An 82,826-nucleotide genomic window follows, 5' to 3' on the forward strand; every position below is an offset into this window, starting at 1 on the left:
ACCAACATCGCCAGCCACCGGGTCAGCGTGACCGTCGACGAAGGCGGTCCCGATGGCGAGGCATTGAAAATCGCCGTGGAGGGCGCCGGCTACGACGTGGCGGCGGTCCATGACGAAGGCGAAGAAGAGAGCGCCGACGAGGCCGGGATCGAGGAAGCCTACCTCTCCCAGGCGCGCAAGCGGCTGATCATCGCCGCGGTACCCACCGCCCTGGTCATGATCCTGATGATGCCGCACATGTTCTGGCAGCCGATCCCCGGCTACCTGGCCATCGTGGCACTACTCGCGTTCCCGGTGGTGTTCCTCTACGGCGGCGCCGCCACCCACCGCTCGTCCTGGCGCTCACTGAAGAACGGCACCTTCAACATGGACGTGCTGATCTCCATGGGTAGCCTGCCGCCCTACCTGATCGGTCTGATCGGCTTCGTCTACCCGATGACCTCGTTCATCGAGATGGCCGCCACCATCATGACCTTCCACCTGCTGGGGCGTTACCTGGAGGCGCTGGCCAAGGGGCGCGCCTCCCAGGCGATCCGCCGCCTGCTGACCCTGGGCGCCAAGACGGCCCGGGTGGAGCGTGATGGCGAGGAGGTCGAGGTCCCGGTGAAGGAACTCGCCCCCGGCGACATCATGGTGGTGCGCCCCGGCGACAAGATCCCCACCGACGGCGAGGTGGTCGAGGGCGAGAGCCATCTCGACGAGTCCATCGCCACCGGCGAATCGATACCGGTCTACAAGAGTGTCGGCGACGGCGTGATCGGCGCCACCATCAACAAGGAGGGGCGCCTGCGGGTCAAGGCCACCCGGGTCGGCGGCGATACCTTCCTCGCCCAGGTGGTGCGCCTGATCGACCAGGCCCAGGGCTCGCGGGTGCCGATCCAGGAGTTCGCCGACCGCATGACCGGGCGCTTCGTGCCGGCGGTGCTGCTCATTGCCCTGGCCAGCCTGATCGTCTGGGCGCTGTTGCCGGATGCCCTGCGCCCGATCCTCGACTGGGGCGCGACCTTCCTGCCCTGGGTGAACCCCGAGGCCACCACGCCGGTGCTGGCGATACTGGCCGCCATCGCCGTGCTGGTCATCGCCTGCCCCTGCGCCCTCGGCCTGGCCACGCCCACGGCCCTGATGGTCGGCTCCGGCATCGGCGCCGAGCGCGGCATCCTGATCCGATCCGGCGAGGCGATCCAGACCTTCAAGGACGTCAAGGTGATGGTGCTCGACAAGACCGGCACCATCACCCGCGGCGAACCGAAGCTGACCGACGCCATCCCCGTCGAAGGGAGCGACGAGACCCGGCTGCTGACCCTGGCGGTGAGCGTCGAGAACGCCTCGGAGCACCCCATCGCCCGGGCCATCGTCGATGGCGCCCGGGAACGGGGCGTGCAACCGCAGGAGGTGACGGAGTTCCGTTCCACCGGCGCGCGCGGCGTGTCCGGCAAGGTCGGCAGCGAGACCGTGCTGATCGGCAACCGACGCCTGCTGGAAGAGGAAGGCGTGACCGGCCTCGATGCCCTGGACGACGACATGCAGGCACTCGAGGGCAAGGGGCGCACCGTGGTGATCGTCGCCGCCGATGGCCAGGCATGCGGCATCGTCGCCGTGGCCGATACCCTCAAGGCGGAATCGGTGGAGGCCATTCGCGGCATGCACACGCTGGGCATGCATGTGGTGATGATCACCGGCGACAACGAGCGCGCCGCCCGGGCAGTGGCCGACGAGGTGGGGATCGACGAGGTCCAGGCCGGGGTGCTGCCCGAGGGCAAGGTCGATGCCATCCGCAAGCTGCAGGAGAAGCACGGCAACCATGTGGCCATGGTCGGCGACGGCATCAACGACGCCGCGGCACTCAAGCAGGCCAATGTGGGCATCGCCATCGGCGCTGGCGCCGACGTGGCCATCGAGGCCGCCGACGTGACCCTGGTGCGCGGCGAGCTGACCGGGGTGGTCGACGCCATGCACCTCTCCCGCGCCACCTTCGGCAAGATCGTCCAGAACCTGCTCTGGGCCAGCGGCTACAACGTGGCGGCCATCCCCATCGCCGCCGCCGGCCTGCTGCACCCGATGATCGGCGTCATCGCCATGACCGCGAGCTCCTTGTCGGTGATCGGCAATTCGTTGTTGCTCAAGCGGCGCTTCGTCCGCGAGCAACCCAAGGGAGACGGCTCATGACTCGACATCCTTCACCGCATCACCCTTCGCACGAGAACCGCCAGCCCGAATCTGGCTCGCCGGAGCACCCGGCGCCCGCGACCCCGCCATCGCCGGGCGTACCCTCAGGGTCCCTACACTCCTGGATGATGACCGCCTGCCTGGTACTGATGGGGGGCGCCATGCTACTGCTGATGTGGCGCGGCCAGTCGCTCGCCAGTGGGGCCTGGCTGCTGCTGCCGCTGGCGCTGTGCCTCGGCATGCACCTGCTGATGCACCGCCACCATGGGCGCCGCGGCGATGAATGAGCCGGGGTCCTCTTCTTGAGGACTGCTCGCGCCTAACGTCCTGGCAACGAGGACATTCATTCCCCCGAGACGGGTAAAATTTCAATAAGAAGCAAATTTACAAGCGCCTCAGGTCGACGGCTTCACCAGACCTTCAGGACTTGGCCGGTGACCAGGGATTCCACGCTGCGGCTGTAGGCCAGCGCCACATCGGCGGCCTCCACGGGCTTGAAGCCGCGGAAGAAGGGGCCATACTTGCCCAGCGACTGACGCAAGACACTGGGGCTCACGCTGTTGATGCGGATGCCGCGCGGCATCTCCATGGCGGCCGCCTTGACGAAGGCATCGAGGGCGCCGTTGACCATGCTCGGCGACACGCTGCCGGGCACCGGATGCTCGTTGAGGATGCCGGTGGTCAGGGTGATGGAGCCGCCATCGGTGAGGTGGTCCCGTGCCACCTGGGCGACGTTGACCTGGCCCATCAGCTTGTTCTCGATGCCCAGCAGGTGCTTGGACTCGCCAAGCTTGGCCGGCTCGAGCTCGCTGAAGGGTGCGAAGGTCGCCTTGCCCAGGGTCATGACCACCGCATCCAGCGGGCTCAGTTCCTCGAAGGCTCGCTTGATGGATGCCGGATCGGTGATGTCCAGCTTGATATCACCACTCTGGGTACCGGCCGTAATAATTTCGTGGCGTTCGGAAAGGTGTTCCTTCACGGCGGCACCGATGGTGCCGCTGGCACCGATAATGAGCACCTTCAATCGCTTGTCGCTCATGCTTCCAACTCCTCTCTTTTGCCAATCCAGTCCAGTTTCAGTTCAGTGACGTGACTCTTGTTCAGGTAATCGATGAAGCGCTTCCGAAACAGTTCCGTGTGTTCATGGGCAGCCTCTTCGGCTTTGCTCATGTCCCTGTCGGCAATAGCCGTTATGATGTCTTCGTGATCGTTGCCAATCGTCCGGGAAAGGTCGCTGATGATGAAGTTCAGTTGCAGGTGAATCAGCCGTTGTCCCTCATCGAGGAGATTCTCGTAGTATTGCGTCAGATAGGGGTTTCCCCCCGCCCGGGAAACGCACAGGTGGAACTCCTTGTTCTTCTCCGACATCATGCCGAAATCCGAGGCTTCCACCGCCGCCATGTACTCCTGGTTCTTGCGGCGGATCTCGTCGAGCTCGGCGTCACTCCGGAGGCCTGCCGCAAGGCGCGTGACGGCACGCTGAACGAGGTCGAGGGCATCCAGGTAGCGAGGCAAGCCTTCGAAGTCGATGGGCTTGACGATGACGTTTCTATTGCTGAGCACCGTCACCAGCCCTTCGCTATGCAGGCGCGCCAGGGCATCACGGATGGGCGACCTGGACAGGTTGAAACTTTCGGCCAATGACACTTCATCAAGCGGGCTCCCCGGCTTGAGATCAAGCGTCAGGATCTTGCGCCGAAGCGTTTCGTAGACGTAGCGGCCACCATGCCTTTTTGTTGTGCTAGCCATAGGTTTTTCCCTATCAGGATGGAAGGATTGCAACGATCATCATAGCAGGCCCATCAACCCTGTCCCCAGGTATCGGACAGCGTAAAGCCATCGGCCAGGGGATCGTCCGGATCGACTCCCAACTGGTGGAAACCATAGACCCAGGCACGCCCCGTCACGCTGGGCAATACCGCCTGCTTGTCGGCAATGGTCGCTATATCCCGTGCCTCGACCTGGAACTCTCCCCCGATGATGGAGCGCGACACGAGCCGATCGCCCTTCTTGACGAGCCCTCTCTCGATGAGCGTCGCGAGATTGGCCGAGCTTCCCGTCCCGCAAGGAGAGCGGTCCACCCGTCCAGGGGGAAGGGTGGTACAGGTCTGGTAGAGCCCATCCTCCAGTCGATTGCGGAACATGACATAGGCCACGCCGCTTAACGAGCTTAGCACCGGGTGCTGCACGTCGATCTGGTGATTCACGATCTTCTTGATGGACGCTCCCAGTTCGGCAAGCCGGCGCGCATTCTCCGGCTTGATCTCGAGTCCGACCTGGTCGACATCGACGAGCGCATAGAAGACACCGCCGAAGGCGATATCGAGCTTGATGCTGCCCAGGCCCGGTACCTCGACGGTTCGATCCAGGGCATCGACGAAGGCCGGTACCATATCCAGCTTGACACTCGTGCAACGGCCCGCCGAGCAATGGGCCTGGGCCTTGATGAGCCCTGCCGGGGTGTCGATGGTTACCGTGGTCACCGGCTCCTGCATCTTCACCATCCCCAGTTCGAGCAGGGCCGTCACCACACAGATGCAGTTGCTGCCGGACATGGGGTGTGCCTTGTCGGCCTGGAGGACGATCATTCCCGCGTCCGCCTCCGGCAATCGGCTTGGCAGCAGGAGATTGACCGACATCTGCAGGCAACCACGGGGTTCCTGGGTGACGAGGCGCCGCAAGGAGTCATCGACGTCGTTGATGTAATGCATCTTGTCGAGCATCGTCGAGCCAGGCAGGTCCAGGACGCCGCCCGTAATGACCTTCCCGACCTCACCTTCACAGTGAACGTCGACCAGCTGTAGTGTCTTTTGCCAACGCATATGGTGTCCTCAGCTCAGCGATACTCGTGATCGACAGCTTACTTGATGAACCAGCCCCAGGGCTTGTCGCTGACGTAGCTGGTGATCTGCTTGGTCTCGAAGTAGTTCTCGTAGCCCCACTCGCCGAGCTCGCGGCCGATGCCGCTCTTCTTGTAGCCGCCCCAGGGTGCCTCGACGAAGGTGGGCTGCGAGCAGTTGATCCAGATGATGCCGGCCTGCAGGTCGCGGGCGACTCGCTCGCAGCGCTCGAGGTCCTTGGACATGACGGCGCCGGCCAGGCCGTACTCCGAGTCGTTGGCCACGCGCACGGCCTCTTCCTCGGTCGCGAAGCGGCGGATCGCCACCACCGGGCCGAAGACCTCTTCCTTCCACAGGTCGCAGTCCTCGGGCACGTCGACGAAGATGGCGGGCTCCAGGTAGTAGCCCTTCTCAAGGCCGGCCGGACGCTCGCCGCCGTACACCAGGGTAGCGCCGTCACGCTTGCCTGCCTCGATGGCCCCGGTCACCTTCTCGTACTGGGCGGCGTTGACCAGTGGCCCGAGCAGGACGCCATCCTGCATGCCGTTGCCGATCTTGAGCTTGCGGGCTTCCTCGACCAGGCGCTCCATCAGCTTCGGATAGAGGTTCTCCTGCACCAGAACCCGGGAGGTCGCGGAGCACACCTCGCCCTTGTTCCAGAAGATGCCGAACATCAGCCATTCGACGGCGTCCTCGAGGTCGCAATCGTCGAAGATGATCAGCGGCGACTTGCCGCCCAGCTCCAGGCTGACGTTCTTGATGTCCTGGGCGGCCACCTTCATGAGCTTGCTGCCGGTCGGCACGCTGCCGGTGAAGGCGATCTTGTCCACCAGCGGATGCTCGGTGAGCGGCGCCCCCGCCTCGATCCCGATGCCGGGCAGGATGTTGACCACGCCGGGCGGGATCTCCGCCTCCTCGCAGATGGCCGCCATCTCCAGCGCGGTCAGCGAAGTGACCTCGGAGGGCTTGAGCACCACGGTGCAGCCCGCGGCGATCGCCGGCGCCACCTTCCAGGAGGCCATCAGCATCGGGAAGTTCCATGGCGTGATCGCCGCCACGACACCCACCGGCTGCTTGATGGCCTTGGAGACGAAGCCGTCTTCCGCCAGCTCCACGGTCTTCTCCGGCTGCTCGTCGCCGCGCTCGGCCAGGTCGGCATAGAAATCGAAGCACCCGGCGGTGTCCTCGATGTCCCAGACGGCCTCGGGCATCGGCTTGCCGTTGTCGCGCACCTCGATGGTGGCCAGCTCGTCGACCCGCGCGCGGATCCCTTCGGCGACACGACGCAGATAGCCGGCACGCTCCTTGCCGCTCATCTTCGGCCAGGGCCCGTTGTCGAAGGCGTCGCGGGCGGCCTTCACGGCGGCATCGACGTCCTCGGCCGTCGCGGAGGCCACATGGGCGAAGACGCTCTCATCGCTGGGGTCGATAGCAGGGAATGTCTGGCCCTTGGCAGGCTTGACCCACTGACCATTGATATACAGCTTGTCGTAGGAATCCATTGTCCTCTCCATGTCTGGTTGATTCAGAATCTTGATGCCCGAAAAGGGGTGATGTCCTCGGCACTCTTTCGCCCCTGGAGGAGATCGCTCACCAGCCGCCCCGTAGTGGCCCCCAGTGTCAACCCAAGTTGGCCATGGCCGAAGGTCATGACGACATTGTCGAGCCTAGGTGACTTGTCGATCACTGGTTTGGTATCCGGCAGGAATGGGCGCCAACCTATGCCGAACTCGACGTCCGAAGTGTCGAGCGAGGGCATGATGCGTTTTGCCTTTTTCAGGATGATCTTGGCGCGATCATAGTTGGGGGAGGCATTGTCACCAGCAAACTCGATGGTGCCGCCGATCTGTAGTCCCCTGGTCATGGGTATGAACCCGAATCCACCATCGGCATAAACCGTGGAATGGTTGAGATTGATGCCGGCATTTCGTACCACGACCTGATAGCCGCCGATACCCATCAGGGGGACCTTGACGCCCAGGGTGTCGAAGAATCTCTTGCTGCCGTTACCGGCAGCCACTACCAGTTGCTCGACGGGAATCGATCGTCCACTATCCAGTGTGATCCCAGTCGCCTTTCCTTGACTCGTCTGGATGCTCTGGACGGTATCCTTTATCCTCACTCCACCTTGACTGACGAAGCTCTTGGTCAACTCCGCTATGAAGCCTTCCGTGTCCCGAACGCTTCTCCAGTCGCTGAGCAAGAGCCCATGAGAGAATTTTCCTGCCAAGGCCGGCTCGAGATCACCAATCTCTTTTGCCCCGAGGGTCTCGACCTTGAAGCCAAGCTCACGGCGAAGTTCGATATAGACCTGCTCATCCTCCAGGCCTGAACGTGTATCGAACACTTCCAGTGTCGGCTGGCTTCCGATCAGGTCATCATTCTCGCACTTGTCGAAAAGAGGTTGATAATCCTGATAGACCTTGCTCGTCAGCGAAGCAAGTTCCTGGGCTATGGCATCGATCCGGGACCGACGCGCATTGGCCATGAATCGAACCATCCACGGCAAGAGTCCCGGCACAGCCCTTGGGCGTAATGCCAGAGGCCCCTTCTGATCCAGCATCCAGCCCGGTACTTTCTTCAGGATTCCCGGCTTGGAGAGCGGAATGATTTCACTTACGGCCATCTGGCCACAGCTCCACTTGGCAGTGCTGTCGCCGGGTTCCGCAGGGTCTACCAACGTAACGTTCTTGCCTTCCCGTTGGAGGTAGAGTGCACAGCAGACCCCAACAATGCCACCGCCTATGACCACAGTAGATGGAGCGACGCTCATCAGCTGACCTCTCGCGTTAGAGACAGGCACGACCGATCCCTCGGCCGTGCCAGACGATCCCCAGTGTTAGACCTGCTCGTAGGCCTGGCGGAACTCGGCCTTCTCGGCATCGCTGAGGGGCTGCAGCGGCATGCGGGCGTTGCCGACCGAGAAGCCGTTGAGCTCGCAGCCGTACTTGATCTTCTGGATGAACTTGCTGGTTTCCAGGCTGTTCATGACCGGGAAGATCTTCTGGGAGATGCTCTTGGCGCTGTCGATGTCTCCCGCCATGTAGTCGTTGTAAAACTTGTTGATGTTCTCCGGCATGATGTTGGCCGGTGCACTGATCCAGCTGGTGGCACCCCACAGGAAGTAGTCCAGGGCGATATCGTCGGAGCCACAGCACAGGTCGATCTTGCCCCTGTACTTGGTGCCGATATCGATGGCACGCATCAGCTCGCCGCTGCTTTCCTTGATGGCGATCACGCGTGGATCGTCCTGCAGACCGTCCATCACGCTGTAGCCGAGCTCGATGGCCACGCGCATCGGGTAGTTGTAGAGCACCAGCTCGACATCGGGTACCGCATCGAGGATGGCGCGGTAGTGGCCCAGCAGCTCCTCGTCGGACGGCACGGAGTAGAACGGCGGCGCGACCAGCACGGCGTTGTAGCCGGCGTCGCGGTTCTGCTTGACCTGCTCGATGACCTCGCGGGTGGAGGGAGCGTTGGCCCCGGCGATCAGCATGCCGCGGTCGCCCACCACTTCCTTGACGGTCTTCAGGACTTCACGACGCTCTTCGTTGGTCATCGCGTAGGATTCGCCGGTGGACCCCAGCGGCGCGAAGCCGGTGGCACCCATCTTCAGCTGGTGTTCGAGCAGGTCGGCCAGGACCTGGTGATTGATCTTGTCGTTGGCGTCAAACGGCGTAACGAGCGCGGGGATAATGCCTTCGAGCTTCATTCGAATCTCCGGTTTACCTAAGGGTTGCTTTGATAATGCTGCTACACGAAGCGGCGTAGCAGATTCGCTTCTACCAAGTCGACCAAGCGAGTTATCGGAAATGCCACTGCAAAATAGATTACTGCTGCAGCTGTCAGAAACTCGACTGGACGGGCAGTGCTGGAAGATATGTTTGAGCTCACGAACATCAAGTCTGCGATCCCGACAGAGGAAATCAGTGCACTTTCCTTGAAGAGTGCCACGATATTCGACATCAACGGCGGAATCGAACGTAGCAGGGCCTGGGGGAAAATGACACTGACGGCTTTCACCCTAAAGTTAAGCCCCAAGGCGACGCAGGCGTCATGCTGCTCCCCCGAGATGGACTTCAGTGAGCCACGAAATGTTTCGCTGGTGATTGCCGCCATGAACAGCACCATGGAGATCAAGACAGATACATAGGGTGGAATATCTTGTCCGATCACCAGTGGCAGGCAGAAGAAGATCCAGAAGAGCTGGATCAGCATCGGTGTCCCGCGGAAGAACTCGACATACAGGCGAGAAGGCCACTTGAGGATACGGAATGGGCTCACCCTCATGAGGCTTATAATAAAGCCCAGCAGGGTGCCGACCACGGCGGACGTTATCGTAAAGAACAGCGTGATGCCCAGGCCTTGAAGAAGGACATCCCAGTAGCTGAAGACTCTCAATAAATCAAAATTCATGGCGACCTCCTCAACGCTCTACCGAAACGTCCTGACGACGCTCCAGGTATGTTACGACCTGAGAAATAGGTAGCGACATCAGGAAGTAGATCACCGCGACGGTGGTATATACTTCCAGGGGTCTATATGTATCGGTCGCCAGTATCTTGCCTGCGTACATCAGGTCCGCCACCGCCACGATGGCAACGAGTGCGCTCTGTTGCAGGATGGTGATGCCATTCGTCATCAGCACGGGGATCGCATTCCTCAGAGCCTGGGGAAAGATCACATGAACCGTTTTAATCCAGGGGCCCAGTCCCAGTGCGACACAGGCATCGTGATGTTCCTTGGGCACAGACTGTATGCCTGCCCGATATGCCTCGGCATTGAAGGCAATCAGGTTAAGGCCCAGTGCCAGCACCCCCATTGTAATGGGATCCAGAAACACGTTGAAGAGTATGGGAACACAATAAAAGAACCATACCACCTGTATCAAGACAGGGGTGCATCGAAAGAATTCGATAAACAGCTTGGCGGGTAAGCGTATCACCCAGAGTGGGGCCATGGCCATCAAGCAGACCACAAAGCCTACTGTAAGGCCAAGTACATTGGCACCCAGCGCCAGCAACAAGGTTGTCTTCAGCCCCTCAAGCAAAGGCCAAATGCCTTCGGCTAGAAAACTAAAATCAAATATATAGTTCATGACGATTTACCTCACTTGAGATGCAGCACCTTGTTGAGGAAATCCTTGGTCCTTTCCTCCTTGGGATCATTGAACATGATTTCTGGATCCCCTTTCTCTACTACCTTTCCGCCAGCTACAAAAACCGACTCGGTAGCAATCTTCTTGGCAAAGTGCATGTCGTGGGTAACGATCATCATGGCCATTTTCTGTTGTGCAAGATCAAGCATCACCTTCTCTATCTCCGCAACCATCTCTGGATCCAGGGCCGATGTTACCTCATCAAACAACATCAACTTTGGCTCCAGCATGAGGGCACGGGCAATGGCTACCCGCTGTTTCTGGCCACCGGAGAGCTTGCCTGGGTAGCTGCGTATCTTGTCTTCCATGCCGAGGCGTGCGAGGTATTCACTGGCGCGGTCTTCCGCTTCCGACCTGGCCATGCCATGGATCTTGATGGGGGAAAGCGTTAAGTTGCTGAGCACCGAGAGGTGTGGAAACAGCGTGTAGTGCTGGAACACCATTCCAATCTTGTTGCGGGCCGCTATATCACGCTTGGTACGTCCCTTATGGTCTACAGAGATGTAAGGCTCGGAGTCAAAGTATATTTCACCCTTGTCGATTGACTCCAGGCCCATCAATACCCTGAGCAGCGTGCTTTTCCCGCTACCACTCGGACCGATGATCACCAACCTGTCACCTGCTTTCATTTGCAGGTCCATTTCATCCATGACGACACAATCTTCTCCGAATTTCTTGGAGACTCCCTTGAATTCAATCAAAGGCTTGGTCTTTGCCGATCCTGGGTGATCAACGATATTGGCACCTATGTCTTTGTTGATGTTTTTAGCCATATTCATTAGCTTCTCCAAAGCCGTTTGATTGGTTTGATACTAATGGAGGGTGAGGAGCGCTCCGCCATGCTGTGAGGCAGGCAATCTCCTTCCTTGTGTGCGCGAGCAGGTTTGAAACGTGCTGGAGAAAACATATCGACCTCTAATTCTTCTATTTGTGATGAAAGCCCGATTCTCTGTGTGTGCAGATCTGCATACAACTGTAGATAGGGTCGTTCGAGCCTGTCAAGGGATATCCGGTGAGGAGGGGGGATGCAGCCAAGCGTGCTGAATCCTTCCCTGGCTTGTGATTAACATGTTGATAAAAAAGGGATAATTACTTGAGCAATAGGCCTCCCCCCTCCATTGCCAAACTATAATTAGTTTCAATATGCTCGATTGCGACTAATGTCTTACGGTCGATCCTTCCGAGCGGAGGTGGCCATGCCTCATGAAATAACAAATAGATATATGCAAATCACCCTTCCTTGCAGACAGGCGTCCACAGAGGGCACACCCGGGAAGACCCGGGATGACGGAAGGCTCATTCGGTGGGCATCGAGGCGTGCACGATAGCTAGGTGTCGAGGCGGTGGTGTCCTGTTGGGCTGACCCATAAATTACGTTAGGCAACAGTTGGTTGGATCAAGTCCTCGGGTCATGTGAACCACGGGCCCGTACCGCCCATTCCGGGGGTGGAGTCGCCCACAGAGGCTCGGAGTGATGATCCTATTGCTATCTCTTGTTGACTTGCTGTTAGCCTGATTCTACGTTGTATGCAGGTCTGCATACTTGAGAGGCGGGCCGACATGTCGCTGGGTACGCGGAACCATGGCCTACTCAGCGGCATGGACCGAATGCTGAGGCACACTTCATATAACTTTCAAAAACAAGGGCTTATTAAATGACACTACTCATCTCTCGTCGTTCCTTGGCCACTGCTTGCTGCATGGCCACACTGGGCTTGGCAACCAGTTCATCGGTTTTTGCAGCCGATGACACCTGGGAGGGTGTGAAGGAGGCAGGCGAGCTGCGCTGCGGTGCCGCCATTGCCACGCCCTACGTCATGAAGGACCCCAGGACCAACGAGTACGCTGGGTTCTTCGTCGAGATGTGTCGCGGGTTCGCCGACCATCTGGGGGTAGAGGCGACCTTCGTTGACACCAACTGGGACAATCTCGTCGCTGGCGTTCAGAGTAATCGCTGGGACCTTGCGATGGCGCTCAATCAGACCCCGGAGCGCGAAAAGGCGGTCGCATTCTCCGAGCCCGTATCCAACTATGAGGTTTCCTTTCTCTACAATAAGGACAACCCCAAGTTCTCCGACGGGGTCAACAACCTCGAGGATATCGATCACGAGAATATCACTATCGCCGTCATGTCCGGCACCGTGCAGGACAAGACCGTGAGCGAAAGCATCGAGGATGCCGGCGTCATGCGCCTTCCGGGCATGGATGAGACACGCTTGGCTGTCATGTCCCGTCGAGCGGATATCCTGGCTGATGCCAATGACACCAATCTACTGTTCCAGCACGCGAACCCTGAATGGGCGGAGATCATGACTCCCACTCCTCCCTTGGCCCGCCAAGGCGTTGCATTTGGTCTGAACAAATCAACACCAGAGGCTGATATTCAGGAGCTCAATGAGTTTATCTTGAGCAAAAAAGAAGCTGGCGAAGTTGAAGAAATGATAGACGAGGCTGCAAAAATCGCTGTTGAACAGATGGAATAACTCACATCTATAGCGATATCAGGATTTGCTGTACGGCAGTGATTCTTGCTGGACAGCAAATCCGAGAAGCTCATCATGTTAGTTTCAGCTTTCTGTAGAATTTTAAATGTTTCTGAAACTTTCACTGTCAGCTATTTTTACTCATGGCGATAATGCGATCTTGACCTGCAAGATACTAGAGCTGTTGGTGGGGTTTTGTTTCGCCTGCTCATTTTTTTATGACTCGCCTTGAGGTTTTCAACTATGACGATAGGTGAAGTGCTATGGATTCAGTTCTTGTAGGAGTGGATAAAAGTCGTCGGTCCTGGCGTGCTGTAAAGTTTGCGCTGGAAAGGGCAGCGATGCACGACTGGGATGTCACAATAGTTCATGTCATCAACTGGTCTCCTTATAAGTTCTCCACGAAAGAAGATAATGAGAGGCGGCCTATCAAGAGGCAGCAGGAGATTTCGCGTGCTGAATCCGATGTTATTAAACCCTTGATGGAATGGATTTCTGAAGAGAATCTATATCCCGATACTTCCAGGGTGACAACGCTGATAAGGCATGGGCGCCCTTCTGATACGATGATCAAGCTGGCCAAGAGTGGTGGCTACGACCTGGTTGTTGTTGGTCGTGCCGGTGAGTCAAGGATGCGGTCGGCTTTATTCGGCAGCACCGCCAGCCGTGTTGCTGAGAATTCTTCTGTTCCCGTAGTGGTGGTGCCCTGAACATGATGACTCTGGAATCGATCTTTACAGTAGAGATCTTCGCTCTCTTCAATAGCGGTATTATTGATACAACCTTGGATCGTTACTTTCAGCCATTTGCTACATGGTTGGCATCGATCGTCTTTTATCCGCTCCCCTTATTTGGCACAGAGGCTCCGGTAATTGTTCTTTGGCTTATCGTTGCCGGAACTTTTTTTACCGTGTGGTTGCGGTTCCTCAATATTCGTGGGATGAAGCACGCCTTTAACCTCGTGAGAGGAAAGTATACGCCCGAAGATGCTGTCGGCGAAGTCAGTCACTTTCAGGCACTATCTACTGCTGTTTCCAGCACCGTTGGGCTTGGCAATATTGCAGGTGTTGCCATTGCCATCACCTTGGGTGGGCCGGGGGCTGCCTTCTGGATGGTTGTTGCCGGTTTTTTCGGCATGTCCACCAAAATGGTCGAGTGCATGCTGGCCGTTAAGTACCGGCATGTTCACCCGGATGGCACTACCTCGGGTGGGCCAATGTATTACCTACGTGATGGCTTGGCGGAGCTGGGCTTTGTCAAGATTGGTAAGGTCCTTGCGGTGTGCTGGGCATTGTTCATGATGATCGCGGCTCTTGGTACCAATGCATTTCAGGCGAATCAGGCCACCCAGCAGCTCGTCGATGTGGCCAATGTTGATTGGCTGATCAATAACAAGTGGGCTATTGGTATGCTGCTTGCTGCTTTGACAGCTGCAGTCATCATAGGTGGGATAAAATCCATCGCCCGGGTCACAAGCATCCTGGTGCCCTTCATGACCCTGCTTTATGTTACTGCCTGCCTTGTTGTTATTTCCGTTAATATCACTGGTATTCCTGCTGCTATCGGCGAGATTGTTACAGGCGCTTTTTCACCGCAAGGTGTAGCGGGTGGTGTTGTGGGCTCACTAGTTGTTGGCCTCCAACGCGCTACTTTTTCAAACTCCGCAGGTGTTGGTGATGCGGCGGTAGCTCACTCGGCTGTCAAGACTAATCGCCCCGCCACTGAAGGATTTGTGGCCTCTCTGGAACCTTTTATTGATACGATCATTGTATGTTCGATGACAGCGCTGTGCATCGTGCTCACCGGGACTTGGCAAGGTTCTGATGTGCATGAGGTTAGCGGTGTTACGCTGACATCCCGTGCCTTTGAGACAGTTGCACCGTCCTTTTCTTATGTACTGGCATTCGCCGTATTTCTATTTGCCTACTCAACGATCCTCAGTAACTCTTATTACGGCATGAAAGGGTTTGGCTTTCTTCTTGGTGACAACCCCAAGGCTGAAGTCGCTTATAAGGTCATTTTTCTTTGCTTTACGGTGATTGGAGCCGCCACCGCTCTTGCACCTGTCATTCTGTTTGCTGACTCGGTGTTTTTCCTGTTGGCTCTCTGCAATATTATCGGACTTTACTTCCTGGCTAACGTGGTCCGCAGGGAGTTCAATAGCTACTGGAAAAAACTGAAGTCCGGTGAGTATATGGTCCTCGAAAACAGTAACTCGTCTCTCAGCAGTAGCAATTGACGTCCATGAGACTTTCATGCCTGACTGACAGCTATAATCTTCACATGCTCTTGTTCCCGGCCTTATTGGCCGGGTTTTTATTTCGCCGTCAGCTTCTCCAGCGCTTCAAGATAGCTTTCCAGCACCAGGTTGGGCGGGGCTCCCTTGCGGGTGATGGCGCTGTAGCGGGTGAGATAGTGCCACCTGTCGGGATTCAGGGCGCGCATCCGGCCGTCACGCACCCACCTATCGGCGTAGTGGGTGGGCAGGTAACCGATGTAGCGACCGGACAGGATCAGAAAGGCGATGCCTTCCCGATCGGTGGCCGAGGCGGCCGCCCTTAGGGGCTCATGGAGCGCCTTGATCTCCGGTGTCTGGGCATAGGCGGGTATCACGGCGTCACAGTTCGCCAATTGCTCTTCCGTGATCTCCTCGGCGTCGAACAGCGGATGCCCGGAAGCGCAGTAGAGCTGCGAGGTTTCCCCGTACAGCGAGAGGTAATGCAGGCCGGGCAAGGTCTTGAGCGCCGGAATCACGCCGGTATGCAGGCGACCATCGAGCACGGCCAGCTCGATATCGCTGGGCGGTATCATGCGGATGTTGATGCGCACATCCGGACCGCGCTCCTTGAGTGCGCTGAGGGCATTGGTGATATGCATCTCGGGCATGGTCACCAGGTTGTCGGTGATGCCGATATTGAGCTCGCCCTTGAGCCAGGCATGCAGGCCGTTGACCCGGGTGCGGAAGCCCTCCACGGCCGCCAGCAGCTGCAGTATGGCCTCGTAGACCTCGGCCCCCTCCTCGGTCAGCGAAAAGCCACTGCGGCCTCGCTGGCACAGGCGCAGGCCGAGCCGCGTCTCCAGGTCGTTCATCGCCATGCTGATGGCGGCCCGACTGATGTTCAGCTCCACCTCGGCGGCGGAAAAACCACCGCACTCCACCACCTTGCGGTAGATCCTCAGCAGGCGCAGATCGGCATCGCTCAGTTGGCCCGTCAAGGCCTCCTTGCGGCGCGACATCGGCATGCCCTCCTCTCGACGACGTTCGGCTTCGAGGGTATCGCTGCCAAGACAGAAAGTTAAGCAATGACTTGCATGAAATTAAATACATCTGGATTTAACTTATTGACAGCCGGAGCTAGCCTACTGCTACAGAACCATCGACAACGGCGATATCAACAGAGGGTGCTGCCATGTCCGAGCGTGACTTCTCCCAGACCGCGGGGCTGAGCCCAGAGCAGCTGGATGCCTACTGGATGCCCTATACCGGTAACCGCCAGTTCAAGCGCGACCCGCGAATCATCGTCGGTGCCGAGGGCAGCTACCTGACCGATGCCCAGGGCCGGCAAGTCTTCGACGGCCTCTCCGGCCTGTGGACCTGCGGTGCGGGTCACGGCCGCCCCGAGATCACCGAGGCCGTGGCTCGGCAGCTCGCCACGCTGGACTATGCCCCGGCCTTCCAGTACGGCCACCCCAAGGCCTTCGAGCTGGCCCACCGAATCCGTGAGTTGACGCCTGCGGGCCTCGACTACGTGTTCTTCACCGGCTCCGGCTCCGAGAGCGCCGACACCTCGCTGAAGATCGCTCGTGCCTACTGGCGCAAGAAGGGCAAGCCGACCAAGACCAAGTTGATCGGCCGCTCCAAGGGCTATCACGGCGTCAACTTCGGTGGCTTCAGCCTGGGCGGCATCGGCGCCAACCGTACCCTCTTCGGACAGGGCGTCGATGCCGACCACCTGCCCCATACCCTGCTGCCGGAAAATGCCTTCACCAGGGGCATGCCCGAGCGTGGCGCCGAGCGGGCCGAGGAGCTGCTGGAGCTGATCGCCCTGCACGATGCCTCCAACATCGCCGCGGTGATCGTCGAGCCCCTGGCCGGCTCGGCCGGGGTGATCCCGCCGCCCGTGGGCTACCTGCAGCGGCTGCGCGAGATCTGCGACCAGCACGAGATCCTGCTGATCTTCGACGAGGTCATCACCGGCTTCGGCCGCATGGGGTCCATGACCGGCGCCGAGGAGTTCGGCGTGGTGCCGGACATCATCAACGTCGCCAAGCAGCTGACCAACGGTGCGGTACCCATGGGCGCGGTGATCGTCCAGGGCGAGATCTACCACACCTTCATGGAACAGGGCGGGCCCGACTACATGCTCGAGCTGCCCCACGGCTACACCTACTCGGGCCATCCGGTGGCCTGTGCCGCGGCGCTGGCGGCCCTGGACGTGCTCGAGAACGATCGCCTGATCGAGCGCGTGCGGGAGATGGGGCCGATCTTCGAGGAATCGCTGCACGGCCTCAAGGGCAGCCGCTATATCAGCGACATTCGCAACTATGGGCTGGCCGGCGCCCTGCAGATCGAGCCCTACCCCGGCGAGCCGGCACGGCGCCCCTTTGAAATCGCCATGAAGTGCTGGGAGAAGGGCTTCTACGTGCGCTACGGCGGCGACACCATCCAGCTCGGCCTGCCCTTCATCGTCGAGCGCGAGGAGATCGACCGCCTCGTCAATGTGCTGGGGGATGCCATCGGCGAACTGGACTGAACTCAACTTGTACTCGTTTCTTCTAGAGGTATTGCAATGACCACTCTTGGCCACCTGATCAACGGCACCCGCGTCGACGACAACACGCGTGCCCAGGACATCTTCAACCCCTCCATCGGCGAGGTCGCCGGCCAGGTGAGCCTGGCCAGCAAGGCCACCGTCGAGGCGGCCATCGCCGCCGCCCAGGCCGCCTACCCGGCCTGGCGCGACACCCCGCCCGCCAAGCGCGCCCGCGTCATGTTCCGCTTCAAGCAGTTGCTGGAAGAGCATGCCGACGAGATCTGCCGGCTGATCGGCCAGGAACACGGCAAGATCGTGCACGATGCCAAGGGCGAGCTACAGCGCGGCATCGAGAACGTGGAGTATGTCTGCGGCGTGCCGGAGCTGCTCAAGGGCGAGCACAGCAAGAACGTCGGCCCTGGCATCGATTCCTGGAGCGAGTTCCAGCCGCTGGGCGTGGTCGCCGGCATCACGCCGTTCAACTTCCCGGCCATGGTGCCGCTGTGGATGTACCCGATGGCCATCGCCTGCGGCAACACCTTCGTGCTCAAGCCCTCCGAGCGCGACCCGACCTCGACGCTCTACATCGCCGAGCTGGCCCTGGAGGCGGGACTGCCCGCCGGCGTGCTGAACGTCGTCAACGGTGACAAGGAAGCCGTCGACACCCTGCTCGACGATTCCCGCGTGCAGGCCGTCAGCTTCGTCGGCTCCACGCCGATCGCCGAGTATATCTACAACCGTGCCAGCGCCAACGGCAAGCGCTGTCAGGCCCTGGGCGGCGCCAAGAACCATGCCATCGTCATGCCCGATGCCGACATGGACAACGTGGTCAACTCCCTGACCGGCGCCGCCTTCGGCTCCTCCGGCGAGCGCTGCATGGCGCTGTCCGTGGCCGTGGCCGTGGGCGACGCGGCCGCCGACGCCCTGATCGCCAAGATGCAGGAGCAGATGCAGACCCTCAAGGTCGGCCCCTTCGCCGATGCCGAGAACGACTTCGGCCCGGTGATCACCAAGGCCCACCAGGAGAAGGTCTGCGGCTACATCGACAGCGCCGAGGCGCAGGGCGCCGAGATCGTCGTCGACGGCCGCGGCGTCCAGGTGCCGGACTTTGAAAACGGCTTCTACGTCGGTGGCACCCTGATCGACCGCGTGACCCCCGAGATGACCTGCTACCTCGAGGAGATCTTCGGTCCGGTGCTGCTGGTGGTGCGTGCCGGCTCCATGCAGGAAGCCATGAAGCTGATCGACGATCACGAATATGGCAACGGCACCTGCATCTACACCCGCGACGGCGAGGCGGCCCGCTACTTCAGCGACCACATCCAGGTCGGCATGGTCGGCATCAACGTACCACTGCCGGTGCCGGTGTCCTACCACAGCTTCGGTGGCTGGAAGCGCTCTCTGTTCGGCGACCTGGCCGCCTACGGACCGGACGCCGTGCGCTTCTACACCAAGCGCAAGACCATCACCCAGCGCTGGCCGTCGGCCGGGGTACGCGAAGGCGCGCAGTTCTCCTTCCCCTCATGACGCCCCCGGCATGAGGGGGTGAGACAGCGTATTGGCGCATGCTCGCAGCCGGATCGTCTCCCGATCCGGCTGCTTTCGTTCGGCCGGCGGATGCTTTGCTCCATCCAGCCGCGGCCCTGGGTGCCGTCTGAAGCGTCGATGGGACCGCTTGCACCCTTGCGCTGGGTCAAGGCAGGATCAGGGCTGACACGGTTGAATACGAAGACACATCGCCTCGCTGATCAAGTACCCGGGAGATTGCTCATGAACCGTCATACCACGCCCCTGCTGCTCGCCGGCGCCCTGCTGCTGGGGTCCACCGCGGCCCAGGCCGCCCTGCCCGACGAGGCCACCCTCTACAAGAACCCGCAGTGCGGCTGCTGCGACGGCTACGCCCGCCACCTGGAGGAGATGGGCGTCTCGGTCACCATCGTCGACGACGTCGAGGTGGGCGACATCAAGCTGCAGGCCGGGCTGCCCTACGGGCTCGGCGCTTGCCACACCACCCTGATGGGCGGCTACGCCATCGAGGGCCACGTGCCCCTGGCCGCCATCGAGAAGCTGTTCGACGAGCGCCCCGCCATCGGCGGCATCGGCCTGGCCGGCATGCCCATCGGCACCCCGGGCATGCCGGGGCCCAAGCAGGGCGACTGGGACATCTATCAGTTCACCGACCAGGAGCCCTCGCCCTTCATGACGCTGTGACCTCGCCGGGTCAGCAACGCGAAGCGCCGCCCTGAGGGGCGGCGATCTCCAGCCTCATGAACCGCCCCGGGTCCGAGTGTCGGAGCCCTCCCCCGGGTTCGCCGGCGAGGGGGGCACCGGGGGGTGGTCCATCTCGGGCCAGGGGGGGTGGCGGGTATGGGCACTGCACGCCACCCGACGGTGCAGTGCCGCACGGGCCATCACATGGGCGCTCACCGGTGCCGTGACGAAGAGGAAGACCGTGATCAACACCTCCTGCACGCTGATGCCCTTGCCGGCGGCACTGAAGTACAGCAGCGAGCCCAGCATCGTGCAGCCCACCCCCAGGGTGCACGCCTTGGTCGGCCCGTGCAGACGCATGTAGAAATCCGGCATGCGGGCCAGCCCCACCGAGCCCAGGGTGGCCACAATGGCGCCGATCAACAGCAGCGCCGCGATCAACGCGTCCAGCCAGAGCGGGATGTTCATGAGCCCCTCCTCGCGGTCATTCGATGACGTCGCCACGCACCAGGTACTTGGTCATGGCCACGGTGCCCACGAAGCCCATGAGGGCGATGAGCATGGCCGCCTCGAAGATGATGGTGGTGTCCATGTAGATGCCCGCCAGCACGATCACGGCGATGGCATTGATGCTGAGCGTATCCAGTCCCAGGATGCGGTCGGTCAGGTCCGGTCCGCGCAGCAGTCGATAGAGATTCAGCAACAGGCTGACGCTGAACAGCAGCAGGGCCAACGGCAGGACGGCGGCGATCATTCCAGGATCTCCTTCAGGGGTTGCTCGTAACGGGTGTGGATATGGCGGATCAGGGCCTCTTCATCCACCACGTGCAGGGCATGGATCAGCAGGGTTTTCTGGTCCGGGCTGAGTCCGGCCGACACCGTGCCCGGCGTCAGCGAAATGGTGCTGGCCAGCATGGCGAGGGCGAACTCATCGGTCAGGATGACGGGGTAACGAATGAAGGCGGGCCGGAGTCGCCCCGGCGGCAGCAGAATCAGCCAGGCCACCGTGACGTTCGACTTGAGGATGTCCCACAGCAGGTGGGCGAAGTACGGCACCAGCCGCCACGCCTGGTGCAGGCGAGGATTCTCCGGCCAGAACGGCTGGGTCAGGTAGGGGATCAACCAGCCCAGGAAGGCGCCGATCAGTAGCTGGGCCAGGCTCAGGGTGTTCATCAGCAATAGCCACAGCACCAGCAGAAACAGGGAAAACTGGGGCCGGGGCCACCAGTGACGCAACTGTCGATGGGCGGCCATATCAGCGTTCCTCCCCTGTCTGTCGAGCCGCCGCCTCGACCGCCTCCACATAGGCACCGGGCGACAGGACGGCGTCGGCGGTATCCAGCATGAGCGACATGACGGGCGTGGCGGCCACCGACAGCACCACACTGCCCAGCAGCATCGTGATCACGACGCCAAGCCTTGCCGGGTCCACCCGCAATCGCAGCGGGGGCTCACCGGACTGCCGCCAGAAGAACTTGCTGCCGGCCCGGCTCAGGGCGATCAGGATCATGAAGGCGGCGATCAGCAGCAACGGCCATAACCAGGCCTGACGGTCCGTGCCGCCGGCCACCTGCAGGATCCACACCTTGCTGACAAAGCCGCTGAAAGGCGGCAGGCCGGCAAGCGCGATGGCGCCGACGAAATACACGGCCCCCAGGGTACGCTTATGCGCCATGGCCGTCGCAATCACCATATGGTCGGCGGCTGCCCCGCGTTGCCGGGCGATCAGGTCGGCCAGCAGGAAGAAGGCCGCCGTCATCAGGGTGGAATGAATCAGGTAGAAGAGCCCGGCAGCGAGGGCGTCCCGGCTGCCCAGCGCCAGGGTCGCCAGCAGGGTCCCGACCGAGACGATGACCATGTAGGCGGTCAGGTTGCGCAGGTTGATCGCCCCGAGTACCCCGATGCCACCGAGCGCCAGGGTGGCAAGCGCCAGCGGCCATAGCCACTGCCAGGCGATGGTGCCGACCAGGCCCGTTTCCAGGCCGAAGATCAGGCTGAAGACACGCAGCATGGCGTAGACGCCGACCTTGGTCATGATGGCGAACAGCGCCGCGACGGGGGCGCTGGCGGCGGTGTAGGCCCGGGGCAGCCAGAACAGCAGGGGCAAGAGCGCCGCCTTGATGCCGAACACCACCAGCAACAGCAGCGAGGCCGCGGTCAGCAACGGCAGGTCTGCGGCGGGGGCATTGGCCACGCGTACCGCCAGGTCCGCCATGTTCAGGGTACCGGTCACCCCATAGAGGATGCCGACCCCGATGATGAACATCGCCGAGCCGACCAGGTTCAGAATCACGTAGTGCAGGCTGGCCCGGCAGCGCGCGATGCCGCCGCCGTGCAACAGCAGGGCGTAGGACGCGATCAGCAGGATCTCGAAGCAGACGAACAGGTTGAACAGGTCACCGGTGAGGAAGGCGCCGTTGATGCCCGCCAGCTGGAACTGCAGCAGTGCGTGGAAGTGGGCACCCCGGGTGTCGTCCCCGCGGCCCGCGTACAGGGCGCAGAACGCCGCCAGCACGGCGGTGATCAGCAGCATCAGCACACTGAGGCGATCCGCCACCAGCAGAATCCCGAACGGCGGCGACCAGTTCCCCAGCGTATACAGCACATGATTCCCCGCCATGACCTGCTCGAACAGCAGCCACGCGATCAGCACGAGCAGCGCCGTGCTGAGCAGGCTGATCAGGCGCTGCAGCGCCAGCGGGACGGCGAACGCGATCACCAGGAAGGCGCCGGCCAACAGCGGGATCAGCACCGGCAGGATCAGCAGATGGTTCATGGGCGCCAGTCCTCGTCCGGGTCCACCCCATCCACATGGTCGCTGCGCAGTTCCACCGCGGCACGCAGTGCCAGCACGACCACGAAGGCGGTCATGGCAAAGCCGATCACGATGGCGGTCAGCACCAGGGCCTGGGGGAGCGGGTCGGCATGATGGCTGCTCGCGCCGATGATGGGGGGCGCCTCCAGGGTCAGGCGGCCCATGCCGAAGAGAAACAGGTTCACGGCGTGGGACAGCAGGGTCAGGCCCAACACCACCGGAAAGGTGCGGGCGCGCAGGATCAGGTAGACACCGCAGAACGTCAGCACGCCCAGGGCGGCGGCAAACAGCACTTCCATCAGCCGATCTCCTTCCCTGGCCCTTGCAGGGTCATGAGCTTGCCCATGTTGGCCAGGATCAGCATGGTCGCCCCCACCACCGTGATGAACACGCCGAGGTCGAACAGCAGCGCGGTGACAAGCTCGAAGTCGCCCAGCACCGGCAGTCGATAGTGCCCGAACCAGCTGGTCAGGAAAGGCGCGCCGGCTGCCAGGCTGCCCAGGCCGGTGAGTGCGGCCAGCAGGATGCCGCCCCCGACCAGGGGGCGGAAGGGAGTCAGCATGCACGAATGGGCCCAGGCCAGGCTGCCCGCCATGTATTGCAGCGACAGGGCAACGGCCGTGATCAGTCCCGCGATGAAGCCGCCTCCGGGCATGTTGTGCCCCCGCAGGAAGATGTAGGCCGACACCATGATCGTGACCGGCAGGATGGGCCGGGCGATCATCCTGAGAATCATGGGATGGGGCTCGGACGCCCAGTACTGCCCCCGCTCCTGCGGCACCCGGTCCTTGAGTTGCAGGTTGCGGGTGAGGGCGAAGACGGCCACGGCGGCAATTCCCAGCACCGTGATTTCACCGAGGGTATCGAAGCCCCGGAAGTCCACCAGGATCACATTGACCACATTGCTGCCGCCGCCCTCCGGGACGCTACGGGCCAGGAAGAACCCGGAGATGCTCTGCGTCGGGCGGGTCATGACCGCGTAGGCCACGACGGCCATGCCCAGGCCACTCAGGCCGGCGAGCGCGAGGTCGCGCACGCGACGCGGCACGGAGGACTCCGCTGGCGTCATCTGCGGCAGGAAGGACAGGGCCAGCATCATGATGATCACCGCCATCACCTCCACGGACAGCTGCGTCAAGGCCAGGTCCGGCGCCGAGAAACGGGCAAAGGTGAGGGTGACGAAGAGTCCGGCGGCCCCGGTCAGCAACAGGGCGAGGAAACGGTGGCGATGACCGACGGCCACCCCCAGGGCGCAGGCCATCAGCAGCACGGTACCGAATACGGTCATGGGATCGAGGGGAGTCAGCACCTCGGCACCGCGCCACTCGGTCATGCCGGCGAGGGCGGTGCCCATCGTGATCAGGGCGCTGAGCAGCACGAGCGCGATATAGCGCTGGACCGAGCCGTTTTCCAGGCGGTGCACCAGCCGTTCGGCGAAGGTCCCCGCCTGCAGCATCAGCCACTCGAAATTTTCCTTGGCATCGACCTCGGGCAGCCGGTCATAGATGGCGAAAAGCTGCCGTCTTGCCACGTACATGGCGAGGCCGCCCGTCAGCGCCAGGGCACTCATCAGGAACGGCAGGTTGAAGCGGTGCAACAGGCCAAGATTGTACTGCGGCAATTCCCCACCCAGCGCCGCCTCGGCGGCAAGCTTCAGCAGCGTATGCACCACGTATTGCGGCACGATGCCGACCACGATGCAGGCGGCGGAGAGCAGCGTCACGGGGATCAGGATGCCCACTCCCGGCGACTTCGGGGGCCAGATGGGCAGGTCCCGCGGTGCTCCGTTGAAGAAGACGTTATGGAAGATGCGTGCCGAGTAGGCGACCGACAGCAGGCCGGCCACGGCCGCCAGGGAGGGTGTGAGCCAGGCCAGCACGCCGGTGAACGGCGATACCATGGTCTCGGCAAAGAACATCTTCTTGCTCAGGAAGCCGTTGAGCAGCGGCAGTCCGGCCATGGAGGCGGCGGCCACGCCGGTGAGCACGCCGAGATAGGGCATGAAGTGCCACATGCCGTTGATGCGGCGCATGTCCCGCGTGCCGGTCGACTGCTCGACGATGCCCGCCATCATGAACAGCGGCGCCTTGAACAGGGCGTGATTGAGCAGGTGAAACAGGCCCACGATCAACCCCATCCTGGTGCCCATGCCCAGCAGCAGGGTGATCAACCCCAGATGGCTGACGGTGGAGTAGGCCAGCAGCCCCTTGGTGTCGTGCTTGAACATCGCCACGAAGGCACCGGTGAGCAGGGTCGCCATGCCCACGCTGGAGACGCTGTACAGCCAGAGCGGCGTTTCCGCCAGCACCGGATGCAGCCGGGCCAGCAGAAAGATCCCCGCCTTGACCATGGTCGCCGAGTGCAGATAGACGGACACCGGCGTGGGCGCGGTCATGGCATGCGGCAGCCACAGGTGGAAAGGGAACTGGGCGGACTTGGTCATGGCCCCCAGCAACACCAGGGACAGGATCAACGGATACTGGCGGTGCTCGCGCAGGGTATCGCCGGCCGCCAGCACGTCGCTCAGCTGATAGCTGCCCACCGCCTGGCCGATCAGGATGACACCGGCCATCAGCGCCAGCCCTCCGCCGCCGGTGATCACCAGGGTCAGGCGGGCACCACGCCGCGCCGGGCGCTGATCCGAGTGAAAGCCGATCAGCAGGAACGAAACCAGGCTCGTCATTTCCCAGAACACCAGCATGAACAGCAGGTTGCCCGAGGTGACGATGCCGAGCATGGACGCCATGAACACCAGCGTCAGGGCATAGAAATGGGCTCCCCCGTGCTTGCCGGCAAAGTAGTAGCGCGCATACAGCATCACCAGCAGGCCCATGCCGACGATCAGCAGGGCGAACAGCATCGCCAGCCCATCCATGCGGAAGGCGATCGTGAGGCCGATGGTGTCGATCCAGCGCCACTCGGCAGCGATGACCTCACCCGCCAGGATCGCGGGCAACAGGGACAGCACCAGGGCCAGCACCGCCACCGGGGCCAGCGCCGCGACGACGGCCGAGAACCGCAGGTCCGCGGCGCGGGTCGTCGCCCAGGTCAGCAGGGCACCGAGCAGGGGCAGCGTGACGATCAGCAGCAGCGTCATGAAACCGCGAGCTCCCTCCCCCTCATCATCCGCAGGCCCCGTCGCTGCATGCCATCACTGTCAGCTCATCGGGGATGACCACCTTGTCATGACAAGCCATGTGAACTCCTGAGTCCGGAAGTGAGGAGGTACCGCGGCCCTGTCAGTATGGTTCACGAGCCCCGCGGTTTCCCGAGGCATGTCAGGCGCATGTGTCAACGCTCGGGATGCCGGACTGGCTCACTGCCAGGCGGCGATATCCAGGCAGAGCCGTGCCCGGAAGCCCTTGCGGCTGCGCAGGGGCACATAGGAGGCGCCGTCGTCGTCCACCCTGGCCGCGCGTCCACGCCCCTCGCCCCAGTCCTCGTCGCCCATGATGTAGCGCAGCCGCCAGCCATCGCCGGCGGCGGTGGCCAGGATCACCACCTTGTCGCGGAACAGGTTCTCGTCGGGCACCCGACGGTTGACGAACCAGCGGCCGGCCACCTTGAACTCGGTGCTGCGCACGGCGATGTCGGCCACCAGCAGCATGGTCCGGCCCTGGCTCACCGTGATCTTCGAGCTGTCGAGGTAGACCGAGAACAGCACCGGGTGCCGGGCGTGCTCGTGGCCGGCGCGATCCGGGTGACACATCTCGTCGTAGCGGCGGAAGATCGCCGAACCGTGCTCGTCGCGGCGATCCGACAGCGCCACCGGCGGAAACAGCCGTGGCGTCACCGTGCACTCGAACAGGTAGCTGCCCTCGATCGCGTCACCGTCCTCCTTCGCCTGCTCCACGGAGGGCGGCAGCGGCAGGTGCTCCACCACCATCCGCGCCGTCATCAGCGCATTGCCGAACAGGAAGCGGGTCAGGTTCTGATAACCCGTCTCGGAGTTGACCATGCCGCAGTGGCCGCTATGGCTGAGGTAGGCGTGCACGCGGGGGGCCCCCTCGATCCAGGCATTCTCGATCTTCACCAGGCCGTCGCTCGACGCTCCGACCGCGAAGCGAACGGCCTCGTAGTCCCGGTGGTTGGTGCCCACCAGGCAGAAGAAGCGCGCGGGCGGAAAATCCCCATCCAGGTGGTTGACGCGCCCGTTGCGAGGCCTGAGCCGCAGGAAGTCGGCGATGCTCTCGCGGTTGAAGTTGTTGACGTCCCACATGCCCAGGAAGCGCGGCACGTTGATTCCGGCGATCTCGATACCGTTGTGCGGCGTGCCGTAGGTGAACACCTTGTCGACGCAGGCCTTGGCCGCGGGGTCGCCCACCGCGTCGTTCTGCAGCAGGCAGCGGCAGATCAGCCCGCCCATGGAGTGGGCCACCAGATAGACCCTGAAGGCCGCCCGCGCCTCGGTATCGTCGCCGCAGACCCGCTCGCGCAGCCACAGGATCCGCGCCGACAGCTCACCGGCCGCCTCGATGATCGACGGGCGCCGCCCGCCGCCCTCGGCGTCCTCGTAATAGCGGTGGATCAGCAGGCTCGTGTGGGGCAGCCGGCCCTCGTGGACCGCACCGTCCTGGTAGACGTCCCGGTAGCCGTAGTCCTTCATCAGGCGGATCACCGGCGACTCGAAGATGAAGGTGTGGAGCTCGCCCCCCGGCCCCTGCCGCACCCGGGTGGCGCCGCGGTTGAAGCCCATGTAGGGCGTGTTGATGGTGTCTTCTATCTCGGCATCGAGCCTGGCGAAGCCACGCACATAGATGATCGGATGGAGGGACGACTTGCTCATGGAGGGGCCCCGGTTATCGTTGTTCGGTGCCTCCTCAGTACGGCACGGGATCGTGCCCGGCGCCACTTTTCGCTCACCGCTCCCGGCGGCTCCCGATGGCGGGGAATGGGGTCATGCCTCGCCCGGGGGCGGCTTATGAACTAGCTTCAAGTCGAGCAAGGGGGTTTTCGGCCAGGCATGCCGGGGCTTCAGGGAGGAGCGGCAGGATGCGACGGCAAGGCGCGATCCGGGGGGGACTGCTTTTCACCACGCTGCTGTTCGCGGCCGGCTGCGATGGGCCGCCACCGCCCCTCGACACGAGCGGCCCGACGGCCGACTGGCCCCACTACGGTCAAGGCCTCGATGGCCTGCGCTACTCGCCCCTCGACCAGATCCGCCCCGACAACGTCGCCCGCCTCGAGGAGGTATGGCGCTACGAGAGCGGCGACGTCGCCCTCGGCGACGAGACCCAGACCCGCACCTCGCTGCAGGTCACGCCCATCGTGGTGGGCGAGCGGCTGATCTTCTGCACACCCTACAACCGCGTCATCGCCCTGGCCCCGGAGACCGGCGAGGAGCTCTGGACCTTCGACCCCGAGCTGCGGCTGCGCCGGCTGCACGGCGCCTACCCGATGATCTGCCGTGGCGTCGCCCACTGGCAGGACGCCGAGGCCGATGACGGGAACGATGGCGAGTGCCGGGAGCGGATCTTCACCGGTACCCAGGACGCCGAGCTGATCGCCCTGGACGCCGCCACCGGCCGCCCCTGCGCCGGGTTCGGCGAGGCCGGCCGCCTGGCGCTGCGTGACGACCTCGGCGACGACGTGCCGCCCTGGGAGTACTACGTCACCTCGGCGCCGCTGGTGGTCGACGACCTGGTCATCGTCGGCGCCCTGGTCGCCGACAACGTGCGCACCGACGCCCCGCCCGGGGTGGTGCGCGCCTTCGACGCCCGCACCGGCGAACTCGCCTGGGCCTGGGACCCGATCCCCCCGGACCAGCCCGCCACCTCTACGGAAGGCCCCTACCGCCGTGCCACCGCCAACGTCTGGGCACCGATGGCCGCCGACGCCGAGCGCGGCCTGCTGTTCGTGCCCACCGGCAATGCCCCGCCGGACTACTTCGGAGGCCAGCGCAACGGGCTCGATCACTACGCCTCGTCGGTGATCGCCCTGCACACCCGCGGCGAGCGCGCCGGCGAGGTCGCCTGGCACTTCCAGACCGTCCACCACGATCTCTGGGACTACGACGTCGGCGCCCAGCCCTCGCTGGTCGAGCTGAACACGCCCGAGGGCCCGGTGCCGGCGGTGGTCGTCTCGACCAAGACCGGCCACGTCTTCGTGCTCGACCGCGAGAGCGGCGAGCCGCTGCACCCCATCGAGGAGCGCCCGGTGCCCCAGGACCCGGCGCCGGGCGACTGGCTCTCCCCCACCCAGCCCTTCCCGGTCACCCCGCCGACGCTCTTCCCGCCGCAACTGACCCCCGACGACGCCTGGGGCCTGACCTTCTGGGACCGCGGCCGTTGCCGCCGCGAGATCGAGTCGCGGCGCGCCGAAGGCCTCTACACTCCGCCGAGCCTCGAGGGCACGGTGGTCTTCCCCGCCGCCACCGGCGGCATCAACTGGGGCAGCGGCGCCGTCGACCCGAGCCGCAACCTGATGGTGGTCAACCAGTCGCGGGTGCCCACCGGGGTGCGGCTGATCCCCCGCGACGAGTACGACGCCCTGCCCGAGGAGGAGACCCGCACCGACGCCGGCGGGCTGGCCGGCGCCAACCGGCTCTACGGCGAGATGGGGGGCACGCCCTATGCGGTCAGCGTGGAGCTCTTGAGCTCGCCACTGGGCATGCCGTGCAGCGCCCCGCCCTGGGGCACGCTGACCGCCGTCGACCTGGACGCCGGCGAGATCCGCTGGGAGGTGCCGCTGGGCTCCACCCGCGGCCTGGCCCCCTGGCCGTTCTGGCTCGAATGGGGCGTGCCCAATGTCGGCGGGCCCATCGTCACAGCCGGCGGCCTGGCCTTCATCGCCGCCACCCCGGACCGCTATATCCGCGCCTTCGACCTGGCCAGCGGCGAGACCCTGTGGCGCGCCGACCTCCCCTACGCCGCCCACGCCACGCCCCTGACCTACCGGCTCGGCCCCGAGCGCCGCCAGTTCCTGGTGGTGGCGGCAGGCGGGCACGTGTTCTCCGATCCCGGCGACGCCATCGTCGCCTTCGCCCTGCCGGAGCCGGAGTGAGCGGGCTCGCCGAGACCTGGGTCGAGCGCCCCGGCTACCGGCTGCGCGTGCGCCATGGCGGCAACCCCGAGCGCCCCCTGGTGCTCTTCCTGCACGGCTATCCGGACAGCCAGCGCATGTGGCGGGAGATCATGACGGCGCTGGCCGACGACCACCGGGTCGCCAGCCTGGACTGGCCCGGCATCCCGGCCGTGGAACCGCGTCAGCCGGCGCGACGCTATCGCATCGACCGGCTGCTCGCGGACATCGAGGCGGTGATCGGAGTGCTGGGCGCGAACCGGCTGCACCTGGTGGGCCACGACTGGGGCGCCACGATCGGCTGGTCCTATGTCACCCACCCCGACTACGGCCAGCGAGTACTCAGCTGGAGTTTCATCTCCGGGCCGCACCTGGCGATCTGGCGCCAATGGGGGCTGGAGGGCCTGAGAAGCCTGAGCCCGCGTCGCATGTGGCCGGTGGTCGCGCAGCTGCTGCGCGCCAGCTACACCCTGCCGCTGCTGGCCTGGCCGCTGGGCGAGGGGTTATGGCGCCTCGGCGGCGTGCCCGCCTGGCGCCTGGTGCTGCGCCTCGCCGGGGTGCCGGCCGACGATCCCCTGCTCGAGGAGTCCCGCGACCAGGTGATGGCCATGGCGCTCGGCCCCATGGCGCTCTACCGCCAGAACGTGCTGCACCCACCGCCGTTGCCTCCCAAGGCCAGCGTGACCTGCCCGGTGCAGCTGATCGTCGCCGAGCGCGACCCCTTCGTCTCGGAGGCCGGCTACGCCAACCTTGGCGACTACGCCACTGATCTGCGCACCGCCCGCCTGCCCGGCTCCCACTGGGTGACCCGCAGCCACCCCGACGAGGTCATCGCCCTGCTACGGGCGTTTCTGACGAGGAAGGCCGGTCAAGCGAGGTGAGGCCGCGGAGGAGAGTCGTCAGGCGCGGATCGCCACGGTCAGGAGATAGGTGTTTTCGATGACCGCGGTGCCATCGGTCGCGCGATTGTACCTATCGAACACCGCCTCCAGGTCGCCACGCAGCCCCCTTCCCGAGTCGGCCTGGGAGGCACGGATGGCAGGGCCGAAGTACCTCAGGAACACATCCCCGGCATGCTCGATGGAGCGGTAATACTGCAGCGCCGTTCGCTTCTCGCTACTGATCGAGCGGGTGCCGGCACCGAGGAGCTCCTCCAAGCCGACCTCCGTCCCCCAGCGCAGTGGCGGCTTGATCCCGGCCGGCGGGGGTACGTACTTGGCGTTGGTCGCGAAGAAGTCGCCACTCCAGCCCTCCGGGATCGGGCTGGCGAGCGCGATCCTTCCGCCCGGCCGGCAGACCCGCAGCATCTCGTTGGCCGCCTGCTCCTGGTCAGGCGCGAACTGCACGCCATATACCGAAAGCACCGCGTCGAAGCTCGCATCGGGAAACGGCAGGTCCTGTGCATCTCCCACATGGAATTCGGCGTCCAGGTCGTCGGCAACCGCCCGGTGTCTGGCACGCTCGATCAACGCGGCCACATAGTCGATCCCGACGACGTCACAATACCTTCGCGACGCGACCAATGCCGCAGTGCCGCTGCCGCACGCCACGTCCAGCACGCGCTCCCCGGCATGAAGATCGACGGCATCGCAGAGTGCCTCGGCCATGCACACGTTCTGCCGAGCAATCTGGTTGAAGTCCCCTGCGGCCCAGGTCTCCTTCTGTCGTGCCGTAATGGCCGCGTAATCAGCGGACTGGCCCACGTTCTTCATTGGGTTGGCCTCCCTTGCATACGGGAAATGCCGATGCACGGAGTGCCGATGGCCCGAGCCCCCTTTGCAACGCACCTTCCCGATACGGTGCCCATGCAGCCAGGGTGATGACTGCCCCTCCCTATGACCCTAGGCCCCAGGGCACGGTATCGCCACAATCCCCGGCGGTTCAGCCCATCTGCGACAGCTTGGCACGCTGACGCTCTTCCGCTCGCGCAGCTCCGGAGTGAACTCCTCGCCGAGGCTCGGAGAGGCAAAGAGAGTCACGGGTGCTGGTGGCTAGGCGTGATGTTCTGATTGAAGCGAAAGACATTCGCTGGATCGTACTCGTTCTTCAGCGCGACCAGCCGCGCGTGGTTGGCCCCATAGGCCGCCCTGACCCTCGCCTCGCCCTCATCGCCCAGGTAGTTGACGTACGCGCCCTCCTCCAGGAAGGGGGCCACGGCGCGGAAGCAGCGGCGTCCCCAGGCGATGTTCGCCGCGGAGTCCGCGGGATCCTGCCACATCCGCAGCACCAGGACGCTATGTTGCGCCTGCCGGTAGGCGAAGGCGGTGTCCTGGGCGCCCACGCGACCGACGGCGCCCCCCAGGTGTTCGATGGCGATCGCGGCGAAGGGTGCGGGCGTGTCGGCGACGAAGAATTCCAGCAGCGCCTCGATGGCGTCGTCGCCGAACGCGCGCATGAAGCCGGCCTTCCAGTAGTGCAGCCGGCCGGGCTGGAACACCTCGGTGAGCAGGTTCTGCACCCTGGCGTAGGGGACCGGCGCAACGCTGTCGAGCAGCGGAGCGCCGAACGCGCGCATGGGCCGCAACACGGCCTCGCCCTCCTCGAGGGGCCCGCAATAGCACATCTTGATGTCCAGTACGGGGCCTTCGGGCCCGGACAGCAGGGTGGCATCCGCCCTCACTTCATCGGGGGCGGTAGTGGACCAGTCACGATAGAAGCGCAGGACATCCCCGGCACGCTCGAGGGGATAGACGAGTTCACCGCCCAGCACCGGCCCCACCGGGTGCAGCCGATACGCGAAGGACGTCACTACGCCGAAGTTGCCACCGCCGCCGCGCAGGCCCCAGAACAGCTCCGGATGCTCGTCGGCACTGGCCGTCACCAGGCGTCCCTCCGCGGTGACCACATCGGCAGACAACAGGTTGTCGCAGGCCAGGCCATGCTTGCGGTTGAGATAGCCGATCCCGCCTCCCAGGGTGAGCCCGGCGATGCCGGTGGAGGGCACGATGCCGCCGGTGGTCGCCAGGCCGAAGGCCTGGGTCTCATGATCGAAGTCCCCCCAGGTGGCGCCGCCCTCGGCGCGCGCCACGCGTTGCCGAGGATCGACCCAAACGCTCGCCATCGGCGACAGGTCGATCACCAGGCCATCTTCACAGACGGCGCTGCCCAGCACGCTGTGGCCACCGCCACGCACGGCGATCGGCAGCGCCGCCTCCCGCGCGAAATCGACGGCGGCGATCACGTCGGCCACCCCGGCACACCGCACGATCATGGCCGGGCGTCGGTCGATCAGGCCGTTGAACACCCGGCGCGCCTCGTCGTAGGCCTCGTGCTCCGGCAGGACGAGCCGTCCCCGCAAGCGGTCCCGGAAGTGCTGGATGGTGCTGTCGTTGATGGTCATGATCGCCCCCTCCCCTCGTTGAGGTCATCTCCACAGTTCAAGACTGCGCCAGGAAACCGGGCAGCGCCTCGGCGAAGCTACCCACTCGGCCTCACTTGGCGACTGGGTAGCTTCCGCCAGGCAGGAGGGTCAAATAAGCTGGTGCTGGCAGGCATAGGCCGTGGCCGCGGTCCGTGACGGCACGTTGAGCTTGGCGAGGATGTTGCCCACGTGGCGGTCGATCGTCCGCTCGCTGACGCAAAGCTCGAGCGCGATGGCCTTGTTGGTCTTGCCGGAGGCAATCAGGCGCAGCACCTGGAGTTCACGCGGAGTCAGGCCGTGGCGATGGGGGGCCGTGCCTCCGCAGGCATGGGCCGGCAGGCGAGACAGCTCGGGTGAGGCGCCCAGTTCCCGGAGATACCACCGGGCCGTGTCGAACTCCATCCTGGCGCTATCGACATCGCCGAGCCGCTCGCAGGCACGCCCGATGAGTCCCCGGGTGCGGGCCAGCTCATAGGGGACTTCCAGGTCCTCCCAGAGCCGGCAGGCCTGACGCAGGGACCCCAGCGCCGCCCGGGGGTCGCCCGCGGCCAGCCGGATCGCGCCCCGGGCGCCGGCCGCCAGGGCCCGCAGGAAGGGGGCGTCGAGCCTCTCGGCCATCTCGGCAAGCTCATCGGCACCGGCCTGGGCCGCCGGCATATCCTCCACGGCGAGCATGATCTCGATATAGGCGGGCAGGATGGCGGCGCGGCTCGACTCCCCGCTAGCCTCGTCCAGGATCCGTCGAATCGCCGCCTCGGCGGCGTCGACCTTGCCCTGGGCCAACCGCAGGAGCGCCAGGCCGGGCTGCTGCGCATGCCCCCAGCGACTGGCCTGCGCGTAGGCCCGCTCGGCCTTGCGCCACTCGCCACGCAGACGATGGAGCTCGCCGCACAGGTAGAAGGCATAGCCGGTGGCGGCCTCCCCGGGCCGATCGCAGAGCCGATGGCACGCCTTTTCCGCCTCCTGCTGGGCGTCCGGCCAGCTGCCATGCAACAGCATGAGCTCGGCCCGGTGCACCAGGCAGCGTCCGCGATAGGGAACCAGATCCGGCTGGGATTCGCACCACCGGGTCAGCGCCGCCGTCCACTCCTGGGCCCGGCGCAGATCGAAGATCTGCTGGCACGTCTCGATCACGCCGCAGTAGACGATCCCTGCGACCAGGGGCGAGAGCTCGCCGGCGTCCATCGCCACCATGGCTTCGTCCAGCAGGGTGGTCCCCGCCTGGATCTTCCCCGAGCCGATCAACGCCTGACCCTGGCCGAGGCAGGACATGGCCACCAGGTTCGGCTCCCCGAAGCGGCGACCGAGCTCACCCGCCTGCCGAAAGAGGGCGTGGGCTCCCGCGTGATCGCCCGCTCCCAGGCTGCCGAGCGCAGCCGGGATCCGCACGTAGCCGGCTTCCACACAGTCGAGCCCTTCCTCGTCGATGAGGCGGCTGGCCCGCGCGACCCAGGCGCCGCCTCGCGCCTTCTCGCCGCTCATGAGCAGCCCGAAGCCCAGCCAGAACGCACAGCGGGCCGCACGCGCCAGATCGCCCGCGGCCAGCGCATCCTGATGCGTCCGGGCCCACAGGTCGTTGCTCTCGGCATCCTTGCCCACCAGGTAGGCGGCAATGGCGAGTCGCTCGAGATCGTCCAACGCCAGCGTGGTCCCCCGGGCGGCGCCGGACAGCTCGGCGTAGGCATCCGCCCATGCCCGCCGCTGAAAGGCCACCCGCCCCGGATGAAGAGCATCGGTCGTCATCATCAACCCTCGTGCGTGCTCCCTCCGCCTTCTTGTTCGCGTCTCCGATGTCGACGGTGGGTGCGTACACGACAAGTGTCGCCCACCGGCCTCAATATTGCCTGCCCCCCTCCCTGTCGAAATCGCGACGCCCCGTTCGACTGGCAGGAGACAGCACCAACGACTATCCCTATGGCACCAACCAATGGAGACTCACCATGTCGCGCATGATCTTCGTGAACCTGCCCGTTGCCGACCTCGCCGCCTCGATGGCGTTCTACGAGGCCCTCGGCTTCGAGAACAACCCGCACTTCACCGACGAGACGGCGGCCTGCATGGTCTGCAGCGAGGCGATCAACGTCATGCTGCTCACCCACGCCAAGTGGCGCACCTTCACCAACCGCCCGATCCCACCGACCACCTCCAGCGAGGTGATGCTCGCGCTGTCGTGCGATAGCCGCGACGCGGTCGACGCCCTCAACGAGGCGGCCGCCACCAAGGGCGGCACCGCCGATATCAATCCCCCTCAGGATCTCGGCTTCATGTACAACCGCAACCTGGCGGATCCCGACGGTCACGTCTGGGAGGCGATGTGGATGGACCCGGCGGCTATCCCCCCGAACGGTTAATGGGCCAAGCGGAATCAAGGCGGCGGGGTGACGCAACCGGCTCAGGCAGCGCCTGGCTCCTCGATCACCCTGCGGAGCATCGCCATCATCACCTGCGTCGCCTTGCCCGATGCACCGAAGCGGGCCACGCTTAGCTCACCCCTCCATGGACAAGGAACGCGCCGATGAACACCCTAGACCTCCAGAAGGTATGGGCACCACGTGTGCTCAGCGTGCTGCGGATCGTCTCTGCCTTCATCTTCCTCTTGCACGGCACCCAGAAGCATCTCGGCTTCCCGCCAACGGACCGCGTGGTCGAGACCTTCTCGCTGCCGGGGATCTCCGGCTTCATCGAGATCATCTGCGGGGTACTGATCCTGATCGGTTTCCAGACCCGGGCCGCGGCCTTCCTGGCCTCCGGCGCCATGGCCTTCGCCTACTGGATCGCCCACGCCCCGCAGGATCTCTTCCCGGTCAACAACGGCGGCGACGCGGCCATCCTCTACTGCTTCGTGTTCCTCTACCTGGTGTTCGCGGGCCCCGGCCCCTGGAGCGTCGACGCCATGCGGGGCAAGGGATCCGTTTCCGCGACATGAGGTGATCACGAGGGCCCGGGCCGTGACGGGGATCACAGGTTGTCCCGCGGCACGCGCTCGTTCCAGGTGCTGGCGAAGACCCGGTCGCCACCTTCGTAGGCATCCACGGTGGCGTGTACGCAGAAGTGTGTCGGCGTGGCGGTGAGCTCCGTGCGGGTGGTAACGACCACGGACCAGTCGCCGCGTTCGAAGGAACGATGGTTGACCACTTCGCCACTGAGCGTGGCGTAATCGTCGTTGCAGTAGCGGTAGCATTCACTGACGTCATAGCCGAGGTCCAGCTCGAGGTCATCGAGACGCCAGGCGCCGTCGTTGTCGATGACCCTCAGGCTGGCCTCGTTGGTGGCCAGGTTGAACAGCACCGTCCATTCGCGATGGGCCGGCTCCAGCAGCGTGGTGGGCGGTGCCGGTGCGGCGCGGGGCTCGCCCAGGTCACGCAGTTCGGCATCCGTCGCCCGCGCCGGGCGTACCGGCAGCAGCAGTCGGCAGCCTTCGCAGTGGAGCGTCAGGGTCGCCGGGACCGGGGACGGCCAGGCCAGCGGCCAGTAGGACGAGGAGACGGCCAGGCGGATGCGATTGCCGGCCGGGAAGCGTTGGGCGACGTGGTTGAGGCGGACCGTGACCCGGTAGCGTTGGCCGGGCACTACCGGTTCGGGCCGGTCGTGCCCGCCGCGATGGCTGAGGTTGAGCAAACCGAAGGTGATCAGCGTCACCGTGCCTTCGGGGCTGATGTCCGAGAGCCGCACGGCGACCATCGCCTGGGGCCGGTCCGCCGCCAGTTCGAGCTCGACCACCGGCTGGCCGAGGATCTCGACGGCCTCGTCGAGCGGTGCCGTATCGAAGCACAGCGAGCCGCCGTCTTCGAGGCGCTGATCGGTGGGCAGGTCGGTGCTCTCCGAGTAGCTGCACCATTTGCCGGCGAACATCCCCACGCTGAGGGGGCTGCGAATCACCAGCGGCGGCGATGCAGCGCCGGCAGCCCCGCCGGCCGGTTCGAGACGGCCCGGTGACAGGGCATGGGGTTGCGTCCGGATGCGCTTGCTCGGCCAGTCGTCCTCGGCCACCCAGTGCCCGGGACGATCGTCGCTGATCGGCGAGACGCTGTCCTGCATCCAGGCGCGCAGCATCGGCTCGGCGTCGACGCCATTGTCGACGCCCTTCAGCCAGCGGTCCCACCAGCGCAGGCATTCGCCGAGGAAGTCGATGGACGGGCCGGGCCCGCCCATGTGCGGGTACTTATGACCCCAGGGCCCCACCAGCCCCTGGCGTGGCACCTCGAGATGGCGGATCAAGCGGAACACCGTGTTGCAGTAGCCGTCGGCCCAGCCGCTGACCGCCAGCACCGGGCAGCGGATCGCCGCGAAGTCCTCGCACACCGAGGCGTGGCGCCAGAAGGCGTCGCGCCGCTGGTGCTCCAGCCAGTGCTTGAGCCACAGGCCACTGCCCCGAAGACGCTGAAACCACAACTCGCGCCAGCGCTCGCCGACGACGGCCGGGTCCGGCGGGCAGGCGTTGTAGGAGAGCATCACCGATGCCCAGGACAGGTTGTCGGTCAGCAGGCAGCCACCCATGTAATGCACGTCGTCGGTGTAGCGGTCGTCGGAGGAGCAGACGCTGATCACCGCGGCCAGCTCGGGGGGTTGCAAGGCGGCGATCTGCAGTCCGTTGAAGCCGCCCCAGGAGATGCCCAGCATGCCCACGCGACCATCGCACCATGGCTGGGCAGCGATCCAGCGGATCACCTCGACGCCGTCGTCGAGCTCCTGGGGCAGGTACTCGTCGAGCAGCACGCCCTCGGAGTCGCCGCTACCGCGCAGGTCCACGCGCACCCCGGCATAACCGTGGCGAGCGAAGAAACCATGGATCCCGCTGTCGCGCACCGCCCGGAAGTCGCGTTTGCGATAGGGAATGTATTCGAGCACCGCGGGCACCGGATGATCCGCCGCGTCCACCGGCAGCCACAGCTTGGCGGCCAGGCGACAGCCATCGGGCATGGGGATCCAGGTGTTCTCGATGATCTCGACTGCGGCCGCCTGCCCATCATGCATTCTGCGTCCCTCCGGCGTTCGCCCCGGCAGCACCGCGGCGCCAGCTCCTTTATCGTATATGATTAACACGAGCCCCGCCGCTGCCGGCGCCTTTCCGCTGGTGCTGCCATGAAGATCGTGCATGCCTTTCCCCGCGAGGTGCGGGTCATCGAAAACGTCTGGATTCCCATGGCCGACGGCATCCGGCTGGCGGCCCGCGTGTGGCTACCCACCGACGCCGAGCGCCATCCCGTGCCGGCCATCCTGGAGTACATGCCCTACCGCAAGCGCGACTTCACGCGGCTGCGCGACGAGCCGCTGCATCGCTACTTCGCCGGTCACGGCTACGCCAGCATCCGGCTCGACCTGCGTGGCAGCGGCGACTCCGACGGGCTGCTGCTCGACGAGTACCTGCCCCAGGAGCTCGACGATGCCGTCGAGGCCATCGACTGGCTGGCCGCCCAACCCTGGTGCGATGGTCGCGTGGGCATGATGGGCATCTCCTGGGGCGGCTTCAACGCGCTCCAGGTCGCCGCCCTGCGGCCGGCGCCGCTCAAGGCCATCATCACCATGTGCTCCACCGATGACCGCTACGGCGACGACGTGCACTACCAGGGCGGTTGCCTGCTCAACGAGAACCTGGGCTGGGGCTCGGTGCTGCTGTCCTGTGCCACCACCCCGCCCGACCCGGATATCGTGGGCGGCGAGTGGCGCGCCAAGTGGCGCCAGCGGATCGAGAATGCGCCCTTCTACCCGCTGGTGTGGATGCGCCATCCCCATCGCGACGCCTACTGGCAACACGGCTCGGTGTGCGAGGACTTCGCCGCGGTCACTTGCCCCGTGTATGCGGTGGGCGGCTGGGCCGACGGCTACGTCAACGCCATCCCGCGGCTGATGGCCGGCCTGACGGTACCGCGCAAGGCCTTGATCGGACCCTGGTCCCATGCCTTCCCCCATGACGCCCTGCCCGGCCCGGCGATCGGTTTCTTCCAGGAGGCACTGCGCTGGTGGGACCACTGGCTGAAAGGGCTCGACAGCGGACTCATGGACGAGCCCATGCTGCGGGTCTGGATGGAGGAGTACGTGCCCCCCGCGCCGATGCACGCCGAGCGCCCCGGGCGCTGGGTGGCGGAGCAAACCTGGCCATCGGGACGCCTGCAACCGCGCACCCTCTACCTCAACGTGCTGTCGCTGGGCGAACACCCCGACAGCGAAGACCGCATGCGCATCGCTTCCCCGCAAACCACCGGGCTGGCCGCCGGCGATTGGTACGGTTTCGGCGCCGAAGGCGAGTCGCCCATCGACCAGCGCGAGGACGACGGCAAGTCCCTGGTGTTCGACTCCGATCCACTGCCGGCGCGCCTGGAGATCCTCGGTGCGCCCCTCGCCATCCTGGAAGTCGCAGTGGACCAGCCGGTCGCCCATGTCATCGTGCGCCTCAACGACATCGCCCCCGACGGCGCCTCGGCGCGGGTCAGCTACGGCATCCTCAACCTCACACAGCGCGACAGCCGCGAGCATCCCGAGCCGCTCACCCCCGGTCAGCGCTATCGGATCACGATGCAGCTCAACGACATCGCCTATGCCTTCGCCCCCGGCCATACCCTCCGGCTGGCGATCGCGACCAGCTACTGGCCGGTGATCTGGCCGGCGCCGGAGCGCGTCAACCTGACCCTCTACACCGGCACCAGCCGGCTGGAGCTGCCGGTACGGCCGCCGCGTGCCGAGGATGCCGAGTTGCGGCCCTTCGAGCCGCCGGAGCGCGCGTCGATGCCCGAGATAACCACGCTGACCGTGGCCCCCTTCCGTCGCCAGGTGGAGCGCGACCTGACCAGCGGCATGTCGGTCTACCGCATCGCCACCACCGGCGGCGACTTCGGTGATGCGGCCGTCGCCCGGCTCGAGGACATCGACCTGATCGTCGGCTACACCATCGCCAAGACCTACCGCATCCATGACTTCGACCCGCGAACGGCCGAGGCGACGGTCGAGCAGACCACCACCCTTCGCCGCGGCGACTGGTCCACGCGCCTGGAGTGTCGTACCCAGCTCACCGCGACGGCCGCGCGCTTCCGCATCCGCGGCGTGCTCAAGGCCTATGAGGGCGAGGTGCTGTTCGCCCGCCGGGACTGGGACGAGGAAGTGACCCGCGAGCCGTGGTGATGCACGCTGCCCCGTCAGGGCGGGCCATCGAGGCCGTAACGCCCGATCGCCGCTTCCAGGATCAGGCGTAGCAGCTCGTGATAGGGGTAGCCGGCCCATTCGGCCATCAGCGCCAGCTTGCCGTCCCAGGACCAGGTGGGGTTGGTGTTGACGTCGAGCAGCCGTGGCTGGCCATCCTCGCCCTCGCGGAAATCGATACGCGCGTAATCGCGCAGGCCCAGCCGGCGGAACAGCTTCACCGACTGATCGACCAGCTGGCTCCACTTGACGTCATCGATCTCGGCGCGACGGAAGCGCAGCTTCTCCCAGTAGGGCGAGTCGGGATCGGCCTTGGAGCCGTAGGTGAGAATCGGCGGCAGGTCGGGGTCGAGGGCGCCGTAGTCGATCTGAAGCGGCGGCAGCACCGTGAGACCCACCGACGGATTGCCGACCAGCCCGACCGTGTACTCGGCCCCGGTGAGGAAGTCCTGGATCAGCGCATCGGCCACCGCAGACTGTCCGGCCAGCCAGCGCAGGTAGGCCTCCGCCTCCTGGACGTCGTGCACCACGCAGTCGCGGGTGATGCCGAAGCTGCCGCCACTGCTGTTGGGCTTGATCAGGCAGGGATAGATGCTCGGCAATACCAGCGGGTCGGCGGCGAGCTCGACGTAGGTCTCGTTGGGCACGGCGATGCCCAGCCCCGCTGCCAGCGCCCGAACCAGCGCCTTGTCGGTGGTCAGGCTGATACTCATGGGGTCGGCGCCGGTATAGGGGATACCCAGGATTTCCAGCAGAGCCGGGATATCGCGCTCCAGCTCCCAGTCGTTACGGAAGCCGGTGTCGCAGAAGTTCAACGCCAGGTCCGGCGGCCGGTCGCGCAGGTCATCGATCAGCGCGGCATGGTCGTCGAGGTAGCTGAAGCGATACCCGGGGAGACGCTCCAGGGCGGTGCGCAGCCGCTTCACCGCCTCGAGCTCCTCGCTGCCGAACACCCCGTCGACGGCATAGGCATACGGCAGCCGGGGATCACCGAGCAGCACGGCCACGTTCAGGTGTCGCATGGCCTCCTTCCCCTTGGTGTCGGCGCTTGGCCATTACCCTCAGTATAAGAGCTCCTTCCGCGTGGTCGGCTCCGCAGGTTGCTAGACTGAAGGCGAAACCGCAACGGGAGCGCGTCATGACACGGCTCAACGTGACCCGCAAGCTGATCGAGTCCCACCTGCTGTCAGGCAGGATGGAGCCGGGCGAGGAGATCGGGCTTGCCATCGACCAGACCCTGACCCAGGACGCCACCGGCACCCTGGTGATGCTGGAATTCGAGGCCATGCAGGTCGGCCGCGTGCACACCGAGCTCTCGGCCCAGTACGTCGACCACAACCTCCTGCAGGAGGACTTCAAGAACCCCGACGACCACCTGTTCCTGCAGAGCGCCTGCCGCAAGTTCGGCGTCTGGTTCAGCCCGGCCGGCAACGGCGTCAGCCACCCGGTCCACCAGGAACGCTTCGGCATGCCCGGCAAGACCCTGGTCGGCTCGGACAGCCACACCCCGGCCGCCGGGGCACTGGGCATGTTCGCCATCGGTGCCGGCGGCCTGGAGGTGGCCCTGGCGATGGCCGGCAAACCGCTCTACCTCAACATGCCCAGGGTGGTAGGGGTGGAGGTGACCGGCGAGTTGCCCGACTGGGTCAGCGCCAAGGACGTGGTGCTGGAGATGCTGCGCCGCTTCGGCGTCAAGGGCGGCGTCGGCAAGGTCTTCGAGTACTACGGCCCCGGCCTCGCTGCCCTCTCCGCCATGGACCGCCACGTGATCGCCAACATGGGCACCGAGATGGGCGCGACGACCTCGGTGTTTCCCTCCGACGGCGAGGTTAAGCGCTTCCTGGCGCGCCAGGAGCGCGGCGACGCCTGGCAGGAGCTCACCGCCGATGACGGCGCCGACTACGACGAACACGTCGCCCTGGACCTGTCGACGCTGGAGCCGCTGATCGCCCTGCCGAGCAGCCCCGGCAACGTCAAGCCGGTGCGCGAGGTAGCCGGCGAGGAGATCTACCAGGCCTACGTGGGCTCCTCGGCCAATCCCGGCTTTCGCGACTTCGCCGTGCCGGCGATGATGGTCGAGGGCCGCCAGATAGCGCCGGGCGTCTCCTTCGACATCAACCCCACGTCGCGCCAGATCCTCGAGAACCTTGCCAGTCACGGCTACCTGTCGCGGCTGATCCGCGCCGGAGCCCGCCTGCACCAGGCCGGCTGCAACGGCTGCATCGGCATGGGCCAGGCGCCGGCCACCAGTCGCAACAGCCTGCGCACCGTACCGCGCAACTTCCCGGGCCGCTCCGGCACCCCCGAGGACCGGGTCTTCCTGTGCAGCCCGGAGACCGCCACCGCCTCCGCCCTGACCGGCAGGATCACCGATCCGCGCGATCTGGACATGGCGTACCCCCGGTTCGAGGAACCCGAGCCGCTGGCCATCAACCGCGAGATGCTCGTCGCCCCCGCCGAGGACAGCGGCCTGGTGGAACTGATCAAGGGGCCCAACATCAAGTCGCTGCCCGAGTTCGAGCCCATTCCCGCCCGCTTCTCCGGCCCGGTGTTGCTGAAGCTGGGTGACGACGTCTCCACCGACGAGATCATGCCCGCCGGGGCCGAGGTGCTGCCCCTGCGCAGCAATATCCCGGCCATCGCCGAGTACGTGTTCCGGGCCGTCGACCCCGACTTCAGCCGGCGCGCCAGGGCGCTCGACGGCGACGGCTTCTTCCTCGTCGCCGGCCGGAACTACGGCCAGGGTTCGAGCCGCGAACACGCCGCCATCGCCCCCCGCTACCTGGGGCTGCGCGCGGTCTGCGCCCTCTCCTACGGCCGTATCCACTGGCAGAACCTCGCCAACTTCGGTGTCGTGCCGCTGACCTTCGCCAACCCCGACGACCTGGAGCGCATCGACCAGGGGGACGAACTGGCCCTGGACGACCCGCTCGGCGCCCTCGACAGCGGCGACGAGGTCACGCTGCACAACCGGACCAAGGCGGAGCACTACACCCTGCACCACGGCCTGTCCCAGCGCCAGATCGCCATGATCCGCAGCGGCAGCCTGATCGATCTGGTGCGCGAGGAGGCATAGCCGGCGGACTCGCTCCACCACATCGCTACCGAACCCACCGGGGCGCCTACACTGAGGTTGGGAAGGCGCCACTTCCGGAGGCAGCGATGCAACCTTTCGCGAATGCCATGGCCCTGATCGGCAACACGCCGATGGTGCGGGTCGCCACCCTGGACACCGGCCCCTGCGAGCTCTACCTGAAGCTGGAACACCTGAACCCGACCGGCTCGATCAAGGACCGCATCGGGCTGTCGATGATCGAGGCCGCCGAGGCCTCGGGCGAGCTCCAGCCGGGCGGCACCCTGGTCGAAGGCACCGCCGGCAATACCGGCCTGGCCCTGGCGCTGGTGGCCCAGCAGAAGGGCTACCGCGTGATCCTGGTGATCCCCGACAAGATGAGCCGCGAGAAGATCTTCAACCTCAAGGCCATGGGCGCCGAGGTGGTGCTGACGCGCTCGGACGTGGCCAAGGGCCACCCGGAGTACTACCAGGACAAGGCGGCGACCATCGCCCGGGAGACGCCCGGCGCGGTGTTCGTCAACCAGTTCGGCAACCCCGCCAACCCCCTGGCCCACGAACGGGGCACCGGCCCGGAGATCCTCAGCCAGATGGACAATCGCCTCGACGCCGTGGTGTGCGGCGTCGGCTCGAGCGGCACCATCACCGGCCTGTCGCGCTGCTTCGCCCGGGCCGCCCCCGAGGTGGAACTGATCCTCGCCGACCCCGAGGGCTCGGTGCTGGCCGAGTTCGTGCGCACCGGCCGGCTCAGCACCGAGAGCGGCAGCTGGCTGATCGAGGGGATCGGCGAGGACTTCGTGCCCCCCATCGCCGACCTCTCCCGGGTGCGCCAGGCGATCACCGTGAGCGACAGGGAGAGCCTGCTGTGCGGCCGCGAGCTGCTGCGGCGCGAGGGCATCCTGGGCGGCACTTCCACCGGCACCTGCCTGGCCGCGGCGCTGCGCTACTGCCGTGCCCAGACCCACCCCAAGCGGGTGGTGACCTTCGTCTGCGACACCGGCAACAAGTACCTGTCCAAGATGTTCAACGAGCATTGGATGGAGGACCAGGGCTTCATCGAGCGCCACCACTACGGCGACCTGCGCGACCTGATCCGCCACCCCTATGCCGAGCACGACACCATCGTAGTGGCGCCCGACGAGCCGCTGACCACCGCCTACACGCGCATGAAGCTCTACGATGTCTCCCAGCTCCCGGTGATGGAGGGCGACCGGGTGGTCGGCATCATCGACGAATCGGACGTGCTGATGGCGGTGTATGGCCACGTGGATCATTTCACGGCGCCGGTACGCGAGGCGATGATCACCCAGCTCCAGGAGCTCACCCCCGGCGCCAGCCTGGACGACCTGGTGGCGGTGTTCCAGGAGGACCACGTGGCCATCGTCACCGAGGGCGACTGCTTCCATGGCCTGATCACGCGGATCGACCTGCTCAACTACCTGCGGCGGCGGATCGACTGAACGGAACTGAATGGGAGAGATGGGGATGAGCGACGCAAACCAGGACGGGCTGCATCGGCTGGCGACCCGGGCCATCCATGCCGGCCAGGAACCGGACCCGAGCACCGGGGCCATCATGACGCCGATCTATGCCACCTCCACCTACGTGCAGGCGAGCCCCGGCCACCACCAGGGCTTCGAATACTCGCGCAGCGGCAACCCCACCCGCCTGGCGCTCGAGCGCTGCATGGCGGACCTGGAGGGCGGCACGGCGGGCTTCGCCTTCGCCTCGGGCATGGCGGCCACGGCCTGCGTGCTGGAGCTGCTCGACCACGGCAGCCATGTGATCGCCATGGATGACCTCTACGGCGGCTCCTACCGGCTGTTCCAGAACGTCCGCCGGCGCTCCGCCGGGCTCGACTTCGGCTTCGTCGACCTGAGCCTCGAGAACGCGCTGGACATCGCCCTGCACGACAACAGCCGCATGCTCTGGGTGGAATCGCCCAGCAACCCGCTGCTCAAGCTCGTCGACCTGCAGCGGGTCGCCGCCTTCGCCCGCGACCACGGCCTGATCAGCGTGATGGACAACACCTTCGCCAGCCCGGTACTGCAGCGCCCCCTGGAGCTCGGTTTCGACATCGTGGTGCACTCCACCACCAAGTACCTGGGCGGCCACTCCGATATCGTCGGCGGCGTCGCCGTGGTGGCCGATGAGGAACTCGCCGAGCGCCTGGCCTTCCTCCACAACGCGGTGGGCGGCATCGCCGGGCCCTTCGACAGCTTCCTCGCCCTGCGCGGGCTGAAGACCCTGGTGTTGCGCATGCGCCAGCACTGCGAGAACGCCCGGGCGCTGGCCGCCTGGCTCGAGGCCCACCCCGCCGTGGAGCGGGTCATCTACCCGGGCCTTGCCAGCCACCCCCAGCACGCCCTGGCCAAGCGCCAGATGAGCGACTTCGGCGGCATGCTCTCGATGGTGGTACGTGGCGGCGAACCGGCGGCCCGGCGCATGCTGGAGCGCTGCCGGCTGTTCTCCCTGGCCGAGAGCCTGGGCGGAGTGGAGAGCCTGATCGAGCATCCCGGCATCATGACCCACGCCTCCGTGCCCGCCGAGACCCGCGAGCGGCTCGGCATCGAGGGTGGGCTGATCCGACTCTCGGTGGGCATCGAGGCCATCGAGGACCTGATCGCCGACCTCGATCAGGCCCTCAACGCCCTGTGACTGTGCTCCAGCCGACGCTGGGCCTCGGCCAGCGTGTGGGTCTTGCCGCTCCAAGGCAGACGCTCGCCTGCGTGGTAGATGTGGTACTCGACCAGGCAGCGGCCCTCATCGTCCAGGATCTCGTAGCGGTGGATCTCGTCGCCGAATTCGTTGCGCCACCAATCGGCGGGGATCTTGGTCCAGTGCATGGCGATCACCTCCACAGGCGCGTCGGCGCCAGGATGCTCCAGTTCACGACGGCGCGCTTGCGCTCGGCGAGCTTCACGCGGCCCACAGCGCCTTGCTCCGGAGCGCCCCATCGACCGGTGGCGAAGGAGGAAGAAGCTGAGACTGAAGAATAACCACCCAGCCGTCACCCCAAAGACAAGAACAGCCGGCAATTCCGCGGCCATTTCCCGGATTGGTCCGAAGCCCGTCGTCGCGCACCAGGCCTGGCGTGGCGCGGCGTATCGGCACTGCTCCTCGCTGCCAGCGCGGCGGCGAGCCCAGGGTGAAGCGGGTGCGCGGATGGCGTGCATTTTTCATTTGAGCTCGCCGCCCTGCCTCAGGCAGGATGGAGAACAGGAAAGCAGGCTAGTAGGGATGAGCAACGGCATACCGCTGGAGGAGCCATATGCAACCGCTGAGCTATTACTACTACAACGTGCTGGAAGGCCTTGAAAAACCGTGCGATGTGCCGACGCTCCACCTGCAGGAGGGCTACGACATCCTGTATCGACATGGCGGACGCATCGAAATGGACCTGATGCGCAAGGCCGAGGACGGCAACGCACAGGGCGAGCCCTACCACTGGTACGAAGCCCTCGATGACGAGCAGCGGGCGAAATTGCACAAGGCCCTGGATAACCGCGATCCCGCGAAGATCCTCAAGATCATGCAGCGCAACGGCTATGCCGGTGTGCTGTATCACCATGCGTGGGAGCACTTCCGGGAGTCGGGAGCCGCCTAGCCCCCTCCCCCACCTAAAGCAAAAGGGCCCACGATCTCTCGCGGGCCCTTTTGTTGGGTGGTGCGGTCATTGGCCTTGTTCGGTGACTATTCTGCCCGGTGACAGGCTGCCTCCAGGCAATTTCCTTCAGGGTCGAGCAAAAAAGCACCGAAGTAGTGCTCATGGTAATGAGGACGAAGTCCTGGGGCACCGTTATCCATTCCGCCGAACTGAAGGCCGATCCGATGAAACATAAGTACGGTCTCACGGTTCATTGCCTTGAAACACCAATGACGCTTCGAATCTCCGCTCGCATGGGGCGATGATATCACCGTAAGATATGTGTGAGTATCATCGGCAGCGCTACAGCGACTTCCGAAGCCAATGGCATTTTCCGTAGCATAGATTTTCTCGGCGCCTAGAACCTTCATGATCTCTTCGTAAAATTTTTCACAGAGATCAAGATCCTTCACTGTGATAGACACATGGTCGAGCAGCAGCATTATCCCTCCAATTCTACTTGCACCAAACGCCAGCGTATCCGCCCGGACTTGGAGCCTCAGCGGAAAATCCGGCCCGAGTTGCAGCTGGTTTAAGCGTTGTCTGAAAAGTCCTCGATCGATGGTCAGACAAGGCCTAAACATCCTTACGCATGACTGGCCGATCCTTCTTCCGGCGGGCCACTTCCCGAAAGCTGGCGTCTTCAAAAGCTTTCGCAAATCCGACAAGCGAGGTGCTGGAATCGAGGCGCCTGCCTCCCGGTTCGACAGGATACCCCTCAATTACCTTGTAACCCTGCTTCTTAGCGAAACGAGACACTTCATCGAGAAGCGCGAGCTGAATATTATTTCTCCGGGCCGAGCGATCTACGAAGAAACAATTCACCGATAGCACCTGCTGATCGTCTACCGGCTTAGTAACCGGTGACTTGTTGAGGCGAAGATACCATTCACGCGGTCCACACCCACACCAAGCGACAGGACGCCCCTCCTCATAAGCGAGGATGCCCGGTACATCTCCGGAATCCACGTAAGCTTGCATTGCGCGGCGATTGCCCTCGCCTTGCTGCTGCTTCCAGTCGGCAAATGACAGGCGCCAGTGCATGCACCAGCACCCCTTGCAACCGTCGTAGGCCCCCAATAGCGCATCGAAATCGCGCCAAGTTGCCTTGGTCAGCGGTTTGAACGACAGGGCCATTGGTACCTCCTTATTCTATGCTCATAACGCAAAGCTCAGCCGCCGTGCCGCTTCGGCGCAGTCGGCTGAAGCGCATGGTTATGCACCCGACGCTCGTAGATTTCGACAGGTTCATTCTTTTGGCGGTAGCCACAGGCAGTGACAGCGCGGCCGCAGTGATTAAAGCCCGCCTTCAAGAGCACCCGACCAGAGGCAGGGTTGCGCGTAAGATGCCTTGCCTGAAGGCGCGCCAGAGTTTCGAACTCGGCAGAGAAAGAGGCGAGCGCACGAACTGCCTCGGTGCAGTAGCCATGGCCCCAGTACGGAACGCCGACCCAGTAGCCCAGCTCTCCCGTACTGTTGCTGATATCCGTGATGCTCACGACCCCGATGAGGGGGCCGTCGGTGAGCATCATGGCGTAGATCATGCCAGTACCGCGCTCCCAGCTATTGCGGTGAGTAGCGATCCATCGCTCTGCTGCACCATCGGGATAGGGATGAGGGATATGCGCCGTAACGTCGGCAATACGCTCATCTCCCGCGAGTTCTCTGACGCGCGCAGCATCACACAGCTCGAAAGGCCTCAGACGAAGCCTTGCCGATTCTAGTACCGGTTGATCCAACACTTTGCCTCCTCGTGCATAACAGTGATTAGACTGCGCGTTCTATGTGTGCGCATCGAAGCAAGCGATGACCCGGTCGCCGGCTCAGCCGGGGGCGATGTTGCGATTGACGCGGAAGCGGTTGTCCGGATCCCAGCGGCGCTTGACCTCGGCGAGCCGCCCCAAGGCCGTGCCGAGAGCCGCTTCGATGCGCTCCGGGCCCTCGTCCTCGGTCAGGAAGTTGATGTAGGTGCCGCCGGTGGAGAAGGCCTTCAGGTCGTGCCAGGCCTCGCGGGCCCAGGCGATGTTCGCGGCATCGTCCTCCGGTGGCTCCCAGGCGCCGCCCACGTTGAACACGTAGCGCGCATCTCGGTTGCCCACGGCCGAGTGGTCGTCGTCGAACCGGTTCAGGGCGCCGCCGAGCTGGAACAGGATCACCGCCGAGTGCGGCGAGCGGATGCGCCCGGCATGCTCGATGACCTTGTCGCACAGCGCGGGCTCGATGCCCGGCAGGTACTCGCTCTTCCAGTAGTAGCGCCGCCCCTTGGGCTGGGTGGCATCGAGCAGCTTCTGCACCTGCACATAGGGTCGCCGTACCAGCACGTCGCCGATGGGCTGGCCGAACGCCTTGATCGGCGCGACCACCGCCTCGCCCTCCTCCGGCTGGCCGCTGTAGCAGGCGAGCAGCGCCACGATCGGCTTGCCATGGTACTCCTTGGGCAACCAGGGCGCCGGCGGTGCCGGACGCAGCAAGGCGACCAGGGTCAGCTCGGGCGGCGCCTGCTCGGCCAGGCGGCGATAGAGCTCGAGCACCGCCGGCGCCTCGCTGGCGGGCCAGGCCACCAGGCCCCCCACCACCTCCGGGCCGACGGGGTACAGCTGGTAGTCGAAGCCGGTCACCACGCCGAAGTTGCCGCCGCCGCCACGCAACCCCCAGAACAGGTCGGCATGCTCGTCGGCACTGGCATGCACCAGCTGGCCGTCGGGGGTGACCACCTCCATGCCCAGCACATTGTCCGTGGTATAGCCCCAGCGCCGGCTCAGGTAGCCGAAGCCGCCCCCCAGGGTGAGCCCGGCGATGCCGGTGGTCGAGATAAAGCCGAGCACGGTGGCCAGGCCATGCACCTGGGTCTCGCGATCCACGTCACCGAGCACACACCCCGCCTGGGCATGGGCCACCCGGCGTTCGCGGTCGACCCAGACCCCGCGCATCAGCGAGAGGTCGAGCATCAGCGCACCGTCGGCCACCGCCAGCCCGGCGATGTTGTGGCCGCCCCCCTTGATGCAGAGCAGCAGGTCGTGCTCACGGGCGAAGCGCACGCCCGCCATCACGTCGGCGACACCCAGGCAGCGCACCACCACCGCTGGCCGCCGGTCGATCATGGCGTTCCACAGGTGGCGCGAGGCCTCGTAGTCCGCGTCGTCCGGGGTCAACAGCGGCCCCTGGAGCTGCATCTTCAAACCGGTCAGCATGTCCGGCGTCAAATCGATCTCGGCACCCTCGAGTGTTGCCGCTCTCATGGTCAGCGCTCCTATACAACGCCAAAGTTCAAGGTATACGCCGCCTGCGGTCCGCGTCCCCATCGAGATGGCCGTGTCCGGGTCTCAGCGAGGCGTTCCTATCGTGACGCCTCCTGGTCACCGGAATGCAATGACCGGGCTATTCCTCTGCGGCCGACAGCATCTCGCCTTCCAGCACGAAGACACGATCGGTCTGTGACGGAAATTCGATATGCAACCTCCCCGCGCCATTGAGCCCCTCGAACTGGCCGGTACCGCCAATGACCTCCCACAAGCCACTGTTGAGCAACGATGGCTTGCCCTCGGGGCCAGGAACGAATACGGCACGTAATAGCCACTTGACGTAGGCGATGTCGCCTTCTCCCGCGGTGAATACCAGATAGCCGTTGGCGTCGCCTCCCACGCCGGGCACGATGTCATGCATGCCGTATTCCGCCACGGTGGTGCCATCGAGTGGTCCACTGCCGGTCGCTTCGCCCTCACGATTGAGTAGCTGGACAAATCTCTTGCTTCCATCGGCAAAGTCGAGACGTACCTCCTCCTTGGGCATCACCGTGGCTTCGATCTGGACCGGTTCCGCACTCGCCAGGGAAAGCGTGGCCCCGATCCCCGCCACCAGCACGATGGCCTTCGTCAAATCCCGTGTCACATGAGGGTGTCGCATGGTCTTGTCCCCCTTGTCTTGTCCCCTTATTGAAAACGCACCGGCGAAAGACTCGCCTAAAACAAGGTTAGGCGACATTGGGACAAACACCCCGACATTTAAGCAGGCAATTCATTCATACATGTATGCCCTCAGATACTACCTGATATTACTCATGAAATAACACTGAGAAATCACCGAGCCCATGACCAGGATATGGCACTAACGCTAACCTCATTTTGAGATTACGTCGGTCATGCGGCTTGGGCTAGCCTCACCATGACATCGGCTTTTTTCTGGTCCATCGCACTTTGCCGGGACACGCGGCGCTGACCGGCACCTACGCCGTGGCGTCGAACACCTGCCTGACCAACTCGGCGAGCGTCGGGTGGACGTGGATGCTGTTGCGCACTCGCTCCGCCTTGGCCCCCGGGGTGTTCATGGCGACCACCACCTCGTGAATCAGGTCGGCTGCCTGGGGCCCGATCAGATGGAAGCCCAGGATCCGGTCACTGCCCTTCTCGACCAGTAGTTTCGCAAAGCCCGGGGGTGAACCGACGATCTTGCCCTTGGCGAAATCGGCGTAATCCTTCCGGGCGACCACGTAATCGAGGCCCTGGTCGCGGCAGGCGCGCTCGGTCAGCCCGACCGAGCCGATCTGCGGACTGCTGAACACGGCGTGCGGGTTGGCGGTGTAGTCGACAGCAAGGGAGGCACCGTGGGCGTTGCGGTAGGCAAGCTCACCTTCGTAGCTCGAGGTGTGCTTGAACATCCCCTGCCCGATGACGTCGCCATAGGCATAGATGTCGGGGTGCGTGGTCCGAAGCCCGTCGTCGACCACCACGAAGCCTCGGTCGTCGAGCTCGACCCCCGTCTGCTCCAGCGCGAGGCGATCGGTGTTGGGACGCCGACCGGTGGCCACCAGGAGCCGATCGCCGAGCACGGTCCGTTCGCCGTCGTCGGTGGCGACGACCAGGCCGCACTGCCCGTCGCGCACCAGCGCCTGGCGTGCCTCGGCTTGCAGCACCAGCTCCACCCGCTTGGCGAGTTCCTGCGTGAACAGCGCCCGCACGTCGTCGTCTTCGGCCAGCAGGCATTCGGAGTGGTCGATCACCGTGACGCGGGTGCCCAGGGCGGAGAAGAAGTGAGCGAACTCGCAGCCGATGTAGCCGCCGCCGAGGATGATCAGGTGCTCGGGCTGCTCGGTGAGGTCGAAGATGACGGACTCGTTGGTGAGGAACCCGCTCTCCGCCAGCCCGGGGATCGGCGGGATCGCGGGTCGTGCGCCCGCCGCGATGAAGATCCGCTCGCCGGTCAGCCGGCGCCCGTCCTCCATCTCGATCAGCTTGTCACCCACGAAATGTGCCTGGCCATAGTAGGGGGTGAAAGCGCTCTCCACCCAGCGGCGCACGGCAGCGGCGTCGTTCTCGCGCCGCCGGCGGACCGTGCCGAGCACGGCCTGGAAATCGACACGAACCGACGACTGATCCAGGTGGATACCGAAGTCCCCGGCGTGCCGGATCGTCTGCATCACCTCGGCGGCTTGAATCAAGCCCTTCGTCGGGATGCAACCGCGGTTCACGCAGGTGCCGCCGAGCTGATCGGGACGGTCATCGACCAGCGCGACCGACTTGCCGTCCTGCTGAGCGTAATAGGCGGCCGTCAGACCGGAGCCGCCGCCGATGCAGACCACCTCGTAGCGCTCAATCTCCGCCATGGTTCCTCCCCGCTTTACCGCGCCGTGCTCGATATCCTCCGTCCGGCCCTGTCGAGGTCGGCGACCAGGTGCTTCTCTGCGAGTGTAGTCCACACTCTGCCCGCCATAGGGAGTTCGAACTACGGCGCCAGGAGCAGCCGGTCGCGACAAGGTGACATCACAGCTACTCCCGAGGCGTCCGCGAACGCCAAAAGCGCGCAATAGTGGGCTTGACGCTGACCCCGTGAACCAGAATCGACAAGGCGACCACCACCAGGATCAGGTGGATCAATTCCAGCGCGACGTCCTCTGGCAGCCCGTGCTGGATGGCGTACATCAGATAGTACAGCGAGCCAATACCACGAACGCCAAACCAGCCCACCAGATGGCGCATACGCATGGGTGCCCTGCTCCCCAGCACGCCGAGATGCACGCTGATGGGGCGGGCGACCAGAAACACAAACGCCGCGAAGCCCACGGCCCGCCAACTCCAGGAATCCCAGTACAGCGAGCCACCGATCAGTAGAACCAGCACGATTTCTGCCAGCCGTTCCAGATGCTCGTTGAACTCCAGAGAGCTTTCGCTCACGTGCTCGTGCGCGGTGGCTTGCGGCTCACCCTCCAGAGGTGTCTCAACAGGTACCGAGTAACCCTGTTTGAGGCCGGCCAGTTTCAATTCGGTATGGCGCAGCGCCACCGCTGCACTGAAAACGGCCAAGAAGCCCCAGGCATCCACCAACAGGCTGATGCCGTAGGCGAACGCGATCAGCCCCAGGCCGAGGAAGCTTTCCAGAAAGGCCGTGTCCACAAAGCGGGTGCGTATCTTGTTCACCAGCCAACCGACACCAACGCCCGCCAAGATACCGATGCCGACACCTGCACCGCTTGCCCACAACACATCCACCGCCAGCCACCGCCAGCCGGCGTCGCCAAGATCGTGCAGCCCCAGCAACCCCAGGCCGAGCATCACGAACGGGAAGGCGCTGCCGTCGTTCATTCCGGCCTCGCAGGTCAATGCAAAACGTAGTTCGTCGGTATCATCGGCATGGCGAACCTGGACCTCGGTCGCCAGTACAGGGTCGGTCGGTGCGACCACGGCACCCAGCAACACGGCAGCCCCAAGGGGCAAAGCGAGCCAGTAGTAGCCGAACAGCGTCACTAATCCCACGGTAAGCGCCATCGAAACCACCGCCAGCTGCAGGGGAATTCGCCATCGCTTCAGGGTCACCGGCGCCGGCATTTTTACGCCGGCGCAATACAATGAAATAAGCACGGCGATTTCGGTCAAAAGCTCCAACAAGGCCGACTCTTCCAGCGGATTGAAATGAAACAAGTCGAAGCCCATGGGCCCCACAACGAATCCGATAAGAAGATAGACGATGGCCGAGGTGGCGGGCACGCTTTTGAGGTAGGAGAAGGTAAAGCCCACTACCAGCAGCAGTGAACCGATCAAGATAAACCAGGTAGCGGTTGTCATAGGTGACTCGTCAAGTGAGTACTCATTCGCTCAGCCGCACGCGACCCGAGTCAAGCCTTCAACGTTTCCATTTGAGCTGGAACTCTATTTCCTCCTCATCATCCGAGCGTTCGTGTTCGATGGTGAATTCGGCTCGGACGGGCACATAGATGCGCTCGCCCGCAATCTGGATCTCGAAACGTTCCCCCTTCTCGATGGCATCTGCCAGGCGCCGTAGCTTGGCCACGAAGTCGGCCTTCGGGTAACCCTTCTCCACGTCCCGCTCTGCCTTGGACCCCATATCTGCTCTCCTCGCTGACCTGGGCCCGATGCGCCACCAGGCTCGAATTCAGTCTAGCAGGTAAGTCTCCCCTTCCCCCGCTGGCCCGCGTGATCACCGGGCCAGCCGGTCAACGCCGTGGCGTCGACAGGGGCTCGGCGCCGCCGGGCCCGCGGAGGGGACCAACATCGCCTGTAAGGCGGAGGACCGTTTCTCGACAGAACCCTCGTGAGCGACGGGTCGCGAGGTAGTGCACCATGAAGCGTACGGGTTGGTGGATGGCAGCTGTCCTGATGATCGGCCTGGCTTGGTCCATGGGGGCGCTCGCCGAGGGGCGCATCTTTACCCGCGATGGCCTGGCCATCGGCGGCACGGATCCGGTGGCCTACTTCACCCAGGGTCAGCCGGTACAGGGCTCGCCCGACTATCAGCTGGAGTGGCACAATGCCACCTGGCAGTTCGCGTCGGCCGAGCATCGCGACCGGTTCCAGGCGGACCCCGAGGCCTATGCGCCCCAGTACGGCGGCTGGTGCGCCTGGGCGGCGGCACGCGGTGAGGCCGCCGCGACCATTCCCGAGGCGTGGAAGATCGTCGACGGCAAGCTCTATCTGAACTTCAACAGGTGGTTCCAGTGGCGCTGGGAAAGGAACATTCCCGACAACATCGCCGCGGCCGATGAGCACTGGCCGAATATCTTCCAGCAGTGATCCCCCAGTGTCAGGATAAGCAACGGCATGCCGGTGTGCTGTATCACCATGCGTGGGAGCACTTTCGGGAGGAGTCGGGAGCCGCCTGGCCCCCTCCCCCGCCTAAAGCAAAAGGGCCCACGATCTCTCGCGGGCCCTTCTGTTGGGTGGTGCGCAGCATCAGCGTGAAGCCGTCACGGCGCCTTCGCCCCGCTCGTGCCACCTACTCCTCAGAGCGACCCGTGGCGTCACGATCGTGCTCGTATCGTCTCGTGAGCGGAAACGGCGGCAACCAGGACTCGCGACGGACGATCCAGCTCTCGTAGGTCGGCCTCAGTTGGTCGGGGGCATCCAGGGATCCCAGGTGCACTTCGATTTCGTCTGCGGTGCGTGTGAAAACGGACGAGCCGCAGCGGGGACAGAAAAATCGCCCGGCGTAGTCGCGTGTTTCGCCATCGATCGTCACCGCATCCTGGGGGAACACCGCGGAAGCGTAAAACAGGGCCCCATGATGCTTGCGGCAGTCGAGACAGTGGCAAAGGCCGACCCGGTATGGGAGGCCCGACGCCACAATTCGGACGTTGCCGCAAAGGCAACCGCCCGTGAACCGGTCCATGCTGAGTCTCCTCTAGAATCAAGCCGTATTATCGGCCCCGCCTGCTGCAACGACTGGTTCGGCAGCCTGCGCGTAATCGTCCCCGGACGGGCATTCAATCACCGTTATAAACGGCCCAACAGGAAAAGAACAAGGAGGACGATCAGGATGAGCCCGACTATGCCGCCGCCCCCGGCGAGGATGTTGTTGCCGCTGCGATAACCGTAGCCGCCACCCAGCAGAGCGACAGCCAAGATCACGATAATGACCAGTACGATAGGATCCATTGTGTCATCCTCGCTAAGATACCTTGGCCGGATGCCCTGCCGAGGTAACGGGCTGGTGAGCAGACCGCTGACGCCTGCCATTCGACCCCGGGACATCTGGCCGGCGGTCGCCCTGCCCCAAAACCACTCTCCCTTCGCATCGCCTAGCGCGAAGCTCAGCCGCGGCGAAGCCGTCGGCTATAAGTTGATGTTAGCTGGATTCCATTCGCTTCACCGCATCAAGCACCAGGCATCGAAATCATTACGTTTACCACCCGAGCACGATGAGGACCGCAACCTTGGCCATCCAAAGCACTGCCAGGCCCACGGTCGCGATAGCCACTCCACCCCAAGCCCACCGAGGCCCTTTGGCGAACATCCTCCACCGGAAGCCTAGCGCCCCGAGATAAAGCACGCCCCAAGCAGCGAGCGGGAACACAAAGAGCACGCCCTTCTCGCCGGCAGCAGCGATAGACGCCGAGCCCGCGAGCAGCGCAAGAAAAACAGGAATCGACGAGTGCGCTATCGACCACAACGCGTTTCGCATGAAGTTACAGCCTCAGCAGGGCGCCGCTAACGCGAAGCTGAGCGGCGGGCTTGGAGCGGAGCTAAAAGCCTGTCCTGGGCCAGGGCCGAAGCGCACTCGAGCGATCTGTTATACGCTCGTTCGACGAATACGGATCACCAATTAACGTCGCCTTATCGAGTAGATGGGTGTCCCTTATTAGCTGCTGATTGCCGGCATTGTCCGGCGAGTCAGGCGGCCTGTTGCAGAGATTCCAGGATGAGGATGAACGCGATATCGACTCACCGGACAGTTGGCCGGCTATTCGCTCATGTCCCGGCGCTTTGAGCGCTCCTCCCGACGCCGCTTGCGAATGGTGCTGGACTTTATGAATGGCAGGAGTTTCAGCAGAGCCGTAACAAGGCGTGAACGATAGTACTCGACGCGAACGATGAAGCGGACAGCCCAGTGTTCCTTCCCCAGCTTGTCCTTGGCCGCTGTTATCGCTGCATTGCTGCCGGCGTTGCGGACGCTGGACAGGCGGAACAGTTCAATCTGTCGGAGCAGGGCCGACTGTCGCAGCAGCGGCAGTGGGCGGAGAAGTCTTATCAGCCGAGTGAACTTGAGTATCTCGTGAAGTAGTGGAAAGGACAACAGGATAATCAATACCGACAGCCAGTTGTCTTTTGTGGTTTTCCAGCGGTCTTGCGAGATGGCCATGTAGAAAGCATACTCGACCACGAACACTGCCCAGATCAGCCAATCGGCGACAGTGATCAGGGAGTGTTCCACTTCTAACCAGTAAGCGATCGTCAGCGGTACGGTCAGTATGGCGGCAATGATGACCGCAAAGGTCAGGTAATTGCTGAGCGACTCTTCAAGCGCCGATCCAAGCTTCAGTCGCATCTGCTCCCTCCCGCTACCCTGAATGGCCGCCTGCTGGTGCGCGCATGGCGATGGATAGCGTGACGTTTTGAATTTTTGTTTCTTTGCATGGTGCGTTCGTTATCACGACAGACTGTTTTCCACAATAGGCCGATGTCAGCCTGGCGTCAGTACGGTGTCAAACATAATGGTTGAGGCCCTTGATTCGGGGAGCAGGTCAGATCGAAAACAGGCTTGACAAAGACTCCTGCAGCGACTGGCACCTCGCACGCGCCAAAATGCAGTGCTGTGAAATACGAATCACCGCGAAGGTGCAGTTCAATTGCGCGGTCGAATAGCTCGCACGCGACTTCGAGTTTAGGAACCGCGACAGATAGCATTTTTGAGGCCTAACGCCCGCAGCACGGGAAAAATTGGAGCGCAGCGGAAATTTTGTCCCGGTGCCTGCGTTTGTTATGCATTGCCACCATGCTCCTCCGCATCTATTTCTTGAGCCACTGGCTTGTAGCCACTCGGGTGCAGAGAAACCTTAACAATTGCATCTATACGATCATTTTTTCGTGGTACATTTCTCTCAAATGTCATGAACTTGCCATCATGCAACACAACATTTGTTATTCTGGTTGTTCCGTTGAATCTGTAGCTCACTTTAGCGAGGCAGTATTCGCACCCTGGATAAGGTAGTAATGGTACGCATGACCTTTTCGGGTAGTAGGCAGCCACTAACCTTCCTGGATTATGCCTTTGCACAATAGAAACCGACTTTACTTGTTTTCCTAATATATCAGACTCCGCCTTGGGCAAAGCATCAATCACTGAATCCAATAGAAGCAACTCAGGCTTATTGAAGCCAATCGTTCCGCCCCTCAAAAATGCTAATACTCGTTCAATCACGGCAAACCTGCTCCATGGATGCATAACAGGTATTAGACCGCACGCTCTGATATTGAATGAACACGCATTCACGTTCAATAATGTTATACTGCACGCCACCCTCCTCCCAACTCATTGAAATTCGGAAGTATTAAGTATAGCTCGTCCACATAACACCAATCATCGTGCATGCCGCATAACACGGATGAACGCTAATACTGCCTTTGCCGGCCAGGCCGCTTGGGGTCGATTGATCTTGCCCAGCGGCAAGTGCAGCGTAGTACCGGTCGGCCTCACCTATTTATCAAGGCTCTCAGTCCTCGACCAACACGAAGTCTTGAGCACCTGGCAACCTCTCAAATGCCGAACCAACTTCTGCATCCAAGAAAGGTATGATCGAAGGATCGTAGTTGGCGATTGTATTGACGTCATAAACACCGTGATTGTCAGCGTTCTCCATGTATTCATCACTTTCGCAACCACTCATGAACCGCCAGCCACTATCGACATCATTGTCCGGATACTCACGGTACATAAAGCGTACTGGTCGGCCTTCGACTGTTATCATATCGGTGGCAAAACAAGCCCCACGCCCCTTCGCAAGTGGCTTGATCTCGTCAGCATTAATTTTGAAATTTTTACCCATAATCTATGCTCCTTAACGTTAACAGCACGCGCGGCTACGGTGCGAGTCAGCGCGTCCTTGCTTGAGCGCCTTGTTGGGTATCAATGTACCACACTTCCACCACCAGCATGATACTGACAACAATAGGACAAAAGGCGATGTATAACCACATTGCAAGGACTCCAGACGAGCTTGCAGAGCTTAAAGCAGCATATAGAAATATCACTGCTACGGGATAACCGAAGGTCATACCAACAGTAAGCAGAATCTTGTTGGAAAGCTTGTAAACGGGTAAAGCCAAAATCGTGATGCCGCCAGAAACCAATCCAACCAAGCTTGCTGCAAAAAGGCCCATTACGAGCCAGTCGCCAATTTCCATTCTGTCGGCACTGGTTTGGGCTATGGACAGGATCGCAATCGATGCGAGGAAGCCTGCATATAGACTGCCACTTCCGAGCAAGATGTATAGAATTTTCCTGGGCTTCAGTGACATGATGTGACACCTAACGCCAACGTAACGGGTCGGTTTGGAGTGCCAACGGAACACCGGTCCCGTTGACATACTGGTTAAAAGCTACCGCTTCCAGAATTCCCACCACTTCTTTTGGTTTTGCAAATTCATTTCTTTTGCGAGGTCGTAGCAGGCGCCACACAACAAACTTACACCAGCGAATGACTCCGACTCGTCATTCCACTCACCTACCCGATTGACGACCTCTTCGCAGGCCGAGCACCACGAATCTGGCCGGGGATTATCCGGGCTCTCCCCTGACGACCAAAACCCTTTCGGCTGCCCATCTCTGAGACTTTGCACTATGTGCTGGCAAACATAAGTTGCTTGCTGTTTCCCATGCTTACAGCACTCAACATAGTGTTCTTCATCACTCATCTGCACTGCCTTTTAACGCGGAGCTTGAGCCGCGGCCTGTCCTGAAGCGCAGCAGAAGGGTAGGCCGTCGGACTCGAAGCGTTTGTTAGCCATGGCCATCGAAACGCCTCCCGACCTGAGGGTCGTAGAGCGGGCAGCCAAACTCCTCTCCCAGGTCGATAAAGCGGTTCATGTCTTCTCCTTCCATGCCGTAGCAGTCGATGCGAAATAGTTGGCTGTTGGCAAAGATCTGGAAGGCGCCGCGCGTCTGCGACTCCCAGTCGTACTTACTTTGCCGATGCCACCCATCGGCAAATAGCTGCTCCAGACGCGCGAGCATCTTCTCTATCGGAAGCTCTTCAAGCCCGTCAACAAACAGCCCCTCGCACAAGCTTTCGTAAACCAACTGATGGTCAAGGTAAACATCTTTCTTATACTTCCAAAAGTTCAGATCGTAGCTCATGCGCTTTCCTCGACGGCTAACAGTGATTAGACTGCACACTCTGATATTGGATGAACACGCATTCACGTTCAATAATGTTATACCGCACGTCACCCTCCTCCTAACTCATTGAAATTCGGTAGTATTAAGTATAGCTCGTCCACATAACACCAATCATCGTGCATGCCGCATAATACGGATGAACATTCCCTAGCCGTATCAGGGCTCGTTGTGGATCTCGACGCTGAATTGGATGCCACCGGGCGCAACCACCCAGTTGGCAATATTGACGCTGGGGGCAAAATTCGGGCGAACGACACCTTGGATATCCGCCAATCTCGGATCGGCCGGTCCTGCAAGAGACACGTGAGTGCTCACATTCGGCGGGGGAGGCACATTATGGGGTGGTGGACCTCCCGCTGGGAACTTCGGTAGCTTGACGAAACGATAATTCAGGGAAATGTGTGAGTAAGCGTAGCTGTGCATGTCGGCGGGAACGGGAGCGTTGGCGTACTGGAGCGGCGACACCGCGACCGAATAGAGGACGCCGTACCAAGCGTTATAGTCCGGATATGCCCGATCAATCTGGTAGCAGAGCAGGAGCATCCGATTGATGTGGCCCTCGAACACCCGGTGGGCATTATTCGCGGCGGTCGTCAGCGGGGTAAGGTTGGCATTGCTTGAACCGCTGCCACCGAGTTCGGCGTTGAGGAGGTGGCCTGCCTTCCATCCCTTGGGACTATGGGCGTTCAGCAACCCCATCACGGGTTGCAGGCTGTGGGCGTTGGTCGGGGTCCCGCGCCGCTGACCGTCTCCCAAGTCAGGGCCGAGCAGCGCGGTCATGCTCGAACCTCCGGTGCAGAGGTTCTGTCCTGCCGGGACGGTCAGCGGGCACGGGCCAAATGTGCGAGCAGGGCCGTGATTCTGAGTGATAACCTCGCGACGAACGCTGGTCTTCCGGACCCTTCCACCCAAACCTGGTGCCGCCGGGATCTTTCGGCTAGCCATGACGTCTCCTCCATTGCAACACGGTTGATCGGACATCTCTTGGAGCGTGACCGACAGGCCCCGGCCGTGGCCTGTCGCGAAGCTTTACGGCAGTTTTGGAGCCGCGAAGCGGTGGAAAAAATTGTCCGGCAAGAGCCCCTGCTTAGCTGGCCATTCACTCACGTACTCGGATGTACTCAACAGAAATCTCATGTGGCGCCTCATCCACGCTACTTGCATCAACGTAATAAGGATAAATAACCACCAGCTTACCCGGCCCGTCCCACCCTAGCTCTGGAATCCGATCTTTATCGCGAATTACTAATACGCTCCCGGATTCATTTGGTAACTCCTTCCCCGCACGTATAACTGAAACCTGAGCACTATAAGATGTGGTGGCACCACAATTTCGGCGAAAGCTGATTGCTTCATATTTTCCGTCAGGCGATACGGATGCAATAAGGCGCTCGTTTTCACATAAATCAGGAAGTGTCATATAGACAACAAGAACGGCCACTGCTAATCCAGCCACGATTGTTAGACCAATGCCAGCAATCCATTGAGTGACACGGTTCAATGGCATGAAAATCCTTGTACAGCTAACAGCGATTAGACTGCGCGTTCTATGGTTGGCTTATCGTTCCGGCACGTTCGAGTCAATAAACGCGCCTACCCAGACACAACCATAACCCACTTATTTATATTGACATCAAGAACACCGCAGCAGCCTAACACCAATAAACGGCGTGCTGCATTTTGCGGAACAGCGGCGCCGATCGCCCGGCGGAGCCTGGCTCCTGCAAAAAACCAGTGCTTCAACCAGGACTGGGGCGTCTTGGGGCAATCAATCGCACAGCAGCGCTGCGCTCCAACGAAAACCGTTGCCCTGCCAAGCGCGAGGTGAAATTTCCGAACAGGCACGCTACCGCCGGAAGGTACCGCTCACTAGGGCTCCTCCCAGGCGTCGCGGCCGATGTCGACATGGCTGCCTGGTGCCGGCGGATGGCTGATACGAGTGTAGGTGGTTTCTGTCTTGCGGATGGGTTGCCCCGGCCACGAGCCGGGGCTTTTCTTGTTCGTCACACGTCGACGTGTGCACCGATGACGGACAACCAGGCTTCGTCGATCTTCAGGCTCGCCCAGTCCAGGGCGCAGCCCCAGGCCGCGTCCTCGTCGAGCGTAGCGGCCAGTGGCGGCATCGGGTGCACCTTCGGCTCTGGCGACTCGTCCAGATGCCAGTTCATGGTGGCGAGCCACTCCCTCGTGACAGGGTCACGCGTGAGTAACAGCTCGACCTCGGTTGAGCGAAATGTAAATACGCAGCGTTTCACGCTCATGGCACACCCTCTATGGTCAACCCTGGCAGGGTAGCGGCTTCGGTGCGGTCTGGGGGTGCGCCATCACATCATTCCGTGTCAGCCATTGCCGACAGCATCCCGTCGTCAAAATCTGACAACGGGCCGATCGCGCGGGACCTGCTGCCGCTGCCGTCGTCGATCGTGGCCTATCCTTTGAATCCGGGGGCCGAAAAGGGGAGCCGGCGATGGTCCAGGCATCGTCGCAAGCCGGCTGGATTCGCGCCGCGCTGCTGGCGGCCCTGGTGGCCTGTGCCCCGACTGCCGCGCAGGAGGTCACGGTGCTCCTGCTGGCTTCCCCTCCGGAGCAGGCCCCTCCCCGTCCGGATTTCGACGACGATGAGTTCGTCGAGCTCAGGGCGACGATGGTACGCGACCAGATCGAGGATCGCGGGGTGGCGGACGAGGCCGTGCTCGCGGCCATGCGACGCGTGCCCCGGCACCGCTTCGCGCCGAGGGTGTCGGCACGCAGCGCCTATGAGGATGAGCCCCAGCCGATCGGCCACGGCCAGACGATCTCCCAGCCCTACACCGTCGCCTACATGACCGAAGTACTGGAACTGGGCGCCGATGATCGCGTGCTGGAGGTAGGCACGGGCTCCGGCTACCAGGCGGCGATCCTTGCCGAGATCGTCGGTGAGGTGGTCACGATCGAGATCATCCGCGAGTTGGCCGATAGCGCCGCCGAACGTCTCCAGGGGATGGGCTATCGCAATATCACCGTGCTGCATGGCGACGGTTACCACGGCCACGCGGCAGGCGCGCCCTTCGATGCCGTCGTGGTCACGGCCGCGGCCTCCCACACCCCTCCGCCGCTGGTGGCCCAGCTGCGTCCCGGCGGGCGCATGGTGATCCCGGTGGGCCGTGCCGGCTGGGTCCAGAACCTGCTGCTGGTGGAGAAGAACGCCGACGGTGAGGTGAGCACCCGCAACCTGGCGTCGGTGCGTTTCGTACCGCTGACCGGTGGCCACTGATGGTGGAACGGGCGACACCGGGGCGGCTCGACCTGGTGGCCGTGGCCGGCGTCTCCGCGGCGCTGCTGGCCCTGGAAGTCCTGCTGCTGCGGCTGTTCGAGTTCAGCCACTGGTACCACTTCGCCGGGCTGGCCATTGCCCTGGCGTTGCTGGGCCTGGGGGCGGCGGGCACCACCCTGGCCCTGGCCGGGCGCTACCCCTTCAGCCGCGGCGATGGCTGGTTTCTCACCGGGCTGGGGGTGACCGCCGCCGGTTTCCTGCTGCTGCTGGTGGTGCAGTCTCGGGTCACCTTGCGCCCGGTGTTCACCGGTTGGGACCTGGGCGAGCTGGTGCGTCTGCTGCTGGTGGACCTCGCGGCCTTCGTGCCCTTCTATGGGGCCGGCCTGGCGATCGGCCAGGTGTTCCTGCGCTGGCCCGAGCGTACCCGGGCCCTGTATGCGGCCAATCTGCTCGGCAGCGGCGTTGGCAGCCTGGGGGCCGCGCTACTGCTGGCGACCGTGCCGGTGGCCATGGCGCTGGCGGTGGTCGCCGTGCTGCTGTTCGCCCTGGGGAGCGTGATCGGGTGGGTTCGCGGGCAGCGGGTGGCGGGGGCGGCCTGTGCCCTGGGCCTGGCGCTGGCCCTGATGGCCGCCGCTCGTCCGCCGGAACCCGCCGTGTCGGATTTCAAGGCCTTGTCGCGGATAGGCGAGCTGCCCGGGGTGGAAACCCTGGCGGTCCACTCCGGCCTGCCGGGCCGGTTGACCCTGTTGCGGGCCGATAGCCTGCGCTACGCGCCGGGCCTGAGCCTGGGCTGGACCGAGAGCGTGGCGTCGGTGGACGTGGCGGTGGTCGGCAGCGATCGGGTGGTGCCCCTGGTGCGCCGATGGCCGGTCGACGCGGCACACAGGCACGCCTCGCTGGCCGGGCTGCCCCGGCAATTGCGCCCCCACGGGCGGCTACTGGTGCTGGGCAGCGGCGCCTGGCAGACCCCGGTCGCCGCCGGCGGGCGGGCGGTCACCTGGGTGGAAGCCGACGGTCGTCTGCTCGAGATCGCCCGGGCGCGTGGCGCGAGCGAGGCCGGTATCACGCTGGTCGAGGATGGCGCCTGGCGGCATCTGGTCACCGCCCCCGACGGCCCCTATTCGGTCATCGCCTTCGATGCGGCCTGGGAGGAAGGCGACGCCGCCGCCGAGGACTATGTCCTCACGGTGGCCGGCCTGGCGCTCGCCCTGGCGCGGCTGGAGGCCGACGGCCTGCTCGCCATTCCGCTGCCGCTCGACGACCCGCCCCGCTATTACCCCCGCGTGATGGCCACCCTGGAGCGCGCCCTGCATCGCCAGGGGGCGGCGGCGCCGGGCGAACACGTGGCCGTGCTGCGTGGCCTGCAGGCGTTGCTGATCCTGGCCTCGCCGCGGCCACTGGCCGAGGCGGACATCGCCGCCCTGCGGGACTTCGCCGAGCGCTGGCGCTTCGACGTCGCCTGGTTGCCTGGCCTGGCCCGCGAGCAGGCCAATCGGTATCACCGCTTGGACTCCCCCGTGTTCCACGACATCGCCCGCGCGTTGTTCGAGCGACGACCGTTGCCGCCGGCCACGCGCCTGTTCCATGCCGCGCCGGCCGAGCTCGACCGCCCTTACCCATGGCGCTCCCTGGCCTGGGGCGAGACGCCGCGGCTGGTCCGCGAACTGGGCGGACGCGGCTGGAGCTATCTCGACTGGACCCTGATCCTGTCGGTGGTGACCACCGTGGTCGTCGCCGTGCTGGCGTTCCTGCTGGTCCTGGTGCCGCTGGGGCGGTTACCGGCGATCCAGCGCCCCTTCGATCGGCTCTCGGTCGCCGGTTATTTCACCGCGCTCGGCCTGGGCTATATCGTCGTGGAGCTGGTGGTCTTCCAGCGCTTGATCCTGTACCTGGGGGAGCCGGTGCTTGCCGCGGCGCTGGTCTTCGCTACCTTCCTGATCGGCTCCGGCATCGGCAGCGCCATGACGCCGGCCGACGCCAGCCGCGCCAGTCTGGGGCGGATCTATTTCGCCGTGGCCGTGGGTCTGGCGCTGGCCCTGGTGCCGTTTCTGGCCGTGCATGCCCTGAGTGCCCCGCCCTTGGCGTGGCGCGTTACGCTGCTGGTCGCCTTGTTGCTGCCCCTGGCCTGGGCCATGGGCCGCCCCTTCCCCTGGGCGTTGCGCCAACTCGCCGGACAGGCACGCTGGATTCCCTGGGCATGGGGCATCAACGGCTTCACCTCGGTGCTGGGGGCGTCGCTGGCGCCGCTGCTGTCCATCCATATCGGCCAGAGTGCGGCCCTGGCGGCAGGGGCCGCCTGTTACGTGGCGGCCTTCGCCATCGCCAGGCGCTGGCTGGCGCGGTCGAAGCGAGCCTAGCAGCCGGGTGGTTGACGCTGTATCTCGAGAGACATTTTGTCTATGGTAGTATCTATAGACACAAGGAGGGCGCCGTCATGAGCGTGATGGAAGACACCGCCCACAGCAAGTCCACCGCCGCCACCGGGCTGAAGGCCGTTGTCGCGATTCTGGAGAAGTGGGGGGCGACCGGTGAGCAGGGCGCGGCGATCCTGCGTGTCTCCCGGAGCACCTATGCGCGGGCGAAGCGGCGCGACCCGGAGTGGGAGGTCAGCCTCGATGCCGATCAGCTGACCCGCATCAGCCTGGTGCTGAACATCCACTCGGCGCTGCGCGTGATCTTCGACAACCCCGAGAACCTCTACGGCTTCATGGCCATGGCCAACCACAACACCTTCTTCCATGGCCGCACGCCGCTGGAGGTGATGTCGCAAGGAGATTTCGTGTCCCTCTACGAGACCTTCAAGCGGATCGAGGCCCTGCGGGGCGCTCAATGGTGAACCTGGGGGCCCTGCCCCGGATGCCGGGCGGGGAACGGTGCGCCTATCGCCTGGTGAACTCCAAGTTCCCGACGATCAGCGTCTTCGACGACGTGGCCAATGCCGATGAATTCGAGGCGCTCTACGCGTTGCAGGCGCTGACCAACCCGCGGCTGCAAAATGAAGCCGGCAACCTCAACTTGATCCCGACCGAGGAGATCCCCTTCGGCATCCGCGGGTGCTCCTACGCGGTGGCGCCGTTCACCCATGTGAACCTCGATGGCTCGCGCTTCAGTGACGGTAGCTTCGGCGTCCTGTACCTGGGGGACACCATCGACACGGCCCTGGCCGAGGTCCGGCATCACCAGGAGACGTACTGGCGCAATGTCCCCGACCTGAGCTTCGAGCGCTTCGTGTTCCGCGGCCTGGCGTGTGATGTCGAGGAGGCCGGGATGGTGGATGGCCTGGCGATCCCCAGGGAGCATCCGATCTACTCGCCGGTGGACTACAGCGCTTCGCGCCGGCTGGGGCTGGCGCTCAAGGAAGATGGGGCGCCGGGACTGCGCTACCCCTCCGTACGCGCTCCCGGGGCGACCTGCTGGGGCCTCATGACCCCGAGGCCGGTCATGGCCATCGTGCAAACCGCCCACTACGAGATGATCTGGAGCGGCAGCATCGTCTCGGTCAACCGGGTGTCACCGACCTGACGAATCAGCATGTTGAGGGTGTTTTGGCGGTGGACTGCCAGCGCCGGGAGGCCCTAGGGGTCAGCCCCTGAGGGATCCCCAAGTATCTTACTGAAAAATCAGCATGTTGAGAGCATCTTGGCGGTGGGCTTCCAGCGCTGGGAGGCCCTAGGGGGTCAGACCCCGGCGGCGTCGAATCCGCTCGCCACGTGCACGATTACACGCCTGGCGATGAGTCTGGGGTCTGACCCCATAGGGGCGGGCCTCGGCGTCTTTCTTCGGCGAACATGCCGCCATCATCGAGAAACTCGTGGGAGCACAGAGCCAGCTCTGTTATCCATGTGGCAACACTGCCCGGGGGTGAGCTTTTGCCCCCCCTCCATGGGCAAGAGCTGTGCTTTTAGGCTGGTTTATAGCGCTGCGGAAAACCAGCGATCCTCCCCCGATAAAATCGGGAAAGTAAAGCGAGCGATGTGAGCGCATAGTTAGAAATTAGTACAACGATTCAATGTATGAATTTAGAGGTTCCTGCAGCAGGTCTTGCGGGTGATCCCCACCAAAAGTAGCCCACTTGCTTTTTCCGGAAAATATTGTTGATGCTAAAGTTTCAAAAGTTTCGCCATCGTAAATTGCTACTTTTATTTCGACTCTATCAGGCAGACCAGACCACTCCGTGGCTCTATCTTCCCAATGAAGAATTTCTGGAACCACATAGTAATCAAAGGACTGCTGATTTTTTAGGCAGTCGATGTCGCTGCAAGATGACGACACGATAATTCTGTTTGAGTACCGAGAAAACGCTGCGCGTGTCGCGCTAGCTGTCATTTCACCTGATACTTGGTAATTTTCATTGCCGTAGCGCCCATTCATTGGCGTTGCGATAATTACAGATTTTCCGCTTGATAACTTAGAATCAGGCACGGATAGATCATTCTGCATGTATTTTGCAGAACAGCCAGAAACTAGCACTAACGCAAACAAAGCTGAAATTGTACGCATGAATACCTCTATGTTATAACGCCGCCAACACGCGCAGCTTTTGAGTGGAGGCGAAGCCGCAACGGAAAGCTCCAACCGCTGAAAATTGTTAAAACCACTGCCGCTCATAGCCCCTAAACCAAAACTTTGAGTATTGTTCTAGCTCATCTCGACTGCCGCAGTGTACGGTCCATGACGAGAGGTAATCTGGGTCTACCACTACCTCTCCTGTAGACCGGAGCCGATACTCACCCGGCTCAGCAGGTGACAGATTCTCAAAGTCTGGGGGGATCACGAACTCAGCCTGCGTGCCATTGCGCTTGATGACAATGCCATCCGCATCGACGCTTTGGATAGGTCCGAACACCTGAATTTGAGCTATCGGCTGATTGCTCTGATCCAGCACCGTGATTCCTATGAGAAGGATCTTGTCGATCAAGCTTTGGATGTCTTTCATAGTCTTGTGTTCTAACGCCAACGCTTTGCGGCAATTTTGGAGCCGCGGAGCGGTGGAAAAATTGTCCGGCAACAGTGACTTGTTAAGCGCCGTACAGCTAACGCAACTCACCGGGCTCTTCGTCTGACTGCGCCCCACAAATCCTTGCAAAGGTTTCATATTCAATCAGAAGATTTCTACCAAGGGTAATATTTTTCTCTGGGGATGCATTTTTCTCGAACTGACAGCATAAATACAATCGCTCATTTGTCTCTGGAACGAGTGTGATCGGGCACGGCCCCATGCCCGATCACTTGGCATTATACTGTATTCCAGTAGGAGAGAGGCTCTTACCCTACAGCCAGTGCATCAATCACCGCATCAAGCTTTACGGACCCCGTAAGACGCTCAATGTTCAATCTATCATGGAAGGCTATATGGCCAGAGTTAATCCCTTGGGTCATTTCAATAAATCCGGAAATGGCCGCTGATGAAAAACCTTGGCAAGCTATCGATAGCGCCCAGTCTGATTCCGGTATTGAGGCAGGCTGTATCGCTTCTCCGAGTTTCAGGGATAAGTGCTCCGCGATATCATTCGGGGAATACCTGGCGGGACCTTCCAGGTCAATAATTCGCACACCGTCCCAATTTTTACAGAGAGATTCGGCCGCTATGCGGCCGATATCTTCTGTTGCGATCATCGGAAACTTTTGATTCAACGGCGAAAGAAAACTGCGTAATTGACGCTGTTCTACAGCGATTTTAACGAGCGCCCCCCAGTTTTCCATAAAGTAGGCTGCACGCAGTAATGTTACCGGTATTCCTGTACCGCTTAAAGACTCCTCAAGCATACGATTCATGGCGATCCAGCCTGTGCCGCCTGGTTGCTCTGCACCGATTGAAGAAAGGGCAACCAGCTTGGGCAACTTCGCGTCTGAGGCCGCGTCCGCAATGGAACGGGCCATGGCTTCGGCCTGTGAAAAAAGCTTGTCTGACGAATATTGCGGGGGACTGACTATATACGCACCGTCCGCATCAGAAAAGGCTTTGCATAAGCTAATGTGGTCTGTGAAATCGGCCACAGCGACTTCGGCCCCGAGGGCCGCCCACGTATCCCCCTGTGACTCATCTCTCACGACAACGCGCACACGTTTGCCGGCATTGAGTAACGTGTTCGCTGCAGCAGACCCTGTGCGGCCTGTAGCGCCTGTCACAACATACAATTCGGTAGTGCTCATTATTCCTCTCCTGGTTAAGAAACTTGATGGATTCGTCGCGAGTAATGATATATAGTCTACTTGCATATTAAAAATGCATGAGGGGAATTTCGGGCATGCAAAAAGTGGATTTAAGTGGGGTTGATCTGAATCTTCTCAAGCTGTTTGATGCATTGCTGAAGGAGGGCGGCGTCACTCGTGCTGGCGAACGATTAGGGCTTAGCCAGCCTGCAGCGAGTCGGGGCTTAGGTCGCTTGCGCCGATTATTAAACGACAAGCTTCTGGTGCGAACAGCTAATGGATGGGAGTTAACGCCACGAGCGATAGCATTGTCAGGATCGGTGACCAAACTGCTTGATGATGCACGAGCAATCGTCGCACCTTCCGAATTTCATCCAAGCACCGCATCAGGACGATTCACAATTGCAACAGCGGACCATTTGGCCCTGTTGTTGATGCCTGCGCTGGTTTCTAAACTTGCGTCGTTGGCGCCCGGGATTGATCTGGTCATGCCGTCACCAGCGGGCGATAACGTAGATTTAATTGCTCAGGGAGGCGCCGATCTGGCGATTGGCTCTTTTCAGGGGCTACCTGCAAGGTTTTACTGTCGGCCACTCTATGATGAGGATTTTGTATGTGTCGTTCGCAAAAGTCATCCGGCAGTCGCCGAACAACTAACTCTCGAAAATTTCGTATCGCTGTCGCACCTGTCCGTGATTATTACCGGGCAAGGAAGGAGTGCCGTGGATGACGCGTTATCGCAACATGGACTCACGAGGAGAATTGCGGTACGAACCCCTCACTTCTTGGTTGCTCCCATGATTGTGGCCGAAAGTGATTTGATCCTATCCATTCCACGTAGATTGGCCCATCGAATTGCCAGGTCAGTCCCTATTGAAATACTCGAACTACCTATAAAAATACAGCCTTTCACGCCATCTATTATCTGGCATGAAAGGCAGCATTATGATCCTGCTAATGTATGGCTTCGCAACCAGATTGTAGAAATTGCCCGTGAATTGTAAACAGTATTTGATTCTCATCCATTGTTCGTGGGTCACTCGGCTCGGGTGCTTAACGCCCGCCATCACCGGTGACAAACTGGTGCGAAGCAGATTTGGCATCCGGTGCATGGCATGGTTATGCGCTTTCTCCGATGGCACGGATATCCTCGATATCTACCGGCCGCGAGAGCGCAGATTTATACCGGACCAGATCTTGCTTCAACATAAGGGGCAAATCTAGGCCCAGCAAGTGTATTGTTTTATAACGAGAGAAATCTATGTTGAGCGGGATCCAGGTCTGGCTGCCTAAATCAAAGATTCGTGGACCGTTAGCGTTGCCCACTTCCACTTTGATACCCTCATACTTGAACTGGACGTAGGTTAGATCCCAGCCTTCCTCCTGGCGGTGAGCGGCGGCCTTGGATACAAATTCTTGGCCGGCCTGAACCACTGACGAAAAATGTTCGCCGGGAACGAAAAGATCAATGTCATTCAGGTCACGCTCAGACCCATATCCCTTTGCAGCGAGTCCACCACAGATCAGAAAGGGGATATTCCTATCTCCCAGTAACCCCACAATCCACTGGGCTGCTAATTGATGCACAGCTCCTCCTTTTTCGCATAACGTTGCGCTCTGTGGCAAATTTTGAGCGCAGCGGAAAATTTGTCCGACAGCAGCGCCTTGTTATGCGGTGTCGCTCCCAGCCTCGACTTGAATGTCAAAGTGTAAGACATCTTCACGGGTTCCAAGCTTGGTGTACAGCGCGATGGCGGGCTCGTCTTCAACTCCCGTATCAGCTTGCACAAAAATCACGCATGCACCGCGCTCCATCGATACCTTTTTCAGTTCCTCGATCAACTCCGTCGCGATTCCTTCCCGCCTGTGTGCCGTAGAAACTGCTAGGTCGTAGATGTAGATTTCGCTGCGTTCTTGTTCAAACTTTCGAAGTTCGTAGGCGGCGATGCCACCAACGACACTTCCATCCTTCAAGGCTACGATCGCAATAAAAGAGTCGCCCCCGAGCAACCGACGAAGGTAGCCCGCACTTGGACGATTCCCAGCATAGGTCTCGACATCGTTGAAGGCTTCGCCGAACATCGTCGACAGGGCCTCCATTAGCTCAATGTCATGAGTAGTGAGCCGGTGAATTACTAACGACATAGAACGTCCTGATATGCATAACAATGATTAGGCTGCACGCTCTGATTTTGGATGAACACGCCGGCACGTTCAACAATGTTATCGAGCGCGCTTCTTCTCCCCTAACCTATTGATTTCGCCAATACCTAAGTATAGCTCGGCTGCCTATGCAGGATTCGCGCGCTTGCGCGTTATGCCGGCGTGCGCAGCCCTCTGGGATAAGGGAATATCGAGGAATTCGGGCACGCTACCGCTGGGAGGTACCGCTCATTGGCCCCCTCCCCTATTGGCGGTCGTGGGCCGCCGGCATGCCTCCATCGGGATACCATGGGAATCCGACTGGAAACATTCATTTACAACAAGCTTACTAAAGGATGCCTCGGCATGCGTAGTCGCACCCTGAGAAAAAAGTCGTAGGAAGCTGGCACCTTTGGCTGAGCGCCGCTCAGGGCGTGAAGTGCTGCTCGCCGTTGATGCGCTGGCGCACCCGCGAGGTCTCGTGGTAGATCAGCCTTTCAAGCCGTGAGGTATGAAAGCTCAAGATTCTAGTGGGCAAACTGATGCAATTTTACTAGACTATATGTTACTGAATGTTTCCATACGGTCTCTGCATGTATCCGAATGGCGACGTCGGCAGTGCGCAAGGGATATCAGCATGATCGACGAGCTCGAGACGGCGCGTGAAGCCCGCCAAGCACACGAGATCAAAGCCGAGTGCAAGCGCGCTGTTGTGAACTGGAGCATCCTGGCGCTGAGGCGCCAGTGGAGGTGATGTCATGTACTGGACCAAGTTCCCTGCCGACTGGTGGTGCAACGAGTTCGGCGACGAGATCCACCGCTACGAGATCCTGGACGACGAGGACCGATGCCAGGACGAGTACCACATCTACCACGTAGGCGAGCGTCTGCCTTGGAGCGGCAAGACCCACACGCTGGCCGAGGCCCAGCGTCAGCTGGAGCACAGCCACAGGGCGTTGATGGCATGAGCCAGGACACGAACCACGCAGCGATGTGCATGAGCGATCCACGAATCCCAGCTGTTCGGGGCTGATTCAGATCGGTAGGGTCGCCTTCCACTGCCACGGCAGCAGCGCGTCGAGGCTGTCATTGACTCCGTACCGGGTAAGCAGCGATGCAGGAGTATCAGGACCAGTGTCGGGCGAGGGTGTCGTCTTCGCGTGGCCGCGGCATACCGCCGGCCACCGCCGGCGCTGTCATCGCGCTGGTGCTGGCGTTACTGTCGCCGGTGGCCGAGTCCGGGGAAAGCACCGACATCGTCTGGCACGCTGCCCTGGAGGTGGCCACCGGAGAGGCCCACAGGGGCCCCTGGCGCATGAACGCGTCGGATTTCCGCTACGTGGATGACGCTTCGGTAGCGTTGCACGAGGACGGCATGGCAGCGGTCGTCTGGGCCGACCAGGCGCAGCAGGAGGTGTTCCTGCAGCGCTACGACCGCGACGGCGAACCGCAACTCGATGCTCATACCAACATATCGCGCAGCGCCGATACGTTCTCCTGGCTCCCGCGCGTGGTCATGGCCGCCAACACACCGGACAGCGTTTACGTGCTCTGGCAGGAGATCATCTTCTCGGGTGGCACGCACGGCGGCGAGATCCTGTTCGCCCGTTCGCAAGACGGCGGCGCGACGTTCAGCGCGCCGATCAATCTCTCCAACACGCAGAACGGAGCAGGCAAGGGACGGCTGACCACCCGGCGCTGGGACAACGGCAGCCTGGATCTGACGGAAGGGCCCGACGGGGAGGTCTGGGTGGCCTGGACGGAGTATGAAGGCAGGCTGCGGATCAGCCGTTCCAGCGATGGCGGCCGCACCTTCTCGGCGCCGAAGCATATCGCCGGTGGTGGCGACCTCCCCGCCCGCGCGCCGAGTATCGCCGTGGACGGCGACGGACGGGTACATCTGGCATGGACCGTCGGCGAGGACCCGGCAGCCGATATTCGCTACACGGTTTCCGACAGCCGGGGCGAGTCGTTCGAGGCGCCCCGTACCGTGGACGCGACCGGTGGACATGCGGACGCGCCGAAACTCGCAGTGGACGGCGACGATATCGTGCACCTGGTGTACGCAGAAAGTCCGGACGGCCCCTGGCAACGGGCGCATATTCGCTACACCCGGGCACGCGCCGGCGAGCGCTTCCGCGCGCCGGAGGACATTTCCAGCGCGCATGCCGAACGGTTCGCCAGCGTCGGCTTTCCGTCGCTGGCGATTTCAGGCGCTAACCTGTATGTGCTCTGGGAGTTGTTCCCCCGTCCGGGCCATCGGTCCCGAGGGCTCGGCATGACGCGTTCAACGGATGGCGGTGAACACTTCGCTGCGCCGGAGATCGTGCCGCACAGCGGGGCGTCGGATCCGGGATTCAACGGCAGCCTGCAGGGGATGCTGATGCGCAAGCTTGCCGTGAGCGATGCCGGGGACATTGCCGTGGTGAACAGCACCTTCCGGCCAGGCGAGAGGAGTCTTGTGCGGTTGATTCGCGGACACCTCGAACGCTGACAGGATTCGACTGGCTCGAGCGCCGGAGTGTCTACCGGACTGGGAAAGCCCAGCGACTATCGATAGCGGGCGGCTGTGATGAACTGTGCAAACGACTCGCACCATACGATGACGGTGTTGTAACGCGCCGGATCCACCGATTCGGGCACGGCGACGAGGAAATTCTCGAAGGTCCTGACGTCGCCAACCCGCACCATGTGCTCCCTGAGACGCTCGAACTCTGCCCCCGTGTCGACGAACTCGGGCGAGAGGTACAGCTTGTAGTCTGGCCCCGGAGCGAGCTTGCCAACGAAGACGATGCTCTGGCGTCCAACCGACACGCGACCTTCTCCCCAGTGCAGCAGATCGCTGCCCTCGAGGTCACGCTGGAACTCCCCTGTGTATACGGCCTGCTGGCTGGCCGTCTCCAGCTCCTCCACCGATGGTGGCGGCGGCGCGATCAGGATGGGTAGCGTGTAGATACCAATGGCGAACCCCACCGCCCCAACCAGCACATGCGAAACCACGAGGAATAGAATTTTTTTCATCAGCAAAGCCCTCAAACACCGTCAGCAATACAGTGCATCGCCTCGGTGTAGGCCAGGTAGGCGGTGTGCATCTGGCCCATCTCTTCCTTGCGCGGGGTCAGCATGACGGTCTCGTTCTGGTCGATCAGTAGCAGATACTTCACCTTTCCTCGATATTTCTGAGCACAGGCTTGATGTCGATGATCGGTGTCCCGTCGATTGCCTCCATGGGCGCAACCCTCAGCCTCTGCCCGGCGACCTCCAGGACCGCAACCCGATGCAGCCCCACGGGGTTGGGGCGATCCGGCGAGCGTGTCGCGAAGACGCCAATCAACGACGCCTCGCGCCTCCGGCGTGGATGCACCTTGAGCACATCGCGGCGCGCGCGGTGAAGCCAGGTCAGAACGATAAGCTCGTCGCCGGCCGTAATGCCGTCAAGCCCTTCCGCCACCGGAGCGATAAGCTCCAGCCACGCCTCCGGAGCCCCTTCATCTCCCTGGCGGGGCGCCTCCTTGCGACTGGTCAGCGGGGAACGTATCACCCCAATGGGTTCAAACGTGTAGCGGTTGTCGTTCATGTCCCGTCGCTGTTCAAGCGCCTCACTACTTTCGTTGCCACGGTGGCTGAGATCGCACGGTGCCTCACCGCGCTCCTCCTCCCACATTAGCGGGCGTACGGATCAGGTACCACAACAATGCTGGATCGGCTGCCTCACCGCCCCACCACCCTGAACATCGAGGGAGAGAATTGCCGGCTTCGCTGATCTTGACACCAGCGCTGAACACCGGCCTTGTAGTTCCTTTAGGGCGGTCCGACGCTTCGGCGCTTGATCGCCTGAGGAAGGCAACCTGGTGGCTCATGAACCGGACATCATAGGAAAAATTAAACTAATGCAGACAATTAGAACAGTCGAAAATCGGCCAGAATTGTCTGCAACATGGGGTTGTGGGAGCGCAAATATTCTGCGCGATTGAAGGGGGCAGAATGGCCCAAATTCGTCGCATTATCCTGGCCGAAACCACCTTGCAGGAGCCGCTGTAGCTGCGTTCAATAGATGGGGCCGGCTATTGGGGTGAAAGATTCTTTCAGGAACCGGCAACAGGGAAACACAAGCTAATAAAAAAATTACTAACAGGCAGAAACCGGCCAAAACCGGACTTTTAGTGGGTCCTCATATAACGCTATTGGTAACCGGCGCCGGAGCGCAGCGGAGGGATCCAAAAGCGGCACGCTTTTGGCGTCCGGTTGACCGACTGGTTAAAACTTGTCCCCGCAACCCAGCTACTCATAGGATACTCGTGTTCCTGTTTGCTCTTGGATCCTTCGCATTGATCTGTTGATTACTATTGGGCTACCCAGCCCGCTGTTTCCTCTCGGATCCGGCATATTTTGCATTAAGTGGTAAGAAATCTGATTGAGTTCTTTTGCGGCCTCTATCAATGCCGTTTCTTTTGGTAGACCCAGCAGCCAAGAGAACACGGTATAGCAGGGAATGGCTTCCTTTTTAGCGAGAAGCTGGGCAGATAATCTCTTTACCCCCTGCTGAAGCTCGTCACTACCATGAGCATTGGTTATTTTCGCCTGATGAAGGAGGAAGAAATGGCTCATTTCACCAAGTACTTCCTTCAGCGCAACTGCCGGATCCAGAACAAACTTCATGAAAAACTGACTGACTACAAAAACTGCAACACCAGCAAATATTGTTAACACTAACGAATCTTGCACAAAAGCACCCTAGTTTTAACTCCCGGCTTTGGGGCGGGCTTGTAGCGGCGAAGCCGCGGAAAGGCCGTCCCAGCCCCGAAGGGGCGACAACAGCCGCTTGTTATAGCCTTACCCAGTACATGGTGTATTTGGGAACCAAAGTATTTGAGGGAAAAGATCCCCAAACGTCCAGATAATAGTACCAATAACCGCAGAGGTGTTTGCAAAGTGCAGATAAAATTGCTTGCGGCTCAACTCCCAACGCCATGGCGCACAAAATTTCTTCTCATTAACCTCTACATAACCTTGTACAACCACAGCGACACCTACCAAACTTCCCCCAATTCTTGGTAACCAACAAATTTCAGGCCATAGAATGGAAAATACAATAGACACTGAATAGGTAATCGCCAAAACTGACGCCACCATTATTGCTGGATAGGTTCGATAATTGATCATGAGCTATAACGCCGCCAACACGCGCAGCTTTGCAGTGGAGGCGAAGCCGCAACGGAAAAGCTGTCGCCGTGATTGGCTTGGTTAGTGGCTGGAACTTTGAAGTAAGTTCCGCATCTTCAAATATCATCAAAATCCGGTTTAATTGAGTCAATATCCTTGGTAGTGTAAAACCTCATCAATTTTTCACTGCTTTCTTTGAGGCGTGAATTCTCAGGATGTTTCTTCATATACTGACCTATCTCTCTGTGATATTTTGACGCCAAACCCAGAGCTGTATCCACACCCTCATGCAAGAAGGCACCCCGAACGTGGCACTCAGCAAGCGTGACAATCGGGTAGGCCTTTACAATTTTTTCCATCGACTCTAATTGCCGGAATTCACCCACGGCCTCGCTCATCATCTCCAACGGATTTGGCACCTTTTTAAGCAACACCATAATCATTTTTTGCTGAGCCAATGCGTGCATAATCTGAGCGGAACTACCCCATACTTCTTTGGCAATTTTTAGTTTTTTGAATGCCCCCTCATGATCTTTATGCATTCTCAGGGCCCGTGCATATTGAAGCCAAAATAATCCATCTTGCTCATAAAGCTTCTCGCAATACTTATAAACACTCAAAACTCTATGCTTAGTAACCAGAAGCGAAGAAAGATATTTTGCATTTATTAATGCTTTAAAAACCAGCTGCTCGCTTCGACTAAGACCAGAAACGACTGGCGGAGTAAAATGCGAGAAAGCTTTTAAATAAGCAAGTATAACGTTCGTCAGTTTGTTTTTATCGACTATGTTTTTCAGAATGGTTTCCGCGTATACAGAATGTCGCAGCTCGAAATAGTTTTTATTCTTAACAACAATGCCTTTAAGGGACAAATAATAATTTCCAAGGTTTTTATCAAATCCAAGATCTTGCATAGCAATAGAAATAGTTTCACCCGCTGAACGAGAGCTATTTGCTGTTGCTAGAGCTATCAGAGCAACCAAGTGCCTTTCTGAATCTTCACTAAGATTATGATAGTCTTTCCGTATCAGATTTTGGTAACCCTCTCCAGTAGTTGCCTCAAGTAGTCCAATAAGAAGCTGGCCACTAGTTTTTTGATATATCTCATTAATTCTTTTTTTCTCAGGCATTTTTCTCAATCTAGAAAAATCACCAAACTGCTCTAGTTTGGTCAGTATCCGAGCCGCATCTTCCCGTTCAATCCGTGAAACATCAAAAAGCACGTAGCTGTCTTCCTCTAGGTGCTCAACTATGCGTGACTCCCATACACCACTGCGCTCTGCGGATACAATTATCACTCTCGAAAGAGTTTTGCTATTCTGAAGATCTCTGATCTCATTAATAAAGGGTGAAATTCTCTCGATAAATATATAATAATTTCCGGGCTCTATTTCATTTATTAGCCGAACCGCCTTCTTAAGATCGCTTGAATATTTTAGATAATAAGCCCTGTAGGTCTTAGATATGCTAATTGCAGTCTGCATGAGTGTGGTGGTTTTTCCAGAGCCAGCATTTCCTTTCAATACAATCAGTTTCCCAGGCTTTGCGCTATTCGCGTATTCCATTATAGGCTTAAGGAAGTTGAGTTGCGCAGGAACTTGGTCTATGATATCTTCCCATGTAGGCTTAAATCCCTCGTAAAACTCACGAAACTGATGGTCTGGAACATTATGACCTTTCAAGGTCTCAGGTGATATAATCGATATTTCCGATAATATCTCTATATCCCTCGTAGATAAGCCTTTTTTTGTTAACCATGGATATTTCTTATCTATAACTGAAGAAGCACTTAGCCCATCTGGGATTCTTTTCAATAGCTCATTAATAAATTCCGTTAAGTTATTTTTAATTATATAAATATTCTCCGATTCAAATCGTCTCTTTTTTGCATCTGATATATTTGGAACAACTAAGTAAGACCTGCTGTAGGGTCCAGATATTTTGTTTTTATATCTCTGAACCATATGTTGAAAGGTAGGCTCATCAAGCTGTGTTCCAATAAAAATGAAGGTGTTTCTTGCAAAATCTCTTCCCACCTCATCGTACCAATTAGATGCATTGGCGGACTCTTCTCCATAATCTTCCGGTGTAAATATATAACCATTATCGGGAAAATTAATATCGCCATTTAATTTTACATAGCAAACAGATTCTAGGCTTTCCTTTGAAGGAAGGTAATCATTCCTTTGCGTTACTCTTAGCCCTTGTGAATAGCCAGGTGATTTATCACCTGTATTCTCGAAGGAGTCGTCAATATTAAGTGTATATATTCGCTTCCACGGATAAGTTCTTATTATTTTATACTCTTCTGATGGTGTACAGCCTTTAAACTGCTGCTCGAATATCCTGGAAAGCTCTTCAGGTCGTTGAGCTGCAACAGCTACTATATCTGCCAGCGAATCATCTTTATCTATATTTAACGACATACACTTTGCAATTAAATGCTTAAGCTGATTACCGGTGGGCAGAGAATTTCCATCGCTTCGGCTTGATGTGAGTGAAGCTCCGGCACCAAGAAAAAGAATTGCCTCTGCGTTTGATATTTTATTAGCTATATCTTTGTATGCGTCGCAGTTATCGATCATTTCGCCCCCTAAACATGCTGGTTTTCTAGATAATATACAAATAGCCTACAATACATACTAGCATGCCAGGAGTATTTAGCCTGGCAACTTGTTCGTTGCTATAATACCTCTTCATACACCAGTCTGATTGCACGAAAATAACCACGAGCTTCCTCCCCTCTGAAATGGAGAAAACAGTATTTAAGTGAATTCCAGGTGTCTCAGATGTTTAGTTTGTTCTTATCCTGAATTGCGATAATCTCAGTCGCCACGCCGGGCGCCGACTCTGGATGTTTCGTCCAGCACGAGAGCTGCCGTTGTTTGGTTCCAATTTTCCCCAAGTCCTTGACTCATAGCCACCCAAAAGAGACGAGACCACGCCACTAACGCCGCATTCACCGGCGGAGCATACTGGTGCGATTTCTGCGTATTTTTTGCAAAAATTCGCGCCAGTATGCGGAGTCCGGTGCAATGCTTTGTTAGGCAAATTGATTGTACGATGACATTTCAAAAAGCCCACCGGTCAAAATACATTTTGAGTATTTAATACTACACGGCGCGCAACATACGCAGAACCATCCACTATCATCGCACCCATGATTATCAATGCACTCATCATATACTTTTACGCAGTTCTTCGAGCCGGATGCACCAGGCCTATCTGAATTGTCCATATAACTAACCTGGACATCACAAACATGTTTGACCCAAGCCATCTCATTGATAAATGCTTCTAATTCTTCATCTTCCCACTTTGAAGCTAATGAAGCTGAAACATACAAGTCAGATAGTCGCCCAATTAGCTGGCGACCGATTTTGCTTGTTTTTTCCAATTCTTTTTCACCAGGTAAACTTGCTAAAGCTTCTCGTGCCTCTCGCTCGATCTGACTAAGAATACTCTTCCTCCCTGACTTACGGTATTCCTCATCAAGTTTTGTATTTCTTGCATCCTTAGAGCATCCACAACCTTTATTAGTATTTTGCATCGTAATCACTCCTTAAGTATAACCACCAATTAAATTTTTGAGCGTGATGGTGGCTAAATCACGCATAACGCCCGCATTTGAGGCTGGTTTGGAGCGCAGCGGTAAACCAGTCCGACAACATGCGCTTGTTAGCTGAATGCTTCTTACTCACAATGTTCTCCGACTCACAGTCCTGATGCTTTGTTTTACACCCTCAATTAGATGAAGCTCCGCAGACTGATCACCATGATCGTCACTTTCAACCGAGGCTAGCCAAAACCAAGGCATCTTACACTGACATTGAGCACCGATATCTTCCTCGTCGTCATATGAAGGAGTAAGTATAGAGCCACATGTAATACACTTAATGTGAAAATTACGACACCTATCACATATACCTACATAATGGACATAGGAAGTCATCTTTGTCGAATGGGATCCCGCTTCCAGAGGAACCAAAAGCATATCTACTGACGGGTAACCATTCCAAAATACTTTTCCTTTACAGCGAGACGTTGAACTACAAGATGGCCATGTAGATGGATCAAAATCCTCCAGCCTATCCAATGGTAATAATCGAAGTGAAACAGCTTCTTGCGCCCTGCGCTCTGCTGACGCCGTATAACCGTTTGGGCAAACTAAGTACCCATGCGTAGCCCCAACATCTTCCATCAATCCAAGAAAAGCTTCCACATCGTTGACATCAATGCGCCGCTCCTTAACTTTAGCGTCAATGACAATTCGATTGCGATTGTCTGTATCGTGCCTGTAGTCAATTAACACATCGACCTGCCTTTTACGTGAACTAATTTTTCCCTTTATGGATGCATTAGGTGTCACGCAGTATTCTGTTGAAATCTGATGCGTAACCAATTGAGCAACAAGCCTTTCATATTTTTCCCATTGAGGGAATTCTCTGCTCATATAAATTCCTGGCTAGATATGACGGGCAGCTAACAGTGATATTAGATAGCGTGCGCGATAACAAGGATGAACGCGCCTGCGCGTTCAATAATGTTATGCTGCACGAAGAACCATCTCTAACCTACTGAAAAACCAACAAATTAAGTATATCTTGGCTACATAACACCAATCATCACGCTCGCTACATAACACCGATGAACAATCGTGCTGCCTTTGCCTGCATGGCCGCTTAGGGTCCTGGCCGTGTGAAAACAGAAAAAATCTGGTCTGACGCCAGAACCTTCCCCCTCAGCTTCCTGTTGAGTCCACACAAGCCATTGCTTGGATGATTGCCGACTGATGCTGGAGTGAGATCTGGAAATCATGAAACCATCAGAAAGCACCTATCCCACCCTTATGGCCCTTGAAAACATGGGAAAAGGGCTGTTACGCCCTCGCAGCCCTCATCAATCCATTGACTCCCAAGATCTTTATGACACGCTTCAGGTTGTACGCCAACACATGAAGACTCATTTCCGTGCTCACATTTCTGCGCCGCTTTGTCGCGAAGTGTGTCGCCCCCATCCAAGCCTTCAGCGTGCCAAAGGGATGCTCCACCGTTTGTCGCCTTAGGCGCATCATCTCTGGATTCCAATCGAGGCGTGACTGTGCGGCTTCAAGCACATCTTCATGCTCCCAGCGCTTGATCCGTCGTTGCTTGCCAGTCGTGCATTTTTCTTTCATGGCACAGGTTGCACATGCCGAACTCCAGTAAGCATGCAGCTTCATCCCTTTATCTAACGTTTCATACCGCCATGTCAGCCGCTGTCCAGCGGGGCAGGAATATTCATTGCTCTCAGGGAGATACCGAAATGCGTCTCTTGGGAAAAAGCCCTTTGCCTGGCTTGGCGATGTCAGCGGCTTGGGGAGATAGGTAGTGATCCCTTCCTTGTGACAGGCCAGAATCTCCTCGCCCTTGAAGTAGCCTCTGTCAGCCACGACCTTCAGCTCCTTGATGCCAGTGGCCTCCCGCGCTTGCTTGGCCATATTAGAGAGCTGCCCCCGGTCATGCCCGACGTTGGTCACCTCATGGGCCACAATCAAATGGTGCTGGCTATCCACCGCAGTCTGTACGTTGTAACCCACATTTCCGGTACCTCTGCCACTGGTGGCCATCGCTCTGGCATCTGGATCCGTCAAAGATACTTGCTGATCGGGAGACTTCAACCTCTCCTCCTCAACTGCTTGTAATCGTGCAGTCTCTTCCCGGAGCTTCGTGATTTTTTCCTTCAGGTGCGCTGTTTTGGCCTCGGCCAGAGCAGGCTCATCTCGGTCGGCTGCATCAAGCTGACCAAGGTACCGGTTGAAACTTTCTTCGATCTGCTCAAGGCGACGTTTCATCTTGGTCGCAGTGAAATTTCGGTTGCGGTTGTTGACGGCTTTGAACTTGCTGCCATCGATGGCCACGATGGCTTGTGAGAACAGGTCCAGCCGCCGGCAAAGCACGATGAACTCTCGACAGACACGGCGGATGGCCTCGCCGTTATCCTTTCGGAAGTCTGCGATCGTCTTGAAATCCGGTGTCAGGCGCTCCGTCAGCCACATCAGCTCGACATTACGCTGCGTCTCGCGCTCCAGGCGACGACTCGACTGGATACGATTGAGGTAGCCGTAGATATAGAGCTTCAGGAGTACAGCGGGATGATAGGCGGGCCTTCCTGTCGCATGCGGATCGACGCCCTTGAAACCAAGCCCTCTGAGATCGAGGCCCTCCACGAACGCCTCAATAGCACGGACCGGGTTATCGTCTGCGATGAAGTCGTCCAAAAGCGCGGGGAACAACGTGCTTTGATCTCGGGCTTCTCCTACCACGAATCGCTTCATCGCCATTTCCTCAGCG

80 protein-coding genes are annotated in these 82,826 nt (G+C 61.3%); 25 read left to right on the top strand and 55 right to left on the bottom strand.

The features are described from left to right. Window positions 1-2,166, top strand: a 2,166-nt coding sequence (locus QLQ85_RS03020; protein ID WP_282737638.1) for a heavy metal translocating P-type ATPase, incomplete at its 5' end; no start/stop codon positions are given. A 125-nt stretch (window positions 2,167-2,291) separates the two neighbouring features. Further along, on the top strand, window positions 2,292-2,453 hold the full coding sequence (locus tag QLQ85_RS03025) for a DUF2933 domain-containing protein (RefSeq protein ID WP_282737639.1): 162 nt from the start codon (window positions 2,292-2,294) through the stop codon (window positions 2,451-2,453). A gap of 122 nt (window positions 2,454-2,575) precedes the next feature. Here the strand turns inward: QLQ85_RS03025 and QLQ85_RS03030 are convergent, their stop codons facing one another. From QLQ85_RS03030 to QLQ85_RS03070, 9 genes are all read right to left on the bottom strand, one after another. Then, a complete protein-coding gene (locus QLQ85_RS03030; protein ID WP_282737640.1) occupies window positions 2,576-3,205 on the bottom strand; it encodes a short chain dehydrogenase in 630 nt (209 codons plus the stop codon). After that, window positions 3,202-3,915: a GntR family transcriptional regulator gene (locus QLQ85_RS03035; RefSeq protein ID WP_282737641.1), complete on the bottom strand. Its 714-nt coding sequence runs from the start codon at window positions 3,913-3,915 to the stop codon at window positions 3,202-3,204. Before QLQ85_RS03035 ends, QLQ85_RS03030 begins: the two co-directional genes overlap by 4 nt. A gap of 53 nt (window positions 3,916-3,968) precedes the next feature. Then, window positions 3,969-4,988 (bottom strand): proline racemase family protein, encoded by a 1,020-nt coding sequence (locus QLQ85_RS03040; RefSeq protein WP_102629811.1) that lies wholly within the window; start codon window positions 4,986-4,988, stop codon window positions 3,969-3,971. A gap of 38 nt (window positions 4,989-5,026) precedes the next feature. Beyond that, a complete protein-coding gene (locus QLQ85_RS03045; RefSeq protein ID WP_282737642.1) occupies window positions 5,027-6,508 on the bottom strand; it encodes an aldehyde dehydrogenase family protein in 1,482 nt (493 codons plus the stop codon). Window positions 6,509-6,531: 23 nt separating this feature from the next. Next, window positions 6,532-7,779, bottom strand: a complete 1,248-nt coding sequence (locus QLQ85_RS03050; protein WP_282737643.1) for an NAD(P)/FAD-dependent oxidoreductase — start codon at window positions 7,777-7,779, stop codon at window positions 6,532-6,534. 66 nt (window positions 7,780-7,845) lie between these two features. Continuing rightward, a complete protein-coding gene (gene dapA / locus QLQ85_RS03055; protein ID WP_282737644.1) occupies window positions 7,846-8,718 on the bottom strand; it encodes a 4-hydroxy-tetrahydrodipicolinate synthase in 873 nt (290 codons plus the stop codon). Window positions 8,719-8,759: 41 nt separating this feature from the next. Beyond that, on the bottom strand, window positions 8,760-9,422 hold the full coding sequence (locus QLQ85_RS03060) for an amino acid ABC transporter permease (protein WP_282737645.1): 663 nt from the start codon (window positions 9,420-9,422) through the stop codon (window positions 8,760-8,762). Between the two features lie 10 nt (window positions 9,423-9,432). Further along, entirely contained in the window at window positions 9,433-10,104 is a 672-nt protein-coding gene (locus tag QLQ85_RS03065; protein ID WP_282737646.1) for an amino acid ABC transporter permease, read from the bottom strand. An 11-nt stretch (window positions 10,105-10,115) separates the two neighbouring features. Then, complete coding sequence (locus QLQ85_RS03070; RefSeq protein WP_282737647.1) at window positions 10,116-10,943, bottom strand: amino acid ABC transporter ATP-binding protein; 828 nt, start codon at window positions 10,941-10,943, stop codon at window positions 10,116-10,118. 876 nt (window positions 10,944-11,819) lie between these two features. Between QLQ85_RS03070 and QLQ85_RS03075 the strand changes: the two genes are divergently transcribed. The 3 genes from QLQ85_RS03075 (at window position 11,820) to QLQ85_RS03085 (ending at window position 14,886) form a co-directional block, all read left to right on the top strand. Further along, the gene (locus QLQ85_RS03075; RefSeq protein ID WP_282737648.1) at window positions 11,820-12,647 is read left to right on the top strand and encodes a substrate-binding periplasmic protein; all 828 of its coding nucleotides are present in this window, start codon (window positions 11,820-11,822) and stop codon (window positions 12,645-12,647) included. A gap of 263 nt (window positions 12,648-12,910) precedes the next feature. Beyond that, a complete protein-coding gene (locus QLQ85_RS03080) occupies window positions 12,911-13,357 on the top strand; it encodes a universal stress protein (protein WP_282737649.1) in 447 nt (148 codons plus the stop codon). 2 nt (window positions 13,358-13,359) lie between these two features. Next, on the top strand, window positions 13,360-14,886 hold the full coding sequence (locus QLQ85_RS03085) for an alanine/glycine:cation symporter family protein (protein WP_282737650.1): 1,527 nt from the start codon (window positions 13,360-13,362) through the stop codon (window positions 14,884-14,886). 77 nt (window positions 14,887-14,963) lie between these two features. Here QLQ85_RS03085 and QLQ85_RS03090 read toward each other — a convergent pair whose 3' ends face one another. After that, on the bottom strand, window positions 14,964-15,884 hold the full coding sequence (locus QLQ85_RS03090) for a LysR family transcriptional regulator (RefSeq protein WP_282737651.1): 921 nt from the start codon (window positions 15,882-15,884) through the stop codon (window positions 14,964-14,966). Between the two features lie 173 nt (window positions 15,885-16,057). On the opposite strand from QLQ85_RS03090, the gene QLQ85_RS03095 reads away from it, so the two are divergent. From QLQ85_RS03095 to QLQ85_RS03105, 3 genes are all read left to right on the top strand, one after another. Continuing rightward, window positions 16,058-17,401, top strand: coding sequence for an aspartate aminotransferase family protein (locus tag QLQ85_RS03095; RefSeq protein ID WP_282737652.1), 1,344 nt, complete (start codon window positions 16,058-16,060; stop codon window positions 17,399-17,401). Window positions 17,402-17,437: 36 nt separating this feature from the next. After that, window positions 17,438-18,928, top strand: a complete 1,491-nt coding sequence (locus tag QLQ85_RS03100; protein ID WP_282737653.1) for a CoA-acylating methylmalonate-semialdehyde dehydrogenase — start codon at window positions 17,438-17,440, stop codon at window positions 18,926-18,928. A 243-nt stretch (window positions 18,929-19,171) separates the two neighbouring features. Further along, window positions 19,172-19,612: a DUF411 domain-containing protein gene (locus QLQ85_RS03105; RefSeq protein WP_282737654.1), complete on the top strand. Its 441-nt coding sequence runs from the start codon at window positions 19,172-19,174 to the stop codon at window positions 19,610-19,612. A gap of 54 nt (window positions 19,613-19,666) precedes the next feature. Here QLQ85_RS03105 and QLQ85_RS03110 read toward each other — a convergent pair whose 3' ends face one another. From QLQ85_RS03110 to QLQ85_RS03140, 7 genes are all read right to left on the bottom strand, one after another. Further along, a complete protein-coding gene (locus QLQ85_RS03110; protein ID WP_282737655.1) occupies window positions 19,667-20,080 on the bottom strand; it encodes a Na+/H+ antiporter subunit G in 414 nt (137 codons plus the stop codon). Window positions 20,081-20,096: 16 nt separating this feature from the next. After that, window positions 20,097-20,366 (bottom strand): K+/H+ antiporter subunit F, encoded by a 270-nt coding sequence (locus QLQ85_RS03115; protein ID WP_282737656.1) that lies wholly within the window; start codon window positions 20,364-20,366, stop codon window positions 20,097-20,099. Further along, window positions 20,363-20,866, bottom strand: a complete 504-nt coding sequence (locus tag QLQ85_RS03120) for a Na+/H+ antiporter subunit E (RefSeq protein ID WP_282721312.1) — start codon at window positions 20,864-20,866, stop codon at window positions 20,363-20,365. The genes QLQ85_RS03115 and QLQ85_RS03120 overlap by 4 nt, the downstream gene beginning before the upstream one ends. A gap of 1 nt (window position 20,867) precedes the next feature. Continuing rightward, on the bottom strand, window positions 20,868-22,388 hold the full coding sequence (locus tag QLQ85_RS03125) for a monovalent cation/H+ antiporter subunit D (RefSeq protein WP_282737657.1): 1,521 nt from the start codon (window positions 22,386-22,388) through the stop codon (window positions 20,868-20,870). After that, entirely contained in the window at window positions 22,385-22,726 is a 342-nt protein-coding gene (locus QLQ85_RS03130) for a Na+/H+ antiporter subunit C (RefSeq protein WP_282737658.1), read from the bottom strand. The genes QLQ85_RS03125 and QLQ85_RS03130 overlap by 4 nt, the downstream gene beginning before the upstream one ends. Then, on the bottom strand, window positions 22,726-25,524 hold the full coding sequence (locus QLQ85_RS03135; RefSeq protein ID WP_282737659.1) for a monovalent cation/H+ antiporter subunit A: 2,799 nt from the start codon (window positions 25,522-25,524) through the stop codon (window positions 22,726-22,728). Before QLQ85_RS03135 ends, QLQ85_RS03130 begins: the two co-directional genes overlap by 1 nt. Before the next feature lie 219 nt (window positions 25,525-25,743). Then, entirely contained in the window at window positions 25,744-27,213 is a 1,470-nt protein-coding gene (locus QLQ85_RS03140; RefSeq protein ID WP_282737660.1) for an esterase/lipase family protein, read from the bottom strand. 206 nt (window positions 27,214-27,419) lie between these two features. Between QLQ85_RS03140 and QLQ85_RS03145 the strand changes: the two genes are divergently transcribed. Then, on the top strand, window positions 27,420-29,429 hold the full coding sequence (locus QLQ85_RS03145) for a pyrroloquinoline quinone-dependent dehydrogenase (protein ID WP_282737661.1): 2,010 nt from the start codon (window positions 27,420-27,422) through the stop codon (window positions 29,427-29,429). Further along, window positions 29,426-30,328, top strand: coding sequence for an alpha/beta fold hydrolase (locus QLQ85_RS03150; protein WP_282737662.1), 903 nt, complete (start codon window positions 29,426-29,428; stop codon window positions 30,326-30,328). The genes QLQ85_RS03145 and QLQ85_RS03150 overlap by 4 nt, the downstream gene beginning before the upstream one ends. Before the next feature lie 18 nt (window positions 30,329-30,346). Here the strand turns inward: QLQ85_RS03150 and QLQ85_RS03155 are convergent, their stop codons facing one another. The 3 genes from QLQ85_RS03155 to QLQ85_RS03165 form a co-directional block, all read right to left on the bottom strand. Further along, window positions 30,347-31,159 (bottom strand): class I SAM-dependent methyltransferase, encoded by an 813-nt coding sequence (locus QLQ85_RS03155; RefSeq protein ID WP_282737663.1) that lies wholly within the window; start codon window positions 31,157-31,159, stop codon window positions 30,347-30,349. Between the two features lie 263 nt (window positions 31,160-31,422). After that, on the bottom strand, window positions 31,423-32,787 hold the full coding sequence (locus QLQ85_RS03160) for an FAD-binding oxidoreductase (protein ID WP_282737664.1): 1,365 nt from the start codon (window positions 32,785-32,787) through the stop codon (window positions 31,423-31,425). A 129-nt stretch (window positions 32,788-32,916) separates the two neighbouring features. Beyond that, window positions 32,917-34,554 carry a helix-turn-helix transcriptional regulator gene (locus QLQ85_RS03165; protein ID WP_282737665.1) on the bottom strand — a complete coding sequence of 546 codons (1,638 nt, stop codon included), beginning with the start codon at window positions 34,552-34,554 and terminating at the stop codon, window positions 32,917-32,919. Window positions 34,555-34,748: 194 nt separating this feature from the next. Here QLQ85_RS03165 and QLQ85_RS03170 point away from each other — a divergent pair, with 194 nt between their 5' ends. Together QLQ85_RS03170 and QLQ85_RS03175 are read left to right on the top strand one after the other, a co-directional pair. Continuing rightward, window positions 34,749-35,159, top strand: coding sequence for a VOC family protein (locus QLQ85_RS03170; RefSeq protein WP_282737666.1), 411 nt, complete (start codon window positions 34,749-34,751; stop codon window positions 35,157-35,159). Window positions 35,160-35,323: 164 nt separating this feature from the next. Then, window positions 35,324-35,734 (top strand): DoxX family protein, encoded by a 411-nt coding sequence (locus QLQ85_RS03175; protein ID WP_282737667.1) that lies wholly within the window; start codon window positions 35,324-35,326, stop codon window positions 35,732-35,734. A 32-nt stretch (window positions 35,735-35,766) separates the two neighbouring features. On the opposite strand, the gene QLQ85_RS03180 is transcribed toward QLQ85_RS03175, so the two are convergent. Next, window positions 35,767-37,782 (bottom strand): CocE/NonD family hydrolase, encoded by a 2,016-nt coding sequence (locus tag QLQ85_RS03180; RefSeq protein WP_282737668.1) that lies wholly within the window; start codon window positions 37,780-37,782, stop codon window positions 35,767-35,769. A gap of 108 nt (window positions 37,783-37,890) precedes the next feature. Between QLQ85_RS03180 and QLQ85_RS03185 the strand changes: the two genes are divergently transcribed. Continuing rightward, a complete protein-coding gene (locus QLQ85_RS03185) occupies window positions 37,891-39,924 on the top strand; it encodes a CocE/NonD family hydrolase (protein WP_282737669.1) in 2,034 nt (677 codons plus the stop codon). 14 nt (window positions 39,925-39,938) lie between these two features. On the opposite strand, the gene QLQ85_RS03190 is transcribed toward QLQ85_RS03185, so the two are convergent. Next, a complete protein-coding gene (locus QLQ85_RS03190) occupies window positions 39,939-40,964 on the bottom strand; it encodes a D-alanine--D-alanine ligase family protein (protein WP_282737670.1) in 1,026 nt (341 codons plus the stop codon). 116 nt (window positions 40,965-41,080) lie between these two features. On the opposite strand from QLQ85_RS03190, the gene QLQ85_RS03195 reads away from it, so the two are divergent. The 3 genes from QLQ85_RS03195 to QLQ85_RS03205 all read left to right on the top strand — a co-directional run bounded on the left by QLQ85_RS03195 (window position 41,081) and on the right by QLQ85_RS03205 (window position 45,673). Next, a complete protein-coding gene (locus QLQ85_RS03195; RefSeq protein WP_282737671.1) occupies window positions 41,081-43,018 on the top strand; it encodes an aconitate hydratase in 1,938 nt (645 codons plus the stop codon). Between the two features lie 86 nt (window positions 43,019-43,104). Next, the gene (locus QLQ85_RS03200; RefSeq protein WP_282737672.1) at window positions 43,105-44,475 is read left to right on the top strand and encodes a cystathionine beta-synthase; all 1,371 of its coding nucleotides are present in this window, start codon (window positions 43,105-43,107) and stop codon (window positions 44,473-44,475) included. 25 nt (window positions 44,476-44,500) lie between these two features. Further along, window positions 44,501-45,673: a cystathionine gamma-synthase gene (locus tag QLQ85_RS03205; protein WP_282737673.1), complete on the top strand. Its 1,173-nt coding sequence runs from the start codon at window positions 44,501-44,503 to the stop codon at window positions 45,671-45,673. On the opposite strand, the gene QLQ85_RS03210 is transcribed toward QLQ85_RS03205, so the two are convergent. Further along, window positions 45,652-45,861, bottom strand: a complete 210-nt coding sequence (locus QLQ85_RS03210) for a hypothetical protein (RefSeq protein ID WP_282737674.1) — start codon at window positions 45,859-45,861, stop codon at window positions 45,652-45,654. The genes QLQ85_RS03205 and QLQ85_RS03210 overlap by 22 nt on opposite strands. A gap of 425 nt (window positions 45,862-46,286) precedes the next feature. On the opposite strand from QLQ85_RS03210, the gene QLQ85_RS03215 reads away from it, so the two are divergent. Continuing rightward, a complete protein-coding gene (locus QLQ85_RS03215) occupies window positions 46,287-46,622 on the top strand; it encodes a hypothetical protein (protein WP_282737675.1) in 336 nt (111 codons plus the stop codon). Between the two features lie 86 nt (window positions 46,623-46,708). Here QLQ85_RS03215 and QLQ85_RS03220 read toward each other — a convergent pair whose 3' ends face one another. The 8 genes from QLQ85_RS03220 to QLQ85_RS03255 form a co-directional block, all read right to left on the bottom strand. Continuing rightward, entirely contained in the window at window positions 46,709-47,104 is a 396-nt protein-coding gene (locus QLQ85_RS03220; protein WP_282737676.1) for a VOC family protein, read from the bottom strand. A gap of 133 nt (window positions 47,105-47,237) precedes the next feature. Continuing rightward, complete coding sequence (locus tag QLQ85_RS03225; RefSeq protein ID WP_282737677.1) at window positions 47,238-47,798, bottom strand: GNAT family N-acetyltransferase; 561 nt, start codon at window positions 47,796-47,798, stop codon at window positions 47,238-47,240. A gap of 35 nt (window positions 47,799-47,833) precedes the next feature. Then, window positions 47,834-48,400, bottom strand: coding sequence for a GNAT family N-acetyltransferase (locus QLQ85_RS03230; protein WP_282737678.1), 567 nt, complete (start codon window positions 48,398-48,400; stop codon window positions 47,834-47,836). A gap of 84 nt (window positions 48,401-48,484) precedes the next feature. Further along, window positions 48,485-49,900, bottom strand: coding sequence for an FAD-binding oxidoreductase (locus tag QLQ85_RS03235; protein WP_282737679.1), 1,416 nt, complete (start codon window positions 49,898-49,900; stop codon window positions 48,485-48,487). A gap of 139 nt (window positions 49,901-50,039) precedes the next feature. Then, entirely contained in the window at window positions 50,040-50,537 is a 498-nt protein-coding gene (locus QLQ85_RS03240; protein WP_282737680.1) for a hypothetical protein, read from the bottom strand. Between the two features lie 346 nt (window positions 50,538-50,883). Beyond that, entirely contained in the window at window positions 50,884-52,260 is a 1,377-nt protein-coding gene (locus QLQ85_RS03245; protein WP_282737681.1) for a dihydrolipoyl dehydrogenase family protein, read from the bottom strand. A 163-nt stretch (window positions 52,261-52,423) separates the two neighbouring features. Further along, window positions 52,424-53,716 carry a cation:proton antiporter gene (locus QLQ85_RS03250; protein WP_282737682.1) on the bottom strand — a complete coding sequence of 431 codons (1,293 nt, stop codon included), beginning with the start codon at window positions 53,714-53,716 and terminating at the stop codon, window positions 52,424-52,426. Between the two features lie 58 nt (window positions 53,717-53,774). Beyond that, entirely contained in the window at window positions 53,775-53,996 is a 222-nt protein-coding gene (locus QLQ85_RS03255; RefSeq protein ID WP_282721277.1) for an amphi-Trp domain-containing protein, read from the bottom strand. 236 nt (window positions 53,997-54,232) lie between these two features. Here QLQ85_RS03255 and QLQ85_RS03260 point away from each other — a divergent pair, with 236 nt between their 5' ends. Continuing rightward, window positions 54,233-54,682, top strand: a complete 450-nt coding sequence (locus tag QLQ85_RS03260; RefSeq protein WP_282737683.1) for a YHS domain-containing (seleno)protein — start codon at window positions 54,233-54,235, stop codon at window positions 54,680-54,682. A 202-nt stretch (window positions 54,683-54,884) separates the two neighbouring features. Here QLQ85_RS03260 and QLQ85_RS03265 read toward each other — a convergent pair whose 3' ends face one another. The 10 genes from QLQ85_RS03265 to QLQ85_RS03310 all read right to left on the bottom strand — a co-directional run bounded on the left by QLQ85_RS03265 (window position 54,885) and on the right by QLQ85_RS03310 (window position 62,044). After that, window positions 54,885-55,277, bottom strand: coding sequence for a GFA family protein (locus tag QLQ85_RS03265; protein ID WP_282737684.1), 393 nt, complete (start codon window positions 55,275-55,277; stop codon window positions 54,885-54,887). 104 nt (window positions 55,278-55,381) lie between these two features. Continuing rightward, complete coding sequence (locus tag QLQ85_RS03270) at window positions 55,382-55,543, bottom strand: DUF3309 family protein (RefSeq protein ID WP_282737685.1); 162 nt, start codon at window positions 55,541-55,543, stop codon at window positions 55,382-55,384. A gap of 805 nt (window positions 55,544-56,348) precedes the next feature. Beyond that, window positions 56,349-56,933: an ion transporter gene (locus QLQ85_RS03275; RefSeq protein ID WP_282737686.1), complete on the bottom strand. Its 585-nt coding sequence runs from the start codon at window positions 56,931-56,933 to the stop codon at window positions 56,349-56,351. 432 nt (window positions 56,934-57,365) lie between these two features. Then, window positions 57,366-57,806, bottom strand: a complete 441-nt coding sequence (locus QLQ85_RS03280) for a hypothetical protein (protein ID WP_282737687.1) — start codon at window positions 57,804-57,806, stop codon at window positions 57,366-57,368. 292 nt (window positions 57,807-58,098) lie between these two features. Further along, window positions 58,099-58,431 (bottom strand): DUF2185 domain-containing protein, encoded by a 333-nt coding sequence (locus QLQ85_RS03285; protein ID WP_282737688.1) that lies wholly within the window; start codon window positions 58,429-58,431, stop codon window positions 58,099-58,101. 46 nt (window positions 58,432-58,477) lie between these two features. Then, window positions 58,478-58,903, bottom strand: a complete 426-nt coding sequence (locus tag QLQ85_RS03290; RefSeq protein WP_282737689.1) for a hypothetical protein — start codon at window positions 58,901-58,903, stop codon at window positions 58,478-58,480. 481 nt (window positions 58,904-59,384) lie between these two features. Further along, window positions 59,385-59,741: a hypothetical protein gene (locus QLQ85_RS03295; RefSeq protein ID WP_282737690.1), complete on the bottom strand. Its 357-nt coding sequence runs from the start codon at window positions 59,739-59,741 to the stop codon at window positions 59,385-59,387. 198 nt (window positions 59,742-59,939) lie between these two features. Further along, window positions 59,940-60,563, bottom strand: a complete 624-nt coding sequence (locus tag QLQ85_RS03300; RefSeq protein ID WP_282737691.1) for a hypothetical protein — start codon at window positions 60,561-60,563, stop codon at window positions 59,940-59,942. A gap of 319 nt (window positions 60,564-60,882) precedes the next feature. Further along, window positions 60,883-61,290 carry a hypothetical protein gene (locus QLQ85_RS03305; RefSeq protein WP_282737692.1) on the bottom strand — a complete coding sequence of 136 codons (408 nt, stop codon included), beginning with the start codon at window positions 61,288-61,290 and terminating at the stop codon, window positions 60,883-60,885. Window positions 61,291-61,786: 496 nt separating this feature from the next. Next, window positions 61,787-62,044, bottom strand: a complete 258-nt coding sequence (locus tag QLQ85_RS03310; protein WP_282721270.1) for a hypothetical protein — start codon at window positions 62,042-62,044, stop codon at window positions 61,787-61,789. Between the two features lie 206 nt (window positions 62,045-62,250). Here QLQ85_RS03310 and QLQ85_RS03315 point away from each other — a divergent pair, with 206 nt between their 5' ends. The 4 genes from QLQ85_RS03315 to QLQ85_RS03330 all read left to right on the top strand — a co-directional run bounded on the left by QLQ85_RS03315 (window position 62,251) and on the right by QLQ85_RS03330 (window position 66,558). After that, window positions 62,251-63,036: a protein-L-isoaspartate(D-aspartate) O-methyltransferase gene (locus QLQ85_RS03315; protein ID WP_282737693.1), complete on the top strand. Its 786-nt coding sequence runs from the start codon at window positions 62,251-62,253 to the stop codon at window positions 63,034-63,036. Then, entirely contained in the window at window positions 63,036-65,393 is a 2,358-nt protein-coding gene (locus QLQ85_RS03320; protein WP_282737694.1) for a hypothetical protein, read from the top strand. Before QLQ85_RS03315 ends, QLQ85_RS03320 begins: the two co-directional genes overlap by 1 nt. 77 nt (window positions 65,394-65,470) lie before the next feature. After that, window positions 65,471-65,872: an antitoxin Xre-like helix-turn-helix domain-containing protein gene (locus QLQ85_RS03325; protein ID WP_282737695.1), complete on the top strand. Its 402-nt coding sequence runs from the start codon at window positions 65,471-65,473 to the stop codon at window positions 65,870-65,872. Further along, entirely contained in the window at window positions 65,866-66,558 is a 693-nt protein-coding gene (locus QLQ85_RS03330) for an RES family NAD+ phosphorylase (protein WP_282737696.1), read from the top strand. Before QLQ85_RS03325 ends, QLQ85_RS03330 begins: the two co-directional genes overlap by 7 nt. Before the next feature lie 471 nt (window positions 66,559-67,029). Here the strand turns inward: QLQ85_RS03330 and QLQ85_RS03335 are convergent, their stop codons facing one another. The 3 genes from QLQ85_RS03335 to QLQ85_RS03345 form a co-directional block, all read right to left on the bottom strand. Beyond that, window positions 67,030-67,536, bottom strand: a complete 507-nt coding sequence (locus QLQ85_RS03335) for a DUF4823 domain-containing protein (RefSeq protein WP_282737697.1) — start codon at window positions 67,534-67,536, stop codon at window positions 67,030-67,032. 88 nt (window positions 67,537-67,624) lie between these two features. Further along, the gene (locus tag QLQ85_RS03340) at window positions 67,625-67,954 is read right to left on the bottom strand and encodes a hypothetical protein (protein WP_282737698.1); all 330 of its coding nucleotides are present in this window, start codon (window positions 67,952-67,954) and stop codon (window positions 67,625-67,627) included. A 347-nt stretch (window positions 67,955-68,301) separates the two neighbouring features. Next, window positions 68,302-69,189, bottom strand: coding sequence for an NmrA family NAD(P)-binding protein (locus tag QLQ85_RS03345; protein ID WP_282737699.1), 888 nt, complete (start codon window positions 69,187-69,189; stop codon window positions 68,302-68,304). Window positions 69,190-69,284: 95 nt separating this feature from the next. On the opposite strand from QLQ85_RS03345, the gene QLQ85_RS03350 reads away from it, so the two are divergent. After that, on the top strand, window positions 69,285-70,193 hold the full coding sequence (locus QLQ85_RS03350; RefSeq protein WP_282737700.1) for a LysR family transcriptional regulator: 909 nt from the start codon (window positions 69,285-69,287) through the stop codon (window positions 70,191-70,193). 115 nt (window positions 70,194-70,308) lie between these two features. On the opposite strand, the gene QLQ85_RS03355 is transcribed toward QLQ85_RS03350, so the two are convergent. Together QLQ85_RS03355 and QLQ85_RS03360 are read right to left on the bottom strand one after the other, a co-directional pair. Then, window positions 70,309-70,776 carry a hypothetical protein gene (locus tag QLQ85_RS03355; protein ID WP_282737701.1) on the bottom strand — a complete coding sequence of 156 codons (468 nt, stop codon included), beginning with the start codon at window positions 70,774-70,776 and terminating at the stop codon, window positions 70,309-70,311. Window positions 70,777-70,857: 81 nt separating this feature from the next. Continuing rightward, entirely contained in the window at window positions 70,858-71,334 is a 477-nt protein-coding gene (locus tag QLQ85_RS03360; RefSeq protein WP_282737702.1) for an AAC(3)-I family aminoglycoside N-acetyltransferase, read from the bottom strand. A gap of 755 nt (window positions 71,335-72,089) precedes the next feature. Here QLQ85_RS03360 and QLQ85_RS03365 point away from each other — a divergent pair. Both QLQ85_RS03365 and QLQ85_RS03370 read left to right on the top strand, forming a co-directional pair. Further along, on the top strand, window positions 72,090-72,299 hold the full coding sequence (locus QLQ85_RS03365) for a hypothetical protein (RefSeq protein WP_282737703.1): 210 nt from the start codon (window positions 72,090-72,092) through the stop codon (window positions 72,297-72,299). 146 nt (window positions 72,300-72,445) lie between these two features. Next, window positions 72,446-73,825 carry a sialidase/neuraminidase family protein gene (locus tag QLQ85_RS03370; protein WP_282737704.1) on the top strand — a complete coding sequence of 460 codons (1,380 nt, stop codon included), beginning with the start codon at window positions 72,446-72,448 and terminating at the stop codon, window positions 73,823-73,825. Between the two features lie 56 nt (window positions 73,826-73,881). On the opposite strand, the gene QLQ85_RS03375 is transcribed toward QLQ85_RS03370, so the two are convergent. The 9 genes from QLQ85_RS03375 to QLQ85_RS03415 all read right to left on the bottom strand — a co-directional run bounded on the left by QLQ85_RS03375 (window position 73,882) and on the right by QLQ85_RS03415 (window position 82,810). Then, complete coding sequence (locus QLQ85_RS03375) at window positions 73,882-74,352, bottom strand: DM13 domain-containing protein (RefSeq protein WP_282737705.1); 471 nt, start codon at window positions 74,350-74,352, stop codon at window positions 73,882-73,884. An 11-nt stretch (window positions 74,353-74,363) separates the two neighbouring features. Continuing rightward, on the bottom strand, window positions 74,364-74,495 hold the full coding sequence (locus QLQ85_RS03380; RefSeq protein ID WP_282737706.1) for a YciI family protein: 132 nt from the start codon (window positions 74,493-74,495) through the stop codon (window positions 74,364-74,366). Beyond that, complete coding sequence (gene tsaA / locus QLQ85_RS03385; RefSeq protein WP_282737707.1) at window positions 74,492-74,908, bottom strand: tRNA (N6-threonylcarbamoyladenosine(37)-N6)-methyltransferase TrmO; 417 nt, start codon at window positions 74,906-74,908, stop codon at window positions 74,492-74,494. The genes QLQ85_RS03380 and tsaA overlap by 4 nt, the downstream gene beginning before the upstream one ends. 704 nt (window positions 74,909-75,612) lie before the next feature. Next, window positions 75,613-76,056 carry a hypothetical protein gene (locus QLQ85_RS03390; protein ID WP_282737708.1) on the bottom strand — a complete coding sequence of 148 codons (444 nt, stop codon included), beginning with the start codon at window positions 76,054-76,056 and terminating at the stop codon, window positions 75,613-75,615. 108 nt (window positions 76,057-76,164) lie between these two features. Continuing rightward, window positions 76,165-76,494, bottom strand: coding sequence for a hypothetical protein (locus QLQ85_RS03395; protein WP_282737709.1), 330 nt, complete (start codon window positions 76,492-76,494; stop codon window positions 76,165-76,167). Between the two features lie 116 nt (window positions 76,495-76,610). Next, window positions 76,611-79,079, bottom strand: coding sequence for a P-loop NTPase (locus tag QLQ85_RS03400; protein ID WP_282737710.1), 2,469 nt, complete (start codon window positions 79,077-79,079; stop codon window positions 76,611-76,613). Between the two features lie 458 nt (window positions 79,080-79,537). Beyond that, window positions 79,538-80,044 (bottom strand): hypothetical protein, encoded by a 507-nt coding sequence (locus QLQ85_RS03405; RefSeq protein ID WP_282737711.1) that lies wholly within the window; start codon window positions 80,042-80,044, stop codon window positions 79,538-79,540. 147 nt (window positions 80,045-80,191) lie between these two features. Continuing rightward, entirely contained in the window at window positions 80,192-80,947 is a 756-nt protein-coding gene (locus QLQ85_RS03410; protein ID WP_282737712.1) for a restriction endonuclease, read from the bottom strand. A 426-nt stretch (window positions 80,948-81,373) separates the two neighbouring features. Then, window positions 81,374-82,810, bottom strand: coding sequence for an IS1182 family transposase (locus tag QLQ85_RS03415; RefSeq protein WP_282737713.1), 1,437 nt, complete (start codon window positions 82,808-82,810; stop codon window positions 81,374-81,376). Between the last annotated feature and the right edge of the window lie 16 nt (window positions 82,811-82,826).

Origin of the sequence: Halomonas kalidii (genome assembly GCF_030010475.1) — a bacterium.
In the GTDB taxonomy this organism is placed as follows: domain Bacteria; phylum Pseudomonadota; class Gammaproteobacteria; order Pseudomonadales; family Halomonadaceae; genus Halomonas; species Halomonas heilongjiangensis.

Coding starts and splice junctions, on each gene's coding strand:
- QLQ85_RS03025 (WP_282737639.1), top strand. CDS start 2,292: ATGATGACCGCCTGCCTGGTACTGATGGGGGGCGCCATGCTACTGCTG.
- QLQ85_RS03030 (WP_282737640.1), bottom strand. CDS start 3,205: ATGAGCGACAAGCGATTGAAGGTGCTCATTATCGGTGCCAGCGGCACC.
- QLQ85_RS03035 (WP_282737641.1), bottom strand. CDS start 3,915: ATGGCTAGCACAACAAAAAGGCATGGTGGCCGCTACGTCTACGAAACG.
- QLQ85_RS03040 (WP_102629811.1), bottom strand. CDS start 4,988: ATGCGTTGGCAAAAGACACTACAGCTGGTCGACGTTCACTGTGAAGGT.
- QLQ85_RS03045 (WP_282737642.1), bottom strand. CDS start 6,508: ATGGATTCCTACGACAAGCTGTATATCAATGGTCAGTGGGTCAAGCCT.
- QLQ85_RS03050 (WP_282737643.1), bottom strand. CDS start 7,779: ATGAGCGTCGCTCCATCTACTGTGGTCATAGGCGGTGGCATTGTTGGG.
- dapA (WP_282737644.1), bottom strand. CDS start 8,718: ATGAAGCTCGAAGGCATTATCCCCGCGCTCGTTACGCCGTTTGACGCC.
- QLQ85_RS03060 (WP_282737645.1), bottom strand. CDS start 9,422: ATGAATTTTGATTTATTGAGAGTCTTCAGCTACTGGGATGTCCTTCTT.
- QLQ85_RS03065 (WP_282737646.1), bottom strand. CDS start 10,104: ATGAACTATATATTTGATTTTAGTTTTCTAGCCGAAGGCATTTGGCCT.
- QLQ85_RS03070 (WP_282737647.1), bottom strand. CDS start 10,943: ATGAATATGGCTAAAAACATCAACAAAGACATAGGTGCCAATATCGTT.
- QLQ85_RS03075 (WP_282737648.1), top strand. CDS start 11,820: ATGACACTACTCATCTCTCGTCGTTCCTTGGCCACTGCTTGCTGCATG.
- QLQ85_RS03080 (WP_282737649.1), top strand. CDS start 12,911: ATGGATTCAGTTCTTGTAGGAGTGGATAAAAGTCGTCGGTCCTGGCGT.
- QLQ85_RS03085 (WP_282737650.1), top strand. CDS start 13,360: ATGATGACTCTGGAATCGATCTTTACAGTAGAGATCTTCGCTCTCTTC.
- QLQ85_RS03090 (WP_282737651.1), bottom strand. CDS start 15,884: ATGTCGCGCCGCAAGGAGGCCTTGACGGGCCAACTGAGCGATGCCGAT.
- QLQ85_RS03095 (WP_282737652.1), top strand. CDS start 16,058: ATGTCCGAGCGTGACTTCTCCCAGACCGCGGGGCTGAGCCCAGAGCAG.
- QLQ85_RS03100 (WP_282737653.1), top strand. CDS start 17,438: ATGACCACTCTTGGCCACCTGATCAACGGCACCCGCGTCGACGACAAC.
- QLQ85_RS03105 (WP_282737654.1), top strand. CDS start 19,172: ATGAACCGTCATACCACGCCCCTGCTGCTCGCCGGCGCCCTGCTGCTG.
- QLQ85_RS03110 (WP_282737655.1), bottom strand. CDS start 20,080: ATGAACATCCCGCTCTGGCTGGACGCGTTGATCGCGGCGCTGCTGTTG.
- QLQ85_RS03115 (WP_282737656.1), bottom strand. CDS start 20,366: ATGATCGCCGCCGTCCTGCCGTTGGCCCTGCTGCTGTTCAGCGTCAGC.
- QLQ85_RS03120 (WP_282721312.1), bottom strand. CDS start 20,866: ATGGCCGCCCATCGACAGTTGCGTCACTGGTGGCCCCGGCCCCAGTTT.
- QLQ85_RS03125 (WP_282737657.1), bottom strand. CDS start 22,388: ATGAACCATCTGCTGATCCTGCCGGTGCTGATCCCGCTGTTGGCCGGC.
- QLQ85_RS03130 (WP_282737658.1), bottom strand. CDS start 22,726: ATGGAAGTGCTGTTTGCCGCCGCCCTGGGCGTGCTGACGTTCTGCGGT.
- QLQ85_RS03135 (WP_282737659.1), bottom strand. CDS start 25,524: ATGACGCTGCTGCTGATCGTCACGCTGCCCCTGCTCGGTGCCCTGCTG.
- QLQ85_RS03140 (WP_282737660.1), bottom strand. CDS start 27,213: ATGAGCAAGTCGTCCCTCCATCCGATCATCTATGTGCGTGGCTTCGCC.
- QLQ85_RS03145 (WP_282737661.1), top strand. CDS start 27,420: ATGCGACGGCAAGGCGCGATCCGGGGGGGACTGCTTTTCACCACGCTG.
- QLQ85_RS03155 (WP_282737663.1), bottom strand. CDS start 31,159: ATGAAGAACGTGGGCCAGTCCGCTGATTACGCGGCCATTACGGCACGA.
- QLQ85_RS03160 (WP_282737664.1), bottom strand. CDS start 32,787: ATGACCATCAACGACAGCACCATCCAGCACTTCCGGGACCGCTTGCGG.
- QLQ85_RS03165 (WP_282737665.1), bottom strand. CDS start 34,554: ATGATGACGACCGATGCTCTTCATCCGGGGCGGGTGGCCTTTCAGCGG.
- QLQ85_RS03170 (WP_282737666.1), top strand. CDS start 34,749: ATGTCGCGCATGATCTTCGTGAACCTGCCCGTTGCCGACCTCGCCGCC.
- QLQ85_RS03175 (WP_282737667.1), top strand. CDS start 35,324: ATGAACACCCTAGACCTCCAGAAGGTATGGGCACCACGTGTGCTCAGC.
- QLQ85_RS03180 (WP_282737668.1), bottom strand. CDS start 37,782: ATGCATGATGGGCAGGCGGCCGCAGTCGAGATCATCGAGAACACCTGG.
- QLQ85_RS03185 (WP_282737669.1), top strand. CDS start 37,891: ATGAAGATCGTGCATGCCTTTCCCCGCGAGGTGCGGGTCATCGAAAAC.
- QLQ85_RS03190 (WP_282737670.1), bottom strand. CDS start 40,964: ATGCGACACCTGAACGTGGCCGTGCTGCTCGGTGATCCCCGGCTGCCG.
- QLQ85_RS03195 (WP_282737671.1), top strand. CDS start 41,081: ATGACACGGCTCAACGTGACCCGCAAGCTGATCGAGTCCCACCTGCTG.
- QLQ85_RS03200 (WP_282737672.1), top strand. CDS start 43,105: ATGCAACCTTTCGCGAATGCCATGGCCCTGATCGGCAACACGCCGATG.
- QLQ85_RS03205 (WP_282737673.1), top strand. CDS start 44,501: ATGAGCGACGCAAACCAGGACGGGCTGCATCGGCTGGCGACCCGGGCC.
- QLQ85_RS03210 (WP_282737674.1), bottom strand. CDS start 45,861: ATGCACTGGACCAAGATCCCCGCCGATTGGTGGCGCAACGAATTCGGC.
- QLQ85_RS03215 (WP_282737675.1), top strand. CDS start 46,287: ATGCAACCGCTGAGCTATTACTACTACAACGTGCTGGAAGGCCTTGAA.
- QLQ85_RS03220 (WP_282737676.1), bottom strand. CDS start 47,104: ATGCTGCTGCTCGACCATGTGTCTATCACAGTGAAGGATCTTGATCTC.
- QLQ85_RS03225 (WP_282737677.1), bottom strand. CDS start 47,798: ATGGCCCTGTCGTTCAAACCGCTGACCAAGGCAACTTGGCGCGATTTC.
- QLQ85_RS03235 (WP_282737679.1), bottom strand. CDS start 49,900: ATGAGAGCGGCAACACTCGAGGGTGCCGAGATCGATTTGACGCCGGAC.
- QLQ85_RS03245 (WP_282737681.1), bottom strand. CDS start 52,260: ATGGCGGAGATTGAGCGCTACGAGGTGGTCTGCATCGGCGGCGGCTCC.
- QLQ85_RS03250 (WP_282737682.1), bottom strand. CDS start 53,716: ATGACAACCGCTACCTGGTTTATCTTGATCGGTTCACTGCTGCTGGTA.
- QLQ85_RS03255 (WP_282721277.1), bottom strand. CDS start 53,996: ATGGGGTCCAAGGCAGAGCGGGACGTGGAGAAGGGTTACCCGAAGGCC.
- QLQ85_RS03260 (WP_282737683.1), top strand. CDS start 54,233: ATGAAGCGTACGGGTTGGTGGATGGCAGCTGTCCTGATGATCGGCCTG.
- QLQ85_RS03265 (WP_282737684.1), bottom strand. CDS start 55,277: ATGGACCGGTTCACGGGCGGTTGCCTTTGCGGCAACGTCCGAATTGTG.
- QLQ85_RS03270 (WP_282737685.1), bottom strand. CDS start 55,543: ATGGATCCTATCGTACTGGTCATTATCGTGATCTTGGCTGTCGCTCTG.
- QLQ85_RS03275 (WP_282737686.1), bottom strand. CDS start 56,933: ATGCGACTGAAGCTTGGATCGGCGCTTGAAGAGTCGCTCAGCAATTAC.
- QLQ85_RS03285 (WP_282737688.1), bottom strand. CDS start 58,431: ATGGGTAAAAATTTCAAAATTAATGCTGACGAGATCAAGCCACTTGCG.
- QLQ85_RS03290 (WP_282737689.1), bottom strand. CDS start 58,903: ATGTCACTGAAGCCCAGGAAAATTCTATACATCTTGCTCGGAAGTGGC.
- QLQ85_RS03295 (WP_282737690.1), bottom strand. CDS start 59,741: ATGAGCTACGATCTGAACTTTTGGAAGTATAAGAAAGATGTTTACCTT.
- QLQ85_RS03300 (WP_282737691.1), bottom strand. CDS start 60,563: ATGACCGCGCTGCTCGGCCCTGACTTGGGAGACGGTCAGCGGCGCGGG.
- QLQ85_RS03305 (WP_282737692.1), bottom strand. CDS start 61,290: ATGCCATTGAACCGTGTCACTCAATGGATTGCTGGCATTGGTCTAACA.
- QLQ85_RS03310 (WP_282721270.1), bottom strand. CDS start 62,044: ATGAGCGTGAAACGCTGCGTATTTACATTTCGCTCAACCGAGGTCGAG.
- QLQ85_RS03315 (WP_282737693.1), top strand. CDS start 62,251: ATGGTCCAGGCATCGTCGCAAGCCGGCTGGATTCGCGCCGCGCTGCTG.
- QLQ85_RS03320 (WP_282737694.1), top strand. CDS start 63,036: ATGGTGGAACGGGCGACACCGGGGCGGCTCGACCTGGTGGCCGTGGCC.
- QLQ85_RS03325 (WP_282737695.1), top strand. CDS start 65,471: ATGAGCGTGATGGAAGACACCGCCCACAGCAAGTCCACCGCCGCCACC.
- QLQ85_RS03330 (WP_282737696.1), top strand. CDS start 65,866: ATGGTGAACCTGGGGGCCCTGCCCCGGATGCCGGGCGGGGAACGGTGC.
- QLQ85_RS03335 (WP_282737697.1), bottom strand. CDS start 67,536: ATGCGTACAATTTCAGCTTTGTTTGCGTTAGTGCTAGTTTCTGGCTGT.
- QLQ85_RS03345 (WP_282737699.1), bottom strand. CDS start 69,189: ATGAGCACTACCGAATTGTATGTTGTGACAGGCGCTACAGGCCGCACA.
- QLQ85_RS03350 (WP_282737700.1), top strand. CDS start 69,285: ATGCAAAAAGTGGATTTAAGTGGGGTTGATCTGAATCTTCTCAAGCTG.
- QLQ85_RS03360 (WP_282737702.1), bottom strand. CDS start 71,334: ATGTCGTTAGTAATTCACCGGCTCACTACTCATGACATTGAGCTAATG.
- QLQ85_RS03365 (WP_282737703.1), top strand. CDS start 72,090: ATGTACTGGACCAAGTTCCCTGCCGACTGGTGGTGCAACGAGTTCGGC.
- QLQ85_RS03370 (WP_282737704.1), top strand. CDS start 72,446: ATGCAGGAGTATCAGGACCAGTGTCGGGCGAGGGTGTCGTCTTCGCGT.
- QLQ85_RS03375 (WP_282737705.1), bottom strand. CDS start 74,352: ATGAAAAAAATTCTATTCCTCGTGGTTTCGCATGTGCTGGTTGGGGCG.
- tsaA (WP_282737707.1), bottom strand. CDS start 74,908: ATGAACGACAACCGCTACACGTTTGAACCCATTGGGGTGATACGTTCC.
- QLQ85_RS03395 (WP_282737709.1), bottom strand. CDS start 76,494: ATGATCAATTATCGAACCTATCCAGCAATAATGGTGGCGTCAGTTTTG.
- QLQ85_RS03400 (WP_282737710.1), bottom strand. CDS start 79,079: ATGATCGATAACTGCGACGCATACAAAGATATAGCTAATAAAATATCA.
- QLQ85_RS03405 (WP_282737711.1), bottom strand. CDS start 80,044: ATGCAAAATACTAATAAAGGTTGTGGATGCTCTAAGGATGCAAGAAAT.
- QLQ85_RS03410 (WP_282737712.1), bottom strand. CDS start 80,947: ATGAGCAGAGAATTCCCTCAATGGGAAAAATATGAAAGGCTTGTTGCT.
- QLQ85_RS03415 (WP_282737713.1), bottom strand. CDS start 82,810: ATGAAGCGATTCGTGGTAGGAGAAGCCCGAGATCAAAGCACGTTGTTC.